The sequence below is a fragment of the Flavobacterium sp. CAU 1735 genome (assembly GCF_039888695.1).
Taxonomy (GTDB): domain Bacteria; phylum Bacteroidota; class Bacteroidia; order Flavobacteriales; family Flavobacteriaceae; genus Flavobacterium.
Genome location: NZ_JBDQQQ010000008.1, coordinates 1 through 115343, shown reverse-complemented (window position 1 = coordinate 115343; position 115343 = coordinate 1). Strand labels below are relative to the sequence as shown.

73 protein-coding genes and 2 tRNA genes (1 of these 75 running past the window's edge) are annotated in these 115343 nt (G+C 39.7%); 21 read left to right on the top strand and 54 right to left on the bottom strand.

Annotated features, from left to right (window positions below):
- Positions 1 to 133, top strand: partial view of a porin family protein gene (locus tag AAFN64_RS15790; RefSeq protein ID WP_300484800.1) — the 3' end only. Its footprint begins 569 nt before the window's first position; 133 of the gene's 702 nt are visible here — the last part of the coding sequence; its start codon lies beyond the left edge, outside the window; the stop codon is at positions 131 to 133.
- Here the strand turns inward: AAFN64_RS15790 and AAFN64_RS15785 are convergent.
- Positions 120 to 860, bottom strand: a complete 741-nt coding sequence (locus tag AAFN64_RS15785; protein WP_347761215.1) for an RNA methyltransferase — start codon at positions 858 to 860, stop codon at positions 120 to 122. The genes AAFN64_RS15790 and AAFN64_RS15785 overlap by 14 nt on opposite strands.
- Positions 861 to 896: 36 nt before the next feature.
- On the opposite strand from AAFN64_RS15785, the gene AAFN64_RS15780 reads away from it, so the two are divergent.
- Genes AAFN64_RS15780 through accD form a run of 3 tightly spaced genes read left to right on the top strand, consistent with a single transcriptional unit; the run spans position 897 to position 5457 of the window.
- On the top strand, positions 897 to 3452 hold the full coding sequence (locus AAFN64_RS15780) for a BamA/TamA family outer membrane protein (RefSeq protein ID WP_347761214.1): 2556 nt from the start codon (positions 897 to 899) through the stop codon (positions 3450 to 3452).
- 47 nt (positions 3453 to 3499) lie between these two features.
- Positions 3500 to 4567, top strand: a complete 1068-nt coding sequence (gene fbaA / locus AAFN64_RS15775; protein WP_300484795.1) for a class II fructose-bisphosphate aldolase — start codon at positions 3500 to 3502, stop codon at positions 4565 to 4567.
- Between the two features lie 35 nt (positions 4568 to 4602).
- Positions 4603 to 5457 carry an acetyl-CoA carboxylase, carboxyltransferase subunit beta gene (gene accD / locus AAFN64_RS15770; protein ID WP_300484793.1) on the top strand — a complete coding sequence of 285 codons (855 nt, stop codon included), beginning with the start codon at positions 4603 to 4605 and terminating at the stop codon, positions 5455 to 5457.
- Positions 5458 to 5492: 35 nt separating this feature from the next.
- Here accD and galE read toward each other — a convergent pair whose 3' ends face one another.
- Together galE and AAFN64_RS15760 are read right to left on the bottom strand one after the other, a co-directional pair.
- Entirely contained in the window at positions 5493 to 6509 is a 1017-nt protein-coding gene (galE, locus tag AAFN64_RS15765) for a UDP-glucose 4-epimerase GalE (RefSeq protein WP_347761211.1), read from the bottom strand.
- A 38-nt stretch (positions 6510 to 6547) separates the two neighbouring features.
- A complete protein-coding gene (locus tag AAFN64_RS15760; RefSeq protein ID WP_347761210.1) occupies positions 6548 to 7678 on the bottom strand; it encodes a DegT/DnrJ/EryC1/StrS family aminotransferase in 1131 nt (376 codons plus the stop codon).
- A gap of 139 nt (positions 7679 to 7817) precedes the next feature.
- Here AAFN64_RS15760 and AAFN64_RS15755 point away from each other — a divergent pair, with 139 nt between their 5' ends.
- The 4 genes from AAFN64_RS15755 to AAFN64_RS15740 all read left to right on the top strand — a co-directional run bounded on the left by AAFN64_RS15755 (position 7818) and on the right by AAFN64_RS15740 (position 12117).
- Positions 7818 to 9065: a glycosyltransferase N-terminal domain-containing protein gene (locus AAFN64_RS15755; protein ID WP_347761208.1), complete on the top strand. Its 1248-nt coding sequence runs from the start codon at positions 7818 to 7820 to the stop codon at positions 9063 to 9065.
- Positions 9049 to 9498, top strand: coding sequence for a GNAT family N-acetyltransferase (locus AAFN64_RS15750; RefSeq protein ID WP_347761207.1), 450 nt, complete (start codon positions 9049 to 9051; stop codon positions 9496 to 9498). Before AAFN64_RS15755 ends, AAFN64_RS15750 begins: the two co-directional genes overlap by 17 nt.
- Before the next feature lie 27 nt (positions 9499 to 9525).
- Entirely contained in the window at positions 9526 to 11667 is a 2142-nt protein-coding gene (locus AAFN64_RS15745; RefSeq protein ID WP_347761206.1) for a S46 family peptidase, read from the top strand.
- Between the two features lie 207 nt (positions 11668 to 11874).
- Positions 11875 to 12117, top strand: coding sequence for a hypothetical protein (locus AAFN64_RS15740; RefSeq protein ID WP_300484782.1), 243 nt, complete (start codon positions 11875 to 11877; stop codon positions 12115 to 12117).
- 46 nt (positions 12118 to 12163) lie between these two features.
- Here AAFN64_RS15740 and AAFN64_RS15735 read toward each other — a convergent pair whose 3' ends face one another.
- Entirely contained in the window at positions 12164 to 12319 is a 156-nt protein-coding gene (locus AAFN64_RS15735; protein WP_347761204.1) for a hypothetical protein, read from the bottom strand.
- A gap of 2 nt (positions 12320 to 12321) precedes the next feature.
- A complete protein-coding gene (locus AAFN64_RS15730) occupies positions 12322 to 13848 on the bottom strand; it encodes a GH3 auxin-responsive promoter family protein (RefSeq protein WP_347761203.1) in 1527 nt (508 codons plus the stop codon).
- Positions 13849 to 13997: 149 nt separating this feature from the next.
- On the opposite strand from AAFN64_RS15730, the gene AAFN64_RS15725 reads away from it, so the two are divergent.
- Positions 13998 to 14792 (top strand): DUF2797 domain-containing protein, encoded by a 795-nt coding sequence (locus AAFN64_RS15725; RefSeq protein WP_347761201.1) that lies wholly within the window; start codon positions 13998 to 14000, stop codon positions 14790 to 14792.
- Between the two features lie 104 nt (positions 14793 to 14896).
- Here AAFN64_RS15725 and AAFN64_RS15720 read toward each other — a convergent pair whose 3' ends face one another.
- Together AAFN64_RS15720 and sppA are read right to left on the bottom strand one after the other, a co-directional pair.
- Entirely contained in the window at positions 14897 to 17503 is a 2607-nt protein-coding gene (locus tag AAFN64_RS15720; RefSeq protein WP_347761199.1) for an AsmA-like C-terminal region-containing protein, read from the bottom strand.
- A 168-nt stretch (positions 17504 to 17671) separates the two neighbouring features.
- Complete coding sequence (gene sppA, locus AAFN64_RS15715) at positions 17672 to 19444, bottom strand: signal peptide peptidase SppA (RefSeq protein WP_347761198.1); 1773 nt, start codon at positions 19442 to 19444, stop codon at positions 17672 to 17674.
- A gap of 114 nt (positions 19445 to 19558) precedes the next feature.
- Between sppA and folK the strand changes: the two genes are divergently transcribed.
- Positions 19559 to 20695 (top strand): 2-amino-4-hydroxy-6-hydroxymethyldihydropteridine diphosphokinase, encoded by a 1137-nt coding sequence (gene folK, locus AAFN64_RS15710; protein WP_347761197.1) that lies wholly within the window; start codon positions 19559 to 19561, stop codon positions 20693 to 20695.
- Here the strand turns inward: folK and AAFN64_RS15705 are convergent.
- Entirely contained in the window at positions 20692 to 21228 is a 537-nt protein-coding gene (locus tag AAFN64_RS15705; RefSeq protein WP_347761195.1) for an RNA methyltransferase, read from the bottom strand. The genes folK and AAFN64_RS15705 overlap by 4 nt on opposite strands.
- Before the next feature lie 146 nt (positions 21229 to 21374).
- Here AAFN64_RS15705 and mutS point away from each other — a divergent pair, with 146 nt between their 5' ends.
- The 3 genes from mutS (at position 21375) to AAFN64_RS15690 (ending at position 24302) form a co-directional block, all read left to right on the top strand.
- Positions 21375 to 23981, top strand: a complete 2607-nt coding sequence (gene mutS, locus AAFN64_RS15700) for a DNA mismatch repair protein MutS (protein WP_347761194.1) — start codon at positions 21375 to 21377, stop codon at positions 23979 to 23981.
- Positions 23982 to 24127: 146 nt separating this feature from the next.
- Positions 24128 to 24200: transfer RNA gene (locus tag AAFN64_RS15695), tRNA-Gly, on the top strand.
- Positions 24201 to 24216: 16 nt separating this feature from the next.
- Positions 24217 to 24302, top strand: a tRNA-Leu gene (locus AAFN64_RS15690).
- A 285-nt stretch (positions 24303 to 24587) separates the two neighbouring features.
- Here AAFN64_RS15690 and AAFN64_RS15685 read toward each other — a convergent pair.
- Entirely contained in the window at positions 24588 to 26210 is a 1623-nt protein-coding gene (locus tag AAFN64_RS15685) for a recombinase family protein (protein WP_347761192.1), read from the bottom strand.
- A gap of 1356 nt (positions 26211 to 27566) precedes the next feature.
- On the opposite strand from AAFN64_RS15685, the gene AAFN64_RS15680 reads away from it, so the two are divergent.
- Positions 27567 to 28184 (top strand): hypothetical protein, encoded by a 618-nt coding sequence (locus tag AAFN64_RS15680; RefSeq protein WP_347761191.1) that lies wholly within the window; start codon positions 27567 to 27569, stop codon positions 28182 to 28184.
- A 1278-nt stretch (positions 28185 to 29462) separates the two neighbouring features.
- Here AAFN64_RS15680 and AAFN64_RS15675 read toward each other — a convergent pair.
- Genes AAFN64_RS15675 through AAFN64_RS15655 form a run of 5 tightly spaced genes read right to left on the bottom strand, consistent with a single transcriptional unit; the run spans position 29463 to position 49097 of the window.
- On the bottom strand, positions 29463 to 41135 hold the full coding sequence (locus tag AAFN64_RS15675) for an RHS repeat-associated core domain-containing protein (protein ID WP_347761189.1): 11673 nt from the start codon (positions 41133 to 41135) through the stop codon (positions 29463 to 29465).
- 5 nt (positions 41136 to 41140) lie between these two features.
- Positions 41141 to 41827 carry a hypothetical protein gene (locus AAFN64_RS15670; protein WP_347761187.1) on the bottom strand — a complete coding sequence of 229 codons (687 nt, stop codon included), beginning with the start codon at positions 41825 to 41827 and terminating at the stop codon, positions 41141 to 41143.
- 6 nt (positions 41828 to 41833) lie between these two features.
- Positions 41834 to 42391, bottom strand: a complete 558-nt coding sequence (locus tag AAFN64_RS15665) for a hypothetical protein (RefSeq protein ID WP_347761186.1) — start codon at positions 42389 to 42391, stop codon at positions 41834 to 41836.
- A gap of 11 nt (positions 42392 to 42402) precedes the next feature.
- Positions 42403 to 48498: a hypothetical protein gene (locus AAFN64_RS15660; protein ID WP_347761184.1), complete on the bottom strand. Its 6096-nt coding sequence runs from the start codon at positions 48496 to 48498 to the stop codon at positions 42403 to 42405.
- On the bottom strand, positions 48495 to 49097 hold the full coding sequence (locus tag AAFN64_RS15655) for a hypothetical protein (RefSeq protein WP_347761183.1): 603 nt from the start codon (positions 49095 to 49097) through the stop codon (positions 48495 to 48497). Before AAFN64_RS15655 ends, AAFN64_RS15660 begins: the two co-directional genes overlap by 4 nt.
- Before the next feature lie 487 nt (positions 49098 to 49584).
- On the opposite strand from AAFN64_RS15655, the gene AAFN64_RS15650 reads away from it, so the two are divergent.
- Genes AAFN64_RS15650 through AAFN64_RS15640 form a run of 3 tightly spaced genes read left to right on the top strand, consistent with a single transcriptional unit; the run spans position 49585 to position 51056 of the window.
- Positions 49585 to 49782, top strand: a complete 198-nt coding sequence (locus AAFN64_RS15650) for a helix-turn-helix domain-containing protein (protein WP_347761181.1) — start codon at positions 49585 to 49587, stop codon at positions 49780 to 49782.
- A gap of 1 nt (position 49783) precedes the next feature.
- The gene (locus tag AAFN64_RS15645; RefSeq protein WP_347761180.1) at positions 49784 to 50119 is read left to right on the top strand and encodes a HipA N-terminal domain-containing protein; all 336 of its coding nucleotides are present in this window, start codon (positions 49784 to 49786) and stop codon (positions 50117 to 50119) included.
- Positions 50112 to 51056: a HipA domain-containing protein gene (locus AAFN64_RS15640; RefSeq protein WP_347761178.1), complete on the top strand. Its 945-nt coding sequence runs from the start codon at positions 50112 to 50114 to the stop codon at positions 51054 to 51056. The genes AAFN64_RS15645 and AAFN64_RS15640 overlap by 8 nt, the downstream gene beginning before the upstream one ends.
- 64 nt (positions 51057 to 51120) lie before the next feature.
- On the opposite strand, the gene AAFN64_RS15635 is transcribed toward AAFN64_RS15640, so the two are convergent.
- The 23 genes from AAFN64_RS15635 to AAFN64_RS15525 form a co-directional block, all read right to left on the bottom strand.
- Positions 51121 to 51768: a hypothetical protein gene (locus tag AAFN64_RS15635; protein ID WP_347761177.1), complete on the bottom strand. Its 648-nt coding sequence runs from the start codon at positions 51766 to 51768 to the stop codon at positions 51121 to 51123.
- Positions 51769 to 51776: 8 nt separating this feature from the next.
- Positions 51777 to 56006: a hypothetical protein gene (locus tag AAFN64_RS15630; RefSeq protein ID WP_347761176.1), complete on the bottom strand. Its 4230-nt coding sequence runs from the start codon at positions 56004 to 56006 to the stop codon at positions 51777 to 51779.
- A gap of 156 nt (positions 56007 to 56162) precedes the next feature.
- A complete protein-coding gene (locus tag AAFN64_RS15625; RefSeq protein ID WP_300487874.1) occupies positions 56163 to 57473 on the bottom strand; it encodes an ATP-binding protein in 1311 nt (436 codons plus the stop codon).
- Between the two features lie 300 nt (positions 57474 to 57773).
- Positions 57774 to 64067 (bottom strand): hypothetical protein, encoded by a 6294-nt coding sequence (locus AAFN64_RS15620; protein ID WP_347761174.1) that lies wholly within the window; start codon positions 64065 to 64067, stop codon positions 57774 to 57776.
- A 1-nt stretch (position 64068) separates the two neighbouring features.
- A complete protein-coding gene (locus tag AAFN64_RS15615; RefSeq protein WP_300486229.1) occupies positions 64069 to 64500 on the bottom strand; it encodes a hypothetical protein in 432 nt (143 codons plus the stop codon).
- A gap of 183 nt (positions 64501 to 64683) precedes the next feature.
- Positions 64684 to 64905 (bottom strand): hypothetical protein, encoded by a 222-nt coding sequence (locus AAFN64_RS15610; RefSeq protein WP_300486227.1) that lies wholly within the window; start codon positions 64903 to 64905, stop codon positions 64684 to 64686.
- Positions 64906 to 64933: 28 nt separating this feature from the next.
- Positions 64934 to 67804: a hypothetical protein gene (locus AAFN64_RS15605; protein ID WP_347761172.1), complete on the bottom strand. Its 2871-nt coding sequence runs from the start codon at positions 67802 to 67804 to the stop codon at positions 64934 to 64936.
- A 68-nt stretch (positions 67805 to 67872) separates the two neighbouring features.
- Positions 67873 to 69312, bottom strand: a complete 1440-nt coding sequence (locus AAFN64_RS15600) for a BspA family leucine-rich repeat surface protein (RefSeq protein WP_347761170.1) — start codon at positions 69310 to 69312, stop codon at positions 67873 to 67875.
- Positions 69313 to 69316: 4 nt separating this feature from the next.
- Complete coding sequence (locus tag AAFN64_RS15595; protein ID WP_347761169.1) at positions 69317 to 69676, bottom strand: hypothetical protein; 360 nt, start codon at positions 69674 to 69676, stop codon at positions 69317 to 69319.
- Positions 69677 to 69924: 248 nt separating this feature from the next.
- Positions 69925 to 71259, bottom strand: a complete 1335-nt coding sequence (locus AAFN64_RS15590; RefSeq protein WP_347761168.1) for a hypothetical protein — start codon at positions 71257 to 71259, stop codon at positions 69925 to 69927.
- A gap of 16 nt (positions 71260 to 71275) precedes the next feature.
- A complete protein-coding gene (locus tag AAFN64_RS15585; RefSeq protein WP_347761167.1) occupies positions 71276 to 72937 on the bottom strand; it encodes a BspA family leucine-rich repeat surface protein in 1662 nt (553 codons plus the stop codon).
- 69 nt (positions 72938 to 73006) lie between these two features.
- Entirely contained in the window at positions 73007 to 74665 is a 1659-nt protein-coding gene (locus tag AAFN64_RS15580) for a BspA family leucine-rich repeat surface protein (protein WP_347761165.1), read from the bottom strand.
- A gap of 96 nt (positions 74666 to 74761) precedes the next feature.
- Entirely contained in the window at positions 74762 to 74926 is a 165-nt protein-coding gene (locus AAFN64_RS15575) for a hypothetical protein (RefSeq protein WP_300486213.1), read from the bottom strand.
- A 13-nt stretch (positions 74927 to 74939) separates the two neighbouring features.
- Positions 74940 to 76304: a BspA family leucine-rich repeat surface protein gene (locus AAFN64_RS15570; RefSeq protein WP_347761163.1), complete on the bottom strand. Its 1365-nt coding sequence runs from the start codon at positions 76302 to 76304 to the stop codon at positions 74940 to 74942.
- Complete coding sequence (locus AAFN64_RS15565) at positions 76304 to 76663, bottom strand: hypothetical protein (protein WP_300486209.1); 360 nt, start codon at positions 76661 to 76663, stop codon at positions 76304 to 76306. Before AAFN64_RS15565 ends, AAFN64_RS15570 begins: the two co-directional genes overlap by 1 nt.
- 1181 nt (positions 76664 to 77844) lie before the next feature.
- Entirely contained in the window at positions 77845 to 78582 is a 738-nt protein-coding gene (locus AAFN64_RS15560; protein ID WP_347761162.1) for a hypothetical protein, read from the bottom strand.
- Positions 78583 to 78907: 325 nt separating this feature from the next.
- A complete protein-coding gene (locus tag AAFN64_RS15555; RefSeq protein WP_300489355.1) occupies positions 78908 to 79303 on the bottom strand; it encodes a hypothetical protein in 396 nt (131 codons plus the stop codon).
- Positions 79218 to 79565, bottom strand: coding sequence for a hypothetical protein (locus tag AAFN64_RS15550; protein WP_300489352.1), 348 nt, complete (start codon positions 79563 to 79565; stop codon positions 79218 to 79220). The genes AAFN64_RS15555 and AAFN64_RS15550 overlap by 86 nt, the downstream gene beginning before the upstream one ends.
- 32 nt (positions 79566 to 79597) lie before the next feature.
- Positions 79598 to 80242 carry an N-acetylmuramoyl-L-alanine amidase gene (locus tag AAFN64_RS15545; protein ID WP_300489350.1) on the bottom strand — a complete coding sequence of 215 codons (645 nt, stop codon included), beginning with the start codon at positions 80240 to 80242 and terminating at the stop codon, positions 79598 to 79600.
- An 18-nt stretch (positions 80243 to 80260) separates the two neighbouring features.
- Positions 80261 to 80635, bottom strand: a complete 375-nt coding sequence (locus tag AAFN64_RS15540) for a hypothetical protein (RefSeq protein WP_347761160.1) — start codon at positions 80633 to 80635, stop codon at positions 80261 to 80263.
- Positions 80632 to 80799 (bottom strand): hypothetical protein, encoded by a 168-nt coding sequence (locus tag AAFN64_RS15535; RefSeq protein ID WP_168732849.1) that lies wholly within the window; start codon positions 80797 to 80799, stop codon positions 80632 to 80634. Before AAFN64_RS15535 ends, AAFN64_RS15540 begins: the two co-directional genes overlap by 4 nt.
- 293 nt (positions 80800 to 81092) lie before the next feature.
- On the bottom strand, positions 81093 to 81239 hold the full coding sequence (locus tag AAFN64_RS15530; protein WP_300489342.1) for a hypothetical protein: 147 nt from the start codon (positions 81237 to 81239) through the stop codon (positions 81093 to 81095).
- The gene (locus AAFN64_RS15525) at positions 81229 to 81399 is read right to left on the bottom strand and encodes a hypothetical protein (protein WP_168732850.1); all 171 of its coding nucleotides are present in this window, start codon (positions 81397 to 81399) and stop codon (positions 81229 to 81231) included. The genes AAFN64_RS15530 and AAFN64_RS15525 overlap by 11 nt, the downstream gene beginning before the upstream one ends.
- 218 nt (positions 81400 to 81617) lie before the next feature.
- Here AAFN64_RS15525 and AAFN64_RS15520 point away from each other — a divergent pair, with 218 nt between their 5' ends.
- Positions 81618 to 82415, top strand: a complete 798-nt coding sequence (locus AAFN64_RS15520; protein WP_347761159.1) for a LexA family transcriptional regulator — start codon at positions 81618 to 81620, stop codon at positions 82413 to 82415.
- Between the two features lie 156 nt (positions 82416 to 82571).
- Here AAFN64_RS15520 and AAFN64_RS15515 read toward each other — a convergent pair whose 3' ends face one another.
- The 16 genes from AAFN64_RS15515 to AAFN64_RS15440 all read right to left on the bottom strand — a co-directional run bounded on the left by AAFN64_RS15515 (position 82572) and on the right by AAFN64_RS15440 (position 104346).
- On the bottom strand, positions 82572 to 85814 hold the full coding sequence (locus AAFN64_RS15515; RefSeq protein WP_347761157.1) for a hypothetical protein: 3243 nt from the start codon (positions 85812 to 85814) through the stop codon (positions 82572 to 82574).
- Positions 85815 to 85959: 145 nt separating this feature from the next.
- Positions 85960 to 86226, bottom strand: a complete 267-nt coding sequence (locus AAFN64_RS15510; protein WP_300486237.1) for a hypothetical protein — start codon at positions 86224 to 86226, stop codon at positions 85960 to 85962.
- A gap of 1 nt (position 86227) precedes the next feature.
- Positions 86228 to 89371 (bottom strand): hypothetical protein, encoded by a 3144-nt coding sequence (locus AAFN64_RS15505; RefSeq protein WP_347761155.1) that lies wholly within the window; start codon positions 89369 to 89371, stop codon positions 86228 to 86230.
- Between the two features lie 12 nt (positions 89372 to 89383).
- Positions 89384 to 92179: a hypothetical protein gene (locus tag AAFN64_RS15500; RefSeq protein ID WP_347761153.1), complete on the bottom strand. Its 2796-nt coding sequence runs from the start codon at positions 92177 to 92179 to the stop codon at positions 89384 to 89386.
- A gap of 30 nt (positions 92180 to 92209) precedes the next feature.
- Positions 92210 to 95401: a baseplate J/gp47 family protein gene (locus AAFN64_RS15495; protein WP_347761152.1), complete on the bottom strand. Its 3192-nt coding sequence runs from the start codon at positions 95399 to 95401 to the stop codon at positions 92210 to 92212.
- 91 nt (positions 95402 to 95492) lie between these two features.
- Positions 95493 to 95903, bottom strand: coding sequence for a GPW/gp25 family protein (locus AAFN64_RS15490; RefSeq protein ID WP_300487983.1), 411 nt, complete (start codon positions 95901 to 95903; stop codon positions 95493 to 95495).
- 143 nt (positions 95904 to 96046) lie between these two features.
- A complete protein-coding gene (locus AAFN64_RS15485) occupies positions 96047 to 96337 on the bottom strand; it encodes a PAAR domain-containing protein (RefSeq protein WP_300487980.1) in 291 nt (96 codons plus the stop codon).
- Between the two features lie 83 nt (positions 96338 to 96420).
- Positions 96421 to 98166 carry a type VI secretion system tip protein VgrG gene (vgrG, locus tag AAFN64_RS15480; protein WP_300487977.1) on the bottom strand — a complete coding sequence of 582 codons (1746 nt, stop codon included), beginning with the start codon at positions 98164 to 98166 and terminating at the stop codon, positions 96421 to 96423.
- Between the two features lies 1 nt (position 98167).
- Positions 98168 to 98902 carry a LysM peptidoglycan-binding domain-containing protein gene (locus AAFN64_RS15475; RefSeq protein WP_300487974.1) on the bottom strand — a complete coding sequence of 245 codons (735 nt, stop codon included), beginning with the start codon at positions 98900 to 98902 and terminating at the stop codon, positions 98168 to 98170.
- Complete coding sequence (locus AAFN64_RS15470) at positions 98902 to 99063, bottom strand: DUF5908 family protein (protein ID WP_347761149.1); 162 nt, start codon at positions 99061 to 99063, stop codon at positions 98902 to 98904. Before AAFN64_RS15470 ends, AAFN64_RS15475 begins: the two co-directional genes overlap by 1 nt.
- Positions 99064 to 99287: 224 nt before the next feature.
- Entirely contained in the window at positions 99288 to 99728 is a 441-nt protein-coding gene (locus AAFN64_RS15465; protein WP_300487968.1) for a phage tail protein, read from the bottom strand.
- Positions 99729 to 99730: 2 nt separating this feature from the next.
- On the bottom strand, positions 99731 to 100162 hold the full coding sequence (locus tag AAFN64_RS15460; RefSeq protein ID WP_300487962.1) for a phage tail protein: 432 nt from the start codon (positions 100160 to 100162) through the stop codon (positions 99731 to 99733).
- Positions 100163 to 100192: 30 nt separating this feature from the next.
- Positions 100193 to 101560, bottom strand: coding sequence for a phage tail sheath C-terminal domain-containing protein (locus AAFN64_RS15455; RefSeq protein WP_347761147.1), 1368 nt, complete (start codon positions 101558 to 101560; stop codon positions 100193 to 100195).
- Positions 101561 to 101584: 24 nt separating this feature from the next.
- Positions 101585 to 102016 (bottom strand): phage tail protein, encoded by a 432-nt coding sequence (locus AAFN64_RS15450; RefSeq protein WP_300487962.1) that lies wholly within the window; start codon positions 102014 to 102016, stop codon positions 101585 to 101587.
- 31 nt (positions 102017 to 102047) lie between these two features.
- Complete coding sequence (locus AAFN64_RS15445; RefSeq protein ID WP_347761145.1) at positions 102048 to 103730, bottom strand: phage tail sheath C-terminal domain-containing protein; 1683 nt, start codon at positions 103728 to 103730, stop codon at positions 102048 to 102050.
- Between the two features lie 31 nt (positions 103731 to 103761).
- Complete coding sequence (locus AAFN64_RS15440) at positions 103762 to 104346, bottom strand: DUF4255 domain-containing protein (protein WP_347761144.1); 585 nt, start codon at positions 104344 to 104346, stop codon at positions 103762 to 103764.
- A 606-nt stretch (positions 104347 to 104952) separates the two neighbouring features.
- Here AAFN64_RS15440 and AAFN64_RS15435 point away from each other — a divergent pair.
- Complete coding sequence (locus AAFN64_RS15435) at positions 104953 to 105267, top strand: hypothetical protein (RefSeq protein WP_300487953.1); 315 nt, start codon at positions 104953 to 104955, stop codon at positions 105265 to 105267.
- Between the two features lie 33 nt (positions 105268 to 105300).
- On the top strand, positions 105301 to 107319 hold the full coding sequence (locus AAFN64_RS15430) for a contractile injection system tape measure protein (protein ID WP_347761142.1): 2019 nt from the start codon (positions 105301 to 105303) through the stop codon (positions 107317 to 107319).
- Between the two features lie 73 nt (positions 107320 to 107392).
- Here AAFN64_RS15430 and AAFN64_RS15425 read toward each other — a convergent pair whose 3' ends face one another.
- A complete protein-coding gene (locus AAFN64_RS15425) occupies positions 107393 to 109219 on the bottom strand; it encodes a hypothetical protein (protein WP_347761140.1) in 1827 nt (608 codons plus the stop codon).
- Between the two features lie 379 nt (positions 109220 to 109598).
- Between AAFN64_RS15425 and AAFN64_RS15420 the strand changes: the two genes are divergently transcribed.
- On the top strand, positions 109599 to 115310 hold the full coding sequence (locus tag AAFN64_RS15420) for a choice-of-anchor L domain-containing protein (protein ID WP_347761138.1): 5712 nt from the start codon (positions 109599 to 109601) through the stop codon (positions 115308 to 115310).
- Positions 115311 to 115343 lie beyond the last annotated feature (33 nt).

Below are 115343 nucleotides of genomic sequence, written 5' to 3'. Positions count from 1 at the left end.
TTCACCATCCATCCGTGGTGTATTCGGAATTAACGACGAGCTAATCCGCGATAACAATCCGAACAGTCCGTGGACCGGAAATGTGGAATCGATGAAAACCCGTGGGATTTTTATCAACTTTACTTTCCACTAAAAAGACCTCTTTTAAATTCGCTAAGGATTATAGCGGTAGCCGTGGCCACATTTAAGCTTTCGGTAACTTGTAAACTCCCAAAACGCGGAATTGCAATCCGTTCTGTAGTACGCTTTTCAATCGATGCCGAAATACCATTGGCTTCATTCCCCATAACAATGATTCCGTTTTCCGGAAGTTTTTGCTCATAAATATTGGCGCCATCCATAAACGTTCCGAAAACCGGTAATTCCGTTTTTTCCAGAAACGCTTCCAGATCGGTATATACTACATTCACCCGTGTAATCGAACCCATTGTTGCCTGTACCACCTTTGGATTGTAAATATCAACGGTTTCGTTCGAACATACCACATGTGAAATCCCAAACCAGTCGCTCAAACGCAAAATCGTTCCGAGATTCCCCGGATCGCGGATATCGTCCAAAGCCAGAATCAATCCGGTTTCGGCAATTGGCTTTTCCTCCGGAATACGAAACAACGCCAAACAGGTATTTGGTGTCGTTAACGCACTGATTTTTTTTAGCTCCGCCTCCGAGATAAGCGTTACTTTATTTTGCGGAAGCGTATCAAAAATAGCATCAACCGAATACAAATGGTAGAGCTCAAAATTGGAATTCAGTAATTCTTGAATTACCTTTATACCTTCAGCAAAAAATAATTCATGTTGTTTTCTATATTTTTTTTGCTGTAAACTCGTTATTAGTTTGATTTGGTTTTTACTAACCATAAAAAAATGTATTTTTGACTTACTATTGTAATCGATTTGAAAAAAAATTTATCAAAAATAGCACTATTTCTCTTATTAGGTGCAATTTTATATTCTTGTTCTCTTGTTAAAAGAGTACCCGAAGGACAGCATCTTTTAATCGAGAACACGGTAATGGTTGACGGTAAGAAAGAAAAAAGCGAGACTATTTTAAATCAGCTTTATCAAAAACCGAATAGTTCCATTCTAGGTTACCGCTTGCGATTACAGATGTATAATCTGGCCCGGAAAAGTCCGGAAGCCGATTATCAGTTATGGCTGGAAAAGAAACCCAAACGCCATAAATTCCTAACCGACCTATTATCTGAAAAACAAGTACAGCGATTGGGGCAATCCTTTTTTGTATCGGGTGCCAGTACGTTCCTAAAAAAAACGGGGGAAGCTCCTGTGATCATCGATTCTACCAAAGTACAGAAATCCAGAAACCGAATGTTGTCTTACTATTTCAACGCCGGTTATTTCAACAATAAAATCACGTATAAAATCGACACCCTACCCAACAAACGCGGCAAGGTGAACTACGAGGTCAAACTGGGCGCGCCCTATATCGTAGACAGTATTACTACTTCGATCAAAACAGCAGCTTTGGATTCGTTATTTGAACGCACCAAAAACCAATCGTTGATCGTAAAAGGCAAACAATACAATTCGCAATATTTTAGTGATGAAAGAAAACGAATTGCTACCCATTTCCGCAACAACGGAGCGTATTATTTCCAGGAAACCAATATCGAATATGATGTTGATACGGTAGCAACCAATCACAAAGCCCATGTCGATATTCTGATCGACGACCGAACCGTTAAAAAAGGAGATTCCCTGATAAAGGTTCCTTTTAAACTGTATACCATTAGCGAGGTCAATATTTTCACTGGAAATACCAATAACAAAAACAAACAAAAAGTAGCTGACAGTACCAGCTATAACAACTTCAACATTTACAGTTCCGATAAACTGAATTACCGTCCGAAAGCGATAACCGATGCGATATTTATCACCAAAGGCAGTAAATTCAGTGACTTTAGAAGACAGTTAACCTCGCGTTCTTTAAGCAACCTGCGTGTGTTTAACTATCCGAATATCGAATATGAAGAAGACAAAAACGATACAACCGGAACGTCACTGATTGCCAACATCATCTTATCGCCGCGTAAAAAATTCAATTTTAATGCTACGGCCGATTTTATGCATTCCAACATTCAGGATTTTGGTATTCTGGGAAGTGCGGCACTTTCAATTCGTAACATTTTTAGAGGTGCCGAGATTCTCGAAATCGCTTTGCGTGGAAATATCGGTTCGTCTCAGGATCTTGCCAATCCGAATAACGTATTTTTTAATATTTCGGAATACGGAGCCGATGTCAAACTTTCGTTTCCACGAATCTTTTTCCCACTAAATACCGATAAGATTATCCCGAAAAACACCCTGCCGACCACACAGATGAGCCTTGGCCTTTCGCGTCAGCAAAACATCGGTTTGGACAAAGAAAGTTTTACCGGGATTCTCAACTATAACTGGAACCCGAAACGAAACACCAATATCCGTTTCGATCTGGTCAATTTACAATACGTTCGCAACGTAAACCCGGGTAATTATTTTAGCGTGTACCACTCGTCATACGACCGTTTGAATGGTCTGGCACAGGTTTACAATACCGATCCAACCAATTTGGACGAAGAAGGTAATCTATCCATTCCGCAGGGAACCACCGGTTTTATCAACGAAGTATTAGGCGGACAAACGAGTCTTACACCAAACGACAACGATTATTACGCCATTCGGAGTATTGAAGAACGAAGATTGCGTCTAACCGAGAACAACCTTATCCTTGCGACCAACATCACCTATACCAAATCCAGTCGTACCAACATTAACGACAACGATTTTTACACCTTTAAAACCAAACTGGAATCGGCCGGAAACGTTCTGAGTCTGATTTCTAAAATCGAAAATCAGGAAGCGGATATTTACGGTCGTAAAAAATTTTTTAACGTCGAATATTCCCAATATATCAAAGGAGAAATCGACTTTATTAAAAACTGGGATTTAGGCGGCAAGCAGGTTATTGCGGCACGCGCTTTTACCGGACTGGCGATTCCGTACGGGAATTCCAATTCGATTCCGTTTTCACGAAGTTACTTTGGCGGTGGATCGAACGACAACCGGGCATGGCAGTCGTATAGTTTAGGTCCGGGGCGAAGTGGTGGTTTAAACGACTTTAACGAGGCCAACTTTAAAATTGCACTGAGTGCCGAATACCGTTTTAATATTTTTAATAAACTAAACGGTGCCTTTTTTGCCGATGCCGGAAACATCTGGAACGTTTTTGATAACGTAACCGATGAAGAAAGCGTTTTCGAAGGCTTCAAATCGTTACAGGATATTGCATTAGGTACCGGAATTGGTTTCCGCTATGATTTAAACTTCTTTGTAATCCGTTTGGATGTTGGTTTTAAAACCTACAACCCGGCCAAAGAAATGAAGGAAAGATGGTTCCGCGATATCGTACCAAATCGCGCCGTCTTAAATATTGGAATTAATTATCCTTTCTAATTTTAGAAATTATTATTTTTGTCAAAATAAATTAAAACAACAACACAATGGCTCATACAATAAAACCAGGTGTAGCAACCGGCGATCAAGTACAGGAAATCTTTCGATATGCAAAAGAAAAAGGCTTTGCCTTACCCGCAGTAAACGTTACGGGATCAAGCACTATCAACGGTGTTCTGGAAACAGCTGCCAAATTAAATGCTCCTGTTATTATCCAGTTTTCTAACGGAGGTGCTTCGTTTAATGCCGGAAAAGGACTTTCCAATGACGGTCAGAAATCGGCTATTTTGGGTGCCATTGCCGGAGCAAAACACATCCATACGCTAGCAGAAGCCTATGGTGCTACCGTGATTTTACACACCGACCATTGTGCTAAAAATTTATTACCGTGGATTGACGGTTTACTGGATGCCAGTGAAGAACACTTTAAGCAAACCGGAAAACCATTATTCAGCTCACACATGATCGATCTTTCCGAAGAGCCGATTGAAGAGAATCTGGAAATTTCCAAAAAATATCTGGAGCGTATGAGCAAAATGGGAATGACACTGGAAATCGAATTGGGAATCACAGGTGGTGAAGAAGATGGTGTAGACAATTCGGATGTAGACAGTTCCAAATTATATACACAACCGGAAGAAGTAGCTTATGCTTATGAGGAATTGATGAAAATCAGCCCTCGTTTTACAGTTGCCGCTGCTTTCGGAAACGTTCACGGTGTTTACAAACCGGGCAACGTAAAACTAACACCAAAAATCCTTAGAAACTCTCAGGAATACGTTCAGAATAAATTCAGCACCGGACACAACCCGGTTGATTTTGTATTCCACGGCGGATCCGGTTCGACATTAGAAGAGATCAGAGAAGCGATTTCATATGGCGTTATCAAAATGAACATTGACACCGACCTTCAGTTTGCTTTTACCGAAGGGGTTCGTGACTATATGGTATCAAAAATTGACTATTTAAGAACACAAATCGGAAATCCGGAAGGAGCCGATGTTCCAAATAAAAAACACTACGATCCTAGAAAATGGGTTCGCGAAGGAGAAATTACGTTTAACACACGTCTGGAACAGGCGTTTAAAGACCTGAATAACGTTAATACATTATAATGTAGTAACATTCAGATTAATTCAAATTTAAAACTATGGCTTGGTTTAAAAGAACAGCAAAAGGGATTCAAACCGCAACTGAAGATAAAAAAGATGTGCCGAAAGGACTTTGGTACAAATCACCGACAGGAAAAATCATTGATGCTGAAGAATTGGCAAAAAATCTTTGGGTAAGCCCGGAAGACGGATACCACGTTCGTATTGGCAGTAAAGAATATTTTGAAATTTTATTCGACAACAACGAATTTAAAGAACTGGATGCCAACATGACTTCTAAGGATCCGCTTAAGTTTGTGGATACTAAAAAGTACAGCGATCGTTTAAAAGACGCTATTGACAAGACCAAATTAAAAGATGCGGTTCGTACAGCGGTAGGAAAATCAAAAGGAAAAGACCTGGTTGTTGCTTCAATGGATTTTGCGTTTATCGGAGGATCAATGGGAGCTGTTGTAGGGGAAAAAATTGCCCGTGCGATCGATTATTCCATCAAGCATAAAGTACCATTTGTAATGATTTCCAAATCGGGTGGTGCCCGTATGATGGAAGCGGCATACTCCTTAATGCAGTTAGCCAAAACATCTGCAAAACTGGCGCAATTGGCCGATGCAAAAATTCCATATATCTCCTTATGTACCGATCCGACAACCGGAGGAACTACAGCATCTTATGCGATGTTAGGTGACATTAATATCGCCGAGCCAGGAGCCTTAATCGGTTTTGCCGGACCACGTGTCGTAAAAGACACCACCGGAAAAGACCTTCCGGAAGGATTCCAAACATCCGAATTCGTTTTAGAACACGGTTTCCTTGACTTTATCACGCCTCGTAAAGAGTTAAAAGACAAAATCAACTTATACCTTGATTTAATTTCAAATCAACCGGTACGATAATAAAAAATCCCGACTATAAGTCGGGATTTTTTATTTTATATACTTCGAACTTTCTGTTCCCATTTCCAGGCAGCGTCCAACGCTTCTTCCAGCGTTAATTCCGCTTTCCAGCCCAATATCTGGTTTGCTCTGTCGGTATTCGCATAGGCTTCAATAATATCCCCTTCACGTCGACCAACGATTTTATAGGGCAACGGTTTTCCACTCACCTTTTCGAAGGTACGGATCACTTCCAATACGGAACTTCCTTTTCCGGTTCCGACATTAAACACCTCAACCTTACTTTCATTTTTATGATCAATTAATCGCCGTAAAGCCACAACATGTGCTTTGGCCAGATCGACTACATGAATATAATCACGGATACAAGTACCATCGGCTGTTGGATAATCATCACCATACACCGACAATTCCTTACGGATACCAATAGCTGTTTGCGTAATAAACGGCACCAGATTTTGTGGTACACCAACGGGAAGCTCTCCTATTTCGGCTGTTTCGTGTGCTCCAATCGGATTAAAATAACGTAGTAGTATCGCATTGATACCGGAAACTTTTGCTACATCGGTAATGATTTCTTCTCCTATTCGTTTGGTATTCCCATAGGGTGACATCGCCGGTTGTACCGAAGCACATTCCGTGATCGGCATATTTTCGGCCTGTCCGTATACGGTACACGAAGAACTGAAAATAAAATACGATTCTTTTTTCTTCTGTAATTCCTGTAACAAATAAACCAACGATGCAATATTATTCTCGTAATACAGCAACGGATTCTCCACACTTTCGCCCACTGCTTTTGAAGCGGCAAAATGAATAACACCGGTAATATCGTTGTGTTTTTCAAAAAAAGCGGTTACAACAGTTTTATCACGCAAATCAATTTGCTCAAACACCGGTTTTGTACCAATTATTTTCTCAATACCTGTCAAAACATCTATAGACGAATTGGACAGATTGTCGATAATAACCACTTCAAAACCCTGACGGTATAATTCTACTACAGTATGGGATCCGATAAAACCTAAACCTCCGGTAACAACTACTTTCATTTATTTTTAAATATAAACACGAATATACGCGAAAAGGTTTATTTTAAAAATTCCAGAATACTATCGGTAATAAATTTAATCTGTTCGTCATCCAATTCGGTATGCATTGGTAATGAAATCACTTCATTCACCAATTGATTGGTCACTGGGAAATCGGCTTCATTATAACGACTATCGGCATATGCTTTCTGACTGTGTAACGGAATCGGGTAATAAATCGCACACGGAATACCTTTATCGATCAGGTGTTGCATCAATGCATTGCGATCGGCATTCAGAATTCGCAAGGTATACTGGTGAAATACATGACTTCCTTTATCGCCTTTTACAACCGGAGTTACAATATTGGCGTATCCTGCAAAAGCCGCATCATATTTTTGAGCCGCCAACTGACGCGCATCGTTATACGTATCCAGCTTTGGCAACTTCGCATTTAAAACCGCCGCCTGTACACTATCTAAACGGGAGTTCACGCCCACTACATCATGATGGTAACGCACATACATTCCATGGTTTACAATTCCGCGTAATTTATAAGCCAATTCATCGTCGTTCGTAAAAATGGCACCACCATCACCATAGCATCCTAAGTTTTTAGATGGGAAAAATGAGGTCGACGCCACATGTCCAATCGTACCTACTTTCTTTTTACTACCATCGGCATATTCATAATCGGCTCCGATTGCCTGTGCATTATCTTCGATCACAAACAGATTGTGTTCGTTTGCAACCGCCATGATGGCTTCCATATTTGCCGCCTGTCCGAACATATGTACCGGAACAATCGCTTTCGTTTTTGGCGTGATTGCTTTTTTAATTGCTTCCACCGAAATATTAAACGTATCCGGATCAACATCTACCAAAACCGGAGTCAGTTGCAACAAAGCAATTACCTCAACCGTTGCCGCAAACGTAAAATCGGCTGTAATCACCTCGTCTCCGGGTTGTAATCCCAATCCCATCATTGCGATCTGAAGTGCATCGGTACCATTCGCACACGGAATAACGTGTTTTACATCCAGATAATCTTCTAATGCCTTTTGAAACTGATGTACTTGCGGACCATTGATAAATGCCGTTGTATCCAGTACTTCCTGGATCGACTGGTTAACCTGCTCTTTTATTTGTTCGTATTGACCCTTAAGATCAACCATTTGTATTTTTTTCATGTGCTTTCTAAATTGCTTTGTAACGATTCGAAATTCCTTTCCCAAAAGGAATTAAAACAAGCAAAAATACTCATTTAATGACGTTACACCAATCAAATTAACGTAAAGAACCGTAATTTAGCGACACAAATTTTCGCCTATGTTTTTTTTATACGATTTACTGGTTCGGATGGCTGGTTTTCTGATCCGTTTTATTGCTATGGTAAGCCCTAAAATCAAGTTGTTTACCGAAGGCCGGAAAAATGTTTTCACCACATTGGAATCCGCAATACAGCCTACGGATAAAACCATCTGGTTTCATGCCGCATCACTGGGCGAATACGAACAAGGACTTCCGGTAATGGAACAAATCAAAACCAATTATCCGTCGCATAAAATTGTACTGACTTTCTTTTCCCCATCGGGTTATGAAGTTCGAAAAAACAATACCGTAGCCGATGTAACCGTATATTTACCGTTGGACACCCGATCGAATGCCACTCGTTTTATCAAAGCCGTGCATCCCGACCTTGTGTTTTTTATCAAATACGAATACTGGCCCAATTACCTGGACGTTTTAAAACAACAACAAATCCCGACGTATCTGGTTTCCGGTATTTTCCGCGAAAAACAATCGTTCTTTAAATGGTACGGTTCGTTTTACCGAAATGCACTAAAAAGCTTCCGTTACTTTTTTGTTCAGAATGAAAAATCAAAACAGCTTTTACAAAGCATCGGATTTCACAATGTAAAAGTGAGCGGTGACACCCGATTTGACCGGGTTTCGGCCATTTTGGAACGCAACAATACCCTTGATTTTATCGAAAACTTTAAAGCCGACACAACCATTATCGTCATTGGCAGTTCGTGGCCAAAAGACGAAACTTTGTTTGTGAATTATATCAACCGTTGCACCGATCCGGTTAAATTTATCATAGCGCCCCATAACATTAAATCCGAACAAATTCAGGAACTCCAAAAAAGCATTTCCCGAAAAACGGTTTTATTTTCCGGGAAAGATTCGATTACCGATTTAAGCGATTACGACGTTTTTATTATCGACACCATTGGCATTCTGACCAAAATATACAGTTATGCCGACATTGCTTATGTAGGCGGCGGTTTTGGCAAACCGGGCGTTCACAATATATTGGAACCGGCCACTTTTGGCGTACCGATTGTAATTGGCCCTAATTTTTCCCATTTTGCCGAAGCCATAGCCTTGGTCAACATGGAAGGCTGTACTTCCATTTCAAACCAAAAAGAACTTGATGAAGCGTTTTCCAACCTGATTCAGAATGAGGATATCCGTTTCGAAAAAGGTCATATTTGCAGCACCTTTGTACAAATGAATCAAAATGCTACCAAAAGCATTGTAAACCATATTAAAAATGAATACGCAGTTTAAACCTTTGGACCATCAGCATATTCCCGACATCATTGCGATGATGCAGGATTTCTATGCCATCGACAACTATCCTATCGATATCCCGACTTCCGAATCGCTTTTTGTAACGTTTCTTGAAAATGAAAATCATGGAAAAGCCTGGCTGATTTATTCGGATGATATTCTGGTAGGCTATGTGATTCTTACTTTTATTTTTAGTTTTGAATACAAAGGTCGTTATGCCTTTTTAGACGAATTATATCTTTCTGAAAAAGCCCGCGGCAAAGGAATCGGCAAGGAAGCCATCCATTTTATCCAGTCGGAAGCTCTTAAATTAAAGTTAAAAGTTCTTTACCTGGAAGTCGAAAACCATAACGAAAAGGCTCAAAAATTGTATCTTGCCCAGAATTTTACCGATCACAACCGTAAAATCATGAAATACAAAGTCGTATAACCAAAATAATCAAATAAAAACAATCCAATGAAACTTTTAAGACTACTTGTCCTATTGTTCGTTTTACCGGTTTCCGCGCAACAGGGCGGAATGTGGATTCCTTCGCTTTTAAAAGGAATGAACGAAAAAGAGATGAAAACCTTAGGAATGAAAATATCGGCAGCCGATATTTATGATGTCAACAAATCCAGTTTAAAAGATGCCGTACCGCACTTTAATGGAGGCTGTACCTCAGAAGTAATTTCTTCCAAAGGTTTATTATTAACCAACCACCACTGTGGATATGGTGAAATTCAGTCCCACTCAACTGTTGATCATGACTATTTGACCAATGGATTCTGGGCAATGAAACAAGAAGACGAACTACCGAACAAAGATCTGGAAGTAACTTTTATTGTAAAAATTGAAGATGTAACCAATAAAGTACTGGAAGGTGTTGCCGCACTGACAAGTGAAGCCGACAAACAAAAGAAAATCCAGGAAAACATCAATACCCTAAGCCGTACCTTACCAAAGGAATCCTGGCAGGAGAACAAAATCCGTACTTTTTATGACGGAAACCAGTATATCCTGTTCCTAACAGAAACCTATACCGATGTTCGTTTGGTTGGTGCTCCGCCATCATCAATCGGAAAATTCGGATCGGATACCGATAACTGGGTTTGGCCACGCCATACCGGGGATTTTTCTTTATTCCGAATCTATGCCGACAAAAACAACCGTCCGGCTGCATATTCCAAAGATAACGTACCGTACAAACCGAAACATTTCTTCCCGGTTTCTATAAAAGGCGTTAAAGAAAACGATTTCACAATGGTAATGGGTTACCCGGGTCGTACTCAGGAATACCTTCCGTCGTATGCTGTAGCGCAAATTGTAAACGATCTGAATCCGGCAAAAATCGAAGTGCGTGATGCCGCTTTAAAAGTTCAGGACGGTTTTATGCGTAAAGACAACGCGATCAAAATCCAATATGCGTCCAAATATGCCAGCATTGCGAACTATTGGAAAAAATGGATTGGCGAGACCAAAGGTTTAAAGAAATCAAACGCCCTGGCGATCAAACAAAAATTTGAGCAGGAATTCCAGGACAAAGTAGCAAAATCCGGGAAACAGGCCGAATACGGCAATTTGTTAGCTGATTTTAAAAAGAACTATACTGAAATCGCTCCGTATGCCCTGAGCCGTGATTATTATACCGAAGTGGTTCTACGAAATACCGAATTATTGAGTTTCGGATACCGTTTATTCCAATTGGAACAGGTTTACAATGCTAAAGGCGAACAAGCTTTTAACGATCGTAAAAACAACCTGATTGCCGGTTTTGAAGATTTATACAAAGATTTTAATGCAAATGTTGACGAAAAAGTTTTCGAACAGCTAATCGCCTTATATGCTACCAAATCGCCAAAACAATTTTTACCGGCTAGTTTGGTAAATGCCGACACTAAAAAACTGACTCAAGAAGTTTACAGCCAGTCCAAACTAACCAGTTATAATGGTTTAAAAGAATTATTGAATGGTGATGCCAAAACGGTAATCGAACGCATCAATAACGATAAAGGATTCCAGTTGGTCAAATCGATGGCCGATAGTTACCTTAAAAACGTAGCGCCAAAATACGACGAGTTGAATCTTAAAAACATCGCTTTACAACGTACGTACATGAAAGCTATTCTGGAGCTATTCCCGAATAACCGTATTTTCCCGGATGCGAACAGTACCTTACGTGTTACCTACGGAAAAGTAAAAGGCTATAGTCCTAGCGATGCGGTGATCTACGAGCCAATGACGTATCTGGATGGTGTGATCGAAAAATACGTACCGGGTGATTATGAATTTGACGTACCTGCCAAATTAATCTCCTTATATAATAATAAAGATTACGGACAGTATGCTGAAAAAGGACGTATGCCGGTATGTTTTATCGGAACAAATCATACAACGGGTGGTAACTCCGGAAGTCCGGCTTTGGATGCAGAAGGAAACCTTATCGGGTTAAATTTCGACCGTGTTTGGGAAGGAACGATGAGCGATATTCACTACGATCCGGCGATTTGCCGCAACATTATGGTCGATATTCGCTATGTTTTGTTCATTATTGACAAATATGCGGGGGCAAAACACCTTGTTGACGAGATGAAAATCGTTCAAAACAAGAAAAAATAATCGCTTTTTTTCAACCGTGCAAAATATTAAAAAACAGTCAGTTACAACAGAAAACCCAGCAAAAAGGGGCATTTTGTAAGTGAGCTGACTGTTTTTTCAAAAAAAAACATAATCCGGGAGCAAAAAATATTTTAGTAAATATTATTACGTATCAAAAATTTTATATCTTTGCTCCGAATTAATAATTAACCTTTATAATTTAGTAAGATGAAAAAAGTTGTTTTAAGCTTAGCATTAGTAGCTATGATGAGTGTTTCTTTCGTTTCTTGTAAAGAAACTAAAACTGAAGAGCCTGTAACTGAAGAAGTTGCTGCTCCTGCTGAAGAGGCTGTAGAAGCTGCTGCTACTACTGTTGACTCTGCTGCTGCTACTACTGAAGCTGCTCCAGCTACTGAGGCTGCTCCAGCTACTGAAGCTGCTGCTCCAGCTGCTGACGCTGCAAAAAAATAATTAGAACTTTCTAAGAATTTTAAAACCTCGCAATTGCGAGGTTTTTTTATGCCGTTTTAGCAGCTTTTCGAGTTACTATATCCGATTTGAATTCTACCTTTTTACTATCGACATCACATCTTCGCGGACCGCACCCTAAGCGCTTGGGACCACAGGAAGCAAAAAGCACTCCTGCCGCTATAAAAACAATCAGTTTTTTCATAATCATTCAATTTGGATATATTGTAACGCTTTCAGTCGATCCAGATACTCCCGACTATTCGACAGTCGCGGAATTTTATGTTGTCCGCCCAGTTTATCCTGTTCCTTTAACCAGTCGTAAAACAGGTTGGTTCGTGCTACATTCAACACTAACGGATTCAGTGTCATATTATTGTATCGTTTTGCCTCATAATCGGAGTTCACCGTTTGTAAGGCTTCGTCCAGTTTTTTACGGAATAGTTCAATATTCTCCGGTTTTCTACGGAATTCAATCATCCATTCGTGCGCTCCTTTTTCGCGGCCTTTCATAAAGATTGGTGCCACCGTATAATCGATCACCTCGGAATTCGTCTCCTGACAAGCCTTAGCGATCGCCTTATCGGTATTTTCAACCATCAACTCCTCCCCGAATACATTGATATGGTGTTTTGTTCTTCCGGTTACTTTAATACGATACGGATTTAATGAGGTAAAACGCACCGTATCCCCTATCAGATAACGCCACAAACCGGAATTGGTTGTAATCACCACCGCATAGTTTTTATTTAACTCCACTTCCGACAAGCGGATCACTTTCTGTTCCGGTGTTCCAAAAGCATCCATCGGGATAAATTCGTAGAAAATCCCGTAGTCCAGCATCAACAACAAATCATTGGAATTATTCAGATCCTGAATCGCAAAAAACCCTTCAGAGGCATTATAAATTTCGTAATAACGGAAATCTTCTTTTGGCAATAATCGTTTGTACTGCTCGCGATACGGCTCAAAACTCACCCCACCATGGAAATACACCTCAACATTAGGCCATAATTCCACCAGGTTGTTTTTTCCGGTCTCTTCCAAAACCCGGTTTAACAATACCAACATCCAGGAAGGCACTCCGGCAAAACTGGTTACATTTTCCATTACCGTTTCCTGTATGATTGCCTGGATTTTGGATTCCCATTCACTCATTAACGACACCTTGTTACTTGGCGTACTGCTGAATTCGGCCCAGAAAGGCATATTATCAATCAGGATCGCCGACAAATCGCCAAAAAACGTATTGTTATCTTCATACAATTGCTTACTTCCTCCCAAGCGGAGACTCTTTCCCGTAAACAACTGCGAATTTTCATTATTATTCAGGTACAAACACAGCAAATCTTTACTGGCCTTATAATGACAATCTTCCAAAGCTTCGCTACTCACCGGGATAAACTTACTTTTTGCATTCGTTGTTCCACTTGACTTTGCAAACCATTTGATAGGGGTATTCCAAAACACATTTTGCTCCCCTTTTCGGGTTCTTTCGATCAACGGCTCCAGTTCTTCATAGGTCGATACCGGAACGCGCTCTGCAAACGTTTTATAGCTTCTGATGGACGAAAATTCATATTTCTGACCAATAATGGTAGGCTCAGCCGTACGCAATAAGCTAAACAGCAGTTCTTCTTGGACTTCATTGGGGTATTTCAGAAACAATTCCATTTGATGAATTCGTTTTTTCAGTATCCAGGAAGCAATCGAGTTAATTATTGTCAGGGCCATATTTTAGTATATTCCGGTTAAAAAGATTTGTTTTGGCATTATTCAAACCAAAGTTTGTACTTTTACATCATTACCAAAAATAAGAAAAAAACAGCAGGAAACACTCGGCTTCACTGCAAATCCTAATACTTAAACCTGAAATTTATAAAATGCAATACGACGGCGTACTGACCAAGATGCAAACGGAAATCGGGAATCCGATACAATATTACCTTGTTTTTGAAAACAGTTTTTTGAATGTCAACCAATTACTAAATAAAGAGTTGGAGATTGCTTTTCAAGGCTATCAATGTCTGAACTGTGGCAAGAAAAAAAAGATTTTCAGACAGGGATTTTGTTATGACTGCTTTATGTCGAGTGCTTCGGCCGGTGACTGGATTATGAAACCGGAACTCAGCACCGCACATCTTGACATTGAAGACCGGGATTTGGAATATGAAAAAAGAGTCCAGTTACAGCCCCATATTGTATACCTGGCCTTGTCCAGCGAAGTCAAAGTAGGCGTTACCCGAAAAACCCAGGTTCCGACGCGTTGGATCGATCAGGGTGCCATTGAAGCCGTTCCAATCGTAGAAGTTCCGAATCGTTATCTGGCCGGAATCGCCGAGGTCGCACTAAAAGATCATTTTTCAGACAAAACCAACTGGCGAAAAATGTTGCAAAACGAAGTTCCTGCGGTGGATATTGTATCCGAACGCAATAAGTTAGAATCGTTGTTACCGGACGAAGTAAAACCGTATTTCGCACCAACACCGGAAAAACTATACCATCTGGACTATCCGGTTCTTCAATATCCGAAGAAAGTCAACAGCTTAAGTTTGGATAAAACGCCGGTTTTTAACGGACGACTAACCGGAATTAAAGGGCAATACCTGATTTTTGAAGACGGTACCGTTTTTAATATCCGAACCTTTGAGGGCTATGTTGTTAAAATTACAATGTAAAATTTAGTTATAACACCTGACAGGTTTCGAAAACCTGTCAGGTGTAAAGTTTAGATGCAAAATAAAGACACAAAAAAGGCTATCCGTTTGGATAGCCTTCTGTTTTATTCTTCTTTTTTCTTTTTCCCGAACAGCCCCTTTATGGCATTGGCTGCCGTATTTTTAATATCATCTTTCGGCTTGGTTTTAGTTGTATCGGCCGTTGTTCCGGTTCCGGTATTCTTTTTACCACCACCTAAAAGATTTTCCAATGCTCCGGTTCCCTGATTGATCAGTTTATCTTTTTGTTGTTGAATTAACTGATTTGAGATATTGGTAACTGCCTGGTTTAAATCGGTTGAAACCTTAGGATTTTTAAAGCTTCCGGTTAAAATTGCATTGACCGGTATATCCTGTAATTTATTCGCATCCGAAGGCGATAACTTCGCTAACAACTTATTCACATCCGATCCCAGGTATTTCGCCGGCACATCGAATTTCAGATTGTAATTCATTGATTGATCAAACCCGTGTTGTCCACCAACCGTCACTTTAATATCCTGATATTTGATATCGAATGGTTTTACGTTTACTTTTCCATTATCGAACGACAAGTGCGCTTTCAGGTTGTTCAGATTTAACTTATCCAAATCGATAAACTTCAGGTTTCCATCCAAAGCATTCAATAAATTCGAATTCTTTGCATTGATCGATGTCGACAATAACTGCCCTAATAAATCCCCGGAAATCGTTTTCAGATCCGGCGTCATCTCTTTGGCATCCAGATTTCCGGACAACTTGATTGTCGAATTCAGTTTTCCATTGATCACACCGGCAATCGGCGCGATCGATTTCAACATATCCAATTGTGTAAACGACTTCGCGATATCCACGGCATTTAGTCCCAGATTCATATCAAACTTCGGCACCGCTCCTTTGGTCGACACCATACCATCTACCCCAATCTGACCGTCGAACATCGATGTTTTTACGTTTTCCAGTTTTACCGCTTCATCCTTAATGATCATTTTTCCAGAAACCGCTTTTAACGTCAAATTATCATATACCACCGTATTGGCTTTGGCTGTAATAGTACAATCCAGGAAAGCCGGGATTTTCACCGCTTCCTTAGGCGCAGCCGTTTTCGTTTGCGCAGCTTCCGGTGCCGATGGCGTCATAAAATCCGACACCAACAACTGATTCGAACTCATATCGAAATTCCCTTTTAGGACCTGTTTTTTAAAGACAAATCCGTAGAAATTATCCAATGTTCCGGTTACTTTAATATCCGATTTACCGGTTACCGCATCCAATTGATTCAATCGGATCTGGTTTGGATTAAAGGCTACTGTCGCCTGTTTGATCTGGATCGGTTTCGCCAATTCCGGACCGGCATAATTAAACCCGGTCAGGCTGATGTTTCCGGAATTTTGTATGTTCTGATACTGGCTTGTTTCCACCGATTTCATATCAAACTTCGTTACCACATTGGCTTTTAAAATTCCAGATAGCGGTTTTTCCAGTTTTACCGGATAGGCTTTGGTTACATTTGCCAGATTGATCACTCCTTTTAATTCGGCATCTACCAACGCATTTTGTGTAATATTTTTGATATTGGCTTTCGCATTAAACACATCCTGATCAATACGGAACGACAATTTATCCAGATTTACATAGGTATCATTCATCAATCCCGTTTCGTTTACAATATGCGTATCGATCACGATATTCTGTACTGATTTCGGTAAGTCCGGATATTGGAACGATGCATTATCGGAGGCAATTTCGATATTGAATTTAGGAACCGTCGTATCGGTAAGCGCTCCTTTAACCGTACCGTTCACTTTAAAATCACCCGTTGTTTTTACCGTATTCAGATTTCCGGCATAGGCTTCCGGCACTAACCCAAGGAAGTTTTTAAACGAAGAAGTAGGCGTTTTAAATTTAAGATCATATTCCTGACCTTTTTCCACCATTTGAATAAAACCATCAAACTCCAGCGGCAACTGGTTGATCAGTGCTTTATTCTCCTTAAAAGTATATTTTTGTTTTTCTAAGTCAATTCCTAAAACCGCATCCAGGTTAAGCGATACGTTTTTCATATACTTCACCTTGTCCATATCCAAAGACAATTTGGCCGATGATTTTGTTATCAGATCCAATTTCTGAGCGGCAAAATTCCCTGTTCCTTCGTGATTCAGGCTATCCACCACCATTTTGATTTTGGACTTCTCGTCACTATACGTAAAACGCAGGTTTTCGATCTCGTATTTTTTCAGATTAAGCGCAAACGGCTTACTTTCGGACGGTTCGTTTTCTTTCTGATCTTTTAACGCAATGTCAAAATTCCCAAGGCCGTCTTTATTAAAGATGATGTTCACGACGCCGTCTTTCGAGTAGAAACCGTCGATTTTCATCGCTTCGCCGTCTTTTTTAAACAACTCCTTAATAGACATTTTCAGGTTTACCTCGCCGGAATAAAAAAGCGTATCCCCTTCGAACGGCGCTTTATTGATCACACTAATCTTATCGATTGTAATGTTCGCATTGGGAAAGCTTTTAAACAAACTGAGATCCACATCTTCAAAAGCGACTTTGGCATCTACATTTTCATTAATGGCTTTGGCAACCAACTCCTTGATTTTGTCTTTAAACATAAACGGAACCGCCGCCAGCGTAATTATCGATAACAGTAAAAAGATACCGAAACCTTTTAGGATTTTCTTTAACATAACTCGAAATATTTATCTTACGAATTTACTACAAAAATTAAACCAACTTATTTACTGATAACAGAAAATAAGTTGGTTTGTTGTAAAAAGCCTTTAAAAGGCTGTATTTATTTTGCTTTCCGGAAACTTTTCACCGGAATTTGTAGCATTTCTCTACAATACGGGATCTTATTGAATCACCAGTTCGAATGGCATCAACGCCTGAACACCTCGTTGTTGTTTGGCTCTTCGGATTTGTTCAATCACCTGATAGCCTTCGTCTCCGATTTGTTCTTTGATCAACGCTTCACGGCTTTGGAACATCGATACACTACCTCCGGTTAAACCGCGAAGCATATCCTGTACCGTTTTGTTGTATTCCGGATAATCTTCCGTTTTGTATTCTTTGATTTTTGCCAATGAAGCCGCATGTTTGATTGCCTGATCCAATCCGCCCATTTTATCGACCAATCCGATTTTAATGGCGTCTTTTCCAGCCCAAACACGTCCCTGAGCGATACTATCCACCTGAGCAAATGTCATTTTTCTTCCAGCAGCCACACGACTTACAAAGGTATTATAGATATGTTCCACACCTTCCAACACTACATTTTTATAGTTTTCATCCAACGGTTCGAAAACACTGTAACCGGATGCATTTTGGTGTGTTTTTACCTGTTCGGCATTGATTCCTATTTTTTTAGCCAACGGACTAAAGTTTGGCAATGTTCCGAAAACCCCGATTGATCCGGTGATCGTATTTGGTTCGGCAAAAATGGTATTGGCATTACAAGCGATATAATAACCACCCGAAGCCGCCAGATTCCCCATAGAAACCACTACCGGTTTTTTCTTTTTGGTTAATTCGATTTCTCTCCAGATTAATTCCGATGTCAGCGCACTACCTCCCGGACTATCAATTCGTAAGACAACTGCTTTTACATTATCGTCGTTACGCGCATCCTCTAACGAACGACGCATTGAACCTTCGCCGATATAGCTTACATCGCCTTCACCGGAAAGAATTTCACCTTGCGCATAAATAATCGCGATGCGATCTTTAGCCGTATAACTATCGTTTGTATTGGCTACGTTACGGGCATAATCCAGAATGTCAACTTTATTGTATTCTTCGTCTTTTTCTACTTTTAAAGCGCGACGGATACCGTTATGATACTCGTCTTCATAACCGATTTTATCGATTAATTTTTTAGCTTTTGCTAATTCCGGTGTTCTGGCACCAAGATTATTGGCAATCGCATTTAGGCTATCTACAGAAATTTTACGGCTTTTGGAAATATCATCCACTACGGTAGACCAGATTGAATTCAATAAAACCGTCATCTGCTCGCGGTTGGCCGGGCTCATTTCATTTTCTAAAAACGGCTCTACGGCACTTTTGTATTTTCCGTGACGAATTACTTCCATTTTTACACCGGTTTTATCCTGAAAATCTTTAAAGAATAAGATTTCGGTAGAAAGACCTTTAAAATCCAGTTCTCCTACCGGATTCACATATAAGGTATCCGCAACGGAATCCAGATAATATTCCCCTTGTGAATAGGCATTGGCGTAGGCTACCACAAACTTTCCTGATTTTTTAAAATCTTCCAGTTTGTCACGAACCGCTTTACGCTGTGCAATACCAATCATTGCCGTATTGTTTACGATCGAAATTCCTTTGATTTTATCATCAGTCTTAGCCGCCTCAATCGCATTTAATACATCGACAACACCGTCGTGTTTGGCTTGGAAATAATTAAAATCGGCAAAATTGAATTTTCCACCGTAATCCTGTTTTACTTCCGATAAATCGAGTTCGATAACCGAATTGTCTTTAATTGCTACTTTATTGTCATCTCCTCCGAAAATTACTTTAATAAGTACAATTCCGAAAAACAACACCATAAAAAACACAAATATCCCCACTATTGTGGCCAGTACGTTTCCTATAAATCTCATTTCTTTTTCGTTTTTATAATAAGTAGGTGTTTTTCCATAATTGTTACAAAACAATTTATCAACACTTCCAACAAATATACTTTAATTCTAAAATTCTTTTAGTTATTTTGCCGTATGCGCAGTCAGAATCAAGTAGTAGTATCATTAGGAAGCAACCAGGGAAACCGTATTGAAAACATTCAAAACGCCATTAACCTGATTCATAAAAACATAGGCACCGTTATTCGTATATCACGACTTTACGAGACGCCATCATGGGGATTTGAAAGCGATGCCTTTTATAACTGCGCACTGGTACTTCACACGCATCGTTCGGTTGAAACCGTACTGGAAAAGATTTTGGCTATCGAAAAAACACTGGGTCGCATCCGCAGCACTCAGGAAGGTTATCAGGCACGTACGATCGATCTGGATATTATCAGCTGTGACGAAATGATCATTGATACTCCGGATTTGCAGGTTCCACATCCGCAAATGCAACACCGTTTGTTTGTGCTACAACCGCTAAACGACCTACGATTGGATTGGATACATCCGGTTTTAAAGAAAAGTATTTCCGAACTGATCGCTATTACTTCCGACAACAGTACGTGTACCGTAGTGGGCAAGCTTGCTTCGCCTCTTGAAAAATTCGAACTGCAACATTTTAACTATATCGCGATAGAAGGAAACATTGGCGCCGGAAAAACAACCCTTGCCACCAAGATTTCGGAAGATTTTAATGCCAAATTAATTCTGGAAGGTTTTGCCGACAATCCGTTTCTTCCAAAATTTTATAAAGATCAGGCGCGCTATGCGTTTCCATTGGAAATGTCGTTTTTGGCCGATCGTTATTTACAACTGTCCGATGACCTGGCGCAATTCGACCTTTTTAAAGACTTTATTGTCGCTGATTACCATATTTTTAAATCGTTGATTTTTGCCAAAGTAACCTTAGGCGAAGATGAATTTCGATTGTACAAAACGATGTTTGACATCATTTATAAAGAAATGCCCAAACCCGGATTGTATGTGTACCTGTATCAGAACACCCCGCGCCTGTTGGAAAACATCCGCAAAAGAGGTCGTTCGTACGAACAGGAAATCCCGGCCGAATATCTGGACAAAATAAACAGAGGTTACCTGGATTATATCAAATCGCAAAGTAACCTCAACGTATTAATTATCGATGTGTCCGATTATGACTTTGTGGAAAACCAGGAAGACTACCTTCAGATTCTGGACATGATTTCCGCAAAAATAAAAGCCTAACCTTCGAACTGCATTTTTCGGAACAGATCCCAAACCACAATTCCGGCACTAACCGAAATATTCAACGAATGTTTGGTTCCCAATTGCGGAATTTCGATCGTACCATCGGCAGCATCGATCGCCTGTTGCGCGACACCTTTTACTTCATTTCCAAAAACCAGCGCGTATTTGGCATCCGCTTCCGGAATAAAATCCTGTAAGAATACCGAATGTTCCACCTGTTCGATTGCAAAAACCGATACTTTTTCCTTTTTCAGATTTTCGATCACTTCCAATACATCTTTTGCATATTCCCAGGCTACCGTATCGGTCGCACCTAAAGCGGTCTTATGAATTTCCTTATTCGGAGGCGTCGCCGTAATGCCGCACAGATAAATCTTTTCGATCAGGAACGCATCCGCCGTTCTAAAAACCGATCCGATATTGTGTAAACTCCGGATATCATCCAGTACAATAATAATCGGTGTTTTATCGGCTTCCTTGAATTCGGATATATTTTTTCGTTCTAATTCGCTATTCGCTAGTTTTCTCATCTTTTTTCAAATACTAAACGGCAAAATTAATCATAAAATCCGATAGTAAACCGGCTTTATGACAAACATTAAGTTCGGATTGTCCCCTTTACTTTTTCTAAAAAATCCTTACTTTCGCTTTTTACAAAACATAAAATCGAAAAGCCTTGTCAACAAAAGAAAAAACACCGAAGGAAACCCCTTTAATGAAGCAATACAATGAGATCAAGCGAAAATATCCCGATGCCTGTTTGTTGTTCCGCGTGGGCGATTTTTACGAAACTTTTGGTGACGATGCCGTTCGTGCCTCTCAAATTTTAGGCATTACCTTAACCAAACGCGGTGCCGGATCGGATTCGGAAACCGCATTAGCCGGATTCCCGCATCATTCGTTAAACACCTATTTACCGAAACTGGTAAAAGCCGGACTACGTGTAGCCATTTGCGATCAGTTGGAAGATCCGAAAATGACCAAAACGATCGTAAAACGCGGTGTTACTGAACTGGTTACTCCCGGAGTTGCTTTAAACGATGAAGTATTACATTCCAAATCAAATAACTTTTTGGCTTCGGTACACTTTGGCAAAAAAACATTAGGTGTTTCCTTTTTGGACGTATCGACCGGTGAATTTTTAACCTCACAGGGAAATGCCGAGTATATCGACAAGCTGCTTCAAAATTTTAGTCCGAGTGAAATTCTGGTGCCTAAAAATCATAAAAATCAGTTTAAAGAAACTTTTGGCGAGCATTTCCATGCTTTTTTTCTGGAAGACTGGATTTACAAGGAAGATTATGCCTTTGAAACGCTTACCAATCATTTTCAGTCCAACTCCCTGAAAGGATTTGGCGTGGACGAACTTCCCGAAGGTTTAATTGCCTCGGGTGCGATTTTATATTACCTATCCGAAACACAACATAACAAAATACAACATATTACCTCTATCCATCGTATAGCCGAAGATGCTTATGTTTGGATGGATCGCTTTACGATTCGCAATCTGGAATTGTATCATAGTACGAATCCAAATGCAGTGACTTTATTAGACGTAATCGACCGGACGCTTTCGCCTATGGGAAGTCGTTTGCTAAAACGCTGGTTGGCGCTTCCGTTAAAAGACGCCGATCGCGTAAAAGAACGTCACAATGTGGTGGCCTATTTTAAAGAAAATCAGGAGGAATTACAAAAAGTACAATACCAGATCAAACAAATCTCCGATCTGGAGCGTCTGATTTCGAAAGTCGCCACCGGAAAAGTAAGTCCGCGTGAGTTGATTTACCTGTGCAATTCTCTGGATGCGATTATTCCGATTAAGACCATCGCTCAGGAAAGCAGCAATCCATCGGTCAAAAACATTGGCGAAAAACTACATTCCTGTGATGTATTACGCGAGAAAATCAAAGTCAACCTAAATCCCGATGCTCCGGTAGCGATCAACAAAGGAAACGCTATTGCGACCGGAATCCACGACGAACTGGATGAACTGCGCCGTATTGCTTTTTCCGGAAAAGAATACCTGGAAGCTTTGGAAACCCGTGAAAGCGAAAAAACCGGTATTCCGTCGTTAAAAGTATCCTTTAACAATGTATTCGGGTATTATATTGAAGTCCGAAACACCCATAAAGATAAGGTTCCCTCCGAATGGATCCGCAAGCAGACCTTAGTGAATGCCGAGCGTTATATTACCGAAGAGCTAAAAGAATATGAAAGTAAGATTTTAGGTGCCGAGGAAAAGATTTACAAACTGGAACTGGAATTGTTTGAGCAACTGGTATTATGGGTATCGACGTATATCAAAGCGGTACAGGTAAACGCCAATCTGGTCGCACAACTGGACTGTTTGACTTCTTTTTCGCAACTGGCGATCGAGAATCATTATATTCAACCGACAATTGACGAAAGTTTTGAACTGGAAATTAAAAACGGTCGTCACCCGGTTATTGAAAAACAGCTACCAATTGGTGTTCCATATATTGCCAACGATGTTTTTCTAGACAACAAAACCCAACAGATCATTATGATTACCGGTCCGAATATGTCCGGTAAATCGGCTATTTTACGTCAGACAGCCTTGATCGTATTGCTAGCTCAAATGGGAAGTTTTGTTCCGGCCGAAAGTGTCCGAATGGGAATTGTCGATAAGATCTTTACCCGTGTCGGCGCGTCGGATAACATTTCGATGGGCGAATCGACTTTTATGGTTGAAATGAACGAAACGGCCTCCATTTTGAACAATATTTCCGATCGAAGTCTGGTATTACTGGACGAAATTGGCCGTGGAACGAGTACATACGACGGTATTTCGATTGCCTGGGCGATTGCAGAATATCTTCACGAACATCCGGCAAAACCAAAGACGCTGTTTGCCACCCACTACCACGAGTTAAACGAAATGGAAGTGATCTTTGACGGTATTCAGAATTTCAACGTTTCGGTAAAGGAATTAAAAGACAACGTCCTTTTTATCCGTAAGCTTGTAAAAGGCGGCAGTGCGCACAGTTTTGGTATTCATGTGGCCAAGATGGCCGGAATGCCGCAAACGGTGATCCAGAAGGCCCAGAAATTGCTTAAAAAGCTAGAGAAGGATCATTCGAGCGAAGCCTTGGCTGGCGTAAAGTCGGATAAAGACGAAATGCAACTGAGTATTTTTAGTCTGGACGATCCGTTATTGGAAGAAATCAAGGAAGAAATTCTAAATACGGATATCAACACGCTAACGCCCGTGGAAGCGCTGATGAAGCTGAACGAGATCAAACGAATGCTGACCAAAAAATAATTCTATAATTAACCTAAAGGTTATCAATACATTAAAAAAAGATTTTATTTTTTTTCAGGAAAAGACTTGTATAATTAGATTTATGTACTAAATTTGCATCCGCAATACAGAACAAGTATAGCGACGTTCTAAGAAAAAAATAAAATGCGAAAATAGCTCAGTTGGTAGAGCGCAACCTTGCCAAGGTTGAGGTCGCGGGTTCGAACCCCGTTTTTCGCTCAACTACCTTATTAATGCTCGAGTGGTGGAATTGGTAGACACGCTGGACTTAAAATCCAGTGAACAGTAATGTTCGTGCGGGTTCAAGTCCCGCCTTGAGTACAAAAGCTTCAAACTATGTTTGGAGCTTTTTTGTTTTATAATAATTTGAATATCAATTATTTACAAAATAAATCTAATTTCAATTCCTCGTTTTCTTCAAAATTGTGTTTTTACCCTATCGAACCAATTCAACAAAACACAAACAGCTAAAAATCAAAATATTACAACCTAAAAATCAGGTTTCTCAATCCATTTTAAGTTAGTTTCCCAGCATGTTGGTTGACAGGACATGAACCACTACAACAAACTGATTTACAAGCAAAAATGAAATCAAAAAAATCATTTTTACCCTCTAATGATCAACAAGGTTATTTTCTTTAGGAAAACGACGATATTTTTAAGATTTGTAGGTTGAACCATTTTCTTTTCCGTGAAGTAATCTTGAATGAAGATTAAATACTTTTCATCCATTACCTGGAAAGAACCTGATTCATTATTTTGATCGTCTTGTTTTGGATTTGAATTCTTGATATTAAAAACTATCCTTGTGGGCTCATTCACCATTTCATCAAAACCTTCTTTTAACAAAGTCGCTTTTTCAGGCAACATATAGCTAATAAGCTCTCTTTTGACATCTAACGAAGCTTCTGTATAAAAATCATACAGTTTATCCAAAACACAAGAAATCCCTTTAGAAGATCCATTTTTAGACAGTATGGCCAACTGCTGTACTTCTTCAACATATGTTTTGATTTGTCTTTTACAATTGGATTGTATTAAGAGATAATCATCATAATCGATATCTCCTTTTACAAACAAATCATGCGCATTAACCATTTTATCCGAAAACCGCTCTACCATGGAGGCCTTTTGAGCTCTTTCTGATTCAGTTTTTCGATCGGATGCAGTTTTGAGATTATCCTGAATCATTTCTACTAAAGTAGCATAGGGTTCATTTGCTTTTAGATTCTTTAGAAATTCAACAAACAGATGGTTTACCTCATCCGCTCTTATACGGAAATTGCACCCCGGATGACAATGATAATAATGATACTTTTTAGACCGTCCTTTTGAAGCACTTCCTGTTAGGCTTTTACCACATTCCGGACAAGACAAAAAGCCTCTTAATATAAGCTCTTCGTACAATACTTTTCTTTTTGATGTTTTTCGCTTGCGCTTATCAATCACCGTCTGAACTTTTTCAAATAGTACAGATGAAATAAGCGGTTCATGCGCACCGTCAATATCATACTCTTTTCCGGTATTCGAATCGAAAACTCGAATCTTTCCGCAATAAATCGGGTTCTTTAATAATCTAAAAAAATTGCTTCTACTACATTGCAATCCTTCCGAAATCATTTGATTATAAACATCCCCTACACTAAATATGTTTTTTGCTACTTCCTCAAAAGCTTTTTTCAACAATTTAGCCTCCGGTTCTTTTAATGCTATATATTTCATTCCATTACTGGTCTGCCTGTTTTGATAACCTAACGGAGCCTTACCGATCCACTTCCCTTCTTGCTTTGCTTTTAATATTCCTCGCTTAACCCTTTCACTCAACCTAGCATTTTCTGCTTCTGATTCAACAAAACTTATCGCTAGTCGGTATTGAGATTCCATAGTACTAAAATCAACCGGATGATCTACTGTTTGGACACTCACACCAAGTCTTTTTAGTTTTTCAATCATTGTGTACGAATCGATAATACTTCTACTAAAGCGATCCCAACTGGTAAACAACAGCATATCCACACCAGTCTTTTTAGTTTTTAGGAAGCTAAAAAGCTTTTTCCATTCTGGTCTATTGAACGATTTTGCAGAACAATCTTCATAAACCGTATCATATATTTTGACATTATTATCCCTGCAATACTTCTCCAGTCTATCCAACTGACTTCTTTGTGAATACCCTCTAGCCGCTTGCGCTCCCGTACTTACCCTGATATATAAAATTGCTGTCGGCATATAATATGTTTTACATAATGAAACAAAAACAATATCATCGCAAAAGCAGGCCGCTCTTACAACGTTATTGAGTGATGAAGACTAGCTCTTTTTATGCCTTAAAAACTAAAAGAGCATAAAGAGCCTATCGATATTTTTTAGGGGATCGTTTTTTACAAAGATAGAATTGTAAAGATATTATTTTTTATCCAGAATACCTTGAACGTTTATTTTTAATACCTTAGACAAAAGACAATAACTACAAAACATTATACCAAAAGAGTAACATGAGTTTACCGTTTTCCGAAAAGCTACCTATCTCGAAATTAGCATCTGCTTTTAATAATACTTCAGCAACATACAAATTTTACTGGCTCATTGCTATTGTTGAAGCAATAGAGGAAGATCGATTGAATTTAGACAAAAAAGCACTGTTTGCCAGAATGATCAGCAATGCATGATATACCGTAAATTACTTTCATATTTCTTTTGGACAACAGGACATTATACAACAAGCAGTAAACACAATTATCATCACAGAAAAAATCGCAATAGACACTGCAAAAAACAACATTTTAAAGCAACTTTGTGAGAGTCAAAATTCTATTACTGTAAAATCATTAAACCATTTCAACAAAAACGTACCTCATTGGTTCTTATCACCTTGGTTTCCCAGAATCAATAATGAAAATGATTCTCAATATCGAAAAAGGATTTATTCCGAATCAAAAACATTTGCGAATCACTCGTTATACGCTATTTTTGATGATCAAATAAAAATAAATCCGGAATGGGTGTCTTACATCAAACAAAATGGCAGGATACTAAAAGATTTTTGCCATTGGAATTTGTCTTTATTCCTTCAGACACGTAATCCAAACGTTCCTAACATACAAGGTAAATTGATAAAGCCCGCAATACGTGGTTCTCTGATCAAACAGCGGAAAAATTATTGGGATATTATTTTTAACGAATTAGGCACGATTGACTGTATCTATACAAATAAAAAACTATACATCGATAAATATGCCCTGGATCATTTTGTCCCATATGCTTTCGTCACACATGATCTAATATGGAATCTTGTTCCGATAGATACACAATATAATTCTTTTAAAAGCGATAAACTTCCTGAATTAGAAAAACACTATGATCGTTTTTTCAAGATTCAGAAAATAGGTCAATCCTTTCGTGTGGCTTTTTTATTTCACACATTTTACTTTTGTAGCTTCGTCGTATATTTTTAATATTTTTGTTTTCAGAACATTTGGCTAACAAAAATAAACCACAAGCGAATAGTTCGCACAAAGCCGGGAGGCTTTGCGCAACGGGTAATATTACAAAACTATATAGAAATATTTTAAAATAATAATAAAAATGGAAAGACCCAAAATTTATACACTTAACTGTGATCACAATATTGGAAGGATTGGGGCTGGTTCTTTTAGGGTTCAGCAACCAATTTGTCCAGAATGTAACCGCACATTGGTCAAAGAGATAAAATATTCAGAACTTGAATTTGAGTTTGATGAATATAATGGTGAAGATATGTTTTTTTCTATGGGTTGTCTAATAGTTTCCCAGAGATTATTTGATGTGCTTGAAGAAAAAAATGTCAAAGGCTATGCTCCTATAAAAGTCAAAAATAAAAAGTCAAAATATTTTGAAGGCAATTTTAAAGAAATTGGTTTATTTATATATCTGGCAATCTTTCCACCACAAGTTAAGAATATTCCGATTGCATATAAATTTGGAGAAATGTGTAACGAATGTGGTTTGATGAAGGTTGATTCTGATACCATAGATATGGATTTAATGCTTAGGGAAAATAGTAATAATCAGGATTCATTAAGAGTTTATTTCGATTCTTGGAATGGAAATGATATTTTCAATTTCTTAGATCATACTGAAATAGGAGTAACTCAAAAGTTCCTTGATGTCATCAAAGACTTTAATTGCCCAGAAAATATTGTTATTCCTGCCGAGTGGATATAATAATTTCCCCCCGTTACCACACAAAAAGAGCCTATCGATATTTTTTAGGGGATAGTTTTTTACAAAGATAGAATTGTAAAGATACTTTTTAAAAAAATTAAAACCAACTTGAATATCTAGTCAATCTCATAATATCTTACCTCAGTAACCACATAAAAAAGTCCGGGATAAATTTATCCCGGACTTTTTTAAACACCATTTTTTCGAACAAATAATAGTGTTTTTTTACTTTATCACCTCGGAACTTGACAGTACATCGAACACCTCTTCCCCACCTTCAACCAGAATATTGACCCAAAGTGACTCCATTTGTCCAAGATCTGCTTCGAATCGGTTCGAGATTTGTACCACAGTGGGTACAAAAGCTTCAAACTATGTTTGGAGCTTTTTTGTTTTATATCTATTTGCATTTTCACACTTCTTTCCGGCAATACAATTCTAGCTCTATATTAAAAGAACAAACGCAAAATCAAGCCAACCTCAACCATCAAACAAAACATTCGGGAATAAACCTTAAATAAGCCGACAAACACCTTATTTATTCTTTTACATTTATTCTAAAAACCACAACTTTTAGATCTGTACTTTTATTTGATCACACAAATTACAGAACCGGATCGCGCGGATTTGCAATCCGTGCCTAAAATAAAAGAAACAAACTCTAGAACTTTATCTATTCTCTTACATTTATTCTAAAAACAAAACTACAACTTTATGACCTATACTTTTATTTGATCATACAAATTATAGCTCCAAGATAGCCATTGACTAACCATTGACTCACGCTCTTTTTAATAAAAAAGCCCTAACCATAACGTTAGGGCTTTTACTTTATTTATTGTATGCACGGATTACAAATCCGCGCGATCGGGATTATCAGGATTACTATGTTTTAAGTATTAAAAAAAGAAAACATAATTCTAAAAAACTTACAATCAAATAAAATGTTTTCAACTTTATTTTCGTGTTAATAATAAAAGAGAATGGATTAACCAATCCTTCAAATCTTTTAATTACATAATTTTCTAATATAGAATTATATAATTTAAAAACATACACAAATAGTATCAAAAAAAAGTCCATACATACAATTATAGGAATCACTTCCTCAATTTCATCATTATCCCAAAAACTATTGACATAAAAAAAAGAAACTAACAATATAAAATTAACCAACAGAAATCGAATCTTGTATAGGCTACTATCTTTTTTATAAAGATTGAATGAAAAAAAATTCTTTACTAGAACTAATGTAATATAAAATAAAAGTCTCATTTTTTATTTAAATAAATCAATATAGATACCATAATCAAACTTAATATTAACTTCACCCTTTAAGCCAAGAATCCAACCAAGATTCGCATCGATTTGTGCATCAACCTCTCTTTTCTTTGTACTTAAAAGTATATGACCTCCGTAACCAGCATGTGCACTCTCAGCTGTACCACTTATTCCCCCTCCAAAGGAAAAACCTAAGGCTCTTATCCCCAAGTTTCCGCCACCTTCTAGGACATGCGCACCTATATTCATGCCTTGTTTATAACCGTAAACACCATCCTCTCCTAATAAGAATCCTGCTTTTGCATTAGCTACCGCTTTAAAAACACTTCCATTAAGACCTCCTTGAAAACCTATCCAATTTTTATATCCAATAGAGGCATTTATTTCTCCCTCAACTCCAGATATTTCTGCTCCAACATCATATGCTGCCGGAGAAGATTGATTATAAAGATTAACATTAAAAGCCTTAACCTCTCCTTTTATACTACTAAAATCATTCCCAAATCTAACTCCTCCCGTTCCTCCTGATATTTGAAAGGTATTTTCATCGATTGTATTTTCAAAAGGTTTACCATAAAAACCACTTTTTTGAGCACTTGCTGCAACAGTAACTTCGCCTAATTGAACGGCAGGTTTTGGATTACCATTAGGCAAACCATCTTTCCCTAAATACTCAACAAAACCACTATTCGTTCCTGAATCTGCTTTAGAAGGAGCCCATTCCAACCCTTCTAATTCAACTCCATCAATAACTCTATTTTCACTAAATGCATAAGGACTATTCCAAGGGTATTTCTTTTCCAACGGATCCACAGCAAAAAACCTACCTACTCTAGGGTCATGCATTCTAAAGGTATAGTTTAGAGAATTCCCTTCACCTTTAATTTCATCATCCATTTCCTGACCCTGGAATCCATAACGATAATTCGCTTTGGAACCATGACGGGCATCCTGAAGCATTCCAAACGGATAATAATCGGAATAACTAAGAACGTCGGCATTAAAGGCTACTAAACCACTACTTGGAGTATCTACTTTTTCAAACTCCGGTATCTTTTTGTCGTTGATCACTACCAAGACATTACCCAAATGATTGGATAGCTCGTAACGTTTGTCACCGGTCAAATTTACATATTTTTTATAGGCGATCAGTCCGTTATGCGGATAATTTCCATTGGTCTTGTCTAAATAATCCGGAATTCCGTCACCATCGGTATCAATGGCATCGGATGGATTGTGATCTCCGTTCGGATCGGCTCCTTCAATAGCTTCCCAGGTTGCATAACCGTCGCCATCGTCGTCCAGATCCAGATAGTTTGGAATACCATCACCGTCGGTATCATCGTTGGCCAGGTTGTTATCGTTGTTTACATCTTCATAGATATCATACAATCCGTCGCCATCGGTATCCATCAAACACGGCCCTAACACCCGAACCGTACCCGGCGTAACCGTCATCGTAATATTTCCAAATGTGGAAACCGGCGGATTGTTTAATCCCGCACCTACGTTATTGTTAAAATCAAACTCACGAGTTAAGGCATTTACAGGACTTCCAAAATTATAGTTTACCCCACAAATGTCATATGCTCCGGGCTCCAGTTTAGAATACGGTCTTTCCTGTATATACGCACCCGATGAAACAACCGGGCTTACCGTAAACGGATAAGGCGTACCATTAAGTGTTAGCATACCCGTTAAACTAGTATCACTACCTAAAAGCTGTGTTATCTGTCCACTATAGTCAATTTCCATCCCTTTTTCGGTCATCTCCTGAGGTGTGATGATCGCATTTGGAAGATTTAGCACTTTATACTCTTTTCGGGAATTCGTTCCGTTTAGGAATACTTCCTTCGCTAATAACACCTTAGGACTGAATTTGTTGTTTGCATAGTCCGCATAGAATTTAAGTCCGGTTTTTACATCGCCCTCCTTAATTTGTTGCGGCATCACATAGTTCACCACTTTCAGGTTGTAGATACTCGAATTCAGATCTGCCATTGTAAAACCTACTAACATTGGCTGACCGGCATTTGCAGCGGGCTCATTCAATGTATGTAGTAGAATACCATTATTATAGAATTTAATTTTACCATTTAGACGTTCAATTCTAAACACATCTCCTACTTTAAACATAATAGTCTCCGCTGGAAATGATGCCGATAGCTGTTGAAGGTTACCATTTTCATACGCCCGAAGTTTACCATCCGAATGACTAAACAGGGCATAATTAATAGTACTATAGCTTACAATATTCGTACTAGGCTGATACGACAATCCTAACATCACCTTATAATTCGAATCCAGCGTCCCGCCAATCGTTCGCTCTACATAACCATTAGCTACCAGCATTTTTGCAGTTTCGGCTCCCGTATCCCAGACCTGTGGATTAGCTTTGCTAATCGTACCATTTGCATCAACGCTTACATTCTGCGAAGCCGTTAATGGTGGTTTGGTAATCGCATATTGATTATTCGATTGTGGTACGGCATCGTAATTAACCACTTTTAGATTATAAATACTCGTATTCTGGAAACACATCAGGAAGTCCGCCACCATTGGTTTACCGGCATTCGGTCCGTCTTCGGTATAGGTATGTAAAATCATCCCATTTTTATAGAAACGGATTTTACCGTTCATCCGCTCAATTCGAACCACATCTCCAACAGCATAACGATCGGCTGCCGAAGGATAATAACCTGTAAACGGATTGTTGACACCGTCTTTATAGCCCAATAGTCTACCATCGTTATACGAGTATATCGCATATTTAATCGTATTGATGGATCCTGCCCCTGTTGCACCCGGGGTATCGGTATACGATAGTCCCAGGAATACATTATAATTCGAATCCAGCGTTCCACCGATAGTTCGCTCTACATAACCGTTACCGGTTAGAATATTGGCCGTTGCTCCAATAGCATCCCATGTAGGCGCACTGGTTTTGGTAATTTTTCCGGCAGCATCCACCGTAATGTTTTGCGTATTGTATAACTGCGGTTTTACAATTTCTTCATTTGTATTTACATATGGCTTGCCATTGTATTGTCCTACTTTTAAATCGTAGATTTTAGTCTGACTTCTATACATCGCAAAGTCAACCAACATCGGTTGCCCCGGTTCCAATTCTGTAACTTCTCTTACTAAAACATTGTTATTTAAATACCTGATTTTTCCATTTAAACGTTCTACACGTAAAACATCGCCTACTTTATACGTATTCGCGCTTACCGGTAAATCATAACGCAATCCTTTTTCATACGCATACAATATATTCCCCGCAGCAGTATAAAAAGCATAGCCGATTTTATCAAAATTCACGCTCGGATCGGTATACGACAATCCTAACATCACATAATCATTAGAAGCAGCGGTACCTTTTATCGTTCGTTCTACATAACCATTGCCGGTTACCAGATACGGCGTCGCTCCACCAACAGTTCCCCAACCATCGCCTGCTAATGTTCGGACAATCGCTCCATTACTATCGACCGCAATATTTTGGGCATTCACAATTTCCGGATTCTTTATAATGGTAGTCGATTTGTTGTATTGTACTACTTTTAATCCATAGATTTTACTTTGGCTTCTGTACATCGCAAAGTCGACCAACATTGGTTGCCCAGGATTTGTCTCGGCAACTTCATACAATAATGTTGTATTCTTATAGTATCTGATTTTACCATTTAATCGCTCCACGCGTAATACATCGCCAATGCTATATGTATTGGTTCCGGTTGGTAACGTCATAGACGTACCATTAACCCATGCCTGTAAATTATTCGAGTTGAATGTATACAGTAAATAATTAATCGTATTGTAATGTACATTTACATCGTTATAGGAAAGTCCTAACATGATATACTCATTGGAAGCGATAGTTCCGCTTATGGTTCTTTCTACATAACCGTCGCCTGTTAAAAGATAGGGTGACGAACCACCTACATCTCCCCAACTATCGCCAGCTAAAGTTCGGGTAATCGTTCCATCGGCTTCAATGTTAAGGTTTGGCATCACATTTAACGGTGGTCGGACAATCGTTTTGTTATCATCGATATACGTACCCTGTCCCATTACCTCAACCTGACCGATTAACGTGGAAGGCGCTGGTGTTGTAGTTTGATCAACTTTGAATTTAGTTTTGAAATTAAATTCATTAAAATTAGGATTAACCCCATATAAATACGGTTCGTTCCATGTAGCATTAGTTGTTGGCGTTACCCGTAAGGAATAAATCTTTAAATCGGACACACTCAACGGTACACTCGGTATGCTGGTTGTAGCCGCCATGGCACTAGCCTGAGCTGTCATTCCCAACGGCCCTCCACCAATTTCCGGTTTTTTGTATTTATACAAGCCAACCAATTTATCTTCCAATCCCAATCGGCTGCTACCAAAAATATGGTGTTCTTTTATAGAATAATTTCTGTTATAACCATTTCTGTTTGAAATCTGGACATCTTTATACACGGCCAATACATTCCCCTGCGCATCTCTGGAATAGTAATCGGAGTTGGTAATCGGATCGCCAAATGAGCCGTCATAAACACTTTTCGAAATTCGGTTTCCTAAACCGTCATATTCGAAATAGATAATCGTTTGTGCATTATTTTTAAACTTTTCAATTCTTTTAACCTTACCATCGGCACGCCAGTCAATTTTTAACCCTTCGGTTTTATCTTCAACAAGTTGGCCAATCTGATCATAAATATAATTATGCGTACTCAGGTTATTGATGTTATACGTAATTCCTAAAGCAGCCAATTGCTGTATCTGATCACCCAGTTCGTTAGTTGCCAATCCGGAGAAACCTGCTTTATCTTCCACTAAGCGAAGCTTGTTATCACCCGGTAAATAATGGTATACTAATTCATCCATTTTTCGGAAAGCACCATTCTGATCCGGAGCAGTTCTAAGAAGCGTTTTCAGGTTTCCGTTTCGATCGTACGTATAGCTGGAACTATAACTTTCGTTATTCACATCGGCTACTCCAAGAGCATCCGGTTTTATCGCAGCAGATGTCATCCCGGTAATACGGTTTAACTGATCATAGGTATAGCTATTCTTCTGCACATCCAATAAAGCTTCTCTATTCGTACGAATAGCCGTAGTCATCTGTTTGATATTTCCATTGTACAGATTTCGGTTATTGGCAGCAAGATTTCCATTACGGCTAAACATCAACGGTTTGAAATTTTCGTCTCCTGTATCGTCTGTTGTAATGGCTTTATAGTCGCCGTCAAAATAGTTAAGCGAATAACCAAACGCATCTTTATTGGTATTCAATCGGGCTGCCATTCCATCCTGTCCCATATCATTTTCCGGTGTCGTCAGATTTTCTCCGTTTACCGCTTTTAACCATCCCTGTAAGGTGTAGGCATAATCGATACCTTGTACTTTTTTATCCCCTAACTCCACACGTGCCAACGGACCATGCGCATAGTATTGATAGTTGGCATCATTCTCCCAAACGATACCATCCGGTGATGTTTTAACATTAACAATACGATTATCGGCATCGTATTCGTATTTATGGATAAACTGATCGGTTTTATTTGGCTGATGCGTAACCGTGTTTACATTACCACTGATCAGATCGTAATCGTAGATCACACGTTTAATATGTAATTCACAGTCGTTTTTAAGGGCTAAATTCGTATCGGCGATTACATTTGGATCACAGCTGTAATCTCGCAATGCCTTTACATACGTCACCATTTCTTTTACATTACCGTGTATGTCGTAGTTATATGCAATTGCATTAATAAATTCCTGTTCATCTCCATCTGTATATTCATTATACGTAAATATCCCGGTAACCCGATTTCGGCTGGTTTGCGGGTTATAATCGGAATAGAAAAAATCGGAAGCTGGTCTTGGTCCCGGATTTATTTCCAGTAGCGGATCCTGATCATAAACCGTTCGCGTCACATCCATCTTCATAATTCCAATATTCACAAAAGCATTGACCTCCTCATTTGTTACAACACTATTAGTAAGGGTAGAACGCATTAATCGTCCTTCGTCTGAAATAAAATAGTAGTTCCCATATTGATTCATCTGAGCGCTAGCCCAAATCTGTCCCGCTTCAATGATACGTCCTAAATCGTCATAAGCCGTATAACTAAAAGCCCTGATTTCCGGATAAAGCTCCAGTTGTTTTTTATTTTGCGATGCGATTATTCGTCCTAAATCATCGTATGCAAAACGCGTCTCACCACCATCCGGTGTTTTTTGCCAAACCAATTGGTTTAACGTATTGTAACGATACTGCGTTTTAAATGTATGCTGTGGCTGTAAAGCCGTATTTTCAGGGGCTGGTGTTAATGGATCAAAGCTGTTTCTATACGTATTGATCGACGCATTTTTGGTATTGATCTCGCTCGGTGTAAATCGTTTTACGCCTTCCGGAGCTACGGTTTGCGTTAAGTTCCCGGCCTGATCATAATAGTATAAGGTATATTGATATTCTTTATCAAAATAGTTCATATCAAATTTCTCCTGAACCGTTGCCATTGCTTTTGTAATGTATTCTTTTATGAATTTTTTACGCAACGATTCCAGATAATTCTCATAGGCTTCCTGCTGATAGGTCTCATTTAAATTTTTGATTAAATGCGTACAGGTACCGTCAGTATCAACCGGCACATTTGGAGAAACGACACTCATCGTCACCGGAGGACATATCCCCGGATTGGCAGCACGATAATCCGTATTTACCCAGTTGTTCCAGTTTAAACGATCGGGGTTACTGGCATTATTACCATAATACACTTTATAAGCATCAATAACCCTAAAGATATTATGAACCTCATCCACGTTATACCCGTAATGCAAATAGGTATTTCCGAACTCTGCAATTGTTCTGAAATTATAGTCATACGATGACGTAACCGCCAACTGATTACAGTAATATATATAGCTATCAACAAGATACTGTAAATTGCTTGTACAGAAATTGTCAAACTCACCAACTTCAATGGTATACCCCGTAATACGCGGACCATTATTGGGTCCTCCGTGAAGTATAAAGTCTAAGAAATCGGCTTTTTTAGCATCACAGGCAACCGGAGTAACCGTTTGTGGAATACATACGGTACAGTCCCTGTCAATATAATTAAGGTTCGGTTTTGCCCGTGCCGTTATTTTCCCAATAGATCCTGATGTTGTTGGATAGTGAAAGGTAAAAATATCGATGGAACCATTTCCTACAATCGTAACATTACTAAATGGAAACAAACCACTTACTGTAGAAAGATTTACCGTTTGATCTAAAGAAAATATCGTTTCTCCTCCGCGAGACATACCATATCCATATTGTCCACTAATCCACGTTGTCTGAATCGGCGAATTGGTTGGCTCATTAAAGAAAGTAGCCAGATATGAATTTTTATACGACGGTATGTTTTCTAAGCTAACAGGCGTTGTACTTTGCAACTCTTGTGATTGTTTTAACGCATTGATAAAAACAACAAAAGCCTGACGGAATTTGTTTCTTACGCTACAATTATGCCCACTTCCGGGTGCTGCGTCATTAGGATCCAGTACCTGACCAACCTGATTATTCTGATCGGTACTACACGCTCCAATAGCCGCACAGGTGGTTCCGTAAAGGATCACTTCTTTTGTGGCACCATTTACTAAAATTTCCGCCACTGCTCTATAAGCAAACACTTTATTTTCCGGTACGGAAGCTATTTGATCGTAATAGAATTGTTTGATCTTCGTGATTTTCCAGGTGGTATTGTAATTCGCCCAGGTGTATGTCGATGACTCTACTTTAACCGTAGTCCCGCAAAACGGTTGCGACGGACTAGCGCTAAAGTTAATTGTAAGTGTGTTACTTGCCGTTGCCGTACTAATGTTTAATGAATTTAACGGCACAGTTGTCGATCCTAAGGCTTTAATTAAATCAGGGGTTACATACTGTCCTGTAAAAGGTCGGCTGGACATTGCTGTAATATTCACACTGCTAAATGCGGCATCTTTAAAGAAACCGTTTAAGAAATAATCAAAATCAAAAAGTAACGGACAATTTCCGGTTTGTGCATAATATTCGTAATCGTTTTGTGCCTGTAACTGATTTAAGGCTGTCAACGGATCCACGCCCGAATCATATCCAAAATCTACCGGAATAAAACGTTTTGCTTTTTCTTTATATAAAATACCGCTAGTGCTACCGCAAAGTGACGTTACCGCTATACTATTGATATAATTAAACAAACTGGTTTTCTGAGAGAAATTATCCGTTAGTACATTCGTAACCGAATAATTCAATACACCACCAATACAACCGTTATACGTACCTTTTTCGATCGCATAAATATTACTAAAAACGTGCTTTATTTTTGATTTTAAACCTAAATAAAGACTTCTGTATGTTTTCCAAAACTGATCTTTTTGATCTTGTGTTAAGGCAGAAATAGACGTTGGAGGGGTACACTGCACCAATGGATTACAGTAAACCATCTGTAAAGCGGCCTCATATAATTTCACGACTGTCGCTGGGTCGTCATGTACCATATAATCAGAATTGATCGCTTCCTGCATAATGCCGATTCGGTAACCGTATAGCGTCGCACTTTCAAAATTGGCTGGCAATTGTTGAAAATACGGATCTAATGTATAAATACCGCTATTCGCTGCAAGCGTACTTCCAATTAAACCTTTAGTCACGGCATCATTAAACGTGGTTACGCTTTGCAGATAACTATCGTAGGCATCCGAATTTAATGAAGTTGTCCCGTTGCTTTTAGTAAGATTACAAATCTCCTTGTTGTACACCAGGTAATTGTATTCCGGGTGGTAGGCAATTAATGACTTTGCCCAACCGGGACCAAAAGCCTCAACGAAGTCGTTATAATTAACCAACTGTTGCGGTCGTACTCTACGAACGTTCTCACCGTTAATGGTTGCCGAAAGCACTTGTCCTGTGGATGCTGGCGTAGTCGTTCCGTTTGCATTTACTACAACATTAACAAAAGCATCATTGCCATCGATATCTTTATAAGGCGTCGTTGGATTTTTCCAGTGATGCCCCGTTACGGTTCCATTAGCATATAATTTACTCGATGGGTTAAAAACACTTAGTTCAAAATCCGGATTGGGCACTTGCTGTCCAGCTTCATTGGTAATGGTTCCATTTGGATTTCCGTATTGTCCCAAAGGACTAACATCACTCAATAAGGTTTGCTCATTAACCGTACAACTGGAATCATAAAGCGCTTCCGGCGTACACAATTGCACACACTCCTGTTTTAATAATTGCCATTCTCTGAAAAAACGATTGGCAAGACCATTGGCCTGACTCTGATCGATACCCGAATTACCGGTAATCGTTACCACAATCGGCGGTGTAAGTGTTGACGGTAAACTAAACGTACTTACCGGAACACTGAAAAACGTACTTAACGCATTCAGAATATAATTGGATTGTGTGCCCAATGCTGCCGTACAGCTGGTACAATCCATATTACACATATCCAATGAAATGTTCGGAGAGAACTGATTCGGATTGATGTAACAAGGATCGTCTTTATCCTTTAACTTTTTGATATATTCCGTTGCATACGTATTGAGTTGTTCCGCATTGACTTTCAGTTCTTTTGAAAGCGCATAAGAACCCGAAGCCAGTGCCTGATTAAAATCACTTGGATTCGACTGATATGGGAAAGCACTTCCGCTACCACCCAATTTGATTTTTTCAACATTGATCTTATCGACCTGACATTGGTCTTTTAGTTTGATTACCAAATCGTATACAAAAGGATAGGTTGGTAGGGTACACGTTAACGGACTGGATGGTGTGAATTGCTGCGTTTGCTTGACATTATAATCAAATTCATAAGCAATATTATCACCTCCAACAGCCAGTTGTTTCGAAACGATATAGCGGTCGTCGTTCCCCGGAAAATTACCAGTTGACTCCAGTCGGTTCTGACTTAGCAGATTATCGTTCATCATACCGTGTACTGGATTATCGTTTGCCGCATCGGTTAATTTGTCCAGGTTGTCCTTCGGATCATTGGATAATCCCGTTGCAATTGTTCTTCCCTGCGGGTCGATATAACTCACCGATACCTGACCATTCGGATCAATCACGATGTTCTTTTTATAATGTGATACATCACCAACACTATAACCAAACAAACGGTTTAGTTCTTTATCGGTTGGAACCGTATACAAATACCGCATCTCATGTCCCGATCCTAACTGATGGTTAACCCCAACGCCTCCTTTTCGGGCAATACGCCCGGTATTATCCGGCGTGTATTCTACCTGTGAAAAAGGATGATTTTCGGCATCCGGAACGTATTTCTGATTGATACTATTCGGAAAATCGATCAGTCCATTGGCCGAATAATATCGTGCCGCACCCGATCCCAAATCCATTTTATTGATCTGTATATTACAATTTGTCGGATCGGAACTATCATCGAAGTCAAAATCCCGGAACGAATACGGCGTACCGGTTTGCGCCATATTGTAGTTTTTAAAATAACGAATACTATTCTCATTCGTCGGAGTTGGCAATACCTCAACAGCAGGTCTTCCCTGTGCATCGTATACTACTTCCCCAACAATTGCATTTTTATCGGTATTGATTTTCGTAACCGTTTGTCGGTTACGCAAGGATCCGTCGAAATAGCTGATCACTTCTTTCTTTTTCCCGTTTTCGGCATAACTAACCTGTAATTGCCAGTTTTTGCTTTTTTCGTGTTCGGATAACTCAGCGACATGAGTCCAGTCGGAAACCTTGGTTTTAGCCCCCCCCGTTTCGGAACTCCATTTACCGTAATACTTCCCTTTAAAAACGGTAGGATGCAAACCAACAGCTCTAACGCGATAAATTAAATACCCTTTGGCATATAGTAAGGGGATTTCGTAGGAACTCGATTTGGTACTAATTCGGGTATTGTTTAATTCAAAATCACGATCGCTAAAATTGATTGTATTTTTTGCCAGATTAGCAGTCAAATTGGTTGCGGCATACGAATCCACCCAGGTCCATTCCAATTCATATTCGAGTGCCCCTGAAATTTTTTGCCATTCTATTTTAATCGATCCCGGAACCATTGCTCCGGTTGACGAATCCAACTGATTCGTTATGGTTGCCATCGGAATAGGTAACTGATCGGAAACCGTATAATAGCGTTTTACCTTTAGCCCTAAATCTAAAAATATATTTTCAGGGATATAATTTGACGTGGTATTGTTGACCATGTCTTTATATTCAACAGAACCCGGAATCAGGCTGATTTTGATTCCAAATCGGTTTTTAACCTGTAAAAAGTTAACGTCTGTAAACAATGTATTCACAACAGACGCACCATGCGGACTATAGGAAACCGCCAGCGTTTCTTCTCTTGGCGTAACCGATTCGTCTATAGAACCATCCGGCATAAGCGGCGTAACCGTAAACTTTGCCTTAAATTCATACCATTGGTACGGCGCCATCGTATTGTCTACGCGTAAGCGAGCATAGCAATACGGGTCTTTATTGTGCTGATTGGCCCATCCGGCTTCGGGATCCAATACCGTAGCCAGCTGTGTAAAGCCGTTTAGTTGAATCGGAGCCAAAGGATAGTCCTTTTCCTCAACCTGTGCCGTCGCAAAAATGGAGAAAAAGAGGGTAATACTAATCAATAACCTGCCTAATACTGTATTCATATTATTTATAATGTTATAGCCTTATAATTTTTTAATTTACCGGTAACGATAAACTTTTTGTCTTTAATCGTGAAAAAATCCTGTTGTTTGATGTCAGGGCATTTCGGATGCTTACCGTAGCGTACTTCCAGTTTTGGGTTTTTTATTTTTGTCTTCTTATTCTTGACTGTAAACTCTTTTTCGCCAACAAAATAAAACTCCTGTTTCGCCAGACTGTAATCGGCTTTATTGATATAGATGATCAATCGGTCCATAGCCACCTGAGAATACTTTCCTGATTTTAGCTCACAGATATAATAGGTTTTATCCTGCTTTAGTGAGTAATCCGGAAACAGTTTCAGAAACGATTGCAAGGCAATGGGCGAATTGTTGTTTTCCACTTTACCGATTTGCAGTATTTTCTCCTGATGGTTGATCATAATGTTATTCGCTCCGAAACTGGCAAACTCATTATCTTTAATTTGCTGGTAGTTGATCGTATTATTTTTATAGATCGTTCCGGTATAGGTCTCAATCGGTTTGGTAGCTGTTGCCGTGCTATAAAAATTATAGATGGACTGATAACAATAACTTTTTTCGGATTTATATTTTTTTTCAACCTTATCAAACAGCTCTTCCACCGCTTTTTTTCCCTGCGAAAAAGAAGGAAGTGCTATAAAGAACAGTAAATAGAATAGTAGCGTCTTTTTCATGAGCATTTAATTTTGTTTAATACTGTTACTTCTTGTTTCCTGTATGGTAAACACTCCTTTTTCGGTTTCTTTTTTAACCCGGATTAAACCGCCTTCCAGATCGTATTCGTAAAAGGTAGCGTAATTGTTTTCATCCAATTCGGCCATCAAACGTTGGGTTTGTTCATCGTATACAAAACTTTTCATCGATCCGTTATATGGGTGAAAACGGATGTCGTCGAAATAACATTCGGTAGCAGTATCCGAGCAAACCAGTTCTATTTCGAGTCTCGGAACGGTCGCGGGTTCAAGAAAAACGATATCCACCTCACCGGCAATAAGCTGCCAGCCATCGATGATTTCGCCAACCGGATGTAGGGTTGCCATCAACGGCGCCGACGTATTGGTCAGACTTATTTTAATCGATCCTGTATAGGTCAATTGTTGCGTGGGATGAATTTCTTTGATCCATCCGCTTACCACATATTTACCCGGAGTGGGTTGAAACGAGTTGGTCTGGTCGGAATATTGTGCATTACTTTTTACACTTATCAATAGCACAAAGAATAAAATATATCGTATCATCTGAATGTAATTTAAAAGTTAGTGCAAGTATCTGCTGCTATATTATAGATTGATCCTCCACTATTATGACAGTGAAGACGTACACAACAAGTCGTATTCCCCATACTCACCGTTAACTCTTTATAGCTCCCTAATGAGTTCGATGGAGGTTGCTGACCAATCTGAGGTGGCCCACTAGGAAATGATCCTGACACACAGATATATACTATTCGATTATTATTCGGGTCTACTGTAATATTTGTAAAGTTTATCGGATCGGAGTAGGGAGCCGTATAACTGGCCACTATATCGGTAGCCGTAATAGCTGCCGGGAATGTTAGTTTTACTCTTCTTATGTTTTCTCCTAAACAACTTCCTTCAGATCCTACTATTTCAAATGTATAGGCACAATTTGCCGGATCCGTACTAGGCGGCGGCGGACAAGTTTCCTGACGAACAGAAGCCGGAGCGGTAATCATTTCCCGTACTAATTTAACCGACTGACCCGTGGCTACTTTGATACTTCTCTTTCCGGTGTGCGAATGATTTGTCGAATAGTTTGTATTAGTCCCATTAAAACTAAAATGCGGTGGATTTATACTACTTGTTCGGCGTGTTTCTTCGAAACCATCAAACCCCATTTCCGAATATTTTGAATTCGAAGCCACTGCCATTGGCAACGTATAATTATAGCCATATTGCGCGGCGCTATATCGTTTTAAAGCATCTTTATTTTCCAGTTCGGTTCCATACGGGCTATATAAGGTGATACTACTCGCACTTTTCCAATTGGTCGTATTGGCCGTCCATACACCATTGGCAAGTATATAAAAAGGTACAAACTTCGCAAAGAAACCTTCATTTCTTGGATTGTTTACCGAAGTCGTTGCGGCATTTCTACTCGTTAAATAGGCATACGATTCCTGAGCTCTCCAATCGCCTTTAATATTCCACAAGTACGGATTTACCCGTACCGCATAAGGGTATTTCGGGTTCCCTTGCCCATCAACAGCTGCACTTTTCGTAGGATCCGGATAATACGGTAAATTATGTTCCGACTGCGGTTTCCAGTAATCGTTATACACCACGGCACTGGCATTTAGTATTCTCGGGTTCGTACCTGACGCGCCATCATACTGTAAAACACTCTGATCCAGAAATCCGATCTGATTCCCAGCATCTGTAATCGTAATCGGATTCTTCATCAATGTTATCGATGCCATCGAAGCCGCCTGTAAGTTTCGATACCCGGAACGCATAATTTTAAACGGAATACTACTATAGGCCGAGCATTTGTTAAAATAATTCCCATCTTTATCCATTAAAAGAATCCCTCTGTTAGTGGGACTAAAACCAACTACCCAAAGTCGGTTGACAAATAATGGTGTCGATGGAACAGCGGCGAGTGCCTGCATATCACCTTCGACAGGCTCTAATGTTGTTGCGTTTTTAAGATATAACTCATCACCCAAATGGAAATATTGGCTTAAATCGGTATCTATACCAATCCTGAAATACGGTTTGTCTGTTGGTGCGCTTGAGCCACCACCCACATTATTAACCTGCTCATTACTAAGACTTAAAGATCCCTCAATACCGATATTGGTACTGGCCAATCCCATACCGTCGTATTTCCAGTAGGCCGGATAGGTAAAGGCATAGTATTGGTCGTTATATTCATTTGTGGTTTGCGTCAGGATCACCTCTCCGGAACTCGCATCCCACGCCAGGTTTTTGGTTGAAACGCTTGATCCCAGATCATAGGCAATTTTCTCCACCAGTATTCCGGTTTTATGAACGTGTTTTGTGGTGACAGCCGTTCGCAATAAATTTTCATTATACGAATATTTAGGAAGTATTGTCGGTACAAATCCCGGGAACAATGTGAATAAAAAGGCTCCGAGATTTCCGTCGAAACCAGCTAATTCCGATTCGGAACGGCTTTCATTAAAATCATTGATCATGTCATAATCCACGCCGAGTAATTGTTTTCTTACCTCTCCATTTTTATTAATGGTCTGTAGGTTATTATCCAGATTACCGTTTGCATCGACGTTATATTTATAAACAACTTTTGAAATCGGTTTATCGTTTCCTTCGGCATATACCTCCTGCGATTTTACTTTACCATTCATATCGTTGGTTTCGACCGAATAGCCTTGAGACATCGTCAAATGGCTGCGCATCATAAAGCTGACCAATTGCGTAACAAAGCCCATAAGTTGATTCGGACTCGGGATATCACTCTTGACATCCGGATCGGTAAAATCAACTTTTGTAGGGAAATCATACGAGGTATAATGTCGGGTGACTACTTTTCCGGTGGCATGTCTTTTAACCTCTTTATTGCCCTCTTCTCGCGGCAGGTTTTGTACCGTTACCTTCGAATAGGTAACCCGTGGTGCCGGGAAGAAGTTTTCTCCAAATGGTTTTTCCACATAATTATTTTCTCTTGGTGCCGATATGTTTTGCGCATAACTACCGCTTTTAGGATATAATGGTTCTAAAAGGGCATTTTCGGCACTTCCGTTGGGTTCGTACGTCGCTACTCCACTTGATTTTTTATTATTCCCTTTACTATCACCATCATCATCATACGAATAGGTCTGACCATATTCCATACTAGACAAGTCGGTTCCTCCGGATTGGGTTGAACTCAGCATCGAACCCCATTCGTCGCTCAAACGGATGGATTTCACCCGCAGACCACCACCCAGTTTTCTTCCCTTACTGTTTTCAAGTCGGATCCAGGATTTATCGGTTTTAAAAATTCGGGCACAACCTTTTCTTTCCAGTTCTTTGTTCGGTCCATCGAAAATTTTGCTAATGGATTCAATACTACCCAACAGGTCGTTTACGATAGAAACAAAATTGGTATTACTATTATCGCCACCGATACTGTATACAATTCGGTTTAAATAGGTTCTACCAAAGCCCCAACCGGTTTTAGCAATTGGATTTACATTCTCAGGGCCACTTGAACCATCCCGGTTTAATAATTTTAGCGGAATGGCAACTATCTTTCCATAATCCTGAACATTATTAATCACATTTATTTTTTGAGTATCCGTTTCTCCTATTTCAAAATATCCGGAAACATATTCGTATTGCGAATCATTAGCCGTCATGTTCATCAGAAAACGGAACTGAATCGCTTTGTCTAAATTTTCCCGTAAATAATTATTTATAAAATCCTCGCGTGAATTGATCCCGCTGGCATCATCAAGCTTTATATAAAGATATTTTTTGTGACCATTTTCATTATATAAGGTATTCGTGATATCTCCGGATCCTGGATTCTTCGTACTTCCGGCACCAGCAATCTTAAACATCTGCATCGCTCTTTTATTTTGAACGTACTGATAATCGTCGCTTTCCGTTTCGATAGCAATTACACCTCCCGATGGTAGCTGAACCGATTTTAGCGTCCAGGCTCCGGTATTGTTATCCGCTGTTTGTTGATTACCCTGATCCACAAAAGGATATTCGGTATTGGACAATGCTGAATTAAGATTCCCACTTCCGGCCGGATTTTCTTTATAATTCCCCCAAATATCAAAACCTTTCGGATCGTAGTCCGGGTTGTTAACAGCATCATTCGTAATGGTATAATTATTCGGTTTGTTTTTTGATTTTTCCAATCCGTAATTGAACACATAAGGCGTATATCTTCCCATGTTGGAATCGCGGTAGGTAAAAAACACCCGTTTCAACGTTAGCTTTCCTTTTGCCGGAGCCAATGAGTTTGGCGTGTTTTTACACAACGAATAGTCATAGTCAAAATGGGCTGTTTTAATCGGCTTGATAGCGCTGTTAATCCCCGGATCGACAATAACACCCGATGCATTGGTTACTTCCGGTCTGGAATACAATCGGATGGATTTGATTCGTTTCATTCGTCCGGAACCGGCACCGCCCTGTTCTCCGGCAACACCTACAGCATCATCTCGGTTTTCCAGATCAAAGAAAGCCACATGTGTTTTGGTACTGATTTTATCCAGATAGGTCAATTCTTTAATTCCGTAGAGATACGTTCCTTTTTGATCGTCCTTATGTGAAATCAGTCCTTCGTTATACGTAGCCGTATTCGCCTGGAAAGGAATTCGCCATTTATAATCACGAACCGTGGTATAATCAAATTTTGTAAACGTTCCCAAATCGTTAAGACTAGGGCCATCGTCATCCACATCTTCATAATCGGCCGATAAAACCGAAGTGATCAAATAACTATGCGCATACGGCGGCGTTGTAATTTTATTCAGAAATTTATCACTACGACTGGTATTATTCCCTGAGGTTGTACCGTTATAGGGCACCAATCCGTTTGTGTTATTTCCGGTTTGACCGGAAACATCAAAAGTGGCTTCCACTTTTCTCATGTTATAGGCTGTTCTTCCATATACATAAGTAGAACCATCGGTTTGCAGCACCTTAATTCCAGCGGTATGGTGTACTTTGGCACTGTCGTTTTTTATAACAAAAGGATCCCCAGCCGTTTCTTCGGCGGTTACTTTATGTACCAGCTGATTTCTCAGGTAACGTTTGGTTCTTTTAATTTTCGAATCGATAACATGAGAAACGCCATTATAACCTTCATAATACTTATTGGTTGTCATCCGGTTTTTGGTTCCACCGTCTAATCCGATTCGCAAGGCTTTTTCCTTATGGATTTTATTAAGATAGATACTCTGCTCCGGATCCACAACGGTGCTTCCCACCAGTTTGTAGGTTACCGGTTCATATTCCATTTTTTTTGTATCCGTACTGCTTTCATTAAAATACTGCAGTACGTTATTATTGCTTACCCATCCGCCTGTAGTACTTGTTGAAGGCGCCACTTTAAAGTCGACACCTGCGTGCGCTATATTTCCAACTCCAAATTCAGCTCCAAGGCTTGCTCCTTCGCCATAATCCGTAACCTTATCATTATACAGATAACTCACCTGAGAACGGTATGGGCGAAACATTCCCGACACACCTTGTCCGTCAATATTATAGATATCGTAAGTATAGTTGGTAACCGGTAAAGCCGTTGTATTTTCGGTAACGGTTCTTTCGTTTTCGCGGTTAAAGTCCAAAACACCTGCCTGAGCTTTTTTGTATTCCGTATTTTCATAACCGAAAGCTTTCTCTTTTCGATTACGGTATTTTGAGGCCACTTTCTGATAGGATCCATAACCCGATATTTGTCCCTGGAACTCCGTTAAAAAGAATTCACTACCAAAAGCCCCGTTAAAGGTAAAATTTGTATTTTCGAAACCTACCCGTTTACTCGGCGTATAACTCATATCATTAAAAGAAACACTCCCGCCTAAAGCTCCTGCTGCCTTTGTTTTAGAGCTTACCGTCGTTTCTCCTTTTTCCGTTTTCGAATATAGATTACTCATACGTTGTACACTAGCAGACAGGTTTAGATTTTCCACCCCTTTTCTGCTACTGAATCCCAAACCTATCGTTCCGGTACCCTTTAAACTTTCGGAAGTTGTGTTCGTATCAAACTTTTCTTTTAATTTCGCCGAGATACTAACCGAAGGATTCACACTGGCTCCTTCTGTAGCGGAACCGGTAAAATTTAAGCCCACAGCTACATTTTCACTTAGCTGGAAGCTAAGTCCGAAGGATGGTTTAAAAGTAATTCCTTCATAATTGTTATATTGCACCCCAAGTCCCACTCCAGGTTTAAAGGCATCGTAACCGGCATAGGCCGCATTAAACCCAAAATAAGTTCCAACGGTAATATTATCTCGTAAATCATTTTCATAGCGAACCTCATCACCTCTAAAATCATCGGGTAATCCACGTACCTGTCGTTCGATTTGTCCAACGTTTAAATTCCATCCAAGACCTACCCACGAGGCTTCCTGATCGGTTGTGATTCCGGCATTATAGGATAAGTTTAGCGGATATCCCCCTACGTCCATAATCGGGATGTTATAATTAAAATCGCCACTGGCCAGATCCACCATATCCGAAGTTCCTATAGGAGTAAAGGAATTAAACTCGGGTTGTGTCGGACCACTGGTTAAAGCGTACATATGGATGGGTTGTGTGATTTCGACAAAAATCATCAACGCTAAATACCATGCGACAACTTTAGTAAACTTGCTGTTTCGGATTTGCTTTATCATAAGGCTATTTCTGTAAATGGATCTTTAAACTGGAATTTCAGGGTACCTTTTTTAAAAAGGTTATCTTTATAAATAAGTTGAATTTTGGCATTGGGATCAATGTTCGAAAAGAACAGCATCACTTTCTGATAGGGAGTGATTTTATAACTTCTTTCGAATAAGGCTGCCGAACAGGGAATGGTATCTTTCTGATTGACCACGACCATAAAATCCCTTTCAATCGAAAACGACATGTATTTCACGCCATCTTCATAGGAGATACCGGTATTTTCCGAATCTAAAATATCTTTTTCGTTTTCCTGCTGGAAGGTAAATTCGATAACCCGTTCGCGTTTGTTCTGTTCATAGAGGGAATCGACAAGAATTAAATTCTCATTTCCTTTGTCTTTTAACAGGTAATACTGAATAGGTACTTCGGTTGCGGTAAAGTCGATTTTATCAACTTTTTGATTGTAGACTTTGGATTTCCAACCTATTTTTTCAAGGTTAAAATAACGTTCCCGGATTTCGGAATCGTCAATGCCTTCCTTTTTATCTTTAGCACAAGATAAGAGCAGTAGTAAAGAGAAAGCAATAAAAAATGATTTAACTATTTTCAAGGCTTTAATTTATAACCAAACAATTACAATTTACTTGTAGGCTTAAAAATTGACCTTTCACTGGGCGCTGAAATGATCAAACGGCGGCAAAAGTATTATTTTTTATATAAAGAATGTTTCTATATTATAATGAAAAGCTTATTTTTTTATCAATATCAACTAAAATTATGATTTATAGCACTTTATAAAAATTACTTTAAAGTGATTATTTAAACAACAGATACGGTTTTACAACGAAAACCATTCGACTTGTTATACCGCTGTTTTTTCTTTAAAAAAAACGCGGATTGCCTTATTTTTTATAAGCCATATCAAAAGGTTGAGATAAATATTTCATTTCGTAATAATTTTCTGAATTTATTTGTTCTGAATTTTAAAAATAAAATTTATATGCAAAAGCATACAATAAAATTCAAAAAAGCTTTTTTATATCCAAAAACATATAATTAAACTATTTTCAGTATCTTTATATTCAAAAGCATATAAAATGGAGTCAATCGCTGATTTTGTAAAAAAAAGACGTAAACAGGCCGGACTTACGCAGGAGGAGTTTTCATTGCGAGCTGGTGTTGCTTTAACGGTGGTTCGAAAAATAGAACAAGGCAAGGATAATTTAAGTCTATCGAAGGTCAATCAGGTTTTAAAAATGTTTGGGCATGTAGTAGGCCCAATTCAGGAGAAATAGTATGAGAGAAGGAATTGTAAAATACAACAACATCGTAGCCGGTTTATTACAGGAGCTTGACAATGGGGAATATGAATTTAAGTATGACGACACTTACATCAAAACATTTCCCGATGCTTTTCTCTGTTTTACGATGCCGGTGCGTAAAAATCCGTACCGAAGTAAAACACTGTTTCCTTTTTTTGATGGTTTGATTCCCGAAGGATGGCTGTTAAACATTGCTTCTGAAAGTTGGAAAATCAACAAAAATGACCGTATGGGACTCCTGTTAGCCTGTTGCCAAAATGCTATTGGAGCTGTAAGTGTTCACCCAATAAATCCAGATAAAAATGCGTAGATGTCTTTATTGTTATCAGGAATTAGACTCTCTGGAAGGTGATTATCATGCCAAATGTAACAAAGCCTTTTTTGGATCAAACGAAGCTCCAATACTTCCTTACCGACTGGAAGACATGGCAAAACTGGCCAAAGAAGCCATTGAACAATCGGTAACCGTTCCCGGAGTTCAACCTAAATTATCGTTAGGCTACATTCAATCAGAATTAGGAAAAGGACATAGCGGACGTTTAACCATCCTGGACGCGCTGGAAGGAAACTACATTCTAAAACCTCAAAATCCGGATTACAAACAGATGCCTGAAAACGAACATGTATCGATGAAACTGGCTGAATTGTTTAAAATTGACTGTGTTCCCTCCAACATGATTCGCCTGGCTTCCGGTGAGTTATGCTATATCACAAAACGCATAGACCGACCGGTACCCAATACTAAAATTCATATGATTGATTTCCTACAGATTTTAGAATTGGAAGACAAATACAAAGGAACAATGGAACGGGTTGGAAAGACTGTTGGTGAACTCTCGGCGAATACCTTATTAGACAAAGTACGTTTTTTCGAACTGGCTTTATTCAACTTTATCATTGGGAATAACGACATGCATCTAAAAAACTTTTCGATGTTTTTGTCGGACATTGGATGGGTATTGTCGCCAGCTTATGATTTACTCAATGTAAAAATGATTTTACCAAAAGACGAAGAAGACACCGCGTTATTTTTAGGTGGTAAAAAGAAGAACTTCACTATCGTTTATTTTAACCGGTTCGGAGCCGCTTTAGGATTAAACGAAAAGCAGATTCGTTCTATTTACAAACGATTGGAAAAATGGCTACCGGAAGCCTTACAGCTAATTGAAATCTCTTTTTTAAGCAAGGATAAAAAAGTAAAATATATCGATTTGATTATAACTCGTACCGGTTTGTTTTTGAGTTAAAAATATAAAAAAAGCGAAGCCTCGAGAAGCTTCGCTTTTTTATCATTTTGTTAAAAATATCCGTTTATCCTCTTTTAGAGAGACGCAAACTTTCAAACTTAGCAATAAAATTTTCCCAAGTCCAGTCTGGGAATATTTTTGGCATTTCGGTTTTAAACGTCTCCGTTTCTTCCCCACCTTTACCACTCATGTAATTTAATAAAACAAGTTGCCAGTAATAAAACACACGTGACTCAAGAGCCATTTGTGTATAACCATCAAAATCCAAATCCAGATTTCTCAAAGCATTATCACTTACACTCATATAATAAACTGACTTGTAAATCGTATCAGGTTTTATAATAAAACCAACATACGATTCCGGAGTAGGAAAATCTAATGGATGAAAATATTGAAGATCACTGCCTTCTTGCGTTTCATCAAAATAAATACCATTCCCTTTTGGACCAGCAAATAAGTGTTTAGTTTCTGCTAATTGTATATTACCTCCTATAGGTCCGCTATTATCTCTTTTCCAGTTTAACTCAAAACCATTAGTTGTCTCTTTATAAAATTCTTGTATTCCATTATGTATCATATCTAGTTTTGTGAGTTCTGGCAAATCTTCTTTTAAAGTTGAGTCATAACGATATTTTACTTCTAGAATTGTTTTATGATCTTCTTCAGCAATTAAAAGATTTTCAATTAAATTTTCATTAAAGGTTTCCAACATATAATTTTTTATTTTAAAGTTACACTCTTAGATTTTTTTAACGTTTCATAGTCTCTCAATATCTCTCTACTTTTATTCGAAATATTATCTAAAATCTGCGAGTATTCCTTTAATCCAATCACTTCTTTTGCAGCGTCTTGAATAATTTTTGCAGATTTTTCAGAAATACCTGCAGACTTAGACAATTGCTCTACAGTTGCCTGCAATATACTAACTTTTTCTTTTTTAGTTTTATTAATATAATAACTTTTTAAGTCAAAATCTACTGGATTTAACACCGATCTCTCAGACACCAAAACCTTATCTTTCACGTATTTGTCACCTTCCTTTTTAAGATAATTCGAGCGTAATGTTAGTGCTTTAGGAACAGACTTCTCCGCTTCTCTAATTTTACGTATTTTTTCTTTATCCTCACTACTTTCAAAACCTGCTGCATCCAATTGGGCATCACTTACATCAGGTATATTCTGACCGTATTTCACATATAAAATATAATCTACGATAGCACCACCTTCTACTGCAATCTTTATCGGTTCTTCAGCAGAACGCAAGTGATTAGCATTACCATCTTTTGACAATGGTGTCATGTTGGTCAAGATACCTTCACCATGTAAATGTTCATTAAGTAAATGTCCTCTAACATAGTAACTCGCTCCACCATTTTTTCTATACAACAAATCATCATATATCGCATTCGATTGTTTAGGAGGACTACCTTTAATTCCCTTACGGGTAAGTATCTCAGCACGCATAGCTGTTCCCATAACACCACCGTTTATTGTATCAGAAATATGTTTGATCTGAGACTCCGGTAAACCGCCTTGTTGATCGATACCAAAAAGTATACCTACAAATTTTGACAAAGCTTTAGTCATACTTTCAATATCACGTTCTTTCTTATCTTCCCTGTCTTTATCTCCACCAGTTGGATCATTTTTACGTTTATCAATATCGGCTGCTATTTGTATAGCTCTTTCTTTTGCTTTTTTAGTACGCTCATCAGCTGCTTCCGGTTTTATATCGGCAATAAAATCGCTAAATGTTTTTGGCGTACTTGCTACAATTAAAACAGTCTTACCTCCTCTACCTTCAAAATACAAAGTATGATCATGATTATCCACTGCTTTAAATGGCACTCTAACATCATCCCAGCCATGCGTATCTTTTTCACCTTCTTTTTTCTCCTTTTTCTCTTTTTTACCTTCCTTATCTTTTTTATCTCCAAGACCAACTTTACTCAATAATCCTTTTCCTTTCTCTTTTACAAAGTTCCAGAACTTGGTAATTCCGTTTACAATACGCTGGCGGATTTTATGAATCACACCCAACACTTTGTCGGCTAGTCCGCTGATACCTAAAATTGAGGCTAGTAATCCGATTAATACCGGGATGGCTTTGGCCAATGCATTTTCGATCGATTTGGCTACAGCGCCCACTTTACCGCTGGCAATAGCCGAAATACTATCCATAAACGCACTGATCAATTCGGCAATCTGTGCGGCACGTTGTACGAAGAATTTCACCACATCGATAATCGCCATAATGGCTTTTACAAACGCTCCTACCGGCGATAACAATCCTAAGATCCACTTGATACCCGCCTGGATAACCTGACTCTGGATGATATCCATAATGGCATCCATTACCGTTGCTTTAATATCCTGGAACTGGTCTTTTAGGTATTCCCAAAGTCCTGCGATACCGTCTTTACGTACCACCTGTACAATCTCAACTCCGGTTTCCAATACTTTCATCAACGGTTCACCCACTACTGTTGCTCCAATAGAACGAATTCCGCTCCAGGTTAGATTCAGTACCTGCATTGTAATCGAGAAAATACCTTTTAACGAGAAGATATCTTCCGGCATCGTAATCGTAACGCCTTTGGCAGCTCCGGTTAACCAGGCAAAGAATCCGGTTTGAAGGTGCGTCCAGATGTTTGCTGTAAAGTTGGAGAATCCTTGTCCGACACCCGCAATAAGGTTTCCAAAGAATCCGATTGGGTCCATGATAATAGCACCTACAACCTCAACCACTTTTGCCAATAGGTTTGTCAGTGTATTTTTTACCTCAATAATAAAAGCAAAAACACCACTTAAGGCACTTAAGGCCATACCTACCAAGCCTTTATTCATGGCTTTTAAGTTTTCAATTCGAGCATCGATTGCTTCAATGTTTTCCACATATTTTTTAGCCAATACATCAATAAGGGCATCTTTTTTATTGTCGACATCTTTTTCAAGCGCATTGAATTTACCCTGAATTTCGCTAATCGCAGCCGCTCCAAGTTTCTTTAAACTTGGCGATAAGGTGTTGACATAATTCTGAACCTCTTTCTTACCGGTCGCGATTCTTCTTTTTGCTGCATTTAACTGATTGGCAACCACATTGGCGATATCGTCAATATAGGTATCCATTGTTGAAACATACTTTTCTTTTCCGGTCACAAAGTATTGTTCTACTTCTTTCGGAAGCCCTACCATAGCATCTTTGACACGCTTTAGGTTTCTCCAATCCAGCCACGAATCACCATAGCGTCTCTTTTTATAGGCTTTCATTTCCTTGTCTACGTGCCTTTCAAAAGCAATTTTTGCGGCTATACTTCCCGCTGCGAATTTTTTAGCAACCGTATCATCAAGACCGTCTAAAATACCTTTAACATCCCCTTTGGCATCGTTATAGATTTTGTTGATGTTATCGGCAATTTTTTTACGTTCAGCGGTGTCTTTAGAGGCTGTTTCTTTCTGATTTCCAAGTACTTTATCCAGTCCGCCTTTACGGGAACCATGCATTCCGGCAATTTGCTTCGCGGCTTGTGCCTGTGCTTCGTTCTGGGTTTTGTTTAGTTTCTGACCTTCGTCTATTCTAAATTGGTTGGTCGCGGCCTTACTTTGCTCTTTTGCTTTGTTTTTCTCGTCTAATGCGCCTTTGAATGACGGCTCGTTAGAGTTGGCAAGCATTTGATCTGTAACACCATGCTCTTTCATTTGGCTGTCGATGCTATCCGTTTCCGATTGAATTGGTTTTTCAATATTGGTAGCCTCTCTTTTTGTTGGCATTGCCTTAGCCGCATTAACGCTACCCGGTGCTTTACCGTGTTCCGGTACCGGCATTTTAGCAACATTTCGAACCGGTTGTTTTGCCGTATCCGGTTTTTCCGATGTGGTATTCTGGATACTTCCCGAAGCGGCATTTTTCTCTTTTTTGACAGAGCCCATTGCTTTGTCATTGACCTCCTTGATGTTGTTATTTTTCTCGAACTTATCGGCATCTTCCTCATTTGTAGGAAGCTTTACGCCATCAATTTTCTTTTTCAGTTCGGCTTTAAAAGCGGCAGCACTAAACAATCCCGGTTCTTGAGCGCTCATTTTATTTACCTGACCGGCTTGTGCCATACTTTGGCGTTCATTCGACGGTGAAGGTGCAGCAGCCTGGGCGTCTTGCGATGCCTTACCTGCCGGTCCGTGTTTTCGCTGTGCTTTTGCTGTTTCGGTAACCTGTCCCTGCATTTCCATAAAAACAGGATTGGCAGTAGCCGTTTTTGGTGTTGTATCCGCTACTTCTTCTGTTGCCGCTTTATCTTCGATGGCTTCTTTTTCTCCAGCCTTTATATCTGATTTATCAGCTGCTTTTATAGCAGGAGCCGATTCCGACGAAGCGCCGGAATCACCAGAGCTTTTTGCATTCGAAACGTCAACCAGCTTTTCATCGGTAGTTTTTTGCGCCGTTTCGGCCGACTTCGGATCAGTCGATTTGGCACCCGGTAGTTTTGTATCCGCCGGCTTCGCTTCTGCTGTTGGTTTTGCATCCGCAGCTTTTGCATCCGCAGCTATAGCGTCGGTTGGTTTTGTTTCCTCCGATTTTGCCTCTGCAGCTTTGGTATCGTGATACTCTCTCAATTCATTAATTCCCAGCGTACTTCGATATTCCATTTCTTTCTGCTTGGTATCGGGATGATCCAACTCTCCTGTCGTTCCCATACTAGCCTGAAGCTGTTGGTATTTTTGTTCGGAACCATCGGAATACGCAGGACTGGAGCCGTGAACAGCCGGAATACTTGCGTTTTCGGACTGTGGGCTACTTTTTTCTGCACCGGTTTGTTCATTTTGAGCAACCGATTCCTGCGTTTGAAGATTGGCATTCTCCGTTTCGCGCAGAGAAAAAGGCGAATTCGCTGCCTGTTTCTCATCTCTCTTTTGCGCTGCTTTCTGCGGATTACTCTCTTTCTCTGCGTTCATTGTTTACTAATTATATTGTTTCCTTTATTTTATGATATAGTCAATGCCATACAAAGTGTAACCCTTACGATTACACTCCATATAACATTTTATTCCCGGAAAAAATCGGTTGGTTCTGATTTGTTTCCGGACCACTTTTTACGTTGTTTGGGAAGTTTAGCTGAATATTTTGTCTTCTTTTAAATATTCCTTTTGAATACTTTCCAATAGTATGTTCTGACTCACTTTATAATCAGGTGATTTTGCAGCAATCGTTTTTAAACTGATATCCTGGATTACATTCATGATATTTGATCCTGTTAATTCATAACGTCCGGCTATGGCTTCCAGGTCGATGTCTTCCATGTTTAATTGTTTGGGCAAATTGTGTTTCCAGATGCGCAAACGTTCTTCCTGTCTTGGATTGTTAAATCGGATGCAACTATGAAAACGTCGCGTAAAGGCTTTGTCCATATTATTTTTATAGTTGGATGCAAGAATGATCAATCCTGAAAAGGTTTCGATACGCTGTAACAAATAGGACACTTCCTGATTGGCATATTTATCCTGTGCATCACGAACGTTGGTCCGTTTTCCAAAAATGGAATCGGCTTCGTCAAAAAACAAAATCCAGTTTTTATTTTCGGCTCTGTCGAAGAGTTTTGCCAGTTGCTTTTCCGTTTCACCAATGTATTTGGAAACCAACATGGAAACATCCACTCTAAAAACAGGGCGGTTTGTATATTTCCCCAAAAGGCTGGCTGCCAGTGTTTTTCCTGTTCCCGGATCGCCATAAAACAACACCCGGAAGCCTGGTTTTAGCGTTTTTTGCATATCCCATTCTTCCATGAGAATATGACTGCTATTATACCAGGCTTCAATACTTTGAAGTTCGTTTAACGTGGATTGGGGAAGTATAAGGTCGCTCCACGATCTACGGGTGTTTAATTGTTCTGCCGGAAAATCATTACTCATTTTCGGCAATAATTCGATTCCAAACAGGATACGGTTAAAGGCTTCCTGAGTGATATCTATTTTATTGTGTACTGCGTTTTCATTCTGATTTGATACTTTCAGAATGTTGTCTTTTAGCAATATGCTGGAGTCATCAAAATAGTGCAATACCTGTAATCTTCCTGCGATACAGCTACCGCCTAAAATAAACTGTAAGGCTTCAACTGTTGGTAAAAAAAGCCTGCCGCTATCATTAGTTGAACATAAATCAAATAATACGCTATTGGGTACCTCTAAATAAATGCGTCTTAATAACGCCGGGTCCAATTTTGGCATCAGTGCCATTAAGAGAATGACAACTTCATGACGGGCAAGCTCTTTCTCCGAGATATAGTCGCCTAGTGGAAAGCCTTCATGGTCACTAGTACTAAATCCAGGTGATTCTATATTGAAATCCTGGGAAGGATTGTTAATTCGCCAGACAATTACTTCTTCCAGGTATGTAAATAATTGCTGTATTTTTTTCGAATCCATTGTATTTTGGGTGTTTGTTTTTGTATATGTTTGAAATTCAAAATTCACTATTTTTTTTGGCAAAAAGTAGTTTTTCGGGCGTTCGATTCAGTAGTTGCAGTAAGTCGTAAAATGCATTATTTTTAAAAAATAAAGCACTAAAAACCAACCGAATACAAACAGGCGTATGCGAATCAAAGAAACCCAATCCGGAATGTTTTACAGGATTATTGCAACGACCGCTTAACGACGTTATTTAGAGTAAAAAACCTCACAACGTTTTGCAACTATTTGTGAGGTTTTGATTAAAATTCAATCGTGTTATTTTATATAATTGACTACGGCATAACTCTGTTCTTCCATCTGGAAAGCGACAAAGCCTTCTTTGTTATAGAATTCGTAGTTATGGGGTTCCAGGATATGCGGTGAGAAATATTTTCCATCCGAACTTCTGAAGTACATTATGTATTTGATTCTTGCATTTATCAGATCATAATCCTGATACTTCCCTTCCGGGTTAAAATAAAACGTAAGTACTTTTAAAAATCCTTTTTCGTTTGGATCGTCCGCAGCCCTATTCATTTGCCCTAAAGTCAACACATGATTCGGTTCTGTCCCCGGAGCAGCCGTTACTTGACCCGAAAAAATACCTTCTCCCGCAACGTCTAATCGCGCTTTTGGTGACGATGTACCGATTCCGACATTACCGCCCTGACGTTGCAGACTGATATCGCGATTGTTTTTCAGATTATAATCTGCGCCCTGAATATTCGGAATATCGACTTTAGATGTTTCAATTCGCAATGACTTATTCTCCGATTTATCTTTGGCCGCAAGAATACCTTCGATCCCCAGATTTCCGAATTTGGTTTCATTACCTGATTTAAGTAGGTAGTCTCCACCACCACTGCCATTACCACCCAATAAATTCCAAGGCGACCACTCGCCGTTATAAAATGACCGATTATAAACTTTATTAGACATTCCATAAGTGTAATACGTCTGATATGACATCACTTCGTCTGTAAAATTTTGAATTACGGTTAGCATCCCAGCCATAAACTCCGGATAATTTTTACCTTCTCTGGCATACTCATCTGAATTTTGCGAGAAAATACCTGTTTGTCGGTAATCATTCAAATCATCACCAGGTCGCAACTCTCCTTTTAAATTTAAAGTACGGTATGCATCTGCCTTATTAGCCAAGCCTTCGTACATAGACCCAAACTTGGCATCTACTTCGTTAGTATTGGCTTTTTGACCTAATTGCGCATACACCTCATTGGCATTGGCTTTTGCATCCAATTTACCGCTTAGGTCGGATAGTTTCACATTAACATCATTGGTATTGGCTTTTACGGCCAATCCTGCATTTACATCAGCTACATTAGCTTTTCCGTTTAATCCGGCATTCAGGTCATTTATTTTACCATACACCTCATCGGCATTGGCTTTTGCAGTCATCAAATGCGTGACCTCTGTAAATTTTATATCCATGTCACTTGCACTTGCTTTTAGTGCAAGTCCGGCACTTAAATCGGCCTTACTAGCCTTTAACACCAAGCCTTCCTGGATAACCGTTGCCGTTTCGTCAAACCTTGTATTAACATCTGCGATATTGGCCTTAGCAGCCAGATCGGACAGATTTGCTTTTCCGGATAATTTTGTATTGACATCCGTGATGTTTTCTTTTAACGCTAATCCAGCATTCAAATCGGTTACATTAGCTTTTGCAGCCAGATCCGTTGCATTGGCTTTTGCGGCTAAACCGTCCTGTAATTGCGTAGCACTAACTTTATCCGCTAATCCTGTATTAACATAGGTTGTATCCGCTTTTAAGGCTAAGCCTGCATTCAGATCCGTGATATTCGCTTTTGCAGCCAGATCCGCTAAATTTGCTTTTCCGGATAATTTTGTATTGACATCCGTGATGTTTTCTTTTAACGCTAAACCGGCATTCAAATCGGTGATATTCGCTTTTGCGGCCAGATCTGTTGCGTTTGCTTTCGCGGACAAACCGGAATTTAAATCCTCTTTGCTTGCTTTTAACGCCAGACCATCTTCAAAGGCCACAGCACTAACTTTATCTGCTAATCCTGTGTTAACATAGGTGGTATCCGCTTTTAAAGCTAAGCCCGCATTTAGATCCGTAATATTGGCTTTTGCAGCCAGATCCGTTGCGTTTGCTTTCGTTGCTAAACCGGAATTTACATCAATGATGTTCGCTTTATCAGCAAGACCTTCTTCAAATTCAACAGCACTAATCTTTTCCGCTAGTCTTGCATTAACATCTACAGTGTTTGCTTTTAAGGCTAAACCGGCGTTTAGATCCGTAACATTTGCCTTCGAAGCTAAGTCAGTTAGGTTTGCTTTTGCAGCCAAATCACTTAAACTCGCTTTTTCGGCCAAACCTTCTTCAAATTGAACGGCACTTACTTTATTCGCTAATCCTGTATTAACATAGGTTGTATCTGCTTTTAAGGCTAAGCCCGCATTCAGATCTGTTATATTGGCTTTAGCCTGAAGATCCGCCAGATTTGCCTTCCCGGATAATTTTGTATTGACATCCGTGATGTTTTCTTTTAACGCTAAACTGTAACTTACATCAATGATGTTTGCTTTATCAGCAAGGCCTTCTTCAAATTCAACAGCACTAACTTTCTCCGCTAGTCTTGCATTGACATCGACAGTATTGGCTTTTAACGCTAAACCTTCTGTCAATTGCGTATTAACACCGACAATAGTTGCTTTTGTATCCAGACTTTGCTGAATTTCAACAGCTTTGGCATCAACGTCACTTTTATTCGCTTTTAAAGCTAAATCCGAAACATTTGCTTTATCAGCCAATCTCGTATTAACATCTGTAATATTGGCCTTTACCGCTAAATCGCTTAAACTCGCTTTTTCAGCCAAACCTTCTTCAAATTCAACGGCACTAATTTTTTCCGCTAGTCTTGCATTGACATCGACTGTATTTGCTTTTAACGCTAAACCTTCTGTCAATTGCGTAGTACTGGCTTTAGTCGCTAACCTCGCATCGACATTAAGAAGATCTGCTTTTTCATCCAGTTCCGCCGCAACATTATCAAATCGGAAAAGCATATCACTTCTATCCGCTTTGGATGCCAGATCCGTGACATTGGCTTTATCTGCCAATTTCGTATTAACATCCGTGATATTGGCCTTTACTGCTAAATCGCTTAAGCTCGCTTTGTCTGCTAAACCTTCCTCAAATTCAACGGCGCTAATTTTCTCCGCTAGTTTTGCGTTGACATCGACCGTATTGGCTTTTAAGGCTAAACCAGAATTTAGATCTGTAACATTGGCTTTAGCGGCTAAATCCGTTGCATTGGCTTTCACAGCTAAACCAGAATTTAAATCTTCTTTGCTTGCTTTTAAGGCTAAACCGGAATTCAAATCCGTGATATTGGCTTTTACCGCTAAATCGCTTAAACTCGCTTTTTCAGCCAAGCCTTCTTCAAATTCAACCGTACTAATTTTCTCCGCTAGTTTTGCGTTGACATCGACCGTATTTGCTTTTAAGGCTAAACCGGAATTCAAATCCGTGATATTCGCTTTAACCGCTAAATCGCTTAAACTCGCTTTTTCAGCCAAACCTTCCTCAAATTCAACCGTACTAATTTTCTCCGCTAGTTTTGCGTTGACATCTACAGTATTCGCTTTTAAAGCTAAACCAGCATTCAAATCGGTTACATTGGCTTTGGACACCAGATCCGTTATATTCGCTTTATCTGCTAGTTTGGTATTAACATCGACAATAGTTGCTTTTGTATCCAGACTTTGCTGAATTTCAACAGCTTTCGCATCAACGTCACTTTTATTCGCTTTTAAAGCTAAATCCGAAACATTCGCTTTATCAGCCAATCTCGTATTAACATCCGTGATATTAGCCTTTACCGCTAAATCGCTTAAACTTGCTTTTTCGGCCAAGCCTTCTTCAAATTCAACAGTACTAATTTTTTCGGCTAGTCTTGCATTAACATCGACTGTATTTGCTTTTAAGGCTAAACCGGAATTCAAATCTGTTGTGTTTGCTTTTGTTGCTAAGCCAGAGTTTAAATCTGTGATATTCGCTTTTACTGCTAAATCACTTAGGCTCGCTTTTTCAGCCAAACCTTCCTCAAATTGAACGGTACTAATTTTCTCCGCTAATTTGATGTTGACATCGGTAATATTTGCTTTAGCTTCAAGATCGGTTACGTTGGCTTTTATAGCTAAACCGGAACTTAAATCTTCTTTGCTTGCTTTTAAGGCTAACCCGGAATTTAAATCCGTGATATTGGCCTTTACCGCTAAATCACTTAAACTCGCTTTTTCAGCCAAACCTTCCTCAAATTGAACGGCACTAATTTTCTCCGCTAGTTTGATATTGACATCGGTAATATTGGCTTTGGCTTCAAGATCCGTTACGTTGGCTTTTGTTGCCAAATCGGTAACATTTGCTTTTACAGCTAAACCGGAACTTAAATCTTCTTTGCTTGCTTTTAAATTCAAATCCGTGATATTGGCTTTTACTGCTAAATCGCTTAAACTCGCTTTTTCAGCCAAACCTTCTTCAAATTCAACAACACTAATTTTCTCCGCTAGTTTTGCGTTGACATCGACCGTATTTGCTTTTAAAGCTAAACCAGCATTTAGATCTGTAACATTGGCTTTAGCGGCTAAATCCGTTGCGTTGGCTTTCACAGCTAAACCGGAATTTAAATCTTCTTTACTTGCTTTTAAATTCAAATCCGTGATATTCGCTTTTACCGCTAAATCGCTTAGACTCGCTTTTTCAGCCAAACCTTCTTCAAATTGAACGGTACTAATTTTTTCCGCTAATTTGATGTTGACATCGGTAATATTTGCTTTGGCATCAAGATCCGTTACGTTGGCTTTTGTCGCCAGGTCGGTAACATTTGCTTTTATAGCTAAACCGGAACTTAAATCTTCTTTACTTGCTTTTAAATTCAAATCCGTGATATTCGCTTTTACCGCTAAATCGCTTAGGCTCGCTTTTTCGGCTAGGCCTTCTTCAAATTGAACAGCACTAATTTTCTCCGCTAATTTGATATCCACATCTGCGATGTTGGCTTTAGATGCCAAATCCGACAGACTCGCTTTTAAAGCTAACCCGGAATTCAGATCCGTAACATTTGCTTTAACAGCCAGTTTGGTATTAACATCGATAATGGTTGCTTTTTCATCCAGGCTTTGCTGAATTTCAACAGCTTTAGCATCAACGTCGCTTTTATTCGCTTTTACAGCTAATCCAGCATTCAGATCCGTAATATTGGCTTTTGTTGCCAAATCCGTGATATTTGCCTTTACTGCTAAGTCGCTTAAACTCGCTTTTTCGGCTAAACCTTCTTCAAATCGAACCGTACCTATTTTTTCAGCTAATTTGATATCCACATCTGCGATGTTGGCTTTGGATGCCAAATCCGACAGACTCGCTTTTAAGGCTAAGCCGGAATTCAGATCCGTAACATTCGCTTTAATAGCCAGTTTGGTATTAACATCTGTAATATCGGCCTTGGCATCAAGATCAATCAGGTTCGCTTTTTCCGCCAAGCCTTCTTCAAATCGAACCGTACCTATTTTTTCAGCTAATTTGATATCCATATCCGCGATGTTGGCTTTGGATGCCAAATCTGACAGACTCGCTTTTAAGGCTAAGCCGGAATTCAGATCCGTAATATTAGCTTTAACAGCCAGTTTCGTATTAACATCCGTGATATTTGCTTTGGCATCAAGATCCGTTACATTGGCTTTTGTTGCCAAATCGCTTAGACTCGCTTTTACAGCCAGGCCTTCTTCAAATTGAATGGTACTAATTTTATCCGCTAATTTGATGTTGACATCGGCAATGTTGGCCTTGGTATCAAGATCGATTAAATTGGCTTTCGTGGCCAATCCGCTATTCAATTCTGCAATACTGATTTTATCGGCTAATTTGATGTTGACATCAATGGTATTGGCTTTTAAATCCAATCCTGCATTTACAGCGGCTGTATTTGCCTTTAAAGCGAGCGCATCTGCCACACCGGCACTGGAAACGGCATTATTACTTCCGGCAGTTGGCGTGCCATCCACATCAACAGCTTTTGGAACACGTCCCCAAACCGTACCATTGGAGATAACCCAATCGCCTATTTTATAATTTTCGCCCTGTTGCGTTCCCGCTACATTTACCACCCAATATTTTCCTTTATTAGCCGATGCAACCGGTAAGGCCGGAGTATTTGTTGTGGCATTATAAATTCCCTGATAATTAACCGACCCAACAAGCGCGTCGTTAATTTGAGAAAGTGGTATTTTTCCGTCGACAAGATCCGCTTTATTTGGAAGACCAGCCGTTATATAATCGACCGCGTCTTTTAGTTGTTGATCAAAACCCAGAGCAGTCCATTCAATTCCATTATGTCCTTCGAATTTCCCGGTTTCCGGGTTAAAACGAATACGTCTTTTCAGCTCTACTTCCGGTAATATATGAGTCTCGGAATCCTCAGGAACCTGCATAACAGCTGTAGCACTCACACCACCGCGAAACTCCGTAATTATTACGTCGTCTCCTGTCTTAATTGTTTTACCTTGTTCGTTGATTTTCATATTATCGTTTTGTATAAAGTATTATATATTGTGTATTTGCTCTAAAATCCCAATTCGATAAAGTCCCGGTTATCGGGTCCAGTTGAATCACATCCATATCGATTTGCCCCATATACATCACGGCATTCAACGTGGTATTTTTAAGTGCCTCAACCTGTAATTCAGACGTATCTGCAGTTGGGAAAACCGGTAAAAACCGATACGGGGTCGCAACTTTAGCAAATAGATCGGCATGAGCATTCGTATCCGTCATATGAATGCCGATAGCTGCTTTGTCTGCTTTATTATCAAGATCGGTTCTAAGATTCTGAATTTGAGACTGTGGAATAACATCGTCTTTATGCCAATAGCTTTCCATCCATTCCCAAAACTGAGATTGTGTTGGAAACAACCCCGTTTTAAACCAATTTTTTAAAATATTCTTATTTGCCATAATTCTCCTTTAAATTCAATAAATAGTACTATTTTTAAGGGTTTGACCTCCATTCGTTTTAGTACCGGATTTCGTTATCCGACCTCAATGTCTGAATACAGACCGACAGTTGTTTTTTCAAACCCTATTGTTCGTGTCAAAATGCCGGACGGCTTTCTATATCCGGCTTCGACAGCTACCTATCTACACCATTGGTGCCGATTCGTTATTCGTTTGTTTTACCGGTGGTTCCTGTAATCGTAATTTAAGTGCTCCGCAAACGGCCACAAAGATTCTTAAGACAGAACCCACCCATTCCGGTGCATTGATCTGTTTTAAAAACACAGGCATGATGTCTGTTGTCTGATCGATTACAGCCAAAATGATTACTACCGTGAACAAAGTCCAGCTTTTCAATTTTTCCATAATTTGTTGTATTTATTTGGTTATTATTCTAATCCCATCTTCCTCCCGAAATAAAGGGTATTCGTATCCAGTTATTCGTACTCGTACAGAGGTATAAATAGGACGTTCCTAATCGTATTTCGCCTTTTTCACCAGGGTCAATCTGAGATGTCGGGGCAGGTTTATCGAGACTGTTGGCAATGTATTTTTTTACGCCTCCAGCCGTTACGTAATTCAAATCGTTATCAAACTCGCTATCGGAATGATCGGTTACATTGCGTAGTCCGTAGTTATAGGCGTTTACCTGAATTCCATTCCCGTCGCCATCCATCGCTCCCATTCGCAAGAATGTTTCGAATCCGAAATAATCGCGGACATACAATTCGGCATTTGTATTGACTCCGGAATCGTGTAAATCGAGTTTTGCACTTCCATAGGCCAGTCCGGGTTCTATTTGATCATTACTTTTGGATTCCATGCGTACCAAACCTCTTTTTGACGCGACCGAATTCACCGTCATAACTTCCTGCAATCCTGGTGTTGGCGGAACAACCGGAATCTGATCTGTAGTTGCCAGCGTTCCGTTTCTTTCCGGCAGGTTTATGTTGTATGTTGCCGCATTGCTGCTTGATGTCGGGAAATTCAGATTTACGTTACCAGAAGCGGCATTTTGAACACTGATTCCATCTCTTTTATAAAACGTTTCGGCCAGGTTATCAGTTGTCGATTTCACCATCATTCCACCCGGATCGAACGTATACGGAAGCGGATTTATGACCGTTAGATCTTTCGTATTATTTAGTGTAATACTTTGAAACGGAGCATTCGAATTGGTCGTTAGCACCGCATTTAACCCGGGAGCGGATGCATTCATTTTATAAAGGTTCCCGTCATCATCAGTTATAACGTTTTTGAAATACTCCATATTCGTTTCCTGTAAATCCATTACTACCGATACCGGCCTGGTAAATGGTTGTCGGTACCATATCGGTGTTATATTGGTTCCGATTATTGCGTCATAAGCAAAAATCCGATCCTCACCTATGTTCATTAATCGAAACGGATAATCCCCTAACGTCCCTTCGACTTCCAATCGTACCAACACCTCATCTCCAATTTTTTCAAACTGGTCATAATCGATGTTTAAGCGCAAAAAGGTATAGTGGTCAAAATCGGGATTTCCGGTTTCATTTTCCCGGATTTCGATATTAGCATATTCTCCAAAATTCTGATACCATATATAGTCGTACACTTCTTGTCCTCTTACTTCCAGCCTAGACAAATCCTTTAAAACAAGTGCTTCTGAGGACTGACTAATCTTACCACTTTCGTTCATTAACATGACTCTTTGGGTTCTTGCTCCCGGTTCTCCAGAATCGGAAGGAACTTGCATTCTAACATCGGCATAGTTTTGTATCCGGTATCGGTAGTTTCCGGTCGGTTCGATGGAAACAGTGAAACCTTCTTCCCATAGCTGGTCGTCGGAATGATATCGCGTTCCACCTTCTCCGTGATTTACCCCGATAAATGTGTAATAATCGGTGTAAACAACGCCTTCGCTTTCCGTTATCGTCAATTCAAAATCAATTTTCTTGCTATTTGCTATCGGGCTACCCCATTCATTTCGTATAACCGTGCGGTTTAACAATTCATAGAATAAACTTCCTATAGGCTCTAATCTAAGCTCGTTATTGGTTTCATTTATTTCCACTTCATTTCCCAGCAAAGCAAAACTGCCCACGCTACTATAGGTAAACGAATTATTCGCCATATCCACCCATCGGTCGTCATCCATCGTAGCATCGCCAACACCGAATTTGCTTCCATTAACCAGATCAACTAAATCGGATTGTGTTCCGATGTCACCGCCAATCGATCCCCAGGTAGACGATGCGGATCCACCACCACCGTCGATTGTGATATTCCCTTCTTTATCCGCGGCTTTCCCGTTTACGGTAATCGGAATGATATACGGATTGGAACCGGGTTCATTTCGCCTTGGACTTGCTGGCCATACATAGAAATGTCTGCCTTTAAAGGCCGAGCCCATTTCGTGTTGTAATCCGATATAGACATCGAATTTGGGTTCTCTGCTATAACCGCCATACATTCTGTAACCGGAGAGATGGTATTCGGCATAATTATCGTCCTCACCGGCTGTTCCGGATTGCGATACGATTAAACTTTTCTTACTGACATTGTTGTTTTTTGTAACGTCGTTTAAGGTCGTTACCGGTAATACATCGGCAATTGAAGTCTTTCGCAACCTGTCGCCTTCTACAACCACAACTTCCGATCCCATTCCATCACCCATAACCGGTGGAATTCCGGCAATGATATCGGCATATTTTTCACCTACATATCCCTGGTATTTAAAAGTCCCGCCGGATAAGAAGTGCGACGTATAAGTCCAGCTTCCAGTATTGGAATCATAATTAGCATAGAAGCCATTCTCGGTATAGGGTTCTCCGTTTTCTGACAATAACAGATACATATACCCTCTATCAGGTGTATAGCCAATACTACTTCCATCGGCTCTGTAAATGGTACACGTCCACGATTCTTCATCGTTTTCTAAAATAACCAGCCCTTCATCCTGAGCGGTACGTTCTTCTATATATCCATATGGGATGTAGTTGTTAATTCTGAAATCGCCAACATGATCAAACACCATGTTTTTTTGGTTCATATCAATCGTTCTGCTATTGATATCGTCCGGTGTATTTCTGTCTTCAATACCAAATCGGCTTCCACTGCCTTTTTCGGCTTTATTATCCAGATCGATTATAAGATTCTGGATTTTGGATTGCGGAATCATTTCGTCTTTATGCCAAAACGATTCCCATACTGCCCAAAATTGTATTTGTGTTGGCTTTAAACCGGTTTTAAACCAGTTTTTTATTTCTGCTAAACTTACCATATCAATAGCTGTATTTTTTTGTAATTCATTCTATAAAACCCTTTGGATCGTTTTGAGACTATTGCTTTTTATCCTACAATAGTCCATCCTTTGTTGGTTGCGATCGCTCTTTCGTCGACCGTTAGTAATTGTGATCCCCAGTTGTTTGTAATCGTAATTGTTTTAGACACGACTCCGGAGGCTAAATTTTTGAATATCTCGACCAATGCTGGTTGTGAGAATTTACAGGACGAATAATCGATTTTATTTTTAGTCCCTAAAAAGGCTGCTTTGCGCAGGGAACCACAATTGGCAAACATGTCGCTAAAACCAACGCCTTCGGAAGTGTTAAACAAGGGAACCGTTTCCAGTACACTGCACGAATGGAACATCGCTCTAAACTCGGTACCTTTTCTTGTATCCAACAAAGGGACCGTTCGCAATAGCGTACAGGATGAAAACATTCCGATAAACTCAATTCCATTTTCGGTGTTTAATAACGGAATGGTTTTTAATGCCTTACATTCTAAAAACATACTGGTAAACTCCGTTCCGCTTACAGTGTCCAATAACGGAACCGTTTTCAAAGCCGTACATCCTAAAAACATGCCGTTAAAACTTCTTCCCTTAGCGGTATTCAACAGTGGAACGGTTTTCAATGCCGTACTTGAGGCAAACATGCTGCTAAAACTTATTCCGTTTGAAGTATCCAGTAAGGGTACTTTTTTCAGGGAAGTACAGGATTGGAACATGTATCCGAAATCCATTCCTTTAGACGTGTCGAATAAAGGCACTTTCTCCAGTGTCGAACACGATGTGAACATATAGCCAAAATCGGTGGCATTCGAAGTATCGTTTATCACAACCGATTGTAACAGATTGCAGGCAGAGAAACACCTGCGAAAACTGGTAATCGCATTGCGACCGATAAAGCAAAATGCTTCCAGATAACCATGATAAAGCGTTGATCCACCAATAGTAAGACTGGTCATGTTTTCACCACTCATTCGAATATCCATCCATCCGGTACTATAATACGTAAGGGAAGGTTGTCGGTGTCTTCGCTGTAAATTAATACTTGTCAGCGTCTGGCCAGATTGAGGCGTAACGGTAACTATTGCTTGTCGGAAACCACCAGAAGTATCGGTTCCTTTAAAAGAATCGAACGCATAAACATGGGACGCCAATGCACCGGATGTGAAATTTTCGATATTCCCATCGCCCCAGTCCACTGTATAGTCGGCAGTAGCAGAAAGCGCTATAAAATTGCTATCTTCAAATATGGCATGCAATCCTACAAACTTCTGTTCGCCTTCCACTACCCGGTGTTCTATTGGCAACCAATCTTTAGGACGTACCCAATCCGGTGGATCCGTTTCTCCTCCATCGGTGGTTATTTCACGGATCTTCCCGGCATAGTCCCGAAAGGTCGTTTCCTCAGAAACCGTCACGCCTTTCGAAATAATGGCATCCCGTATTTCGGTTTTTGTTAGCCCCAGATGTATTAATTTATCTGCGATTGTTCCCATTCTTTTATATTATTTGTCCATTAATGGCATCCAGCGCATTTGTTATCGCTCCGATAGCACCATTCACCGCATCGACGGTTGGAAATTTTGTTCCGGTAGTGTCCGGAGCCAGACTGTTTTGTTTGTTTCCGTTATTTTCTCTGGATGCCAACAAAGCAGCATGTGCCTGTGCGTCGGTAAGATGCTCCGCAAATTGCGTTTTCGTCACCATTTGATCCAGTTCCATATTAAAACCTTCGACTTTATTCGCCGGAATGGTTTCTTCCTTATGCCAGAACGACCGGAATGTTGCGTCAAATTGTGATTGTGTCGGTTTTTTACCTTGTAAAAACCATTGCAATATTTGATCAAGTGATGTTGCCATATTGTGTTATATTTTAAATTACTAGCCTACCCCTAATTTATTATAGCAAGAGACCGTCCGCTTCCTGTTACGGATGCCGAATTCGTCCTCTATCTGAAGATGGTTTGATTATTTTATTTTAGACTTTATGGTAAGTGTCAGGGCTTTTTTATTGTTATCTCAAACCTTCTGATGCTGCATTTTGACCCGATGTTAAAGGATCTTTAACTCGCGGCCGGATATGATTCTATGTACTAGCGCTCTTGTCTTTAATAAATTCTGAAATAGAATCTGTTTTCTTTGTCACTTCCGATGATCTCCGCCCATCCGTTTGCCGGTATGGTTACCGAAGTATTCGATAGGCCTGCGATCCAAAATGTGGTTGCACCCGACCGGTTAATGGTTATAGTGTTTCCGGTGTTATTGATGATGGTGTACCGGTAACTGGCTGTATTTTCTACCGGAATGCCCCAAGTTGCATTCCCGGCACCGTTATATACCAAAGTGGTGTGTAACGCTCTGTTATCGCCACCACTAGTATCTAATGGCGAAATTAAGGTTAGCAATTGCGAATCGGTTAATCTGGGTGCCGTAGTCGCAATCGTCCGGTGTCCTAAGTCCGGTAATTCGGATTTAACGGGTACGTGACCGCTTTTTTTCGGCAGTATTACATCTACCCGGTCTACATTCCCCTGTGTTCTATTTGGAGTAACCGACACCGCATATTGGGCTACCGGATTATTAAAATGCGATTCAAAACGCATTCCATCCAGTTTATAGGAAGCATAGCGGTCGTTATCCGATCTGTTATTCGCGGTATACCCGATTACAACACCTTCGCCGTTTATCGCGTTTCTGTTACGATTATCGTTTGTTCTAAATTCGATCGTGTTTTGTATCGTGTTATCGCTTGCTGTAAGTACGGTATCGATCGTCGGAACTACCGGTGCTACTGCTTTTAAGGTTCCGTTGGGTTGTACCTGAACGACATTATCATATAGGAATTTTCCTTTCTGATCGGTATCCGCCGGCAGGTTTAATCGAACCGAACTGGATGCACTTTTATTTATAATTGCTCCGTCTAAATAAATATCGGTATAATTTGTCAGGGCCGGCATTGTCCACATAGGACCATAACCGGTTAACGCATTAAAGCGTTCATTTTTTGTAAAAACATAGTTTTTCGAAACACCGTCGACCGATAATCGTACAGGAATCATTTCGTTTTGTATGTTGATATCAAAACTGTCCGGCGCTATGGTAAAAAAGAACAATCTGTTAAACTCGGGATATTCCGAAAAAAGATTTTCCTTTTCAAAATACATGTTTGCGTTGTCCGGATCACCGAAATCTGAGAACCATTCAAAGTCCGACGTTATCGTTCCTTTTATAGCCAGATTGCCTTCTATAATTTGCTTTCCTGTAAAGGTATTTCCACCGTTTAGGCTTGCTTTATGTGCCAGATCGGTTTCCAGATCCTGGATATTCGCCTGTGGAATAGACGCTTCTTTATGCCAAAATGAGTCCCATGCCAACCAAAATTGTATTTGTGATGGTTTTGTACTGGTTTTAAACCAACTGCTGATTTCTGCTAAACTTGTCATACTAAAATTTTGTTTTTTATCCCACAATAGTCCATCCCTTTTTTATGGCTATATCCCGATCCTCTGATGTCAATAATAGAGCTCCCCAATTATTGGTAATCGTTATTGTTTTTGATTGCACTCCCGATGCCAGATTACTAAAGATGCTTACCAAAGCCGCTCGTGAAAGCCTGCAGTTTTGATAGGAAATTGAATTTTTGGTTCCCAAAAATGTTGCTTTAATCAAAGTCGTACAATTGCCAAACATGTTGTCAAAACTCAGCCCGTTTGAAGTATTGAACATCGGAACAGTTTGCAATGCCCTACAGTTTGCGAACATATTCATAAAGTCAATTCCATTTGAAGTATCCAATAATGGCGTAACCTTTAAAAAAACAGTTGATGAAAACATTCCATTGAAGCCTATACCTTTTGAAGTATTTAATGCCGGAATAGTCTCTAAGGAAACACATCCTTCAAACATATTGTTGAAATTCGTGCCGTTTGCTGTATTTAACAACGGAACACTTTCCAGTAAATAGTTTGATACAAACATCCATCCAAAATTAGTCCCGTTGACCGTATTCAATAACGGAATAGTTCTTAACGTTCTACAGTTCATAAACATCCCGCTAAAATCCTTTCCGTTTACCGTATTTAATAATGGTATCGTTTGAAGAGAACTACAAAAAGCAAACATATACTGAAAATAAATTCCGTTTGCCGTATTCAACAAAGGTACCTTTCGCAACATACTACAGCTATCAAACATAAAATCAAAATTCCTTCCGGAGGAAGTATTCAGTAGCGGTATTGTTTCCAAAGAACCACAACCGGAAAACATATATCTAAAACTAACTCCGCCTGAAGTGTCTAATTCCAAAATAGTTTTTAAGGAATTACATCCCTGAAACATATAGTTAAAATTGCCCCCTTTTGCTGTACTTGGCAATGAAACGGTTTTCAAAGCATAACAAGCAGAAAACATAAAACTAAAGTCCTCTCCATTCGAGGTATTCGGCATTAAAACAGATTGCAAAATTCTGCAATTCGCAAAAAGATTGTAGTAACTTGTAATTATGTTGTCTCCTAAAAAACAAAATGCTTCCAAAGCTCCTTGATATACCGTTGTCCCGCCCACAATAAGATTACCAATATATTGACCGCTCAACCTGATATCCAGCCATCCGGTACTATAATAAAGATTCAGTCCAGCCTGATTGTGTTTTTGCTGTAAATTGACGCTCATCAAATTCTGTCCGGGCTGCGGTGTAACGGTCACAATCGCCTGTCGGTAACCGCGAACACTTTCCGTTCCTTCAAAGTCTGCATACGAATAGGTGTGATAGGCGACAGTCGCACCGGTAAAATTTTCGATTTTTCCATCACCCCAATCAACCGTATAGTTTCCGGTAGCTGAAAGCGCCACAAAATTGCTGTCTTCAAAAATCGCATGTAATCCGACGAATTTCTGATCGCCGGCCACTACCCGATCTTCAATAGGTAACCAATCGTCCGGGCGTTTCCATTCTTCCTCCGGATTTATGCCGCCATTATCCGCTGTAATTTCACGGATCTTACCGGCATAGTCCCGAAAGGTTGTTTCTACAGGAACCGCTACTCCTTTCGAAAGGATCGCATCCCGAATTTCGGCTTTCGTTTGCCCTAAATGCGTTAATTTGTCTGCAACTGTTCCCATAACTTCTATTATTTATCCGTTACTAATAGTCCTATCCTGTTATTGCGCTATCGATAATGGGATACTTCTTTATCCGACAATATCCCATCCTTTTTTTCTGGCAACATCCCGATCTTCGGCAGATAGTAATGAAGTACCCCAATTATAGGAAATGGTGATCGTTGGATGATCCTCACCTGTTCCCAAATGCTTAAAAATATCGGCCAGGGCGTTTCTCGACAGCTTACAGCTACTATAATCGATTGGTTTACTGATTTCTGCCAATGAAGCTTTACTCAGACTATAGCAATTGTTAAACATGCCGTTAAAACCATTGCCCTTTGGCACTTTCAATACCGGAATCGATTCCAAAGCCGTACAACCATAAAACATACCGTTAAAATCCACACCATTTGAAGTATCAAGGGCCGGAATATTCCGGAGTGATTGACATCCACCGAACATATTCGCAAAATTGCTTCCATTGGAAGTATTCAATAGTGGAATCGTTTTTAAGGCACTACACCCACCAAACATCGAAAAGAAATTATTCCCTTTGGAAGTATTTAATTGCGGAATGCCTTTCAATAACATACAGGAGCCAAACATGGCATAAAAATTTTCACCACTTGAGGTATCCAATAACGGAATGGTTTCCAATTGGTAACAGGAGCCAAACATATAGGTAAAATCAATTCCACTGGAGGTATCCAATAACGGGACATCTTTTAAAGCTACGCAAGACAAAAACATATAACCGAAATCGGTTCCTCTTCTGGTATCTAATGGCGGAACAACTTTTAAAGCAACACACGATATAAACATCTTGAAAAAAGTTCTTCCTGAGGAGGTATTCAGCAAGGGTATTCTTTTTAAAGAAAGACAGTTCAGGAACATATTGCTAAAATCGATTCCCCGTGACGTATTCAATATTGCAATCGTCTCCAGGCTGGAACAATGACCAAACATGGTATTAAAGTCTATTCCACTCGCCGTGTTAAACTCCGGTACGGTTTTTAAGGTAGAACAACCATAAAACATCAGACTAAAATTTTCTCCTTTGGCCGTACTATCCGCTAATGAAACCGACTGTAAAGCGGTACATTCTGAAAAAAACGCTGTATAATCGGTTATGGAACTATCCCCTACAAAAGAAAAAGACTCCAGATATTTGTGTGATACCGTTCCGCCACCAATTATAAATTCAGAAATACTTTCACCGCTCACCCGGATATCCAGCCATCCGGTACTATACGAATTCAGCCCTTCATGAGGATGCTGCTCCCGCAAACTAATCGTTGTTAACTCCTTTTCTTTCTGAGGCGTTACAGTAACAATCGTCTGACGATACCCAAGAGAGCCTTCCGTTTTTTCAAATTGTTCGTACGAATAGCTATGATAAGCCAAATCTCCGGAAGCAAAATTTTCGATCTTGCCATCGCCCCAATCAACCGTATAATCGCCGGTAGCCGAAAGTGTAATAAAATTACTGTCTTCAAATATCGCGTGTAGTCCTACAAACTTTTGTTCGCCGGCTTCCACCCGATCATCGATACGCAACCAATCGTCCGGGCGTCTCCATTCGGTCGGATTTTCTTCGCCGCCATCTGTGGATATTTCGCGGATTTTTCCGGCATATTCCCGAAAAGTCGTTTTCTCCGGAATCGTTACTCCTTTTGCGATAATCGCATCCCGAATTTCAGCTTTCGTTTGTCCTAAATATGTTAATTTGTCTGCAATTGTTCCCATTATACTACTTGTTGTTTATTAGTGGTTGCTGATTCGTCCATTTTTAGCGGTAACCGATACAATGCTGTCCGATACGGATACGTTATCGAAAACAGTCTATGATTCCATAATGATCTCTTGTACCGGTTGTCTTTCGATCCAATCGCTTAAATCGGTACCGATAGGCGCTGTAACTCTGTTTGCGGTTTGCTCTCCGTTATATAATTCCATTCCTTCTTCGGCAATTATTTCAATAAAAAATTCGGTTGTATTTGTTATCATAATTTTATTTGTTTTATCCTACAATAGTCCATCCTTTACCGGTCGCAATCGTTTTATCGCTCGCGGTTAACAATGGTGATCCCCAGTTATTTGAAATCGTTATCGTTTTTGAGGTTACCCCCGATGCCAGGTTACTAAACACCTCAACCAAAGCCGCCTTAGAAAGTTTACAACCCGCATAGGAGATTGTATTTTTGGCTCCTGATAATGCAGCTCTGTTTAATGAAGCACAATTGGTGAACATGCTTCCGAACGCTGTTCCACCAGATGTTTTAAACATAGGAATCGTTTGTAATCCCGTACATCCGTAAAACATATTACTGAAATCCGTTCCTTTTCCTGTATCAAATAAAGGCACGGTTTGTAAGGACGGACATCCCTGAAACATATAACTAAAATCGGTTCCTTTTGACGTATTGAGTAGTGGAATGGTTCTCAAAGACGCACACGATTCGAACATACTAATGAATACAGTTCCATTGATCGTATTTAATGCCGGTACGTTTTGAAGCATCGTACAGAAGGAAAACATGATACTAAAATCCAATCCTTTGGCTGTATCGAATGCCGGAACACTTTGTAGCGATGGACATCCGTAGAACATACCGCTAAAATTTGCTCCGTTTGCCGTATCGAATAACGGAACGGTTTTTAAAAAGGTACAGGATTCAAACATCGAGCTAAAATCGCTACCCTTTGCCGTATCCGAGAATGCTACGGATTGTAATTGTGAACATCCATAAAAAAAGCGATTGTAACTAGCTATCGAACTTCCTCCTACATAATTAAACGCTTCCAAATAGGCATTCGTCACTACCGATCCGCCAATACTCATACTGGACATCGATGATCCACTCACCCGGATATCCAACCATCCGGTACTGTATACATTCAAACCGGCCTGTTTGTGTTTTCTTTGTAAATTTACATTGGTCAGATTTTGTCCGGTTTGAGGTGTCACCGTAACAATAGCCTGACGATAACCGCGCGTACTTTCCGTTCCAGGGAACGAACTATACGAATAAATATGATAGGCCTGAACGCCTGAAGCATAATTTTCGGTTACGCCATCGCCCCAATCGACCGTGTAGTTACCCGTGGCCGAAAGCGATACAAAATTACTATCTTCAAATATGGCGTGTAACCCTACAAATTTCTGATTGCCGGCAACTACCTTGTCTTCGATACGCAACCAATCGGCCGGACGTCTCCATTGCAACGGGTTTTCTCCGGTTTCCGTTTTAATTTCCAGAATCTTTCCGGCATAATCTCTAAAAGGTGCTTCCTCCGAAATGGTTACTCCTTTAGCTGCCATGGCATTTCGTATTTCTGTTTTTGTTTGTCCTAAATAAATTAGTTTATCTGCAATTGTACCCATTATACTATATGTCCATTTATTATATCAATCGCACTTGCAATATTCCCAATAGCTCCGTTTACCGCATCAACGGTCGGAAATTTTGTTCCCGTGTTGTCTGGTGTCAGACTGTTTTGTTTGTTTCCGATATTTTCTTTGATCGCAAGCAAAGCGGCATGTGCCTGTTGATCAGCAAGGTGTGCTGTAAATTCTGTTTTCGCCACCATCTGACTCGTATCAAGACCTGCGATTTTGTTTGCCGGAATGATCTCGTCTTTGTGCCAGAAAGACCGGAATGTTTCGTCAAAATTTGACTGCGTTGGTTTTTTACCTTGTAAGAACCACTGTAATATGTCATTAAGAGGTGTAGGTGTCGCCATATACTTGTATTTATAAAATTTATTATTCTAACGTTGATGTACTAAAAAGGTATTTTTAGTGGAATTGTGATTGCAACCGTTTCTAAAAACGACGGCCATAGGAATGCGTTGCGACTTTTAAATGGTCATTTAGATTCGCCCTTTGTCGGCATAAAATCAGTGTAAAACACACCATTTCGCCTGTAACGAACCAATAAGTACCCGGATAATAAAGCAAAATTTACAAGCTGTTATTCCTTGTAAATTTTCGAGCCTGTATTGTTAAGTATATAACCCTGCCAGAAGGACGTCCTCAAACCAATCACCTTATGATTTTTCCGGAGTCATTCCCGGGAAGAATCCCGTGAAGTAGCAGATTAATGTGCTCCAAATCAAAGATGACTCTCAAAAAAACGGAACGTCCTACCGGGCAAGATCTATATATTTTGTTTTTGGGTTTCAAAAAAACCAAAGGGTTGTTCACGCAAGGATCGTCTCATGGGTTTCCCCAAGAATCGTTCGCTGCTAGCATCCCAAGAGCGAGCTCAAGGGTTGCTCCCGAAGGAACGTCCCTCTGGATGCATTCTATATTTTAAATTTGTTTTGGGTTTCGAAAAAAACCAAAGGGTTGTTCACGCAAGGATCGTCTCATGGGTTTCCCCAAGAATCGTTCTCTGCTAGCATCCCAAGAGCGAACTCAAGGGTTGCTCCCGAAGGAACGTCCCTCTGGATACATTTATATTTTAAATTCGTTTGGGTTTCAAAAAAACCAAAGGGTTGTTCTCGCATGGATCGTCTCAAGGGTCTCCCCAAGAGTCGTTCGCTGCTAGCATCCCAAGAGCGAACTCAAGGGTTGCTCCCGAAGGAACGTCCCTCTGGATACATTATATATTTTAAATTCGTTTTGGGTTTCAAAAAAAACCAAAGGGTTGTTCTCGCATGGATCGTCTCAAGGGTCTCCCCAAGAGTCGTTCGCTGCTAGCATCCCAAGAGCGAGCTCAAGGGTTGCTCCCGAAGGAACGTCCCTCTGGATGCATTCTATATTTTAAATTCGTTTTGGGTTTCAAAAAAAACCAAAGGGTTGTTCACGCAAGGATCGTCTCAAGGGTTTCCCCAAAAGTCGTTCGCTGCTAGCATCCCAAGAGCGAGCTCAAGGGTTGCTCCCGAAGGAACGTCCCTCTGGATACATTTTATTCTGTGTATTAACCAATACTATAATTGATGGCATCTTCCAATCCGGATGATCCTAAAACAATTTTAAAGGCTACCGGCTGCGATCGGTACGGTCTTCCGTTGATCATTATTTCTAACAAAACTTGACAAGGCACAAAAGGCTTTCCATGTTTTGTAAACTTAAAATCGCCTGGTTTAAAGAGACTTCCCGAAGGTGAAAATTCTTTGTATCCTCCTTCAAAATTAGGTCTGAAGTAATGGATGGGTTCCATATCAAGAACCGATTCTTTTTCCTCTATGACATAAACCGATTTTCGATTCCATTGTTTGGCATCCATTTCTCTTTCTTCAGCAAAATGGGCCTTTCTCATATTACCGTTCCTCATTTTCTTTTTCTGCTTATAGCGTTTTATAATTACCTTTGGCTGATACATCATGATATCGTCTGTACCTTCCAGAGTGATATGCATTTTTTTGTATCCCACTACTCGTCCCATAATATGCCTATACTCCTCGAGATACTCCGGTTCTCTGCCTTCTACCGATTCGATAATCAAATGTCCTACCGGAGAATCCGGAAGCCTTTCTGATCTATAAAAATCATAGTACTTGTAGAATGTTTCTGCAGAAGGTCTCAGTGTTAATCCGAAATTAAGTTCCTTTAAGTGAACATAACTATCAATCAGTTCTGAAAACTCTCCCTCCGTAGGACGGTCGCCCGTTTCAAAATACGTTTTAAGTTCCTGTCTTGTCGTAATATTTTTCATAATTCATGTGCAAATGTTTTTGATATGCCATTGTCATATGGAAACATTTATTTGTATTTTTTGGTTGTTTTTATTAGCAAAAGCTATTTTGTTTTTGAATTTAATTTGAAAGAATTTTACTACTTATTTACACTTACAAAATTCAACTATTTTATTTCAATCCGGGGTAATTTTTTGTTTTGAATTCTGTAGTTGCAGTAGGTATTACTTATACCATTTTCGGTATTACTTGGTTATTAGCATTACAAAATTGAACTATTTTTATTTTGTTTTGAACTTTTTTGCCCGCTCAATTCTGTAGTTGCAACTTTTCTTTTTTGTTGTTTTAGTGCACCAGTAGTACACCTACAACCAGGCCAATAGCCAGGCCGCCCAAACCATACAAAAAACCGTTACCAGTAGTGCTTTTCGCGGTCTTAAATTGTTCCTCTTTGATCTTTAACTGCTTCTCCGTTAGCTGTAACGAACTTTCCATAAGCTTGTTTTGCTGCGTCATAAAATTGATCAACACATCTTTTTCTTTTTGGATTTCGATGCATTTTTCGAGGTTTTCTTCGACTTTATTTTCCCTAAGTCGATCGTAATCGGCCAGGTCAATGAGTACCTTCCGGGCGATCTCTTTCGCGATCACGACACTATCTTTCTTCGTAGCGTTTTGTGAGCTGGCGTGCCAGGCTGTCAGCATCATCAGTATTCCTAATGTTTTTTTTAATTTGTTCATAACGCATATTATTTTCTTTTGCCCAGGCAATCTCCTCATAAAGTGATTTTTCGTTTTCAGCGATTAGTGCTAACTGCCTTTTTTTCAGCAGTTCGATACTATCCAATTTCGTTACATTCTGTTCTTTCAGTAGTTCGAGTTCGTCAATCTGTTGTTGGAGTACGACATTGAGGTCTTTTTTTAAAAAATACATTCGAATGTTTAATCCAAGGATGATCAAAATCAGAATACCAAAAGCATAGAACAACACCTTATCTCTCATTTTCTTTGTTTTTATATCGCGTTTTCAATTTTTTATGCCAATGATTTCAACATATCTATAAGTTCTTTCTGCGGATGCACATCTGATTTATCCGGCCTGAAAGAAACATGTGCCCAAATTCCGCTTTCGCCACTCAGCGCTCTTTTGTTGTATTCGAACATAATTTCTCCTTTATAACTTAACGGAATCGCGTAACGTTCTCCCCAATATTCCAATAGTTCTTTTAAGGATGCGAGCTGAGCCGTTGTATATTTTTCAAAATACTGGTAACCGCGGAATGGTTTTTCATAAAACGTCACGTTTTCTTTTTTTACCTCCTGACCGGAGAACGAATAAAACTTGCCATTTTTAGTGGTCAATCCGCCCCAGCTATCGAGTTCAATCCCGATAAATTCTTTATTGCGCTGGGTGTTTAACGCCGGAAGCTCGAATCGTTTAAAGTGTTCCTGTTTTATTCCTAAATGATGGGCCCAATATTGTGAGGAATACAACTGATGGATACCGCCATCTCTAGCGATGATTATAGGTGTTGCAACACGTTCCGCAGTGGATTTCCACCATTCGATATCGCCCAAGACCGAGTCGCCAGAGACGGTATGATGCAGCACAATTCCTTTTTTTTTTGTGACTTCCCTGTAATATTGGTCTTCAGGAAAATCATGACTAATTATTTTCATCTTTTGTCCTTTTTTAAACTATTTCACATCGTCATTATCTTCTTTCTCATTTGAGTTTTTGTCTGTATTGACTCCGTATGTTTTTTCTATATAAGCTTTTACCGCTTTGTCGATCCAACTTGGAAGATTAGTGGTAATCATTTTCAGAAATTTATCATACCCATAACCCAGAACAAAAAGCATCCCTGTGGAGTACCACTTGTCGTTTACATTCGCTTTATGCATGACATAACTCATTGTAAAGCCTACGATTACCACAATCAACAATGTTACAATGTGTTCCCAGGGCTGCTTTTTTTCTTTATTCTGGATTGAAATCAACACGCGCAATAGTCCACCTGAAAAAGCTACTGCTGTCCCTATAAATAGGATTTTGAAATTTTCCAAATTCATTCTTCCTTATTTATCAGGTACATATTATCTAAAAAGCTTTTGCTTTTTTTAATGTTCTGACGCTCATCCAAATAGGCGATATCATCAATAATATCGTCAATATCTTTTTCCTGCTCATCAAACACTCCTTTCTTTCCTTTAGTTGCTTTCTTTTTTCTTTTCATAGTTTAGGGTTTTCATTTGTATTTATAGTTCTTGTAAGCTTTAATCTAAAAGGAGTATCGTTTCAAAAAGCACAAAAAAGTCCTCTGTTCTCCAAGCCAATGCTTAAAAAACCTATTCTTTTTTCGCTTTATTTTTTTAGTATCTGTAAGGCGCCACGAAACAATAGTCATTGATTCAGGTCTCTTTAAACCGGCTTACAGGCCTGTTTTTCAGAAACCAAAGAGGCGTTACCCTTTTTTAGAAATGTACTTAACTGCTTGCTACATCCGGCACGGCACCGTTTGTTATTCTTTTATAATGGCAGTTCCATTTTAAACAGCCTTTTACTGCAGTTTCCGGCTTTATACACAACCGAACCAAAGGAATCCGGTTCTTTGTTATCCTGGCAGAACCAGAAGAGGTTCCATCCTTTATCGAGACGTACAATTTCAGTAATCATTTTGATCGTCTGTAAGGATGTTGTAAATAGTACGCTCTGATAAAAACAACATCTCTGTCAATTCATTGACAATTACCTTCATTTGCTTGCTTTGATTATCCGTCACATAGTTCGTAACGAATTCTTTTCGTTTTTCAATTAACTCTCGGTTTCTTTTCATGGTTGATAAATAATTTGGTTGTTTAAAGAAATTGATTAAAATAAATTTTATATTTAGTATAGTTTTTACGCAAATAGTTCCACAAAAAAATTTAAACGCGCACGATTACGCACTATGTTCGTGTTTTTACATTTTACACCTACAACCCAATGAAACAAAATAAAACACTGTATTCTAAGAGCCTCACCTAATTACACTGATATAAATGACACTGTTAAATGTTGCATATATTTCGTATATTTGCATCAATCTTAAATGCTACACGACAAATATGCGAATTTTGTTCGTGTTTACAAAACAAAAAAGAGTACAATTTGCGTTTTATTTTGTTTAATTTTTACAAAAATCTCATTATGAACTATTTAGAATTCAAAGAAATCAGAAAAAACTTGAACATGAAGCAGTCTGAGCTATCAAAATCGATTGGCGTCGGTATTAGAGCGATACAGTACTGGGAAAAAGGCGAACGAAAAATCCCCGAGACGACCGCATTTTTCATGAAAAGCCTGTTAGCCAAAAAACAAAAGGCGACTAACGAGAACGGTTCACCTGTAATTTTTTCCGATTTAAAGATTATGAACGTGCCGCTTGTAAATCAATACGCGCAAGCTGGTTACCTGAATGGCTTTGCCGACGAAGAATTCACCGAAAGCCTTCCTACTATTCCATTTACTGACGACGTCGAGCATCGTGGCGAATACATGTGCTTTGAAGTCAAAGGCGACAGTATGGATAACGGGTCCTATGAAAGTTACCTTGAAGGTGACATTTTATTATGCAGAAATATCAGACAGGATTTCTGGATGAGCAAACTGCATTATAACAAATGGGACTTTGTAATTATCCATAAGGAAAAAGGCATTCTGGTAAAACGTATCATCAACCACGATGTTGAAAACGGCATTATTACGCTACATTCTTTAAATGATTATTACAACGATTTTGAAATACACCTGAAAGATGTAGCCAAACTGTTTAACATTATAAGTACAAGACGCAAAAACAACCGGCGATAGTAAAATATCACCACCCAACCATTAACGTGGTTTCTTTAAATTCTCAAAAAATCAAACAAACAGAAACGTCGGGCCTTTCGGCCCTTCGTTTACCTGTCATGAAACAACCTCAACCTGCTCATTACCTCAATTAATTTAACCTACTAAGTCCAACAACTACACTGGTGGCAGTTGTTCGATCTCACTATAAACCCAATAGCCATTCGCAAAATAGTCTCTTGTTCCGCCTACTTCGAGATTATACACTCTATACAGTCCCGTTATAAAATCGGCATATTGTAGCGGATAATGTTTCGTATCTTCTTTATAAAGCAAATTGTCTACTTGCAATAAGCTTACCGGAACAGACGTAACAAACTGTTCTGTTTTTTCAGGTTCAAACGATTTCCATCCCTGATTGGTACCAACCGGATGTGCTCCGGTTATAAAATGGTTTTGATCATTCAATCGGTACAACCTTACTTCGTCCATATAATTCACCGTCTTCAGAACCGTAACAATCCCTGTTTTGGATTTTAATCGATCACCCACTACAATCTCCTGAATTTTCTTTTTATTTCCATCATACATCGTAATCAGGGTGTTTCCCAGGAACGATGTTCCGCCTCGCATTTCAGCCTCCTGAACATTAACTTCAGCTGTACTTCCCAAATGTGAATGATAACCACCTGTACTGCTGCTCAAAAACACATCAATCCGTCTCTGGCCCACAGGAAGCTGCCCAAAATTCAAAATATTTGTGGATGTGCGTTCCTTTAATACACCGTCCAAACTCCATTCATATTCTAATCCCTGAATATTACTTGGATTACTCGTAACCGCCCGAACAGTAATCTGATCATTGGTTGTTGGCGCTGATGGGCTCACAACTAAACTCGTAATAGTAGCCAGTGCTTTCACATCAAACTGAAGCGAAGCAGACCCTTGTAAATTATTCGAATCTTTAACCGTTAATGTAATCGTAAAGACTCCGGCTTGAGTGAATGCAACCCCTATCGGGTTAGAATCTACATAGAGAATCACACTAGGATCACTAGCGGTCCATATATAACTTGAATCTGTGATAAGACCGGTTCCAGGTGTTACTACTTTAGAAATCTTTACCGAGTTTCCTTCGGGTACAGACACGTTCGTATGGGAAGGCGTAAGGCTTACCGTAGGCGGTGTTCCGGTTTGTGGTTGTTCCGGCACGTACCAATTTGGAAGCGTTACCACCTGAGAACAGCCACTAGCTGTTGAAACCAGTACATTTATCGGGTTTCTTCGAGCGGTATTAAAGAATATATTTTTAACATTACCTAAAGTATCCGGTTTGATAGTTACATAGCTTCCATTACCCAGAAAATCCCATTGATACTCATATGCTACTCCATTCGTATTTGAAACGTTAAACGTTACAACAGTTCGCGTCGAATCGCCTTCCGGATATTCAAATTTGACCGGACTGATTGTTACGGCAGGTACCGGTAACAGTTTAACCTTACAATTGGTTGCTTTTCCGTTTACTGTAAAACTGATTTCCTGATTCTGTAATCCTGGTTCAACCAGACTCGGATCAAACATATATTGTCCGTTGACCTTTGTAACACCGCCAAGAAGTCCATTGCTGGCAACTGCCTTTACTACGCCATTTGACGGCGTTACGGTAAAGACCATCGGTTTTCCGTTTTTACAAACCGTCGGCGACGGAAGGCTTAACGTAATCGGTGTTTTTGGCGTACAACAGATATAAGGCAAGACAAAATCGGCGATAACCTGCGGTTCTTCTTCCGATTTATAAACCAAGACAAAAGTACTGCCGCTAAAAGCGCCTCCTCTATGTTCCAATCCTGGGTTTTTCCCTACATAATCGACAAAATCAGCTTTATAAAAATCTTTATTATCAACTAGTTGCGCGAGTGACACACTCATAATTTCGAAGCCCAACTGCTTCGTATCTTTTAACATCTGAATCACGTCAACCGCCTCACGATAGTCACCTCCCTGATGTCCTTCAATACGATAATAAGGCATCTTGTCGATATTGTAATCGAGCGGCATTTGTACGTTATATGCTAACGAAAGATTCGTTTTATCATAATTTAAATTCGTGTCGAAATCCCTGTTACTTGTTTTATCAAAATTCCAAAGGCGTAAAAACTCATCGGAAATGTTATAATAAAACGGAATGGCTCGATCTCCTAACGCACTTTTATGCTTTGATGGCGTAATAACAATTTCAGTACCAATTTGGGTCGGATTTCGGAACGAAAGGATCATGACATTAAAGCGTTCGATTAATGTTCTAACTCGTAATGCCTTTTTTTCGCTGTCCAAAACCGGCGAATTATAAAACTGATGTCTGGTATAATCGTATCCGGCTGTTGGAATCATTTTCCCTAGTATGACATGATTTGGAAAAGAGGCTACATCGGGCAACGATCTCGTAAATGAATTTGGCAATAATTTGACAATTTCGGCATACGTTTCCGCTAAGTCTTTAAGAACATCATAAGCATATTGGAAATTATTACTTTGATCGGCAAGCTGGTTTAGCGTACTCACAAAGCCAGATCGGTTGATCAACGGAATGTTCATTTTTCCAGAAATAAAATCAATATTCGAAAACATCCATCCATAATCGTTTTCTGTCATATTATTTTTATACGCCTCTCTTAATTTATCCGGTACTACCATTTCTGGTGTTGCAAAAACACGTTTTAATTTTCTAGCTGTTGTTGTGCTTCCGGAAATCATGCGTTCCGGAAAAACATGATCCTTACTCAGAATTTTATCCACACCACTTTGTGTGGTAACCAATACTTTTAGGTTTCGAATTTGTTGGATTCCATGATTATCACAATCAACACCACGACATGGTTTTACTTCTTTTTCATAGCTTTCAAGATAAAGCAGTAAGTACTTGTTCGCGAAATCGCCAAGCGTTGCCAACGGCTGAAAATTTTTTGTAGCTTCTTCGGCTGTTGCCAATTCCCAAAGCTCAACTTCCTGTTCTTCTAAATTGTTATGAAAAGGCGGATACATGGCTTTACTATTGTCATAAACTCTCCAATGCGTATAGTCTCTATCGTATATGTTTATGTCTTTTAGTTCGCCCATATAGAGGTCGCCACTTAAATCCTGGGTTTTGCTTTTTTTGTTTAGCGTAAGCAAATCGCCATCTGTAGTGACCGCAACACCTTGTGAAAGATTTATAGTGGTTAGCTGGTTATTTTCGTAAATCGGTTGTGGTTCTAAACCACAAACAATTCCTACGCCTTCCATCATAACCCGAGACAAACGATCCTGATCTTCGAAAAAATCCAGGAACTCGTTAAATTGTAGATCTTCTACTCTTTGCCCTTTACTAAATTTTCGGTATTGGGTTGCTATCTTATTTAATTGATAATTGTAATTCATTTTTAATAATTTAAATGGTTTAGCAGCTTCCCTTAGGACGATAAACTGCGGTTATTTTGACGATCATTACGGTGTTCTTATAACCGCAGTATCGGTCCTAATCTTTCTAAAGCATTACGCGTTTATAACTATTTTAAAGATGTCATTACTTACAACTTTTGCACCCACAACCCGTATCTGCATGAGCTGTTTTTTTCTCCAACGTTCCTAAATAGCTGTTGTATTTTGCTATAAAAGCATCGGCAGATTGCGTCATAATAACCCTATCTTCTACGGTATCAAAACAAAAAAGAACCTCTTCATTATTCATTACCATAATTTGTTTTATATCGATAACGCCATCGCTTGTGGTAAGCAAACTATTTGCCTCAATGACGATTCCGTCTTTTTCATATTGTTCGATCAGTCTCATATTATTTCTTTATTTCTCCTGTACAAGGGTTAATAGTTAAGAAGTTATTTTTCGGACAACCGTTATAAATTACCGCACCATCTAATTTCAATGTAGTCCAAGCTACACCGCTATGGCAAGAACTGTCTGCACAAACCAATGAGAACGAAATGAATCCGTCGTTAGGTTGGTTTGCCGCAACAATGGCCTGTGCTTCCGCAGCCGAAATGCTATAAACCCATTTACGTGATCTTCCGGAAGTTTCTCCATCAGCATATAACTGTCCAGGCTGAAGCGCTGCGCTACCATTATTTAAGTTCACAATGTTACTACCATTGGCCGCATTACCAAGTTGTATTGAGTTCGCTAATAACTTGAATCGAGCCGAGTTACAAGCGTGTCCACCCGGACAAGGTCCTTTGGTATCGTGATACTGAATCGTGACTTCTAAACCGGATAAACATTTCACAGTGGTTTGTCCTGTGATTACAATCGGTTTAAGATCATATTTTTTACCACAATTGTTGGTGTTCGAAATGGTAATCGTTGGTCTGAAAGTATCTTCCTGACCGGCAACAAGTTTGTATATGTTTGTGATTTTACCATCTAATGGCACTGAACCTGACGATTTTTTACCATCGCCAAAATCCATCACATACGTCAGACCGGCACGCGGTTCGCTAACCGTAAATACTACCGTTGCATCCGGATGATCTGGAACTTCTCCATGAATTGGTTCCGAAACGGTTACCGTTACATTTGGCAATGCATGTACTATCATTTTGGCTTCCACAGGATCTTCGTTAACGGTAAAGGTGATTGTTTTACCTAAATCGGCGGCGGCCACAAGACTTGGATCGAAGAAGTTCTGACCCGCGGTTTTACTAACCACTTTCACTTCCTTAGTTCCAACAAACGCTTTGATGTCGCCATCCAAAGGAATAATCGTAAACGGAATCTTCGCATCATTCTGACATAATTTAGCAGAAGGCAATGCCATAAACACCGGATCTTTTTTCGAACAACACAGATAAGGCAATGCAAAATCAGCCAAAACGGTATTATGTTCTTCCGATCTGTAAACCAGATATAAAGTACCGCCAATCGGCACACCACAACCATGTTCCAATCCTGATTTCAGGTCAAGGAAATCGCCTAAAAATTCGGTATCTACTTTTTCTTCTTTTGCCGTTTGTGTCACAATCGAAATTCCGGAATCGATTGCTTTAAAATCGATCGTATTCAACAATTTTAATTGCGTATCCAAACCGGATATTGTTCGTAAAGTCTGTTGCAAATTGACCTGATTACTGATATCACTGGAGATAGAACCCAATTGCGCTCTTAGCTCTTTGATTGATATCGTCGTTAACTCCGGCGCAGGAGGTAAAACTGGTGTGTCTGGCACAGTCGATCCATCACTTGGTACAGCGGCAGTAATATTTGAAGCATCAGCCTGAGCAGCTGTAGCATTATCTAAGGCACTCATCCGAGCGGTTACTGCGCCAGTGGTTGCAGCAGTGGCAACAGTAGCTGTCGCGGCAGTAGCCGTTGTAACAGTTGCATTGAGCGATCTGCTAGTGCTTTTTTCCAATGATAATCCGGAAACCTTAAATGCCAATCCATATTTATCCCTAAGGGCATTAATATTTTGCATGGCAATCGTATACGGCATTCCAACAGCACCTTCAACTCTATAATAATCGTTGTGATCCATATTGTACAACAACGGATTTCGAATAAAATCGTCGGTTGCCAAATTGGTTTTATGGTAACTCAGATTATACTTCTCTTTATAATTTTTCGTTTTTTTGAAATCCCATTTCTCCAACAGATCCTGATTTATATTATAATAAAACGGGATGGCCTTTTCGCCTAATTCAACATAGGTGTTAGACGGCGTAATAACGATTGGCCCTCGGAACGATTGGAAATTTTTAAGTTTTAATGTAAAACGGTTTGCCAATGAAAGTAATTTTTCTTTGTTTTCGTCTTCATTGGTATTGATTGGCGCATTATAAAAATCGTGACGGTAAAGCGTATGATCCCCCTGATTTAAAGGAGCCCCAAGAGGTCCTAACAAAAGGTGTTTTTGAAATGCGGTCATATCCGGACAACATTCAGACTTAAGGTGTAATACTAATCCTTTGATTTCGTTGTACGTATCCACTAAATCTTTTAACAAGTCATAGCGATACTGATAATCGTATAAACTCGTATTTAATGCCTGATCCAGTTTATCTCTCAAGCTTAACCCGCCAAAATCCATTTCAATATCAAACATTTCTGCGATGAGATTAAAACTAGCATCCAAATCGGTAATAAGCGTACTACTCTGAATAGCATTCTGGAATTTTGTGCGTAAAGCCAATTCCGTTGTAACATTTCTATCCAGAATTACTCTTGGCACTTCAATGTTTTTTAACTGCTCATAAAGTAACTGGTAGTTATTGTACTGTTGATAAATACTGTCGTATCCATTACTGTTTAGCGCATAGAAATCCATGTCGCTTCTGTTTGCCAAAAGCACTTTAAGATCGGCCACCTGTTCGGCACCGTTATTGTCGCAATCGACATTCTCGCAAGGTCTTTCTTCATTCGAATAGCTTTCCAGATATAGGATTACGATTTTATTTCGTACTTGCTGTTGTAATCCGGATACCGGATGAAAGGTACTGGCCGTGGCTCCTTTTAGGATCAAAGCCTGATAGTCTTCCTCGGTAAACAATTCCAATAGCGACATTTGTGTGTTTCCGCTATAGAAATGCGGATATTTGTAGGTATCCAAATACGGTCTATAATAAGCATATTTGAATTTTGTATCACCTATTTTAACCTCTTTCGTTTTAGAATTAGGAATATTTTTACGCAACGTGATCAGATCACCATCGGTGGTAACACCTACCCCTTGCGAAATTGTGATAAATCGAAATTGCTCTTGCTGTTGCGGTTGCGCCGGATTTACAACCGAGATTCGTCCCGCAATATCCGTCTGAAAGCCGGTTTCAAAACCACAACCGATCCCAACACCATTTAATCTGGTTCTTGACAAACGATCCTGATCTTCAAAATAATCAATAAATTCATTCAATTGCCCCTCGGTTAACGCCTGGTTGACGTTGAACTTTCTATACTGGGTCGTGATATTATCTAATTTAGTGTTCATTCTTTTTCTGTTTTATATGTTTGATTGTCCTAGTATGATTTTTCCATCCAGACTGTCGTTATCGTCCACGGCACAGTCTAACAGCCTTCCCGGCTTATAGATATTGTTCAGGTTGGTTAGTGCATCCAATAATTCTTTGGTACTATTCCCCAAACTGCTAACATTATTTCGTGCTTTATCGAGAAGGAATTTTTTATAGGTCCTTTCGAAATCCGACAGATCACTCATCGCGGTTTCGATCTCACCCTGTCTGTCGCCAACCCAACAAATTTTTGCTAAAACGTGTGCCGGAAGTTCTTGTCGGATAACCGTTTCGGCATAACGTCTAAAATCATAATCCGCAAAACGATAGGCATATCCTGAAAGCACTACGCTGACACGGTAGGAATACGGATCAAAAATATTGTCAGCTTCCTCACAACCCTCTTCGCAGGTGGTCATAAATGCATTCGGATCGGCAGCTCCAGAGCCACCATCACCGTCATACATCACGATAAAGGTGTCTTCAATCGACATACAACCGATACCGCCCATCAAATCATAATTTTTAACCGATGGTTTTAATAACATGTGTTCTACCAGGAACATTCCTTCTTCGGTAAAACGATATTTGAAATAATCAACCAGGTTGCGAATTCCGTCTTTTAAGGTAATCTGAGTCGTATACGGGTTTGTTTTCTTATGACATGCAATAACTACTGGCACTTCGGAATCGTCTACAATTTCCAGATAGAAATTTTCCATTTCCGATTTACGGACGATGATGTTTCCAATACGTTCGCCTCCATCAAAAGTAACGTCCAGCTTGTTTTCAAGATCTTCCTGATCAATCTGAATGGCTTGATAAACCGCTTCGTTTAGCGCATGCGTAGCACCATACTCAATCTTATAGCTTTTAACACCGCTTAAAATAACGGTATTGTCGGCAGTATCCTTAATACGCCATTTAAAGGCCGGAGCACCGTTTTCTGTAACTTCGATAATCTGAACCGGCGAATTGGACACATTTCGGTGCTTGTAATCTTTCATTCCCAACAATCGCGCAATTCTTTTTTGTACTCCTGAAACATTAGTGGTGTTCCATAAATCGTCGTCGGCTGTCAGGGTATAATTATGCCCCAATCCTCTATCGGCACTCAATGTGCTGTATTCGCCCAGGAAAACTTCTTTGTTTCGCAATACAATTTCATCCGTAGATGCACCGTAAAGTGTTTTCATCAGGAAGGTATAATCGCTAAATGTTTCTGCAAAACGGGAAATCAAGTGATCCAGAATCATGTTTCTTCGTTCTACACTATTGTCCAGTTCTTCATATAAAGAATCGGTAAGCTTATCGTCGTCGTTGGTTACATAATTCTTTACCAGCGTTTCAAAACCATTAATTCCTTTCAGTGCCTGTGTAAAATAGGTTCTTTTCAATGTCCCGTTAACACTCAGTATTTCTTTTACTTTTTCAAGATGTTTGAAATAACTGGCCAGTACTTTATCGAAAAACAGCAAATACCCTTGTAATTGTTTGGCAAGTACTTCTCTTTCTACACCCGGATTTCCAATAATTCCTGATTTTCCTACACCGTAGGTGTCCGGGAATTCATTCAAAATAGATGCATAATTACCCAAGTCATAGGCTGTTCCCGTAGGTATTTCTAATGTTTTGTTTAATCGGGCATCTTCCCGAAGTGCTTCCTGCTCCAATCGGAATGTTTCCAGGTAGGCGTCTACTTTTTTACGATTGATGTTTAACGGAAGCGATCCTTTGGAATAGCTAAACGAACTTAGGTCACATAGCACCGGTTTTTTCCCTTCTCCGATACAAATCACCCATTCATCACTTTGTTGTAAAGAACCATCACATCCGGCGATCGAAATTTCTTTAATTTCCTGAACGCCTTCAACTTTCATAATCTCACTGATGATATCGGACAGCCGTACTTCTTTTCTTAGCTGGCTGTTTTTAAGTTCTTCGGTATCGATAAAACCATTATCCAAAAGTGGTCCGTCAAAAATCTGATCGGTCGTATATCCTTTGTCAAGCATTTGCTTTAAGGAATAGAAATGCACTTCCGGCGACAGGTAATTGTTGATGCTTCGCAACACTTTTGCGTGTACTAGCTCTTCATCGGCTTTGTTTGTAACGCCAATCCGGGCACAAACTGCGATACTTTGCGTTTCAACTTCCTTGATATCGACTAAATCCTCACAAAGGCTTCTGTTGGCGTGATAACGCTCCAGAATTTTGATTCGGGTGTTCGATCTGTCGCATACGTCGGTTGGCGCTTCTCCATCAAGGTCTTCTCCATATTCAACATAAAGATCATAAAGCCCTTTTGCCGGGAAGCTTTTTGTTTTTTCTACGCCTAAATCGTTCGGATTTAACGCCAATCTTGTGGAGTCACAATCGGCATAAATCAATTCTGTCCGCGGACGCAACCAACAGTTACTTACGGCTCTGCTACTTCCCGATTTTAAACCAATATCGATAAATAATTTTCTGTAATCCAGCTCATTCAATGGTCTTGAAGGCAGAATTTCGGCTGCTTTAATAAATTGATTATCAATATTTTTACCCGCCTCTTTAGACGACAAAATATCTTCCATATTAAGGTTCATACGCATGCCCAGATCGGTAATGGCATAACTTAACACTTCCAAAGTAGTGATCCCGGGATCATGAGAATTATAATCGGTCCAAAGTTTACTCCCCAGTTCTTCTATGTATTGAATACCTGTCTTTCGTAGGAACTGAAAATCTAACTGGTCTTCGGTTTCTACTTTTTTAGGTATACTAATATGACTATTTTCTGACATAATTATCTATTTTTTATCTATTTGTTTTGTTTAAATACATACCTGTTTTGCAATAACCACTTCATGTTGTTTTGCGGATACTAATATGGATTTTGGATCTACTTCAATTAAATATTTTGTCTGTATTTCACCATTAACCGTTACCTGTATACTGTCGATATAATCAACATAATAAAGTTGCTCCAAATAATTAATCAACTGATTTACATTGAGTTTCATATTAAAAGAAACTACATCAGAATCTCCGAAAGCCCAAGGCGATATAAATTTTTTAATATCTTCGTCCAATTGCTTGCTGTAAAATGCCTCATCATATTCGTTATAGAATTTTGCTTCTATTTTTACGGTAGCTTCCTGATAATTTGGATTGATCACATGAGTTTTAACATGCATTGAATTTAATTCGTTCACATAGTTTTGAATCTTGTTCAAACTGGCACGACTCACTCGTGGCTGATAGATGTCGAAAGCATTTTTATTTTTTGTATTCGGAATCACAACCAGTGTTACATTACCGGGCGCCATAAATGATTTTTCGGAAGTATGGTTCAAACATTTCACCATAAAAACCTCTGGAAATTCCTGCAAAACAAGGTGCTCATAATCCCATTGTGTGATCGCTCTGTTTTTGTGTCGTAATCGTTCGCTAACACGTCTGTAGAAAGCCGCGTCGGTTTCCTTATATTTTCCGTCGAACGAATTATAAGGCTGACTAACCGATTTAATCTGCGGTACTCTTGTGATTAGTTTTGTGATGGTTCCTGCTTCCAATCCGTGATCCAGGTGTGTCAAATCGTTGTCCTGATTCTGGAAAGTAGCCCGAACCGCTTGTGTATAAATCCCCTGAATTTTACATACGGCGTCATAGCTTGTTTTTGTTGTAGCTCTGATCCATGTCCCTTTTTTCTCAAATAAGGTTGTGTTTATATCAATATCCTTTGGAATCTTAAATTTCAGAATTCCGGATTCCAGGAATCGTTTCGTCTCGTTTGTTAGGATATTGTCCTTAAGACTTCTCCATGTATTTTTAGAAAGAATATGCCATTCAATATTTTCATTGTCTGCGAAAGTATCTGCCAACGTGTTTTCACTTCCTTCCAAAGCCTGGATTAACAAGGATACTGTTTCACTTGGATTAGCATCCAGGCAGATAAACAATTCGCCTCCTGGCTTGTGAATCGGTACAATATTTAGCTGTGTCATTTCTTTTTCAGTCTGACCAAATGCATCTTCATAAAACAAGGTTACTTCTTTGTTTTTTGATGATTTTTTAGTGTTAGCCAGAATACTTCGACTCGTAACAGCACTATCCAAAACCGAATTACTCAGTTCGAGTTTTTTGGATGATTTTAATAAACTCGATGACTTTATTAAGCTGGATGATTTTATTAAAGCTGGTGATGCTATTAAATTGTTTGCTAAAATTTTCCCACCTGTATACGCACTTTCTGAAGCCGAATAGTTCAATTCGATGCTTTGAGTCAATGGAATATACGGTTCATTTGGGATCAGGATGCTTGTTTCGCCACTGGTTAATGCCAGTGTATATAATTTTGGATAGACATCCTGTAATGCCGATTGTTTTAAGGTTAATCGGATCGACTCGGAAGTTCCCGCAAGTGCACCTGCGTTTTGGATCGTAAAATTCGTTTGGTAGCCCGTTTCCGTTTTTTGGTACAACTGGATATCTGTCCCTTTTATAGCCCATCCTTCTTTTCCTAAAAGAAAAGCATTTGCTTTAAAATGATCGTCTTGAACCACAACGGAACTCTTCGTTTTAGCAGCGCTAAACGAATTTTTCGAAACAACAATATTGGGTTTAATCGTATAGCCTTGATAAAGATCTCGTATCGATTCCGGCGTGTTTTTCCAATCGATTGTAATCGATGCTTTATCCCATTTTTTAGCAAACATCTCCGGATATTTGATAAAAAAATTAGATCCTGTTACCGGTTGTGCGGTAAATGGGAAACAATCTTTTTCCGGATTTAGCGTACTGTTATCGTTTTCAATCAAAACGGATTTTACCCCTTTTACATCAACGGCAATATCAACGTTTTGGATTTCTTTCTCAGCCAGTGCTTCATACAATTCATAATACTTATTGCCCTCGATCATAAATCGCGCAATAGCAAAATTGGTCAGGAATGTTCCACCCAATACTTCTTTATTGTAGCTCACTACGGCCGGGAAGTTTTTCGTTAACGTAAAGGATAACTGTAGACTTGTAGCATCGTTTGTAATACATCTTATTGCGCTACCGGACACCCATTCTTTTTCACCACTGTAAAGCAATTTGATATTGTTTTCAATTTCAGTAAGCGTTAACCCTCCTAATCTTGAAGTTCCGTTATCTTTAAAGCTAATCGTAACCGTTACGGTACGTTCCCCTTCTTTTAAATTTAGCAATGAGGAAGCGATTGAAAAACCCAGTTTGGCGTTTTCAAGTTCTTTAAAGTCCGAGTTCTCCTTTTTGGATTCCACCGAATTGTATCCAAAAGGCCACCAGTAATTGCTGGTTTCCGTTAATTTTTCGGCAATTCCGTCTAAGGTATTTACCGCACGGGCTATTTTTAATTCTTTTTTTGTTTTATCGTTTAAAAAACTTTTAAGTTCAACCACTTTTGCCTGACTGGCAATAAGTTCTTTATCGGTTTTAAAAACACGTTTTTTACCTGTTGCATCTTTTTTGGCATCAAGCAAGGTACCTTCCGGCACTCTTTCCTGGATTGCTTTTTTGGCTAATTCGAAAATCACATAGACTTTATCCGATTGGGCATCTTGTTTTTCGATCTGAAGGATTTCATTGTAATAGAAATCCAAATGTCTTTTGGTAAGATTATTAAGTGCCTTTTTCGAAAAATCCATCAACTTAATAAAGCAGATAAATAACGTCATGTGAGGCGTAAGACTTCCGTCTTTCTCAAATTGAGCGACAAGTTCTGTAACCTCTTTTTTCAGGCTTTTGTAAGCAACACTTTCCCTACGCGGAATGGAATAATCATCGGCACCTAAAAAAAAGCCTTCCCAGGTTCCGTTTGGTGTTGTTGCATCATTTTTATCAAAATAATTTACATGAGTGGCAAAATTGTTTGCAAAGAGTAGCCAATCAAACAAATCGAAATCGTGCAATTCAAGATTACTGGGATCAAGTTCTGTTAAAAAGCGTTGCATTTGTGATTTTCCGTCACGATAATGCGAAAATGTATCTATTTTTTTCATTTGTTTATATTTAATTTTCTATGGTCAGATGCACTACTTGATGTAAACTATTCTGGCAAAATCGAATTGGGTTACAGTAATTACAAGTCGTTTAGATTGCTGTGGCTTCTCCTTTATAGAAAGGGAAAACAACATTGCTTCTCGTATTGGTATTTCTTACTTCATAATCGATATGTATCAACACCTGTCCTTCCAGTTCTTCTGTAGTATCAATTTCAATACTGATAATATTGATTCGGGGCTCGTGGTACAAGATGGCGCGTTCAATAATACCTTTCATTTGTGTGATTAGTGTTAGTTCCAGGGGCTTAAAAAGCATTTCCTGTAAATCACAGCCATAGTTTGGAAACATAACACGTTCTCCTGGTCGCGTAGACAAAAGGATTATTAAACTGTTATTGATATCTTCAACATCAGTAGTCATCGTCACGCCTCCTTCTGCTTTATTAAACTCAGGCGGAAAGCTCCAACCTATTCCTAAAAAATCTGTATTTATTTTCATACTGTTCTTTATATATTTTTTTATTGTAATAGTTTATCGGTAATCTGATGCCTTTGTTTACCGCGGTGTGGTTATAGCTGTTTCAGTTTTCAGGCAGGCCGAATGCGGTAGCCCTTACTGAGTTTAAATAGCATTATGCAGCATTATCCCCCAATTAACACAGTGGGCAGACCGGCCGCTATAACACCTCCATGTGCTGTAGTATCGCCTTGTCTTGCTGCCGGTTTTCCGCCTATTAAAACGGTCGATGATCCGGCTGCTATCGTGTCGGGTGGACCGGTACAGACTGCTTTGTCGCCTACTCTTGCTGCGGGCATTCCGCCAATTAATACTGTCGGTTCGCCGGCCGGCAATATAGGTCCGCCTACGTGAGGTACATTTCCTGTAACCATCGGGCAGGTATGCATATCTGTGATTCGTGCTGCTGGTTTCATATATTGTTCGTTATAATTTTTTCAGTTCGTAAGACATCGCTTCCGCTGCATCACTTCTCCGTCATCGCGATCCTTATCGCTTTTTAGTTGATTTTTACCTGCGATCCTTTGACTACAGTTACCGCTCCTGAGGATACTTCCGAACCGGAACTTCCTTCGGCTTTAAACTGTGCACTGGCTTTCAGTTTTACATTGGTTCCTTCGATGCTTACATCTCCGGAGGCTTTAATTTTAATATCTCCTGCACTTTCCATCGTAATACCATCACTCTTAAAGGTGAGTACGTTCGAATGTTCATCTTCAATCTTTATAATATCGGCATCTTCGTCTAAAATCACTTTCTTACCAGCCGGTGTTTCAAGCGTATAGGAGATTTTATCATCATTGAAAATCATTTTCATTTCACTTCGGGTCACGAATCCTTTTTCATGATTGTCGTCGGTGGCTGTTATCGGTGCCGGTTTGGCACTACTGTGCAACATTCCCAGGACTACAGCATCGTTCGGATCGTCGTTTATAAAACCAATAATAACCTCATCCCCAATTTCCGGTCGGAAAAAAGAGCCTCTGTTTTCTCCGGCATCAAGTGTTGCTACACGACACCAGATTCCTTCTTCTTCATTGTTAATAATTGGTATTTGCACCAGAATTCGGTCATCTCCATCCGGATCCGATTCCAATTGTGACACTACTCCAACATGTAAACCGCTAATGGCTGGCATAATTCCGGATCCCGGCATTTCGCTCACGTCATAGGTTTCTGAAAACCATGTTGGTGTTAGTCCAAATTGTGCGGTTACCAACCAGTTTCCTTCTGCAACTTCATGGCGTACGCCTGTAACATAAATGGTACCGTTAAATCGGGTTCCTAAACCTTCTAATTTTAATAAGACGCCTGGTTTTACTTTCGAAATCCCTTGAAACTTTACCGTTCCGCGTGTTTTTGCTAATTGCTGAAAAACAGCTTTGGCATCGCTCCAGTCTTGTAATTCTTCCTGAGTGATCTTACCTCCGTGTCGCAATTGCAGGTCTTCGATTCCGAAAACACCAGCCAGATCACTTGGCGATAAGTCACCATTGAGTGCAATGGCAGGATCCTGCGCTTCTGCTTCTACGATTTCCTGATCGGCATAACTCCACGAAGTAGCGGTGATCTTACTAAACTGATCTCTGGCGTCGATTTCTCCTTCAAATTCATGAATAGAAGAACCAAAGACTACGGTTTCTACCGCTTCGCCGCTCACTTTGGGTTTGGCTACTTTAACGGTTCCGTCGTCTACAAAACAAAGTTTACCATTGGCCTGTGCGCGGGTTACCATAAAATCCCAATCGGAAGCACGGTATTGTACCAATTCCTTATGCGTTTTTGCTGTCGCTTCGACATCTGCACTGGCGCCACTATTTCCAATCAGTTCTTCGATAATATCGCTGTCTTTACTTTCGTAGAAATACTTACTTTTTCTTCCCAAAGTCATCTTGACCGCTTTGTCTTTACACTCTACAATCAGGTAGGTCGATCCGTTTTTAACTTTTAAGTTATGTTTGACCACAACACCTTTAAAAATGGTTTCTTCTTTGGAATGGTATCCGACCGTAATTTCAATTTCCTTTCCCGGGATTAGTAAGTTTTCACTACTTAGTTTAAAGTCCTGATCCGGAGCACTTCCATCTAAAATAACAATGCGGGCATGTGGAATCCTATTCACTTCTTTTTCTACCACAATACTTTTTACGCCGTATTGAACGGGCAGTTCTGTGTCTCCAGACATCACTTTATAGGTTATCAGGTCGGGAGTTTTTGCTGTTTGTATGTAGCCGCTATTATTCATCTTAAGATATTTTTGCTATAGGTGGAAAGAATAATTCTTGTCCGGGAATTAATTGCCTGAAATCGATAATACCGTTTACTTTGGCAACTTCTAAATAGTATTTGGAGTCTCCATAAATTCTTTCGGTCATCAAAGGCAGTGTATCACCATCTACTACCGTTCGTTTATGGGTAAGATCGGGCGAGTTTAGTTTATCTGATTTTGCAGCGAGTTCCGGGCTAATGGATTCTGAGAATTTTGCTTTTCCGATGGCTCGTAACGGCCTTCCTTCATTGTTGAATAATTTATATTCGATGGTAAACTCCGACAGAATTCCCAGAAATTCAAAATCACCCCAGTTTATAATAACATTATAGGGTTTATGAATCGATCCTTCAAGTTGTCCTGTAGCCTTATAAAAATCTTTTATCTGTTTTGCCACTGCAGCCGCTGCGAATGCTGATCCTTGTCCCGCTTTTTGAGCGGCACTACTCAGTGCTTTATTTACGGCATTTGCCTCTGATACCCCTGTTCCATCAAAAAGAAAATCTAATTGTAGATCAGACGGAAGCGAATTGGCGTATTTCAAACTCGCTTTGGAATTACCCTGTGCCTGTTCTGAAGAAAAATTTGATTTATAGGTCATGGAAAAACCTGCAGGATTGATAAAAGCTTTAAAAGCGCCCATCAAGATTCTGGTTTCATAGTTTGAATCTTTATAGGTTCCAATAGTTAATTTTTGAATTGATCCTCCCATTATCTTTCTTTTTTACGTTGTTCAATAGTTACTATTTGTTCTACGCTTTCGCTGATTGCCCGCATGATTCCTTCCTTATCTGCTGATGTGGCAGTTGTGGTACCGGATGCATTTTCGTCCACATTTATCTTAATATGGAGTTCTTTTATTTCTATTGGCATTTCGTTTGCTTTTAATGGATTAGTAAACGCTTTAAACACTGACAATAAGCACTTTAAAGCGCTATTTATTAAAAAACCAAACACATAAAGCGTCCATTCAGGTTGATTTTAACAATCAAACTGTTGCCTTTTTTTTAAAAAAGATTTAGTTAAGATTTTACCTTTAACTAATACACTTTATGTGTTTAGTTTTGCTATTCAAATTACAAGCTTAGGTCGCTTGCTTAAGGTATTGTGTAATATCTATATTTGAGTTCTATCGTTTCAATAGCCAGCTTACTTTCTTCAGCGTTAAACTCGGACACATCCCATTTTACCGGATACGCGCCTACAACATTCCAAGACATGGATGGTGCTGTTGAATCAGCTCCACCAGAAAGTGTGATGACTAAATCTTTGGGGGCGAACTCGAATCGTTCCATGGCAGCTCTACACCATTCAATCAATCCGGAGTCTTCTACAAGCCCACGCTTTAAAACTAAATTAGGATATTTTGGACGCAGTGGAAGTTGATGAACAAATCGGTTCTCACCTCCTTCTGCATACTCCTCAGTTCCAATTTCTGTAGATAATCCAGATACAGATTGAAATCTGGAGTCAATACCCTCTGATGCTACTCCGCTAACTGTAAACGAAAAGCTTGTTGGAGGATATAAGCCTGCCATGACTAGTTATTTTCAATAGTTAATCCTTCGTGAGCAATCTCTAACGTTTCGATAGCAACTTCACTTGCGTCCGCTTTCAAATCGGTAGCCTGTAATTTAACAGGGAATGCGTTTTTCACTTTCCATGTAATGGCCGGTGCTCCGGTTTCGTCTAAAAGAGAAATCGTAACCGAACGACGCTCAACTGTATTCAAGTTGATGGTGTTCAACCAAGTAAAATACTCGTTATCGCTTTTGAAAGAACCACGTTTTAATGTGATGTTCGAGAATTTTCTAAGTCCTGGCATTTTGATTTTACTGAAGTCCGGGCTCGCTCCGTGTCTGTATTCCGTAACGTCAGTTTCAATCTGCATTCCGGTAACTTCCGTGAAACCTAATTTCGTTCCACCCCAATCAACTTCGAAGGAAAACTTTGCTAATGGATATTCATTCATAATTTTTTGTATTTAATTGTTATCTAATTTTTATGCTTCTTGTAATTTGTGTGAAAAGCGTAACACGATAAATTCTGCAGGACGAACAGCCGCCATACCGATTTCAACGATCATTCTACCTTCTAAAATATCCTGAGCCGACATCGTTTCGTTTAAACCAACGCTCACGTAGTAAGCTTGTTCCGGAGTTGATCCCGCTAAAGCACCACTCATCCATTGTTGGTTAAGGAAATTTTCGATCATTGCTTTTACACGTGTCCATGTTTTAGCATCGTTAGCATCAAATACAAAACGTTCTGTTGCGTTTTTAACTGATTCTTCAACCATGTTAAAGAAACGACGTACCGATACATATCTCCATTCGTTGCTGTTTCCGTCAAATGTTCTTGCACCCCAAACTAAAGTACCTCTACCGTTGAATGTACGGATTGCATTGATTGATTTTCCAGCTTTAGAGTCAACGTTTAAGCTTTCCTGTTGTTTATGTGAAATTTTCTCAACCGGAGCCACTACATAGTTAAGACCAATGTTTGCCGGTGCTTTCCATACTCCAGAAGTGCTATCCACTTTTGCATATACTCCAGCGATTGATGAAGATGGAGCTAAAACAACGCGTTGTGCAGCAATTGCTTTTTTAGCCTGGTTGTATAAAGCAGAGTTATTTCCTTTTAATGCACTAAGAAATCCCGGTGCATCCGCTACAGCCTGTGTTGTTCCGTTTGGAAGTGTCTTTTTATAAGTTGAAATTACAACATCTTCGTCTTTATAGTTGTAACTTAAAACCGTTTCTAATTTTGGATGGTAAGCAGCTCCGTATTTTAAACCAGTTGTTTCAACTCCTGTTCTGAAAAGTTCATGATCACCAATTACATCCATAATCACAAAACGGTCACCCATTTTTTCGGCATGGTTTAATGCACTGATGTATAAAGTATAAACCTCGCTTTGTAATAAAGCTTCCGCTTCCGTGAACATTACTAATGTTGGTTCATCCTCTTTTTCCAATAGATTTAATCCAGCTATCAATTCACTATGTTTCACTTCATTTACTGCAGTACCTGTTTTATAATGATTTACAGCAACGATATAACAAGGACCACCGCCATTTGCAAAATACATTTGCAAAGCATAGTACAATTTAAAATCACTTAAACTAGCTGCAGTTACAGTTGCTGTAGCTACTTCATCAAGGACGTCTAATGTGATTGCTGTTTTTTCAAATTCTGCACCTCCAAAAAGTGCAGTATACTCCATTAAGGAAGAAATTCTTGTTGGGTCGTTTTTTGGTCCTTTTTCAGTATATCCAATAAAAGCAGGAATAGCTGTTTCTACTTGCGCCACTGATGGTGGGAATTTTGCAATTTCCTCTACGTAAACCCCTGGTGTTTTGTAATTCATGTGTTTTAATTTAAAAGTTATTTATTAATTGTTTTCGATTGTTAATCCTTCGTGAGCGATCTCTAACGTTTCGATAGCCACTTCACTTGCATCCGCTTTTAAGTCAGTCGCCTGTAATTTAACAGGGAATGCGTTTTTCACTTTCCAAGTAATTGCCGGTGCTCCGGTTTCGTCTAAAAGAGAAATGGTAACCGAACGACGTTCAACTGTATTTAAGTTGATCGTGTTTAACCAAGTAAAGTACTCGTTATCGCTTTTGAAAGAACCACGTTTTAACGTGATGTTCGAGAACTTTCTAAGTCCTGGCATTTTGATTTTACTGAAGTCCGGGCTGGCTCCGTGTCTGTATTCCGTAACGTCAGTTTCAATCTGCATTCCGGTAACCTCCGTGAAACCTAATTTTGTTCCACCCCAATCAACTTCGAAGGAAAACTTCGCTAATGGATATTCATTCATAATTTGCTGTATTTAATTGTTTATCTAATTTTTATGCTTCTTGTAATTTGTGTGAGAAGTTCAACACAATAAATTCTGCAGGGCGAACGGCTGCCATACCGATTTCAATGTTCATTCTACCTTCCAAAACGTCCTGAGCTGATGTAGTTTCTTTACCAACGATAACGTAGTAGGCTTGTTTCGGAGTTGATCCCGCTAAGGCACCACTCATCCATAACTGGTTTAGGTAGTTTTCGATCATGGCTTTTGCTTTTACCCAGGTATTGGCGTCATTGGTTTCGAAAACGAATCGCTGCATTGCATTTTCAACTGATTTTTCAACCATATCAAAAAGACGACGAACCGAGATATATTTCCATTCCGTGTCTTCTGAATCGAAAGTTCTTGCACCCCAAACCAGGTTTCCTTTTCCGATGAATGTACGGATCGCATTAATCGATTTTCCGTTTGGTTCTACGTTTAAGCTTTCCTGTTCTTTGTTTGAAATCTTTTCGGTTGGCGCGATTACGTAATTAAGTCCTAAATTCGCCGGTGATTTCCATACTCCTTGTGTACCATCAACTTTAGCATATACTCCAGCCATTGTTGCCGACGGCGGTAATACCACATTTAGTCCACTGATTACTTTTTTAATCTGATTGTATAAAGTGGAATTTGTAGTTTTTAACGCCTCCAGTTTTAATCCGTGTGCATCTCCTTTTTTGTCCTGTGCTAGACTTACTGCATTTTTTAAAGTGGTAATATATCCAGTAATATCAGCTACATCACGATCTTCGTCTTCATTCTGAAGATCTTGTAAATACGATTGAACATCCACTAACGAAATTTTACCATCAGCAGTAACATTCACTTCTTCTACGATAGCAATAACACTCTTCGCAATATCGATAAGTATTTTTGTATCTGCAGGCTCCTCTTCTGTTACTCCGGTCAATTCCTCAGTAGCAAGAAGACTTAACGCGTTCAAATCGGCCACAGAAGCTGCGAAGAAACCACCTGTAGCATTGGCTGGCTGCAATCCGGCATGATCGATTGCTACGTCTTCATCGAAGCTGTAATTTAATACGGTCTTCAAATGCGGGAAATACGCTGCAGCATGCATTGTTCGTGCGATTCTGTTTCGAAGAAATTCAACCGTATTAAAACCAGTTTCCTCATCTTCACTTTTTGATTCACCAAGGAAAGTATCCATGATTAGGAATCTGTTTTTTAAGTCGTCTGCCTGTGCAATTGCATCCTGGTAAAGGGCATAAAATTCTTCCTGATCGGTTAATGATACCGCATCTGGGAAAACAACAATTGTCGATTCTTCCTGCAAAGCAGAAGCTTCCAGACCCAACTTCAAATCACTTTTGTCTACGTTGTCGTCGTCATAACCGCCTACAGACACGATATAACACGGACCACCACCATTTGCAAAATACATTTGCAAAGAATAGTACATTAGGAACTTCACATTCGGTTTTACTAAGGTCAAGCCTTGATCTACAGTATCTTGCAATTTGATACTTTCTTGTTTGGCTTTTCCAAAGTACGTTTCATAGTCCATCAAAGAGCTGATCTTTGTCGGCACCATTTTCAAGGGTTTGTTTTTGTCAAGCGCTATTTCAGTATAGCCGATAAATGACGGTACTGCCGTTTCTACCTGAGCTACAGAAGGCGGAAATTTTGGGATTTCCTCTATAAAAACGCCCGGAGTTTTAAATTCTGACATGTTTTAAAAATTTAGGTTAATAATAATTTTCTTAGATTTTTTTTTCTCTTCTTAGGATATCGATATCCTCGATTATTTCCGGATAGGTTTCTCCTTTTTTCTGGATTTTCACAATGCTTATTTTGTATAAAGCAGACGGAATTACTTTACCTCCAAGCAATCCCCATACATAACTTAACTGATCAAAAGGAAGCGGATGCAGTTGTAATTTTATACTGAATCCCTGTGTTTCATTAACAAAGGTTTTTTCAGTATGAAAGGTTCGAATAACTTTAGAAATATTCTGAAGTGCGATTTCATAGTTATCACGGTTTGCAGCAACCATTACATACAAGTTCAGATAAGCTGTCGGATTCTTTTTCTTATATCCTCTAGGCACAGTAGACCCTTCTGGATAAATCGGTTCGTACCTTGATGCATTTTTTAATGCCGATTCCTCTTCTGCACTCAACAATGTAATCACTACCTTATTGCTAATCGCTGTCGCATCATTATCTTCTTTTGCTATACTATCAATCACCACATCTACCGGTTCCTGAACCGGGCACTCCGGATCCGGAAGATTTAGTTCATGATCAAGCTTGTCGCTTAATGCTTTTAATACTTTATAAATCATAATTTTCTATTGTTGATTATCACGATGCAAACATACAATCAGAGCTTCCGAAAAAACGAATATTTTGCCCCCGTAAAACTGTCTTTGCAGTAAGTCGTTTTTACGGACATTTCTTGCGGTTAACAAAAAACAAATTATAACACATTGATATAGTGCTTTTTAAAAACAGTACTGTTCTCTAAAATCGCATCCCCCTTTTAGGCCGCAATCCCGCATAAACCCAAGCACTCAAGAGGCAATTCGCACCACTAAAAATTTAAAAAACTCTTTTTGTCATATTTTAAAATTGAAAACAAGGCAATATTAATAGTGCAACTACAGCAAAACCGCTAATAAAATCCACAAACGAACCATTTCACAAGAACCTCATCGCACTTACATCAAAAAAAACGGTCGAATGTCTGTTCCTTTTAACAAAAAACAGAACCGCAAAACCGACGGTTATTGTTTCTTATCGCATCCCCATATATTGCAAAGGATTGCGCCCTTTTTTACCCCTTTTTTCAAATGGCTATCTACTGCAAAGACAGAATCCAGCCGGTTAATAACTAGTCTGATGCGATCACTTCTAATAATTTTGGCGGTATAATTTTAATACTAAACCCGATGAATTTTAAAAATCTTTTCCACAAACGCAATGAGATTGCGGATGGTCATTTTAATGAGTTTCGTTCTAAAATCGGATTCACAAATGAAAGCGACGAGCACATTTTTGCCAAAAGGGAAAGCATCTGTAATGCCTGTCCTTTAAAAAATGGTAACAGTTGCGACACGCAACGATGGATCGAGCCATTGACATTAGAAGTTTCGAAAATGCCAAAAGAAGGCTTTATAAGAGGTTGTGGCTGTAGGCTTAGTGCCAAGCAAAAGTCAAAATACAGTAGTTGCCCGGCTGGTTTTTGGGGAGGAGAATTCGAATAATTAGAAGTAGCTGATTTATAAAACAAATTTACTGTGGAACACACCCATATTATACATAAAGTTGTCATTGAAGTTTCGGTTAACAACAGGAAAAAAGCGTATGCGATAAAAGACGATATCAGCAGCTTTTTGACGATGGATGTTTTTCCAAAACTTGAAAAGCATCTTACTACGGTACAAGCTCAGATACCGGCTCACACGTTGCAGATTTCACGATTGGTTGTCGACATCAATCATCGTGAATCGTCATTGAATACCACATTAAAAAACGACATTATAACATCGTTCCGGAAGGAACTTGCCGAAATCATAAAAAACGGATCTGGTCAGCATCTGAATCCGTATCTGAGTCAGCGGCGAAATCAAAGTTTAAATCAGCGTTACAACCCAAAACAAAGTAAAGAGCAGCAGTACGATCAAAATCAGAATCAAAGCAATGATCAAAATCCGTTTGGCGATCCAAATCAAGGTTACGAACAAAATTGGAGTGATTCACAAAGTCTGAATGACGGGCAAATTCAAAGTCAAAATCAAAGTCATAGACAAAAACAAAATCACGGGCAAAATCCGAACCCGAATCTAAACTATGATCAAGGTTTACCTGGTGGACAAAGTCAAAGTCGCGGACAAAATCAGAACCAAAGCCAAAGTCGTAACCAAGATCAGGGGCAAAACCAGAACCAGAATCAGAATCAACGTCAAAACCAGAATCAGGGACAAAACCAGGGAGGTCATAATCAAAAGTCGCGTAATGGACAAAATCAGCATCCGAGCCAAAATCCGCGCTACGGACAAAGTCATAACGAAAATCCGCGTTATGGTGATGAGCATGACTACAATTCAAATCAATATTATGATGCTACCGAAAATCCCGAAATCCATTTTTTGGGCGAAACCGAAAAATTGCTCCGCACCTTTATTCATTTTATAGAAGAAGGCACTATGCCCTGGTGGAATACGAATGAAACATCGGCTGCTATTTTTGAATCCGTTTCGTTCAAAAAAATCATTTCCGAAAAAGCTTTTGTTCCTAAAATTGTAGCAAGCCTACAAAAACCAAAAGTGCGGGAACGTATTATCAACCAGTTTACCGATGCTCAGATCGCACAAATCTGTTTGGCTGTGATACAATCTAAAGGATTGAAAATCGCACTGAAAAGTGCTGTTATAAAACAACTTTCCGGGTCTTCTTTTGCCGATCGAAAAGTGCTATGGTCCTTAATTTTACAGACCATTTCCATACTCGCGTCAAACAAAGTTGCCAATCCGGAAACACATACAATTGAGCAAATTATCAAAACAATACCGCTCTTAAAAGCGGCCAAAAATCAGGAAACCGAAGAACAGATCTGGAATGAAATAAACGCTATTTTTCCTTTTATCGAACAAGGCGTTCCCTATAGTACATTCCGCGAGACAAACAACAAAACGTCCAACAAGACCGCCAAAAGCGACAAAAAGAGTCCGGATAAAGAGGAATCCCAAAAAACGGATCGAAATAAAATCACTCCTGAGTTATTTCAAACTATACAGCAGGAAACCCCGTTTGCCGATGAGGTATCAAATGATCATCAGGTACAAAATGCAGGCCTTGTGCTTATCCATCCTTTTATTGCTAATCTTTTTAAACATTGCAATCTGATGGATCCCAAAACGAATACGCTAACCGATCCGGAAACCGGTATTCATCTGTTGCATTATATTGCTACCGGAAAAACCAATCAGCCCGAAAGTGCAATGCTTTTCGAAAAGTATTTGTGTAATATTCCGTTGCATCAAAGTATTAACCGACATGTCAAGCTTACGCGGAAGCAGAAAACCGAAGCGGCAAAAGTGATCGGAGCCGTACAACAAAACTGGAGTGCTATGAAAACGGCATCGGTAGGATTGTTACAACACGAATTTTTTCAGCGTCCCGGAAAATTAACCGTAGACAGCCTGACACTTACAGTCGAGCGCAAAACGCAGGATATTTTAATGGACAAACTATCCTGGGGAATCAGTATGATACGACTCCCCTGGCAAACCCAGTTTACGTATGTCAATTGGTAATCGTTTATTTTAAAAGGCAATAACACACAAAAGTCGCAACCTCTGTTGTCGCTTTTATGTGTTATGATCACAATTATTCCCACCAGGGTTTTGGTACCAAACTGTAAAATGCTTTATAGAGTTTTGAAGGATTAAAAAACGAAATCACACCTTGATCATCAATTTCCAAAAACTGATACTCCGACCGTTGTTCCAATGGTTTCGGATAGATATACCATGACCTGCCACGATCGAAGGAAAAATAGGTAAAGCCATTGGTGTTATCCAACAGGTAAATCTGATTGTCTTTTTCGAGAACAACCACCCCGGAATTCCACGGATGATCGGCAATTTGATTTTTTAATCGTAAGGTTCCGGAGTCATTTTTAAACAGCAGTTCTTTTTTGTTGATCAAGAGAAAATTATGATATCCTATAAAAATATCTTCGTTCCTCTTTACAGAACCGAAGAACGGAGAACGAGAATCTTGTATTTCTTCTACTCTAAATTGCCAGTCGTTCTGATTTTTGAAAAGGACAATCTGAAAGTGCGTTTTTTTGGAATCTCCGCTAAAATTATAATTCCAGATTCCTAACACCATGGCGTCTTTCACCGCAAACCAACTGTGATTATGGCGTTCCAGATAATTAATAGCCTCATAGAAATCGTTTGCCATTTGTATTGAGTCGACTGCTTTTCCATTTTTTAAAAGGTAATAGGTTACCCGGTTAATGGTGTATTTTCTTGTTTTATGTTGCACCTCTTTTCGTCCGTAACCAACTGCAAAATCGGTATCCAGAAATTCAATATGCTCCAGATCGTGTTTCACAAAAGTTTTGGTCATTTCTGGGCTTTCATTCCATGTCTGTCCTTCGTCATCCGATTGATACACTAGTCGTTTGGGCGGAATATAGCCTTTTTGGGTTGTCTGCTGTTTATCCGTGCGCCATACTTCCTGATAAATGATCCCATCAAATGGATTTTTATACAAATAGCCGCTGCTAAACAAGTGGATATCTTTTACCGGAAACCAATGCCGAATGGAATTCTCCCGTTTGTTATAAAGTGAAAACACATATTTCCAATTACTTTCATTGAGCGAATCTTTGCTATAGCGTATCCGTCCGAAAAAAACATCCTTATCGCTTGTCGGATTAAGTGCATCGTCCCAATAGGGTTCTTTAAAAGGTAAAGCCGGATTGTAGAATCGTGTCGGTTCGATTCGTTTTTCAAGCAAAAAATAACCCTGTATAAAATTCTGTACTACACAATCATCGGCGCGCTTCGTTATCCGATCGCGGATTGTATGGTCTACTTTCCGTAATGCCAGCGAATCGTATAACGTTTTAGGAATACAAAAATGACGTTGTTCAAAATTTTCCAGTGTTACTTTTCCGATAAAATCAGGTTTGTTGTCCCATAAGGTTTTCGCCCAGTTCGGAAAATAATAGCGTCCACCTATAAACTGTAAGGTATAATCCGAAGCCGGTTTTGTGTCTTCGCTATCTTTTTGTCCATTAATCCGCAATCGTTCCGAAAACCCGCTTCCCATTCCGGTCGTTTGGTTGAGGTACATCGTGTCCTTTTGGTGGATGATTTTAATTTCCAGAGGAACATACCTATTGTATTTCCCCTGAGGTATCCGAAGTGAAAAGTCATTTATCCGGATATAATTATCAAATCCCTCCCGTTGATAGGGTTTAACCGGCCGAAGTGAATCGTTTGGAATAGCTGGCGACCGGTACTGCACACTGTCGATGATGATATGATAGGATTTGTTTTTCACAAACGAAATTTCATTGCCTTCCCGATCTAAAATCGTATAATAATAACGCGTTGTAAAATCCCGCCATCCCGGTTGTGCTTTGGCAATCGGGGATAGTATAAAAAAGGAGAAAAACAAAAAGTAGCGGTGGAACATAATGAATCTTTTTATTGTACAGCGACTAAATTAAGCCCTCCCGCTTTTCTTTTTTTTAAGACTTGGTCAATCATTCGTTTGGCTTGGTGTATTGGATCTGCTTCCCTATCGGGATTTTATAAAAACACAAAACCGTATCGTTTTTCCAACATTTATCACGGAACACAAATAAAACGCCACCCCTTGAAAAAACAGGTCTTTTCAATTATAATACTTAAAAATCGACTGCAAAGACTAAAAAAACAACACTTTTATTTTTTTGTAACAAAACATACATAAAAAACAATATTTTGTTATTTTTAACATTAGCGTAATTTTTTAATCAAATTTGCTTTACATTTAAAAAATATTAATACCAAAATTCACAATAAATTAAATTATGAAAAAAATTACACTACTAATTTTTATGTCATTATTGAGTTTTGTGGGTTTCTCCCAAGTATTTCCTGAAGGATTTGAAGGCACTGCTTTCCCACCATCAGGCCCCGGAGGAACCTGGGTTATATCTCATAACGGCATAGGAATGGGACCCGCCAATGCAAACCTGTGGATTCGAACCCCATTGAATTCCACAACTTCGCCACCACACACCGGGAACTATGGAGCCATGGTCGAACGGGTCAACATCGGAAATGGCAATACCGAAGAAGACTGGCTGATTTCACCATTAGTTACCGCCCCCGCTAATGGACAATTACGTTTTTATGCACAACATGGTCGCGCCGGCGATCAGGGATCCAAACTACAGATCCGAGTTTCTACAACTTCTCAAACGGACTTATCTACATTTACAACACAAATCATCGAACTATCGGAAACAGCGATATCGCCTACACCGGGTACTTATGTAGAACAAGTAGTAAACTTTAACAATTTAGTTCCGGCCAATCAACAGGTCTATATCGCCTTTGTGAGAGTGCACACCCAAAACGGTGCCTCAGCAGATGGTGATCGTTTTCTAATTGATGATATCAATCTGGTACAACAATGTCTGGATCCTGCAAACGGTATTACCGGTACGGTTACTACCGATACGGCAGTACTTTCGTGGGACAATCCAAGCGGATCGACCCAATGGGAAATTGAAGTAATCCCTTCTACAGGCGGTTTTACCGGAACAGGAACAATCATTAATTCCAATCCGTATACCGCACAAAATCTAACGCCAGGAACGGTATACCAATATCGAGTGCGCTCTATTTGTACCGGTGGTATTCCAAGTAACTGGGCCGGACCGTTCTATTTTACAACCGTATCTTTAGGACAAACTTGTGCGGCACCAATAATGATCAACTCATTACCGTATTCCACTACTGATGATACGACGAATTATGGAAATCATATTTCAGGAGATCAGGGTACTACGGGTTGTGGCGCAACCGGCAACTACCTGACCGGTAACGATGTTGTTTATGCTTACACGGCAACATTCACCGGTATGATCGATATTTCAATGACACCAACGGCTACCTATTCGGGTATTTTCGTATATGACAACTGTGCTAATATTGGTACCAGCTGTTTGGCCGGTGTGGGGAATTCAACCTCCAATATCCGAAATATACCGAACTTCCCGGTTACCACAGGTACGACCTACTATTTCCTAATTTCTACAAATGCATCTCCGCAAACAACAGCGTATACGTTGGTTATTCAACAGGTAACCTGTCCTCCACCAACGGCATTAGCGGTAGGAACATTAAATATGACCTCTGCCGATTTAACCTGGGGTAACCCAAGCGGTGCTACCGAATGGCAGGTTGTTGTACAAGCACCGGGAGCAGGCGTTCCAGCCGGAGCCGGAACAACCGTAACGGCTTTACCGTTTAATGCAACCACAACTTTTGCCGGTGCTGCTTTAACAGCCGGTACAAACTATGAATATTATGTACGGGCAAAATGTCCGGATGGCTCCTATAGCCAATGGTCAGGGCCTAAACCATTTCAATTACCGTTATGTAACAATGCCTGTAACTTCTCTTTTGTAATGAGGGATTCTTACGGTGACGGATGGAATGGCAATACGATCGACATCCGTCAAAACGGTGTTGTAATTGCGACATTAACCGGACCGGCTGCAACAGACGGAACCAATCCGGTAACCGTACAGGTGCCATTATGTTCTGGTATTCCTTATGAAGTTTACTGGAATCCGGATGGTAGCTATCCGACCGAAGTAGGTCTTACCGTAATCACTCCTTTTGGCGTAACGGCCTATACCAAACCTCCGGGAACAGGATCTCAGGATTCGCTATTATTTACCGGCCCAACCGACTGTGTACCGCCAACGTGTCCACAGCCTACGGCTTTAACGGCTTCAGGAGCTACTGCCAACTCGATTCAGGTAGCATGGACAGAAGCAGGAACCGCTACAACATGGGAAGTAATCGCACTTCCGGCTGGTTCGCCTTCTCCAAACACAACGCCTCCAACATCAGGCATTATAACCGTAACAACCAATCCTAGTCATGTAATTGGTTCGTTATCATCGGATACTAACTATGATATTTATGTAAGAGCTGTTTGTAGCCCTACCGATTCCAGTTACTGGACCGGACCTGCAACGCAAAGAACCTTACCGGATTATTGTGCCGGGGATCATTTTTATGATAGCGGAGGTGCAACTGGCAACTACAGTAACAACTCGAACATCACTACTACAATTTGCCCGGCGAATCCAGGCGATATTGTTACTATTGAGTTCAATGAATTCAACATTGAAAATCAATTCGATTTCCTTACTGTTTATGATGGCAGCAGCGCAACCGGAACACCAATAGGTGTTTTTACAGGGAACTTAAGCGGTAACCTTCCGGGACCATTTGAATCTTCGGTTCCAGGTGGCTGTATTACTTTTGTATTCGAATCAGACGGGATTGTAACCGCTCCGGGTTGGGATGCAACCGTTACCTGTGGACCACCACCAACCTGTCCGCGACCTACGGCTGTAACCATTACCAACATCACCCAAACCGGTGCGATGATTGACTGGACCGAAGTGGGAACTGCAACACAATGGGAAATCGTGATTATTCCGGCTGGAGATCCGGCACCGGGAGCGAATCCACCGGGTGTAATTACAACTTCGGTAAAACCATACACAATTCCAGAAGGAACATTAACGCCATCGACCTCTTATGACGTATTTGTCCGAGCTATTTGTAGTCCGACAGATAAGAGTAACTGGTCCTTCCGTAAAAAATTCACAACCAAACCGGTTAACGACGAATGTAGTACTGCTACTCAGGCACCGGTAAACGACACACAAGTATGTACCCTAACCACTCCGGGTACTGTAGTTGGCGCAACAGCTTCGACGCAACCAAACACTTGTGGTGGAACGGCCGATGACGATGTATGGTATCAATTTACCGCTACCAACACGCGTCATTCCATCAAGCTTTTAAATCTAGGCGGAAGCACCGGTGATATGTACCATGCGGTTTATTCCGGTACTTGTGGCAACTTAACACAATTGTACTGTAGCGATCCGGAAACGAGTATTGCAGAAAACTTAGTGGTAGGTCAGACCTATTATATCCGTGTGTACACTTATACTTCCACACCGGGACAGACCAGTACTTTTGACTTATGTGTTGCGACACCACCACCACCAATTGCAACCAACAATACACAGTATACAGTTCCACAACTGGTACAGGATGTATTGATCGGCTCTACCTGTGCGCAGATCAGCAACATTACCTGGTCTACCGGAACAAACTTCGGAAACCCGAATGGTATCGCTTACTTTACCCGTAACGGATCCAACTTCCCATTAGAAAGCGGAATTATCCTATCAACAGGTGATGCTTTAAAAGCCAAAGGTCCAAATACAAGTACCCTGAATGATGGTACAAATTCCTGGCCGGGTGATACACAATTACTCAACTATATCATGAATCTTGGATTTGACCAGGATTTATATATCTATCGCAATGCGACAATTCTGGAATTTGATTTCGTACCGATTACCAACCAGTTAAGTTTCGACTTCCTGTTTGCATCGGAAGAATATGGAATGTATCAATGTGATTTCTCCGATGCATTTGCGTTTTTCCTAACCGATTCCAACGGAACGACTACGAACCTGGCTATCGTACCGGGAACAAACGATCCGATTTCGGTAACGCGAATCAGGGATCAGGCCTACAATGCGGGCTGTGCTTCGGTAAATGCACAATATTTCGGAGCCTATAACGGCGAACCGTACGAAGAAGATGCTTCGATCAACTTTAATGGTCAAACTGTAGTGATGACAGCTCAATCGGTTGTAACACCAAACACGACGTATCATATCAAATTGGTTATTGCCGATAGAAACGATACCCAATTCGACTCTGCCGTATTCTTAAAAGCGGGAAGTTTCAACATTGGTACTGTTGATCTTGGAGATGATTTACTAATTGCAGACGGAACAGCGGTTTGTTATGGCGACAGCTATACTATTGACACCGGATTAAACCCTGCCGATTTCACATTCACATGGTCGACAGCAGCAGGTGGTGTAATTCCAGGTGCTACCGGACCATCATTAACCGTGACGCAGACAGGAAATTATACGGTTAGTGCCTTATACAACGGAACAACCTGTTCGCAATCGGATACCCTTTCGGTAGAATTTTATGATCAAATCGCAGCAAATACACCGGCTAACATGACCGTATGTGACGCTTCCGGATTTGCAACATTCGATCTTACCACAAACAATAGTGCGATCTTAGGTACTCTGAATCCGGCGGATTATACCATTACATTCCATAATTCGCAAGCAGATGCTGAAGGCGATGTTAACCCAATTACAGCGCCAACAACCTATACCAATACCACACAGTATCAGGAGACGATCTATGTTCGGGTAGAAAACAACGCTACCGGATGTCATACGATTGTAACATTTAACCTAATTGTTCAGGATCTTACACCTCAGTTTACGATTACTCCGGATTTCACATTATGTTCCGGTCAAAGTGGTCAGATTGTAGTAACTCCAACCAATTACAATCCTGCTGATGTCGTATATTCCTGGACACACGATACTAACGGTCCACTACCGGATACAACCGGAACGATCACGGTATCACAATCGGGAGCCTATACCGTAACCATCAACCACAACGGATGTAGCGCAACAGCAACGGTAAATGTTACTGTTAACCCGGGTGTTCAACCAAGCTTTAACCAGATTGCGCCATTCTGCGAAGGCAGTACCGCACCAAGTTTACCAACAACGTCTATCGAAGGCGTAGCCGGAACCTGGTCACCGGCAACAGTGAGCAATACCGCAACGGGAACGTATACCTTTACACCTACAACAGGACAATGTGGCGGCCCGGTAACCATGACCATCACGGTTATTCCTTCACCGGAACCAAGTTTTGCAGCGGTACCTACGATCTGTTCAGGTGGTGTAGCACCGGTATTACCAACGACATCAATCGATGGATACACCGGAACGTGGTCACCAGCAACGGTGAGCAATACCGCAACAGGAACCTATACCTTTACACCGGATGCCGGACAATGTGCTAAAACGACTACATTGACCGTAACCGTACAAGAGCCATTCACGTTTACTATTTTTGGAGACTGTATTGCGAATCAATTTGTATTGACGGTACAAACGTCGGATACCAATCTTGATCTGAGTAGTGCGCATTTCCAATGGACGAATAGTAACGGAACGACAGTAGGAAACGACAGTCCGACATTTAACGTATCGGAATACTTTACTTCAAATACACCGAATCTTCCGGCTATATTCAGAGTAAAAGTAACAACGGCTTCGGGATGTACTTTAGAACAACCATACACTGTTGAACAGGTATACTGTCAGATCCAAAAAGGTATTTCGCCAAACAATGACGGATTAAACGATACTTTTGATTTAACCGGATTTAACGTAGAAAAGCTAGGTATCTTTAACCGATACGGCGCTGAGGTTTACACTTTCGGAACCGGCTATACCAACCAATGGTTTGGTCAGTCCAAAGGTGGTAGTGAACTACCAGACGGAACGTATTTCTATGTTATCGAGTTAAAAGGAGGTGATACTAAAACCGGATGGGTTTATATCAGCAGAGAGAAATAAGCAGTAACACTATATAAAGACCTGCCTGAGCAA

Bases quoted from the DNA above. Each gene is read 5' to 3' on its own strand.
- AAFN64_RS15535 (WP_168732849.1), bottom strand. From the start codon at position 80,799: ATGAAAAGAAAAAAGAAAGCAACTAAAGGAAAGAAAGGAGTGTTTGAT.
- AAFN64_RS15660 (WP_347761184.1), bottom strand. From the start codon at position 48,498: ATGATAAAGCAAATCCGAAACAGCAAGTTTACTAAAGTTGTCGCATGG.
- AAFN64_RS15730 (WP_347761203.1), bottom strand. From the start codon at position 13,848: ATGGCCCTGACAATAATTAACTCGATTGCTTCCTGGATACTGAAAAAA.
- AAFN64_RS15665 (WP_347761186.1), bottom strand. From the start codon at position 42,391: ATGATACGATATATTTTATTCTTTGTGCTATTGATAAGTGTAAAAAGT.
- AAFN64_RS15680 (WP_347761191.1), top strand. From the start codon at position 27,567: ATGGAAAGACCCAAAATTTATACACTTAACTGTGATCACAATATTGGA.
- AAFN64_RS15785 (WP_347761215.1), bottom strand. From the start codon at position 860: ATGGTTAGTAAAAACCAAATCAAACTAATAACGAGTTTACAGCAAAAA.
- AAFN64_RS15545 (WP_300489350.1), bottom strand. From the start codon at position 80,242: ATGAAAATAATTAGTCATGATTTTCCTGAAGACCAATATTACAGGGAA.
- AAFN64_RS15460 (WP_300487962.1), bottom strand. From the start codon at position 100,162: ATGAATGAATATCCATTAGCAAAGTTTTCCTTCGAAGTTGATTGGGGT.
- AAFN64_RS15625 (WP_300487874.1), bottom strand. From the start codon at position 57,473: ATGGATTCGAAAAAAATACAGCAATTATTTACATACCTGGAAGAAGTA.
- AAFN64_RS15580 (WP_347761165.1), bottom strand. From the start codon at position 74,665: ATGGGAACAATTGCAGACAAATTAACATATTTAGGACAAACGAAAGCT.
- AAFN64_RS15470 (WP_347761149.1), bottom strand. From the start codon at position 99,063: ATGCCAATAGAAATAAAAGAACTCCATATTAAGATAAATGTGGACGAA.
- AAFN64_RS15605 (WP_347761172.1), bottom strand. From the start codon at position 67,804: ATGGTAAGTTTAGCAGAAATAAAAAACTGGTTTAAAACCGGTTTAAAG.
- AAFN64_RS15650 (WP_347761181.1), top strand. From the start codon at position 49,585: ATGGAGTCAATCGCTGATTTTGTAAAAAAAAGACGTAAACAGGCCGGA.
- galE (WP_347761211.1), bottom strand. From the start codon at position 6,509: ATGAAAGTAGTTGTTACCGGAGGTTTAGGTTTTATCGGATCCCATACT.
- AAFN64_RS15575 (WP_300486213.1), bottom strand. From the start codon at position 74,926: ATGATAACAAATACAACCGAATTTTTTATTGAAATAATTGCCGAAGAA.
- AAFN64_RS15640 (WP_347761178.1), top strand. From the start codon at position 50,112: ATGCGTAGATGTCTTTATTGTTATCAGGAATTAGACTCTCTGGAAGGT.
- AAFN64_RS15750 (WP_347761207.1), top strand. From the start codon at position 9,049: ATGAATACGCAGTTTAAACCTTTGGACCATCAGCATATTCCCGACATC.
- AAFN64_RS15475 (WP_300487974.1), bottom strand. From the start codon at position 98,902: ATGGGAGGATCAATTCAAAAATTAACTATTGGAACCTATAAAGATTCA.
- AAFN64_RS15705 (WP_347761195.1), bottom strand. From the start codon at position 21,228: ATGAGAAAACTAGCGAATAGCGAATTAGAACGAAAAAATATATCCGAA.
- AAFN64_RS15525 (WP_168732850.1), bottom strand. From the start codon at position 81,399: ATGAAAAGAAACCGAGAGTTAATTGAAAAACGAAAAGAATTCGTTACG.
- AAFN64_RS15565 (WP_300486209.1), bottom strand. From the start codon at position 76,663: ATGGCGACACCTACACCTCTTAATGACATATTACAGTGGTTCTTACAA.
- AAFN64_RS15595 (WP_347761169.1), bottom strand. From the start codon at position 69,676: ATGGCAACATCACTTGATCAAATATTGCAATGGTTTTTACAAGGTAAA.
- AAFN64_RS15495 (WP_347761152.1), bottom strand. From the start codon at position 95,401: ATGAAAAAAATAGATACATTTTCGCATTATCGTGACGGAAAATCACAA.
- AAFN64_RS15450 (WP_300487962.1), bottom strand. From the start codon at position 102,016: ATGAATGAATATCCATTAGCGAAGTTTTCCTTCGAAGTTGATTGGGGT.
- AAFN64_RS15615 (WP_300486229.1), bottom strand. From the start codon at position 64,500: ATGGCAAATAAGAATATTTTAAAAAATTGGTTTAAAACGGGGTTGTTT.
- AAFN64_RS15555 (WP_300489355.1), bottom strand. From the start codon at position 79,303: ATGAACAAATTAAAAAAAACATTAGGAATACTGATGATGCTGACAGCC.
- AAFN64_RS15755 (WP_347761208.1), top strand. From the start codon at position 7,818: ATGTTTTTTTTATACGATTTACTGGTTCGGATGGCTGGTTTTCTGATC.
- AAFN64_RS15500 (WP_347761153.1), bottom strand. From the start codon at position 92,179: ATGTCAGAAAATAGTCATATTAGTATACCTAAAAAAGTAGAAACCGAA.
- AAFN64_RS15520 (WP_347761159.1), top strand. From the start codon at position 81,618: ATGTTGCATATATTTCGTATATTTGCATCAATCTTAAATGCTACACGA.
- AAFN64_RS15610 (WP_300486227.1), bottom strand. From the start codon at position 64,905: ATGGAAAAATTGAAAAGCTGGACTTTGTTCACGGTAGTAATCATTTTG.
- AAFN64_RS15675 (WP_347761189.1), bottom strand. From the start codon at position 41,135: ATGAATACAGTATTAGGCAGGTTATTGATTAGTATTACCCTCTTTTTC.
- accD (WP_300484793.1), top strand. From the start codon at position 4,603: ATGGCTTGGTTTAAAAGAACAGCAAAAGGGATTCAAACCGCAACTGAA.
- AAFN64_RS15760 (WP_347761210.1), bottom strand. From the start codon at position 7,678: ATGAAAAAAATACAAATGGTTGATCTTAAGGGTCAATACGAACAAATA.
- folK (WP_347761197.1), top strand. From the start codon at position 19,559: ATGCGCAGTCAGAATCAAGTAGTAGTATCATTAGGAAGCAACCAGGGA.
- AAFN64_RS15560 (WP_347761162.1), bottom strand. From the start codon at position 78,582: ATGAAAAATATTACGACAAGACAGGAACTTAAAACGTATTTTGAAACG.
- AAFN64_RS15630 (WP_347761176.1), bottom strand. From the start codon at position 56,006: ATGAACGCAGAGAAAGAGAGTAATCCGCAGAAAGCAGCGCAAAAGAGA.
- AAFN64_RS15440 (WP_347761144.1), bottom strand. From the start codon at position 104,346: ATGATTTATAAAGTATTAAAAGCATTAAGCGACAAGCTTGATCATGAA.
- AAFN64_RS15530 (WP_300489342.1), bottom strand. From the start codon at position 81,239: ATGATTACTGAAATTGTACGTCTCGATAAAGGATGGAACCTCTTCTGG.
- AAFN64_RS15445 (WP_347761145.1), bottom strand. From the start codon at position 103,730: ATGTCAGAATTTAAAACTCCGGGCGTTTTTATAGAGGAAATCCCAAAA.
- AAFN64_RS15670 (WP_347761187.1), bottom strand. From the start codon at position 41,827: ATGAAAAAGACGCTACTATTCTATTTACTGTTCTTTATAGCACTTCCT.
- AAFN64_RS15515 (WP_347761157.1), bottom strand. From the start codon at position 85,814: ATGAATTACAATTATCAATTAAATAAGATAGCAACCCAATACCGAAAA.
- AAFN64_RS15485 (WP_300487980.1), bottom strand. From the start codon at position 96,337: ATGAAACCAGCAGCACGAATCACAGATATGCATACCTGCCCGATGGTT.
- AAFN64_RS15505 (WP_347761155.1), bottom strand. From the start codon at position 89,371: ATGAACACTAAATTAGATAATATCACGACCCAGTATAGAAAGTTCAAC.
- AAFN64_RS15720 (WP_347761199.1), bottom strand. From the start codon at position 17,503: ATGTTAAAGAAAATCCTAAAAGGTTTCGGTATCTTTTTACTGTTATCG.
- AAFN64_RS15420 (WP_347761138.1), top strand. From the start codon at position 109,599: ATGAAAAAAATTACACTACTAATTTTTATGTCATTATTGAGTTTTGTG.
- AAFN64_RS15425 (WP_347761140.1), bottom strand. From the start codon at position 109,219: ATGTTCCACCGCTACTTTTTGTTTTTCTCCTTTTTTATACTATCCCCG.
- AAFN64_RS15540 (WP_347761160.1), bottom strand. From the start codon at position 80,635: ATGAATTTGGAAAATTTCAAAATCCTATTTATAGGGACAGCAGTAGCT.
- AAFN64_RS15585 (WP_347761167.1), bottom strand. From the start codon at position 72,937: ATGGGAACAGTTGCAGACAAATTAACGCATTTAGGGCAAACGAAAGCC.
- AAFN64_RS15725 (WP_347761201.1), top strand. From the start codon at position 13,998: ATGCAATACGACGGCGTACTGACCAAGATGCAAACGGAAATCGGGAAT.
- AAFN64_RS15740 (WP_300484782.1), top strand. From the start codon at position 11,875: ATGAAAAAAGTTGTTTTAAGCTTAGCATTAGTAGCTATGATGAGTGTT.
- AAFN64_RS15645 (WP_347761180.1), top strand. From the start codon at position 49,784: ATGAGAGAAGGAATTGTAAAATACAACAACATCGTAGCCGGTTTATTA.
- AAFN64_RS15635 (WP_347761177.1), bottom strand. From the start codon at position 51,768: ATGTTGGAAACCTTTAATGAAAATTTAATTGAAAATCTTTTAATTGCT.
- AAFN64_RS15620 (WP_347761174.1), bottom strand. From the start codon at position 64,067: ATGAAAATCAACGAACAAGGTAAAACAATTAAGACAGGAGACGACGTA.
- AAFN64_RS15465 (WP_300487968.1), bottom strand. From the start codon at position 99,728: ATGGCAGGCTTATATCCTCCAACAAGCTTTTCGTTTACAGTTAGCGGA.
- AAFN64_RS15600 (WP_347761170.1), bottom strand. From the start codon at position 69,312: ATGGGAACAATCGCAGATAAATTAATACATCTGGGGCTAACAAAAACC.
- AAFN64_RS15455 (WP_347761147.1), bottom strand. From the start codon at position 101,560: ATGAATTACAAAACACCAGGGGTTTACGTAGAGGAAATTGCAAAATTC.
- AAFN64_RS15745 (WP_347761206.1), top strand. From the start codon at position 9,526: ATGAAACTTTTAAGACTACTTGTCCTATTGTTCGTTTTACCGGTTTCC.
- AAFN64_RS15685 (WP_347761192.1), bottom strand. From the start codon at position 26,210: ATGCCGACAGCAATTTTATATATCAGGGTAAGTACGGGAGCGCAAGCG.
- AAFN64_RS15510 (WP_300486237.1), bottom strand. From the start codon at position 86,226: ATGAGACTGATCGAACAATATGAAAAAGACGGAATCGTCATTGAGGCA.
- AAFN64_RS15590 (WP_347761168.1), bottom strand. From the start codon at position 71,259: ATGACAAGTTTAGCAGAAATCAGCAGTTGGTTTAAAACCAGTACAAAA.
- sppA (WP_347761198.1), bottom strand. From the start codon at position 19,444: ATGAGATTTATAGGAAACGTACTGGCCACAATAGTGGGGATATTTGTG.
- AAFN64_RS15735 (WP_347761204.1), bottom strand. From the start codon at position 12,319: ATGAAAAAACTGATTGTTTTTATAGCGGCAGGAGTGCTTTTTGCTTCC.
- AAFN64_RS15550 (WP_300489352.1), bottom strand. From the start codon at position 79,565: ATGAGAGATAAGGTGTTGTTCTATGCTTTTGGTATTCTGATTTTGATC.
- vgrG (WP_300487977.1), bottom strand. From the start codon at position 98,166: ATGAATAATAGCGGCTACATACAAACAGCAAAAACTCCCGACCTGATA.
- fbaA (WP_300484795.1), top strand. From the start codon at position 3,500: ATGGCTCATACAATAAAACCAGGTGTAGCAACCGGCGATCAAGTACAG.
- AAFN64_RS15490 (WP_300487983.1), bottom strand. From the start codon at position 95,903: ATGAAAATAAATACAGATTTTTTAGGAATAGGTTGGAGCTTTCCGCCT.
- AAFN64_RS15435 (WP_300487953.1), top strand. From the start codon at position 104,953: ATGAATTTTAAAAATCTTTTCCACAAACGCAATGAGATTGCGGATGGT.
- AAFN64_RS15570 (WP_347761163.1), bottom strand. From the start codon at position 76,304: ATGGGTACAATTGCAGATAAACTAATTTATTTAGGACAAACAAAAACA.